Genomic DNA, 115,343 nt, shown 5'->3' on the forward strand with positions numbered 1-115,343 from the left:
GTGCTCCATAATGATTGACCAGTCCGATAATCACCAGACCAGCTGTCGAGGTGGTGACCATCTGAATGGCGGTTGGAATACCGAGCCGTAGAATAATTTTACTCAGCTGGGGCTGATGTCTGATATGACTGAATAATGAAGCATCGGGTTTTAAAGGATGATCTTTTTTATTGAGATAAATAAATAAAAAAATCAGCACCGCGATATAACCGATACTGGTGGCAAGGGCAGGCGCAATAATGCCCAGTTTCGGCATGTTGAAGTAACCTGCAATAAAGACAGGCGTAATAATAATACCGATAATAATGGTCATGCTGGACGCAATCAGGGGCGTCACGCTGTCACCGACACCCCGCAGAATCGAGGTATAGATAATATAAATAAACAGCAGCGGACTACCGGCCAGCATCCATTGCACATAGGGCAGGGACAGGTGCATGACACTTGGGTCTACACCCAGCAGGATTAAAATTCTGTGCGCGGACAGAACTCCTGTAATGGCAATAATACTGCCACCGATCAGCGTCATAAACAGCGTGGAACCCACGACACAGCGAACTTTTTCTGTATTGCCTGCTCCCCATGCCTGACCGACCAGTACCGTTGCACCGGATGAGATACCAATCACAAAAGCCAGCAGAAAAAACAGAATTGGGAAAAAAACCGAAATGGCAGCAATCGCATCCACGCCCATCATCTGCCCAACAAAAACAGTATTAATCGTTCCTGACAGATTTTGCAGAATATTGGTTGCAATCAAAGGAAGCAGAAAAACCAGAAATGTTTTCCAGAATTTTTCCTGGTTGACTAATTGAGTCTGTGCCATGTGTTTTCAGTATGCTCCTGCTGGACTCTGTCTGATCATTCGGGTGAATGATCAGACTTTGCTCACTGACGCTATCATCCCACAATCCTCTGGAAACTGGATAGTGGTGAATGGTTAAACAGCAGAAAGAATTTTTCCTGCAAGTACCAGAGTTTCCTCTTTTTTTGCAAAACAGAAACGGATCAGTCTCAGGTCTTCAGGGGGCTGCTGATAAAACACAGACACAGGAATAGCCACGATTTTATGTTCTTCTGCCAGCAGCTTACACATTTCAGTATCGTTCAGGTCAGGACGAATGGCACTGTAATCGACATTCTGAAAAAATGTTCCCTGGGATGGCAACAGTTTAAATCTTGAGTCCTGTAAACCTGAGTTGAACAGATCTCTTTTCTGCTGGTAAAAATCAGACAGTCCTGCAATATGTTCTGGATGATTCTGCATATAGCTTGCCAGTGCCATCTGAACAGGCGTTACACCACAGAAACTGGCAAACTGATAAATCTGTCGGAAGATTTTCATCAGTGCAGGTGAAGCCACGCAGTAGCCGGTTTTCCAGCCTGTGACATGGAATGTTTTACCGAATGATCCGATCACAAAACTGCGTTCACGCAGCGCAGGAAAACTCAGCGCAGAGCGATGTTTTTCGCCGTCATAAATCAGGTGTTCATAAACCTCATCGGACAGAATCACAATATTCTTATCCTGAATCAGCGCGGTTAATGTATGCCAGTCCTGTTCTGACCAGATTGCACCTGTTGGGTTGTGCGGTGTGTTGACAATAATCATGCGGGTTCGGTCATTGATGGCATCTTTGACCTGATTCCAGTCGACAGAAAAGGCTGACGCATTCAGAGCAATATGAATGGCTTTTGCTCCGACCAGCTGTATGCTGGGCGCATAACTGTCATAGGCAGGATCAAAAACAATGACTTCATCACCAGCGTGAACGATTGCCTGAATGGCACAGAAAATAGCAATGGTTGCCCCTGGAGTAATGGTGATTTCATGGACGGGATCCAGCCTTAAACCATCGCGCTTTTTAAAGACCTCTGCAACCTGCTCTCTTAAAGGCAACAATCCATCACCTGGCGCATACTGATTGTATCCGTCCTGAGTCGCCTGACTGAGTGCTTCCAGCAGTGCAGGAGGGGCGGGAAAATCAGGAAAACCCTGGGACAGGTTTAATGCATTCAGGCGTTGTGCCATAGCGGTCATGGTACTGAAAACAGTAACACCTTGCGCAGGAAGTTTGGACTGGAGGTTGATCATATTCAGTGGTCTGAAATGTCTGAAGTTGAAACTGAGTGTAGCAGGTCAGTTTTATCAGCTGAATAGCGCCAGGCAGATGGAGAGCTGTTTTTTAAACCTGATGATTTAAAATCAGAACAGGGAGCTTTTTTCACGATTGATTATTCTGTGCTGGCTGCATATCGCCGTGTCATTTTTTTAGCAGATCTGCTGAAACTGGTGATTATCTCCCTGTGCTGTATGACAAAACAGGGAGTAAATGGATATATGGATTAAGCCAGTTCCACTTCAATGCCTTTTGCCAGACTGGAACGGTCATGCTGTGAATTTTGTTTAATTTTCAGATACGATTTTTTTAATAAACGACGGGACGTTCGGTTCAGTGGTTTTTCAATCCAGCCTGGAAGTTTCATGCCCAGAGGATTGGTTTCGGTTACGGATGCATCTGTGGTTACACGGGTTCCCATAATGTAGTCAAACCATGGACGGGTTACACACCAGTTGGCATTCTGATTGCTGGTCATGTGGTGATCATAATGCCAGGGAATACGCTTTCTGGCATACTCTGGGTCTAAGTGAGATCTGGCATGAACTTTCCAGTAATTATGAATTGAATAATAAAGACCCGCAGTAAAGAATGGCGCAACGGGTAAAAAAATGGTTGCTGCACCTGCCAGACCGATCAGTGCCGTTTTTTCATTATAAATTTCTGCATTTTTAAACATCGACTCGGCATAGCCCTCATCATGAAAGGCATTTAAACGCGCCCGTTTGTGATGTGCAATATGTGTAAAAAAAGGGCTGTTACGGTACTTACTCGGATACTCATGCAACCAGACTTTATGGGCGTACCACTCAATACCATTTGCAACAAAAAGACCAATCGGGAAGCCAAGCATACTGAAAATACTCCATTCACTGTTCTGTGAATTATAGGAGTGAACCCACAGAACCTTTTGACCCTGACGGAGGCTGAAAGCATGTCACTACAGTCAAAGCCTTAACTTTGTTTGCGCTGACGGTATGCAGTCGGTGTTTCACCTGTCCAGCGTTTAAAAGCACGTGTAAATGCAGAATGCTCTGAAAAACCGGTGAGATACACAATCTGATCCATCGTTTCCTGAGTTTCAGCAAGAAGTTTGCGAGCCAGACGTTCACGGTACTGATTCAGAATATGCTCATAACTGGTCTCAATGGTCTGTAAATCGGTTCGCAGGGTACGTGGGCTACAGTTCAGATGCTGGGCAATCAGGGCTTGATCAAACTGTCGGGATTCCAGCAGACCACTGCTGAACAGACGCTCAATTTTATGAACCAGCTGATATTTTTCCAGCTGATGAAGCTTCTGTTCCGCCAGGTCCTCATGAATTTTAAGCAGTTCAGGTTCGGCCGCCAGGGATGCTTTCTGCAACAGTGCAGCAGGGAAAAAAATTGCACCTTTACTTTCACTGAAGTGAACAGGGCAATCCCAGGCATCCATATATGTTTTTTGAGAGGCACTGGAAGCATAGGTCAGTGAAATCTGACTGGGTTGAAAATCTCCGTCGCTGATATATCTGAAAAATGTGAGCATAATACCAATGGCACATTCCAGGTAATGCCTGACTGGATGTTCAAGCCCAGACAGAACAGCAGTGTCTCCTTCCACGGTTAAAGAAAGCTCAAATACATCGGTCAGAATCTTCTGATAACGTAAAAAACGTGCTAAACCCTCACCAAAATTTGGACTGCTTAAAAACAGGTATTCAATGACCAGGCCACGGAAAACAGGCATATTGACACCAATATGCAAGCCAATATCTGGATTCTGGCTGATTTTTTCTGCAGCACTCCAGAATCTGTTCTGTGTGGAGTTGTTACGGCGGACAGTTTTTACAGGTGGCTGATCGGGTAAATTTACACTTGCAAAAATGGATGCAACATCCATCCCCATTTTTTGCATGGTCTGATACGCCATCCATAAAAACATACCGGCATCTGAAGGTTCTTTCGACATATTTAAAATAAAGTCCTGATGTTGTTATAGGGCTTAAGACCTGTATCTGATGTAGATAGAACGAATATTTTTTTGTTGTGTTGAACACTTAAGACCTGCAATTTTGATTTTTGCTTGCTTATATTGCAATTTATCATTCAATCAGTGACAGAGGCAAAGGGTTTGCATGGGTTGAAATTTAGCAAATCACAGTCATTCTTTGAGGATGGGTGGTGCAGATTTATAATCATCTGAAAATAAAGATTTGTAAAAAGCATTTCGCATAAGAGATTTTATGTTAAATACGGAATTTTCTACCTTTAAACTCAGTTAATTTTCGGGAGCATTACCACCTCATTGACTTAAAATTTGAAAAAGGTGAATATTAAATTTTAGACAACAATGAATAAAATAAGGAGAATCTCATGGGTATGTATAGCTATATACGTCTTGCTATTGTAAATCCTAAAGATGGAAAATCCATTTTAAAAGAAGAAAAAAATACAATTATTCAGGCACTTTACAATGATTGAATAGTTGATCCAAAACAAATGGCTGAATCTGCCTTTGATTTAGATGGCAATGTAATAGACTCTATACCATGGTATGACGTTGAAGAAAATATTCAAAAATTTAGTGAAAACTATCCAAATCATGTATTTATTCTTCGTCAAAGAAGTGCTGAAGAGGAATTTGAAGAAGACCCCTACTTTTCTTCGTTCTATGCAGGGAATCGTGTTTCACTCAGACCTGATCTAATTGAAGATGCTTTTTAATTTATTAAATTGATTGTACTGGTCTAATGAAACTGGCCAATGATATTAAGATATCTATATCTATCATTAGCCTATAGGTTAATTATAGCCAAAGTGGACATTTCTACTTGGGAATTACACAAAAATGGGAGCCATAGCTCCCATTTTTATGGATGATTCTTTAATTCATTCAGCATAGCATCACGCAGAATTTTATTCATACGTGTCTGATAGCCTTTGCCTTGAGCCTTTAACCACTGCATAACGTCCGCATCAATACGTACAGTTGTCACTTGCTTAGTTGGTTTATAAAAAGGGTTTTGAACAGCATTTTTCCAGAAGTTTTCATCAAGCTCAGGAATATCTGAACAATCTATTTCGCTGTCTGGACGTTTAGCTAAAGCTTCCAGTCTCACTTTTTGTTCATCAGGCAATACTGGAGGATTGTTCAAATCAACTTTGTATTTAACGATTTTGCTCATATTCATTCCTCTCTTTTTTTACTGCCTGTCGTGCTGAAATGATACGGATATGATCAATCCCATCATGGTCTTGTACTGTGTGAGCAACCAGTAAGATTGCCTGACCATGTACCATCCCTATCGCTTGCCAACGATATTCACCATTCTCAAAGCGATCCTGTTTATATACGGCATAAGCATCATAAAAAACCAAAGTTGCATCTTCAAAAGCCACACCATGCTTTTTGAGGTTTGTTTCGGCTTTATGCTCATCCCATGAAAACTCAATTTCCATAGTTGCATCGCTTTTTGCTAATATAAAAATGTTAATACAAATTTGTAAATTTTGCAAAATTTAGCCAATTTTTATTGGCAAAAGATATCAAAACCGTTTAAAAAGAAAGCGATTTGTTTCCAGTCTGCTTTTTGGGGGATGAATGGCGGATTTTTAAATTATTAAATATTTGATTTTAAATAAAAATATTAAAACCATTTCGCATAACGGCCATTATGTTAAATGGATATTACTTCCAAAATAACAATTTCTGAAAAAAGCTTTTTTCTTGTGTATGGGGCGTTAACTGTTTTTCAGCAATTTCCCCATAGCCTAGGGTGATTCTATTTTCTATTTCATAAAAATCATTAATCAAATCAAAACCCAGATATTTATTTGCCAAGTCACTTAGTAACTGTCTAGCTAAATGGTTGGTGGAGTTATCTATAGAGCCAACATAATAAAATTTATAATAATTTTCCCACTCTTCAATGTCATCCAAGGAAAAGTTTGGATCCGTTATAATTTCCTCTTTCCATTCATCACCTTCTTGGTATTCATGTTCATAACCTATTGAGGCGTTAAGCCATTCTTTTTCAAAATCTTGAGGTTCTCCATCCTGATAAAAAGCTTGATCTTCACATTCAGTAACTCTTCTAACTTCTATATTATTTTTAAATATCAAATAACTAGCTGCATTAGAACTATCTACACATTCAAAAAATATTACCCAATCATTCAATGAGGACTTTTTAAGCCTTTCATTCCATAAATCTTTATCTTGATAAGCAGAAAAGAAAAAATTGTGATTATGAATAATGACTAAATTATCTTTAATAAACTCTAATTCAATAGCTTCATTTGCTTTAAAATTAGGTTCTAAAATTTCAAAGTCTTTTTCAGTCCAATTGTTAATTAAGTCAACTATTTCTTCTAAATTACCTTTAAAGGGAAATATCATCCCACCAGATCTATAGCCCATGATTATTAATTTATTTTGATTAAAAATTTATCTTATCAAAAATTAATATTTTCTAAAATTAAAATAATACACCTTATACGAAATGTTTGAAATTTTCCTATAAGCATCAATATTTTAACTAAATCCGTTCCAATAAACAGCGCACTGGAGCGGCTTTTTATTGATTCTTCACGTTCCACGCTTATAAAAAAGTACTGTTTCACAAAACTGCTTAGGACAACTAAACAGTCAAATCGCAAAATCAATCACTGCACGAATCACCCCCAGAGTCAGACCGATAAATGCACCGACCACAACACCGTTAACACGGATCATATGCAGGTCGCCACCGACTTCATTTTCAATCTTGGCAATCATTTCAGTGGAGTCCCATTCATGAATCCGCTCACTGATAAAACGGATCACTTTTTCACTGTACTGATCACTTAAATTGATCGCTATACCGCTGATACGGTCATTCAGCAAATCACGTACAGACTGATTCTGAATCAGGTTTTCACCGACCTGCTGAATGGCTACCCGCAGATTCATGGCTAAACCTGAGTCTGCTTTCATCAGGTCATTTTTTACAGCATCGCACAGAATAACCACAGCCCCTGAAATAAAATTCAGTACAGATTCACTGTCCAGCAGGGCATTTTTAGTTTCATTCAGACGGATACTGGCGGTGCTGTTATTATCAGCCAACTGTAGCATCAACTGATGAGCAGCTTCTTCAATTTTCTGGCGGACAGGATGTTCATCATCGGCCAGCATGGATTCCACTTTTTCCAGTAAAGAATCTATAGTGCGCTGTTCCACATCTATCCCGATCCAGCTTGCACCTTTGGCAAGCCGTGACACCCCCAGTTCCTTGAACATGGTCTGAGTCAGTTCACGGGTTTTTTCTGGGTGATTGATCATCCATTCATGTGCAACATCCAGTCCACGCTGTAACACGTCCTGATGGAAGTCGTTGTCGAGTACGGCACGCAGCATCTCGCTTGCCAGCTGATTCATGTGAGTATTTCTGACCCATTGAATGCTGTTGTTCTGAATAAACCGTCCAATCTGTTCCTGACCGACAAATTCAAAAATTTTAGGAACAGTCTGCTGAATGACTTCAACCACCTGACCATTGTTCTGTGGACTGGCAAGCCATTGACCGACCGCCATACTTAAATCTGTGTTTTTAAGGCTGCGTTCAACCACCTGAGGGGATAAAAAATTTTCCTGAACAAAGCGTCCCATGGACTCCGCGATACGGGCTTTGTTACGTGGAATAATTTCGGTATGGTCTTTTAAAAAACGGGGAATTGGAATTTTTCCAAAAGGGTTGCGGAACAGGACGGTAATGGCGTACCAGTCAGCTAAACCACCGACCACACCGGCTTCAGCACCGAGCATGAGGATATGAATAAACCAGGCATATTCAGGCAGCAGTTTTGCAGAAATAATCAATACAAACCAGGCCACCACCGCAATCACTAAAGCAATGGTTGCAAAGCGCTTGCTACGATCCAGGCCTGGAACTTCATGGGCTGATTCACTGTGTTCAATTCCGCTCATGCATTGTCCTAAAAATGATTATTTAGCTGATGGTACAGTAACTGGTTGTGGCTGGAGTACCTGTCCTGTCGGACTGACGCCATATTTTTGACCGAGGGACTGTAAAATCAGACGGGCGTCAAAGGCATCATCAGGTGCAGTTTTCTGTGTTTTATAGCATTCAATGGTATAGGACACCTGAACAGGGTCAATATTGACCACCTGTGGCATGTCATAAAACGGGTCAGGCCAGAAACCAGGGTAACGACGATAATACCCGTAAGGGGGATACATTGGGGTTGGATAGACCACCGCCTGTCTTGGAGGCTGCTGGTTACGGTTGCTCGGATCATCGACAACTTTAAAAAACTGAAAACCGTTCTGAAGTGCAGTCTGAGCAGATTTCACCAGGGTAATTTCTTCTGCTGTACCAAAACTGAAATTTGGACGTGCAACAAAGCTGACACGATAGGTCTGTGCATTCAGCGGAACAGTGTTGTACTGCCCAAGCTGATCAAAAGTCAGTGGTTTGGATGGTGTAGTGGCACAGCCTGTCAGACTCAGAGCAGCTGCCAGGCTCAGGCAGGTTATGACTTTTTTCATATTAAGCTCCTTAAAAAACCGGACAGGGAAAACAGGTATTGATCATCTCAGAATTTGATGGATTAAGCATGAATTTCAAGAAGAATTTTGTTACCCGATGGACAGGCATTATAAATTTGTAGCGTCACTTTTTATTCAAAAAATAACTTCAGAGTTGATCAGATGAATCAAAGTGTCCTGGTGACTGGGTGAATATCAATACTTCAGGGATTTGATATACTCGAAGCAAATGAAAGGGTTGATTATGAATTGAATGAGTATTCAGATTAAAGGTTATATTGCGACAAGCGCAGATGGTTATATTGCAACAAAAGATGGCTCAGTTGAGTTTTTGACGCCCTATCAGGCAATTGACTGTGGCTATAACGACTTTATTCAGGAGATTGATATCGTCGTTATGGGGCGTAAAACTTATGAGGTGATCTGTTCCTTTGGCGGTGAATGGCCATACCCAGATCAAAAAGGATTTATCGTCACTTCTGATTCTTCACTGGACTTAATTCATTCGTCACTTTCAGTATGGAATCATGGTGTTCATGAGTTGGTCGATCATCTCAGACAGAACTTTGAGGGAAATGTCTGGGTGGTGGGAGGAACGCAGTTACAGAATTCGTTCCTTGAGCACAATTTACTGAACAGCCTGGAGGTTTTTATGATGCCGGTGTTGCTTGGTGATGGTATTCCACTGTTTCCAGGCTTTAAGTCGAATGTTCAACCGTTGAAATCCATACAGGCTGAAATGATTGAAAATACGATCATTAAAAAAACTTATATTTTTTAATGACCGCTTAAAAATAAGATTGTTCAATTGATGAAGGATGCTGCTGCAAACCGTAGGGTGTCTGCAACAGCTTTTACTGATCAGAAACTGCTGTTGGGCTGTTTTAAAAATTCGATTTCTTCCGCAGTTGATTCACGTCCTAAAATTGCATTGCGATGTGGATAACGTCCAAAACGGTCAATAATCACTTTGTGTTTCTTTTCAAAATCTAAATTGATCGGATTGCCCAGTGTTTCAAACAGTTGCAGTGCCTGTTCATGAATCAAGCGGGATTCGCTGTGCATAAAGGGCATATACAGAAAAGAGCGCTGTTCCGGTTTTAACTGATCGTCCTGCCCAAGCAGAATGCACTCCTGAGCCAGCGTCAGTGCCTGTGCATCCTGTGCGAAGGATTCTGGAGTGTCTCTGAACAGATTGCGTGAGAACTGATCCAGTACAATAATTTCAGCCAGTCGGCCTTCTGCACTGGTGCGCCATTGCCACAGTTCTGCCTGACGTGCCTGCAATAACAGATTTTTAAACTTTTTTTCTATGAGTTGATCAAAGTCTGTGCTCTTAGCAAACCATAGAGGCTGTGTGTCTGAGCTGAACCAGAAGTCCAGAATTTCCTGATATTTCATGTGTTTTACAATTCATTAGCATTTATTCAGCAATACAATCACAAATTTTGAGTGTCTTATACAGTAAGTTTGTGATAAAAAATTGCGGAAATTTAAATATCTGTTTTGCCTGGAAAGCAATCAGGATGTCATATGACATTAAAAAATCACGGTATACTGATATAAACTGATGATTTTATTTAGCCGTATTCTGAAAAAAGCGAGATTGCAATGAGTCAACCCACACCAAAAGCTCTGGCTGTACTTCCAACCTGGGTGGATTCATCGCTGTTGAAAGGGATGCTGCGGGGGATTGAGCGTGAAAGCCTGCGTATGCAGAGTAATGGCTTTCTGTCACAGGCAGATCATCCTGCAACATTAGGTTCGGCACTGACACATCCTCACATCACGACAGACTATTCTGAAGCACTGATGGAGTTTATTACGCCACCGAAAGCCAGCATTCCTGAAGCACTGAATTTTCTTGCCGATATTCACGCGGTTGTTCATGCTCAGCTGGAAAACGGGGAAAAGCTCTGGCCTTTATCCATGCCATGTATGCTGGATGATAATGAAGAAAATATCCGTCTGGCACAGTATGGTTCGTCCAATATCGGAAAATTTAAAACACTGTACCGCCGTGGATTGGGCGTGCGTTATGGTCGCCGTATGCAGACCATCTCAGGTGTTCATTATAATATTTCATTCCCTGACCATTTATTTGAGCAGTTGCAGCAACACGAATCTGACGATGCTTTAAAGGCGCTGAATCTTCAGGATTACCGCAGTCACCGTTATCTGGGGCTGGTGCGTAACTTCATCCGTCTGACTCCGCTTGTGGTGTATCTGATCGGTTCCAGTCCTTCGGTGTGCCGTTGCTTCCTGACAGGTCGTGAGCATCAGTTGCTGCCGCTGGTGAAAGGGACGCTGCATTTACCTTATGCAACCGCACTGCGTATGGGGAGTTTTGGTTATCAGAACTCTGCACAGAAGCAGTTGGGCATCCATTACAACAATTTAAAATGCTATGTGGCAGAACTGCAGACGGCGGTGCATACACCGTATCCGCCGTTTACACATCTGGGGCTGAATGATGCGCAGGGTGAGCCTGTACAGATTAATGACCATGTGCTGCAGATTGAAAATGAATACTACAGTCTGGTGCGTCCTAAGCAGGTACCTAAAGCAGGCGAAACACCTTCTCAGGCTCTTGCGAACCGTGGTATTGGCTATGTGGAATTACGTGCGGTCGATGTTAATCCGTATAACCCTGTAGGTATTGATGAAACCACTGCCGCTTTCCTGGAAGTGCTTGCGTTGTACTGTCTGCTGAAAGACAGTCCTGAACTGCTCGAGCCTGAGCAGGATTTACTTGATCTGAATCATGCAGAAGTGGTGAACCGTGGTCGTGCGCCGAATGCAAAAATCCTGGCTGCTGATGGTGAAACTGCGCTGGTTGAATGGGTGCAGACACATGTCACTGCCATGCAGGAACTGGCTGAGCTGCTGAATCAGACCTATGACACAGAGCTGTACAGTCAGGCACTGGTGTTGATGCAGAACCGTATCACTGATGTGGATGCAACATTATCTGCACAGGTGATTTCAGATACACTTGAACATGGTGGTACCTGGAGCTTTGGCAGTTTCATGGCACAACAGCATGCCGATGTATACGCATCTCATCCGCTGTCTTCAGATGTACAGACTTATTTTGACCATGCCGCTCAACAGTCTCTTCAGCAACAACAGCAGCTTGAACAGGATGAGAGCATCAGTTTTGAACAATATCTTGCTGATTTCAGATAGCAGGGAACAGATAAAAATTAAGAGGTTTTGCCATGCAGAAGAGTTATCGCCTGGTCAGTGGTCTGCTGGTTCTTGCCAGTATTGTCGGTATGGCATTTGCTTTGTATCTGGAGCACGGACAGGGGCTTTCGCCATGCCCACTGTGTGTATTTCAGCGCGTTGGTCTGATTGGACTGGGGCTGATCTCACTGATTGCATTTATTCATAATCCTAAAACAGGTGCGTTCCGTCGCATTTATGCATTTCTTGGACTGGCATCCATTGGCTGGGCGGCAGGTGTTGCAGCCCGTCATGTATGGCTACAGAACCTGCCACCGGATCAGGTGCCAAGTTGTGGACCAGGTCTGGATTACTGGATGGATACTTTGCCGTTAAAATCTGTTTTTGAGCAGGTTCTGACAGGTTCAGGTGAATGTGCACTGGTGGACTGGACCTTCCTGGGGCAGTCTTTACCAATATGGTCACTGGTGTTTTTCAGTGTGCTGGTGCTGATCAGTCTGTGGCAGTTATTCAGAAAATATCCTGCCTGAACAGAGTGAAATAAAAAAAGCCAGCAGATCCGCTGGCTTTTTTATGGACTGAACTTAAGTCAGTGCAATGCCTTCAAGACTTTTTAGGTGAATAATATACTCACGGATCTGTTCTTCAGCTTCCACATCATGAACCGGATAAAACCATTTTGCGACCTGCTCAGCCACGCTTGAGTGATACTGAATTTCAAAGTGATTCAGACCATAAAATACTGCTTTATGTGACTCAGGCAGTTTGAGCTGGAAGCGTGGGTTTGGATGTTCACCCAAAGCACTTTTAACACTGACCAGATAGTCGCCGATCACTTTTCGGGTTCTGTTCCTGCGGTGTTCATGTTCAATGGTTCCAGCCACAAGGAAAGTGTTGATATGCGACGGTAATGGTGCAGGTTTACGGTTATCGTCCATCAGCCCAATACGGATATCATTGTGTTCCCAGTCATCATCACGGACACTGCCGAAACGCAGATCCAGAATTCCGTTACTGCGGATGTTGACCACATGACCAATAATTTTCACCACAGGCAGGCGTCCCAGTTTTTCCTGCAGTGCAAAGCCAAAGCGTTCAAGTACCGCACCATGATGCGGTGATCCGAGACAGACCAGATTTTCCACCAGCTGAACCCATTCATACATGTTCTGTTTGCCATAGAACAGCGCACTGCGCGAGATCAACCCTCCCATGCTGTGCCCAATCAGATCAATACTGGTGATCCGTGGGTTACGGTGAATCAGATCTTCAAGTGTATTTGCCAGACTGCGTCCGTTGGCTGAAATACGGCGACCTGAATTATAATTCAGATAAATCATGGTGTTGTGATCACGCTGTGCCAGCAGTTTTTCACCGATACCACCGAAATTCCGGTTGCTCCAGTCCAGATGGTTCATACACAGACCATGAGCAAACACGACGACACGACCGGTCAGCTCACCTTGCTGCACAGCACCATAATGGTCATACAGTGCCATTGGGAGTGCCATCGGATTCTGCTGTTCAAGCAGATAATCACCCAGTACCCCATTTAAAGCACCAATCAGAAAATGCATGGTGGGCGTTAAGGGCTTCTCGTGCAGATTAGGAAATTTTTCAATAATCTGACGCAGACCAGGAGCCAGAAAATAATTACCATAATTCTGGAGTGAGCTGTATCCGAACTGATAAATTTTGTCGACATAGGAAATTTTTTGAAACTTTAAGGATTTCTGTTTGCTCAGACCAAAAATACTGAGCAGCATTTCACGCTGAATGCTCTGAATCAGATCCTGTACAACACCGGTCAGACGTGTACTGACCAGCTGTGCCAGTCCTTCAAGTACGTCAGCCTGACTGGGTGGCGTCCTGTCCCATTTACAGTAAGTTTCATGCAGTGGTGTTAAACTTGGCATAGTTGTTTTCTGCCCCTATATTGTCTTTATACCTTGCTCTTTATTTTTCATCAGGATCGAGGTATAAATCTGTACGCTTTCATCTTATGTTGTTCATCCCGAACAGCTTTTAAAATACATGATGAATGCACCCATGCTTTAATTTTTTTGTCGGACAATTCTTAAGCTCATACAAATTAAAACACAAATGTGATATATGTCTCATTTTAAAATCTAAAACAGACTGGATAAATTTGCAATAAAAACAGATGAACGTCATTTATTTACATGGATTTAACAGTAGTCCATATTCCATCAAAGGGCAACAGCTGAAACATTATGCAGATGAGCGTGCTGATCTGGTGGTGCATCTGCCTGATCTGAATATGCCGCCACTGGACGCAGTGGAAAAAGTGGCGCAGCTGATTCAGGACATGGAGCAGGTGGCACTGATCGGAAGCAGTCTGGGAGGCTTTTATGCGACACAGCTGGTCGCAAAGTATGGTGTGCCTGCTGTACTCATCAATCCTGCCATGCGACCATGGCAGCTGTTCAGAACACTGTTTGCAGAAGCGCAGCTGCCTTATCAGGTGACTGCACAATGGTCACTGGATCATGCCCAGCTGGATCAGCTTGAACATATGGCAGTACCATCTGTTCAGTATGCAGACAGTCTGCTGGTGCTGTTGCAGCAGGGCGATGAAGTTTTGGATTATCGTGAAGCAGAACTGTATTATAGTGCAGGGCAGCATCAGTCACTGATCATGACAGAAATGCATGGTAACCATGCAATGGAAAATTTTGCAGATAAAATCCCGATGGCCTTACAGTTTTTATCGGATTGCATAAAATTAAGGAAACATTAAAACGTGTCTCAATATACGGCTCAATCACTTGAAGTATTATCTGGTCTGGACCCTGTGCGCCGTCGCCCGGGGATGTATACCGATACTTCACGACCGAACCACCTTGCGCAGGAGGTGATTGATAACTCTGTCGATGAGGCACTTGCAGGACACGCCAGTAAAATTACCGTCACGGTCTATAAAGACGGTTCATTATCCGTTGAAGATAATGGTCGTGGTATGCCGGTCGATATTCACCCTGAATATGGGCAGAGCGGGATTGAAATCATTCTGACCAAACTGCATGCGGGCGGTAAATTCAGTACGGATAACTATCAGTTCTCAGGTGGTTTGCATGGTGTGGGGATTTCCGTCGTCAATGCCTTGTCAGATCGCGTTGAAGTTGAAGTTCAGCGTCAGGGCAATCTGTATAAAATGGCATTTGAACATGGTGAAGCGGTTGCGCCACTGGAAGTACTGGAAGGTAAAGCACCGAAACGTGCCTCAGGAACGACCGTTCATTTCTGGCCAGAAGCTAAATATTTCGATTCTCCAAAATTTGCTTTAAAAGCCTTAAAACATAATTTAAAAGCCAAAGCAGTACTTGCTGCGGGTTTGCAGATTATTTATATCGATCAGATCAATGATGAAAAAATCGAATGGCAGTTTGAAAATGGTCTGGTTGACTATCTGATGGATGAACTGCAGGATCGGGACATTGTACCTGAGCCTGCTTTTGTTGCCACTGGTGAAGCAGAACGTGCCAGTGCTGAATTTGCGATCTGCTGGAATGTTGAAGGCGGTGAACAGATTCAGGAAAGTTACGTTAACCTGATCCCGACTGCGCAAGGTGGTACGCATGTGAATGGCTTGCGTTCAGGTGTCACTGATGCGATGCGCGAGTTCTGTGAGCTGCGTAACTTGTTGCCACGTAACATGAAATTGTCAGCGGAAGATGTCTGGGATGGTGTGAACTACATTCTGTCTTTAAAATTTCAGGAACCCCAGTTTTCAGGTCAGACCAAAGAGCGTCTTTCGAGTCGTGAAGCATCCAGTATCGTTTTAAATATTGCCAAAGACGCGTTTGCTTTATGGCTCAACCAGAACTCTGATGTGGCAATGCAACTTGCAGAAATGGTGATTGCCAAAGCGGGTCGTCGTTTAAAAGCTGCGAAAAAAGTTGAACGTAAGAAAATTGTTGCAGGTCCAACTTTACCTGGTAAATTGTCGGATTGCGTCGGGCATACCCTTGAAGAATCTGAACTGTTTATTGTGGAAGGTGACTCTGCGGGCGGTTCTGCAAAGCAGGCACGTGATAAAAATTTCCAGGCGATCATGCCGATTCGTGGGAAAATTTTAAATACCTGGGAAGTGTCTTCGGATGAAGTTTTAGCTTCTCAGGAAGTCCATAATATTGCGATTGCCATCGGTGTAGACCCAGGCAGTGATGATTTGTCTGAATTACGTTATGGCAAAATCTGTATCCTTGCCGATGCGGACTCGGATGGTTTGCATATCGCGACCTTGCTCTGTGCTTTATTCGTCAAGCATTTCCCGGCAATGGTGGATGCAGGGCATCTTTATGTGGCTATGCCGCCGCTGTTCCGTATTGATGATGCCAAAGACGTGCATTATGCATTGGATGAGCAAGAGTTAGAGGCTATCTTAAAGAAAGTTAAAACCAAAAATCCACAGATTACCCGATTTAAAGGTCTGGGTGAGATGAACGCAAGTCAGTTGCGTGAAACCACTTTGGATCCGAATACACGTCGTCTGGTGCAGCTGGATCTGGATGATACTCAGCTAACTGCGAATTTACTGGATAAACTACTGGCTAAGAAGCGTTCTGGTGACCGTAAAGACTGGCTGGAGCAGAAAGGTAATTTAGCTGATCTGGGTGTGTGATATTTAAATCTAGGTCTCATTTTCTTAAAAAGCTCGCATTTTGCGGGCTTTTTATTTTTAACTATTGAAAATTTAATCAGAATTTATTATTTTAATCATAAGGTCGCCTACCGTACTTACGCATGAGTAGAAAAGGGATTTCACAAAGTCAGTATGAAAAACTGCACATAACTTTAGTTTTCTTAAGTATCAATCCGTTTGGTTCTTAGTATTTAAACATGCGTTGCTAAAAGTCTAATGACACCAAAATCACAATGATTAGGATTGAAAGATGAGAAAATTATGTCTATTCAAGAATTTGCATATCAATTAGCGAAAAAAATCCAAACTAAACATGCTGTAAAAATTAGTCGTTCACATATTTACGAATTGATTGCATTGGATCAAGGCTACAAATCATATAATGCTTTTGTATCGCAGAATCTTTTAATTGAATGTGGATATGATGATTCAGAAATATATCATCAACATGAATTATTAGAGTTACTAACCTTAGAGATATTTAAAAATCCACCAGAATCAGATTATTCAAACTATCATGATGAAGATATTCATTGGGATGATTATGAAGCTCGTGAATTATTCGAGAAAATTAAAAATTTAATGCTAAAACTGAAAAGTTTGTTAAAAGCCAGTTATGAAGATGAGGGATATTTCAATTTAGCAAAAACTTTACAACATGAATTTTTATTTTTGAATTTATATACACTCAATTTCAGAGGACTCCGAGAATCATTAAGTTATTCAGATTTTGAAAATGGACATTTAGAAGATGAGTATGATGACTTTTATGTTGAAGATAGTATTGATTTTGAAGAGATTGGAGAAAAGTTAGAGAGTATTAAAGGCTATGCCGAAGAGCGTAATAATCTAGATGCTTATGCAGTGTTGGCGGGCTATTATCGTTATTTGGCAAATCGAATTGCTCCTTATGGACGTGATGGGTCTACCTTTGGAGCAAAGTGGGATAATGAAAAACAAAAATATATAAAATCTAAAGAGTCTTCAGAAAAGATTCAACAATATGATGAATATATAAAGCTAGCTGATCACTATCAGGAGTTTATCAAGTTTTTACCAGCCAATGTGGCAGAAATTAACTTCGATGTAGATCAGGAAACGATTTATAAACAATTTCTTTATCTTTGTAATCGTGGTGATTTAGATGCGATAGAAGACTTTTTATATCAACATATTTTTAAAAACTCAGGTGAAGCCTGGGTTTATATTTATTTAGCACAATTATTGGGTACAGATTTTACTCAAAACGACCTGAGGGCTTATAACGCTTATACTGGTGAAGCTTATGATGATTATGGACCTATGGAGGTTGCTGGTCGTAAAGCGATTCAATATGCTGTGAGATTAGATGATTTAAGTGAAGAAAAAGATCAACTTGCTCGAAACATTGCACAGGAATTATTTGAAAAAATTTAATGTTGTTATAAAACCTCGAAAGAGGTTTTATTCCTCTACTTTGTAATAAGTACCACCTGCATAAACATTGTGTCCAAAACCACAACCTGAAGCCCCATCATTCTGTTTCACTTCAATAAAATTGCCACGCTCAGGACTTATTTTAAAATTCAGATCAATTTTGCAGTCGTCGTATTTAAAAGTGGTCTGTTTTTTATTTACAGGCATGTGAGTGTCAAACTTGCCCATGTTGGGTCCATAAATCAGGCTGCGGATTCCCATATACAGCCCGGAATAAGCGATTTCATAGCGTCCATTACGCTTGTTGACCGTAATATGATCCCATTCGCCAAAGCCTGCGTAACTGACATATTCTCCTGATAAATCAGAAGCTGATTTTGCTTTAGGCAACTGCTTTAAATTGTACTGACTGGCTCTGGAAGTACTGTCTATTTCATACCAGGCTCGTGCCCAGCCAGGCTGGTTCATTCGGGCATAAGTCAGACCGACATTGTTACGGGCAACATCGAGCGCCTGATCTGAAAAACTCATGCCACTTTCATCTGAATTTGCTGTACAGAAATTTGACCATGCCAACTGAAATTTAAACTGTTCGAGTGCTTTTTTATACTGCTTCTGGTCGTACAGTTTTTTACCCAGTTTCGCCGCAGGTGCAATTTTCGAACAGTTCTGTTTAAGCTCCTGCTGGAAGGTGTTTTCTGCATGGCTGTGAGTCATCAACATTAAGCTGAGTATTGGAAATATTGTTTTTAAGGTGATTTTATTCATTTTCTGACTCAATTTGATAATAGATACCGGAAGAGTTTACACCGCCACCAAAGCCACAATCACTGTCATAACCTGTTTGTGTCACTTTGAGCTGATGCTGTTCAAACTGAATGGTGATGAAACATTCATGATCTGAAAACTCTGTATTTTTATAAACAGCAGTTTTTGAATTGAATGGCATTTCTGTATAAAACTCTCCCATATTAGGGGCACCCAAAACAGCAGTTTTAGGGTTAAAGGCATAGCCTTGAAAGCTAATATCATAGTGATTTTTATTTTGATCAACCGTAATCGTATTCCATCGACCATAACCTACATAGCCAATATATGTAGCATTGAGCTGTGAATTTCCCTCAGGAGGAGGTAAATTTTTTTATATTGTACTGGCTGATTTTAGACTCATCCGAGATTGAGAACCATGCGCGAGCCAGCATCGGTTTTCCCAGACTGGCATAAGTTAAACCTACATTGTTCTCAGCTGAAATAATGTCTTTTTCCGCAATTTTGATTCGAGTTTCTTCTTCAAAACTGCTGCACACTGAAGACCAGGTAACCTGATTTTCAAACTGCTGTAAGGCCAGGTTAAATTGCTTTTGATCAAAATATTGTTTTCCGTTTGTGGCATATTTTGAAATGCTGCGACATTCTTTATTGAGTATTTTATTTAAGTTTTTCTCAGAAAATTCATCATCTGCAATACAGTGTATAGGCAGGGCAAGGATGATTAAGAAAATTGTTTTTTTCATTTTTTTATTCTTAGTTTGCATAAATGTTTTTAAATCTACTCAAAATTTAACTGCATCAACACCAGATCTCGCCACTGACCAAATTTTTGACCGACCTGAGGCATATAACCTGTTTGCTTAAAACCCAGCTGTTCATGCAAATGAATCGAGCCAGTATTCTCATGATCAATCGCAGCGACCATGACATGAATGCCCTGTTGTTTGGCATGCCTGATCAGTTCAAGCATCAAGGCTTTGCCTAATCCCTGGCGTGCAAACTGTGGGTTAACATAGACCGCATGCTCAACTGTCTGATGGTAGCCATTAAAATTACGGAAACTGGAAAATTCTGCATATCCTGCGATCTGCTGTGAGGCGGACTCTACAGCAACAAACAGCGGAAAACTGTTTGTCTGCAGGTCATAAAACCACTGTTCATAATCCTGCAGTGATTTGGGCTGACTGTTCCATGTCGCCGTTCCTGTCATGATTTCAGTGTTGTAAATCTGCATAATCTGAGGCAGATCATCTTTTTGCGCAGCGCGGATCATAAAATTCATGAGTGTATGGACATGGAAAAGTGACATGCAATTGTAGCGCATTTACAGGAAACCAATCTGTATAAAACAGGCGGTAAGCTCAAGCAGCAGCGGGGCGGAGATGACAGAAATAAAAAAGCAGAACCGAAGTTCTGCCTGATCTGATGGATTCAGTGATCTATCAGAAATGGTATTTAACCAAAGCGCTGACGTTGTTTTCGTCTTTGCCTTTAACACCGAATTTGTTGTTCCATACGGAATGTTCAATACCGAGGTACAGACGTGTATCTGGAGAGATATGTTTACCTGCGTTCCATTTCCACTGTGTCGTCCAGTTCAGTTCGCTTGCATGCGCAACGTCATCTTTTTCAGCAGTTGACCAGTCCAGGAAACCATCAACAAGGAAGTCTTCAGAACCCAGTTTGAATGGCACACCATAAGTGATGGTCATCTGGTAGTCATCTTTCTGAATGTCATTGTTGGCACGGTAGAAATTGACACTTGCATACTGAGTGTATGGAATGTTCAGATCAAAGCCCACACCATAGAGGAAGTTGTCAAAATCGTTGCCGAAGTTGTCCTGGTTGCCTTCCCATGTAGTTGCGATCAGAACATCTTTAACAGGACCCGCTGTCAGTTTTTTACCAGTAATTTCGCCCAGGCTTAAACGAGGTGCAAGTTCAAAATAAGTGACATTGTTGTCATCTGAACCATGCATGCGATCCATAAAGAAGAATACATCTGCATATTTTACTTTAGCAGCATATTCAACAGTCAGTGTGGTCTGCTTTTCATCTACAACTTCATAGTTTTCACCATAAAGACCTGTCAGGCTGAAATCCTGCCAGACTGGAGCAGCCTGAGTGAATGCAGCAGTGGATGCAACTGTCAGAGCAACAGCAATTTGTGTAAGTTTCATTAAAAATCTCTCCCCCGAGAAAGCGTAGTAGAGGATACAGATAATCAGGCAAAAATAAAGCCAAAATTGACCGATGACATGAATCTTCACCAGTGAAAGACAGTCACAGCGAGTGGAAAAAAGAGGGGCAGGGTCGAAATTTTAAGAAAAAAATGAATAAAAACAGTTTTTTTGAGGGCACAAACAGACTGATATTTTCACACTTCTGACTGCTTGTAAATGTGTTGGGTTAAAACACGTAACTTTAGTATGACTTTATTAAAAAAAGATGAAATAGGGCTTGCATATTTTCATTTTAAGCACGATATTCGAAGTATAAGAACACGGTTCTGCAGACTGTTAAAGGTGTTCATCATTCAATATGGAGGGGAGCGTTTCAAACCCGTATGAAGATGTTACAGTGCTGAAAAATCAGCAGGTTATATGCGTGCCAAGATAAAGTTTTGCACTTAAGAAGATTCTGATACACAGAGGACGAGATTATATGAACATTGAAATCCGTACTGATAAAAACATTCAAAACAGCGACCGTTTAATTAGTTATGTACGTGCAGAACTAAACCAGGAATTCCAGCGTCACAGCGAACGGATCACCCATTTTTCAGTGCATTTCAGCGATGAAAATGGTGACAAAGGTGGCGATGATGATATCAAGTGTATGATCGAAGCCCGTCCGGCAGGACTGAAGCCAGTTGTGGTGACCCATCGGGCACATAATGTGGACACCGCTGTTCATGGTGCGATTGATCGTTTAAAACGCAGTCTTGAGCATACATTTGAGAAAAAAGAGAATCCACGTGGTGGGCAGCTTGAGTTTGCTGATGCAGATGCAGACATTGCAGATGTCGATGATTGATTTTCAGGTCTGACCTGAAACTGAAAAAAGCCCTGAGGGGCTTTTTTTTATTGACATAAAAAATCAGGTTGTCGCATATTTACACAGAACAAAGTCCATATTACTGGGCATAATAGACAAAAATATACAGAAGAGATTCCTCTCCATGCTAACAGCACAGCAACAGGTTCTGGTTCAGGCCATTGAAGAACTGAACGTCGCTCTTGTACAGCGCCTTCTTGCAGAAGGTCTTGACCCTGATTTTATTGATCCTGAAAAAGGACCTGCAATCTCTGTCTGGTCAGACGGTCTGTTCCAGTGGTGGGAGCAGGTCTGTGAAGCCTATGAAACAGGTGAGCCGCTTTCTGAAGATCAGAAACAGCAGTTACTGGCAGCACACATGGATATTCTGGAAGCACTTATTCAGGCAAAAGTGAACCTTCATCTGTGGGATACAGAGGAAGTTTATGGACCCCTCTGGGATGCAGCAAGCTCAGCATGTGTACCTGCGGTTAAACGTTTATTGGAGGCTCAGGTTGAGCCGAACAGTAAAGATGATGAAGGTCTGACCATTCTGTCGTCCATCAGTGATCTGTTTTTTGACTGTGAGTTTGACGAAATTAACTGGGCAGAATCATTGCCTGAAGAAAAGCAGACACTGGAACTGTTACGCAGTCATGGTGCAAAAATGACCAAAGAATTAACATAAATCAACGGGATATATTATGTCAGTTTTTAAATTTACTGGTGTGGTGATTGCCGCCGGTTTCAGCCTGAACGCTGTTGCAGCAGAATTTTCTTTTGACCGCCCTGGCGCAGGTATGGGAACAGGGATTACACCTGTAGGACAGCTTGCCTGGGAGCAGAGTATTCCCGCTGCCAGCTATAATGAAACTGTGACAGATGGTGAAAAGCAAAAAACAGTCACCCTCAATGGCGACATGCTGTTCCGTACCGGTCTGGCGAAAGACTTGGAGCTTCAGCTGGGCTGGCAGGGTCCGGGCTGGATCAAGACCAAAAGAGTAGGCAAGTCTGTAGAAGAAGATGGTCTGGGGGATGTCAGCATCGGGATCAAAAAAGCCATTGATCTTAAAGATGACAAACTCAGTATGGCTGTGCTGGCAGAAGCAATCATTGCAACAGGAAATGATGGTTTCACCAATGAAGATGATATTTACAGTCTGACTTCAGCGGTTTCCTATGATTACAGTGATCTGGTGACCACCTCGATTACAATGCGTTATGAAGCGCAGAACAGCGACTGGGCTGTTACGGCTGTACCAACCATTGAATATGCCATTACCGATAAACTATCCGGCTTTTCTGAGTTTGTATACCGTAAAGCTGAAAGCCAGGATTATGAATATGCTTTAGGTTCAGGGGTTGTTTATGCACTGAATGAGCGTACCCAGCTGGATGCCAGTATCGGTGTTGGTTTAAATAGTAATGATCGTGACTATCAGGCAGGCTTAGGTTTCTCATATCTGTTCTGATTCTGACCAATACAGGATTGGTACATCAAAGAGCAGTCTAAACTGCTCTTTTTTTATATCTGAGCACTGTAAATTCTATGCAAATAAAACTGATGTAAATGCAAGGGCAGGAGCACCTGTTCAATATTGCTGAAGTCTGACATTCGGATTAATGTATAAGCAGGAATCATCACTCAGGATTATTAAGATGATGCAGTTATATACAGGCAATAAAAATTACTCCAGCTGGTCTATGCGTGCATGGCTGATTCTGAAGCATTTCGAACTTCCATTTCAGGATCACTTCGTTGCTTTTGATGATTTCAGTGCAGATGGGCAGTTTAAACAGCAGCTGTCAAAGCTGAGTCCAGCAGGAAAAGTTCCCGTTTTACTGCATGATCAGCTGGCTGTCTGGGATACGCTTGCGATTGCAGAATATCTGGCAGAGCAGTTTCCACAAAAGCACTTATGGCCGCAGGATCGGTTACAAAGAGCCAGAGCCCGAACAGTGACCGCTGAAATGCACAGTGGTTTTATGCAGCTCAGAAGTCTGTGTCCGATGAATATTGAAGCTGATTTATCCGCTGTAGGTCAGCAGCTGTGGCAGCAGCATGTGGGTCTGCGACAGGATGTACAGCGTGTGGAACAGATCTGGTCAGAAGCGGATGGTTTTCTGTTTGGAGACTTCAGTATTGCTGATGCATTTTATGCACCTGTGGTGATGCGTCTGATGAGCTACCAACTGCCTGTGACTGAGTTGAGTCAGCAATACATGCAGAAAATACAGCATCTGCCTGTGGTCAGACAGTGGATGGATGCTGCAAAACGTGAACATTTGTTTGTAGAGGCAGATGAGCCTTACCGTACATCCGGCTGATAACTTCAGGAATGAATGTTTCTGGATCAGCAGTATTCAGATCGTATCCAGAAAAGCACTGTGGAAATATGAACAGACCTGATTACGCCCCTGAGCTTTTGCTTCATACAGTGCCTTATCTGCAAGATTCAGCAGTTTCATGGGTTTGATACCGGGTGCAGAAGCAGCAATACCGAAACTGGCTGTGATATGAATTGCTTCTTCATCATCACTGAACAGTACAATCTGTTCAATCGCCTGACGGCAGCGTTCTGCAATACGCTGAGCTTGCTGTTCAGAAGAATGATGCAGAATCAGAATGAATTCTTCACCACCAAAACGCCCGACAACATCACTTTCTCTGACATGTTTTGATAGTTCATCACTGACCAGAATCAGTGCTTCATCGCCTTTATGATGTCCAAAACGGTCGTTGATCAGCTTGAAATGATCCAGGTCGACCAGTACCACAGCATATACTGCGCTTTCCTTTTCATTGAGTACATCCAGCTGTTCCAGACATTCATTGATGCTTCGGCGGTTGCGTGTATTGGTCAGTGGGTCAACCTGACTCAAATGCTGAATCAGCTGCTCTCTGTGACGCCACTGGCTCAGAAGCGATTCGAACAGAAACAGACAGGTGCACAGAATTGGAATAATAAAAAACAGCATGGAAAGAATCCAGAAGCCGTTTGTGTAGCTGTAACCGCTCAGATGAAAAATGGGCGCATAAGTCATCACTCCCATATAGCTGAGATAGCCACAGCCTGCCAGAAAAATGGTTGCAGGAATAAAAGCACAGTAGACAAGCACTCTGGGGAGCAGCACCAGTCCAACTGTGACCAGACTGACATAGGAAATCATGGTCGCAGGACTGAGCACACCGATCAGATAACCGTCACGGCAGATGGATGCAACAAAAATACCGACCGAAATGTAAGGAAACCACTGCTGAACCCATTTTTTTTCAGCCCATAAACGGCAGGGAATGATCATCAGGGTAAAAAGAATCAGAAAGACAATATTGAGCTGAATCTGTTTTTTAATCAGCGCCAGGTCAACCCATTGCCATAACTCAGGATTCAGAATAATAGTGCCTTTCCAGATGACCCAGGTCAGGTGTACGCCTGCCGCAAGAATCAGCATCAGAATGCATTTATTCAGCGTGCCCCAGTTCATGACCGGACCACTTTCGAACAGACTCTCCACCATTTTTGTTTTTAATGAGGAGCTTTTAACCGATGAAAACAGTGCTTTCATTGTACCGACTGTACCCCTTATTCATCCTGAATTTTCTAATGTAAGTATGTTGCTTATATTAATTTTTTAATGTTGCTCAATAACATAGCATACTCTGCTGAATTTTGAACAGCAACAGTGCAGGATGGGGGAAAGTTGAAAAAACTGATTGTTTCAAAAATAGAATATTGTGTCTTGAATTGAGGGATTATCGCAATACTGCAATTTATATAGAATGCCATTATTGATAAAGCATTTTGGAAATAACATGAAAGTTCTACATATTGATTCGAGTATTCTGGGCGATGCATCTGTTTCACGTCAACTGAGTCAGGCGATTGTCAAACAGCTCCAGGCGGGTAACAGCACTGCTGAGGTGCAGTATCTTGATCTGGCACAGCAGGAAATTCCTCATCTGACTGCAGAAATTCTGATGGGACAGAATGCTGAGCAGTCAGCGCTGGGTGAAAAACTGATTCAGCAGTACCTGGATGCAGATGTGGTTGTAGTGGGTGCAGCCATGTATAACTTCGGTCTGTCATCTGCACTGAAAGCATGGATTGACCGTATTGCAGTTGCAGGCAAAACATTCAAATATACTGAAAATGGTGCTGTGGGTCTGGCGGGTGATAAAAAAGTGTATATCGCCAGCAGTCGTGGCGGTGTGTATGGCGACAACAGTCCGGCTGACTTTCAGGAAGGTCTGTTGAAAACTGTATTTGGTTTTACCGGTGTGACCGATATTCAGGTGGTTCGTGCTGAAGGAGTCAACATGGGTGATGAACTGAAAAGCAAAGCACTTTCAGATGCACTGGCACAGGTTCAGACTATCTGATACCCGTCTGTATACATAAAAAAGGTCAGCGTTTGCTGACCTTTTTTATGCGTTATGTTTCAGTCCGCATCACACTGATGTGCAAATTCGGCAATATCTGCCAGCGCACGTTCAGCCTCATCAAACCAGTGATGGAACATCTGAAAGTTATGCCACATGCCCGTGTAAAGCTTATAACTGACCTGTACACCCGCTTCGACCGCTTTCTTCTTAAAACGCTCGGCGTCATCCAGTAAAATTTCTTTAGAACCGATCTGCACCAGTGTCGGTGGAAGACCTTTGAAGTCATCAAATAAAGGCGAGACTTTAGGATCAGCTTTATCCATGCCGGCTGGAACATAGTAGGCAATACCTGCTTCCAGGGCTTCAGGTGAAAGCAGGGCATCATGTTTACGGTTATTACGGATGGAGTTTCCAGTCAGAGTCAGATCCAGAAAGGGAGACAGCAGCATCAGACCACTGACCTGTGGCATCTGTTCATCGCGGATTTTCAGGGTCAGTGCAAGTGCGAGGTTGGCACCACATGAATCTCCGGAAAGAATAATATCTTTTGACTGAATCCCCTGATCAATTAAAGTGCAGTAAACATCAAATAATGCATCGACTGCTTCCGGATAAGGATGTTCAGGTGAAAGAGGGTAGTCCACATGAATGACCTGCATTTGTGTACGCGCAGCAAGATCGCTCAGAAATGCCCGATGAGTATTTAATGAACCCAGGAAAAAAGCACCGCCATGAATATGCAGAATCAGCTGAGTTGATTCTTTCTGCGGTTTCAGCTCTTCTGCACGGATGCCGGAAAGTCGAAGGGCACGTACCTGAATATCTCTGTTCTGCGGGAAAATCCGACACATCTGTTCAAGTGCAAATCTGAGACTTCCGACAGGCAGAGTGAACTGACTGGGGGTACGGATGGCGGTCTTTAAAATACTTTCTGTAATAATTTGTTTCCACATGGGTGCGATCTTCATGTTTTTTCCATCTTGTTCTTTGTTTTATAGAATACGAGCATATTTACCAACACAACTTACAAGGTTACACTAAATGGTCACATTCAAAAATTGCAAAATTGTTGTGACTTTTTAATACTTAAAGTCGTCTACAACAGACCAGGGAAACAAACAAAAATGAAAAAAATTGCACTTGCATTAGGATTGCTCGGATTGACAGCTTTAGCTAATGCAGCAGACCCGCTGAATGGCACGGTCTGGAAAACGATTGACGATAAAACCAAGCAACCGAAAGCGGTTGTGAAGTTCACTGAACAGAAAAACGGTACGCTGACGGCCAGCATCCAGAACATTCTGACACCAGGTGAAGAAAACGCCTGTACCAAGTGTGAAGGACCTTATAACAATAAATCACTGAAAGGTTTAACGATTATTCATGGTCTGAAAAATACAGGCGGAACCAGTTATGGCAATGGTTCAATTCTTGATCCTCAGTCTGGTAAAACTTATAAGCTGAAAGGTGAACTTGCTTCTGGCGGTAAGAAACTTGAGCTGAGAGGTTATATCGGTGTTGCTGCTTTAGGTCGTAACCAGACCTGGATTCGTGCAAACTGATTGAGACAGACGCAGTCCATTAAAAAAAGCCCGAACAGATTCGGGCTTTTTTTGTTCAGCACACCAGCCATACTGATGTGCTGAAAACCATAAAAAAATTATGCGGATAATTTGCGGTAAGCAGCTTCGTCAAAGCCAACCAGCAGTCCCTGTTCAGTTTCAAGTACCGGTCGTTTAATCATGCTGCTGTGAGTCATCAGTGTTTCAATCAGTGCTGCTTCACTGGACAGTGCATGCTGCTGTTCCTGTTCGGTCAGTTTTTTCCATGTCGTTCCTTTTTTATTCAGAATAACATCCTGTCCGGCTTGCTCAAGCCACTTCTGCACGGATTCGGCATCTATACCCTGTTTTTTATAATCATGGAATTCGTAAGGCAGATTCAGTTCATTCAGCAGATCAAAGGCTTTTTTCATGGAGCTGCAGTTTTTAATGCCATAAATTTTCAGCATACATTTTCCTGTTTTCAGTATGGGCGCATGTCAGGGTAGCGTTTTTTGCTGAAAAGTACCATTCCGCATGACTGAAAATATTAATCTGAAAAAGTGTGAGGAATGTCATGAAAATGAAACCTGTCATGGTCAGAATGAAGGCTATAAAGAATGCTTCATAATTCAAATAACAGAATAATAAAAATTCAAGGGTAGCAGAAAAGAGAAAACCCGCATTTAATCATCCTGATCATGCGGGTCTCATTTCAACGTCCAATGTCACATCCTTGAGATTCACTGCAGGCAGTGTATCTTTTCATCCTACGGCTTCCAATCCTTTTGCTGTCATCCTGACAACCATCCCTGTGCCGTGCGACTATAATGCTCGTAATTGGACTGTAAAATAAGTGGCAAACGCGACAGCTTATGTAAGAGAAAACACATTATTCAGTAAACGCGTGTTCACTGAATAGTGTTCTGCGGTTCAGATTTTATAGTCAATAATGACCGGTGCATGGTCGCTGAACCAGCTGTCTTTATAGACCCAGGCATTGAGCGTGCGCTCTTTCCAGTCAGGTGAGCATGCCTGGTAGTCAATCCGCCAACCGACATTTTTGGCACGAGCCTGCCCCCGGTTGGACCACCACGAATACAGTTCAGCTTCTTTACGCACTTCCCTGAATGTATCGACATAGCCCAGTTCATCATAAATATGATCCAGCCACGCACGTTCATGTGGCAGACAGCCTGAAGATTTCTGATTGCCAGACCAGTTTTTGATATCTATACGCTTGTGAACAATATTGTAATCGCCGCAGACAATGATGGATTTATTTTCATCACGCCATTGTTTTAAAATTTTTGTATATTCTTCAAGAAAATGATCTTTACGTGCCTGTGCTTCATCACCGGATGATCCGGACGGCAGATAAAGTGAGCAGATGTGAGCGGTCTGACCCAGTCCCAGGTCAAATTCAGCACTGATGAAACGCCCCTGAGAATCTGCCAGCTCGAAGCCAAGTCCATCCGTGACTGAAACAAAAGGCAGTCGGCTGTAAATCGCGGTACCTGCATAACCTGGACGTTCCGCGGGAAACAGGTGGGTATACCATCCTTCAGGTTTGAATTTGTCAGTCCACTGAGCGTGTGTGATCCGGCTTTCCTGAATACAGATAACATCTGCTTCAGACTGTTCCATCCACTCAAGCAAACCTTTTGTGACAGATGATCGTAATCCGTTGACGTTAATTGACACGACTCTTAGAATTTTTTGATCACCTGGGTAGCTACTCTTTGGTATCATGCGCAGTCATAACCTCAATGTATGAATTCTGGAGCACCTCATGTCAACGCAAGCTCAATTTGATCCACAAGCTTTTATCGAACTCGCATTATCACGCGGTGTGCTTAAATTTGGTGAGTTTACTTTAAAATCGGGACGTGTGAGTCCTTATTTTTTTAATGCCGGTCTGTTGAATGATGGTGAAGCTTTGTCATTACTGGCTTCAGGCTATGCGGATAAGTTGACTCAGTGTAAAAATGTGGAAGTGATTTTTGGACCTGCCTACAAGGGTATCCCTTTTGTTGCAGCAACCGCTGTTGCACTTTCACAGAATCATGGTGTCAGTGTACCGTGGGGTTTTAACCGTAAGGAAGCAAAAGATCATGGCGAAGGCGGTGTGCTGGTTGGTGCTTCGGTTCATGGTCAGAAAGTCTGGATTATTGATGATGTTATCACTGCGGGAACAGCAATCCGTGAAGTGGTCACTGTACTGAAAAATGCAGGTGCAACCATTGCGGGTGTACTCGTTGCGCTGGATCGTCAGGAAAAAGGTCAGGGTGAACTGTCTGCAATTCAGGAAGTTCAGAAAGAACTGGAAATCCCAGTACATGCGCTGATTACCATGAAAGACCTGATGAATTATCTGGACGCAAAAGGTGAGAAGGATGCATTGGCGAAAATGGAAGCTTACCGCGTGAAATACGGTATTTAAACCCGTCCGTGAATATAAAAAGCAGTGTGGCTTTTTATATTCACGGTCAGCTGGATGGGGAAGTGCATTATCATGCTTTTTCTTGTGTTGTTGGTCTTTTGTGCGGTGGCAGGTTTTTTAACCCTGCAGCATCTTGATCGGAAACGGTGGCACAGATATCAGATTGAACGGGATATTTTTTTCCGTCTGAATCCGTTTGTGCTTCAAAATGATCCAGAGTGCAAAATGATGATTACTCTGAATAAAGCAACACAAAAGAAACTGCTGGGTGTGCTGATGTTGAAACAGCCAGGTCAGTCTGTGAACCGAACAGTTCAGATTCAGCGTGAGCCTGAGCAGAAAAATCAGCAGTTTATTGTGGCAGTGTATTTTCAGGATTTTAAAATAGGCGAACTTGAGCCGAAATACACCACCAGATTATGTCATAGCCTGGAAAAAACGGATTTTTATATTGGTCGTCCAGTGGAAATATCTGCAGAAATCAGCATTACTGAGGGCTTTTCCGGAGATGCCGGATGTCAGGTTCGACTGGGGTTGCCGAGAGATCCGGGTAGCATTGATCAGTTGATTATGGAACGGCAGAAAGTACAAAGCTGATTTTTAGATCGGGATAATGATCAGACAGATCATCATGATGCAAAAAACTGAACATAAAAATAATAGAACTGAGAGCAGGTTTTTTAACAAAACAGTGTCAAAAACATTTTATTAATGAAGAATAAAATCTTTAATCAGCATATTGATTTACCCCATGAGCGTTCAGCAGTTTTTCCTACAGACAGAATTATTTCAATTCATACTGTAAAACAATAAACAGATTCACTCACAGCTTTAAAATATAAATCTGAAATTTCGAACAGTTCTATACCGAAATTGAGAAAAAGAACCGACGAATCTCCGCTATACTCATTCAGAACGAAACTGAAAAAGAGCAGTGACTATGCGCGTACTTGTGGTGATGGATCCAATTGAAAATGTGAATCTTAAGAAAGATTCAACCATGGCAATGCTGTGGGCTGCATCACGCCGTGGGCATGAGCTTGGCTATGCACTGCAGCAGGATCTTTACATTGATCAGGGTAAGGCATACGGGCTGATCTCATCGCTGCAGGTTTTTGAAGATTACAACCATTATTACGAACTGGGTGAAAAGAAAAAAGAATCCATCGCGGCTTATGATGTTGTACTGATGCGTAAAGACCCGCCTTTTGATATGAATTTTGTCTATACGACCTATATTCTGGAGCAGGCAGAGCGTGAAGGTGCGTGGATTATCAATAAACCACAGAGTCTGCGTGACTGTAATGAAAAGTTGTTTGCAACACAGTTCCCACAGCTTCAGGTTCCAACCCTGGTGACATCACAGCAGAGCCTGATCCGTGAATTTATCCAGCAGCATGGTGATGTGATTGTTAAACCACTGGATGGAATGGGTGGAATGGGGATTTTCCGTCTTTCTGCCACAGGTGCAAATATTGGTTCCACCATTGAAATGCTGACCTCCATGGGCAGTGTTCCGATTATGGCACAGCGTTATATTCCGGAAATTGTGGATGGTGATAAGCGTATCCTGGTGATCAATGGTGAACCGGTTGCTTACTGTCTGGCGCGTATTCCTCAGAATGGTGAAGTACGTGGAAATCTGGCAGCAGGCGGTCTGGGTGAGGCACGTCCACTGACTGAAAATGACAAAGCCATTGCAGCTGAAGTGGGACCATTTTTAAGAGAAAAAGGTCTGATTTTTGTTGGGCTTGATGTGATTGGAAATTATGTCACAGAAATTAATGTCACCAGTCCGACCTGTATCCGTGAAATTGATACCCAGTTTGGAACTTCCATTGCAGATGATCTGTTTGATGTGCTGGAAGCCGGTTTAAAAGCCTGAACAGAAATGAAGAATCATGAGGAGCTTTTACAGTGCATTCTCATGATTTAAGTTTTTATGATTCTGATGGTTAAATTCACTGTCAGAATCACAGAATTGGTACAGATTTTCAGGGTTCTGTATGAATTAATAATAAAACTGGTTTAAACTGAGAAAGATGAGGGAAAAAACAATTAAACACCGGGCGAAATACAGTAATTAAACTTTAATGCCTTGTCGTTTGTGATTACAATTGTCAACTTATATATGAATTTTTATTGCCAGATCTGAATTGAAGAATTAGACCGTGACCAACCCACAGCAAACTAAGCCAAGACATGTCATGATGATGGCCGCAGGTACAGGCGGACATGTATTTCCTGCACTCGCTGTTGCCAAAGAACTGCAACAGCAGGGTTCAGAAGTTTCCTGGCTGGCGACTCCAGCAGGAATGGAAAACCGTCTTCTGAAAAATCATGATATTCCTGTGTATCAGATTGATATTCAGGGTGTGCGTGGTAATGGTGTACTCAGAAAACTGGCAGCACCATTTAAAATATTAAAAGCAACACTCAGCGCAATGCGCTATATGAAGCAGCTGAACGTGGATGCAGTTGCTGGATTCGGTGGTTATGTTGCAGGGCCTGGTGGTCTTGCAGCCCGAATCCTGGGGATTCCTGTGATTATTCATGAACAGAATGCAATCGCCGGTTTTACCAATACACAGTTGTCCAGAGTGGCAAAGACCGTCTGTCAGGCATTTCCAGGTGCTTTTCCTGATGGACCAAAAATTAATACGACGGGAAATCCTGTCCGTAAGGAAATTACTGAAATCCTGAATCCGTCATGGCGTTATCAGGAACGTGAAAAATCAGGTCAGCCACTTAAAGTGCTGATAGTGGGTGGCTCACTTGGGGCACAGGCACTGAATGAGCGTGTACCTGCTGCATTGAAACAGCTCCAGGTTCCTGTTTCAGTGTTTCATCAGTGCGGTCAGAATCAGGCAGAAACGACACTGGCGCGTTATGCAGATGCACCAGTGTCACTGAGTGTGGAAGTTCAGCCTTTTATTGATGATATGGCAAAAGCCTACAGTGAAGCGGATCTGATTATCTGTCGCGCCGGTGCTTTAACTGTGACAGAAATTGCGACAGCAGGTGTCGCTGCCATCTTTGTACCGTTACCGAGTGCTGTGGATGATCACCAGACGGCCAATGCAAAATTTCTGGCTGACACGGGTGCTGCAAAAATATCTCCGCAGGCAGATCTGACTTCAGAAAGTCTGGCTGCACTGCTGACTCCTCTTATGAACCGCCAGCTTTTATCTGAAATGGCAGCAAAGGCGCGTCAGAAAGCGCAGCCTGATGCAACCCTGCAAGTGGTTCGTTTAATTCAAGAATTGTAATCCGAGTAAATTATGTCCCCGACTATTCCTGCTGAACAAGCAAAAAAATTAATTAAAATTCCTGAAATGCGCCGAATCAAACACATTCATTTTGTGGGGATTGGTGGGGCAGGTATGTGCGGTATTGCTGAAGTACTGAAAAACCAGGGGTACAAGGTTTCGGGTTCAGATATCAAAGCATCAAAAACCACGGCTCAGCTTGAAGAAAATGATATCCGTGTACACATTGGTCATACCGCTGACAATATTAAAGGGGCAAATGTACTGGTTGTTTCCACAGCGATTGATCCTGAAAACCCAGAAATAAAAGCGGCGATTGAAAACCGTATTCCAGTGGTGCGCCGTGCAGAAATGCTGGGTGAACTGATGCGTTACCGTCATGGTATTGCAGTTGCCGGGACACACGGGAAAACCACGACGACCAGTCTTGTGACCTGTATGCTGGCAGAAGAAAACCTTGATCCGACCTATGTGATTGGTGGTCTGCTGAACCGTACCGGTGTCAATGCTGCACTGGGTGCGAGCCGTTATATTGTTGCTGAGGCAGATGAGTCAGATGCATCATTCCTGCACCTTGAGCCAATGGCAGCAATCGTGACCAATATTGATGCAGATCATATGGATACTTATGGTGGCAGCTTTGATGTGCTGAAAGACACATTTGTCAAATTTCTGCAAAAAATGCCGTTTTACGGTCTGGCTGTTGTCTGTGGTGATGATGCCAATATCCGTGAAATCATGCCACGTATCGGACGTCCGTTACTGACTTATGGTTTTAATGAAGACAATGACATCCGTGCGGTTGATGTTGAACAGACCGGTATGCAATCACACTTTACGGTATTGCGTAAAGGACGTGAGCCATTACGTCTGACCATTAACCTGCCAGGTCTGCACAATATTTTAAATGCACTGGCTGCAATTGGTGTTGCGACAGATGAAGGTGTTTCTGACGCTGCCATTGCCCGTGCGCTTGAAAGTTTCAGTGGTGTGGGACGTCGTTTCCAGGTTCAGGGTGAGTTTGAACTGGACGGTGGCAATGTCAAACTGGTGGATGATTACGGTCATCACCCTAAAGAGGTGGAAGCAACCATTAAGGCTGCCCGCGCAAGCCATCCAGACCGTCGTCTGGTCATGATGTTCCAGCCGCACCGTTTCAGTCGTACCCGTGACTGTTTTGATGATTTTGTGGATGTATTGTCACAGGTTGATCAGTTGCTGTTGCTTGAGGTATATCCTGCGGGTGAAAAGCCGATTGTGGGAGCTGACAGTCGTGCTTTGGCAAGAAGCATCCGTTTACGGGGTGAGGTTGAGCCAATTTTACTCGATCCGGTTGAAGGTAACATTCAGAGTGTCATGAAAAAAGTGTTGCAGGCAAACGATCTGCTGTTGACACAGGGTGCAGGTAATGTGGGTGCAATTTCAGTGGAACTTACTCAGCATAACCTCTATTTAAAATAATTGAGCTGAGCTTGGATTTAACCCGTTTTTAAAGATTTAAGGATAAAAAATGTCAAATGCTTCAAAATTCGGCAAAGTTGCAGTGCTGTTGGGTGGTAAGTCGGCTGAACGTGAAGTTTCACTGGCAAGTGGTCAGGCAGTGCTTGAGGCACTGCTGCGTTCTGGCGTAAATGCAGAAGGTTTTGATCCTCAGGAACGCAGTATTACTGAACTGGTCAATTTTGACCGTGCTTTTATTGTACTGCATGGTCGTGGTGGTGAAGACGGTCAGATTCAGGGTGCGCTTGAGTGGCTGAATCTGCCATATACCGGCACTGGTGTTCAGGGTTCTGCTATTGGCATGGATAAAGTCAAAACCAAACAGATCTGGCAGGGTTCTGAGCTTCCAACAGCACCATATCGCATTGTTGGCAAAGACACAGACCTGAATGAAGTGGTCAGTGTACTTGGTTTGCCATTGATTATTAAACCTGTGCATGAAGGTTCAAGCGTGGGTATGAGCAAGGTAGAAAAAGCAGAAGACCTTGCTGCAGCAATTGAAAAAGCAACGAAACATGATGCCGTTGTTATGGCTGAAAAATGGATTACAGGTCGTGAATATACGATTTCATTCCTGAACGGTCAGCCATTGCCTGTGATTCGTCTTCAGCCACCGGCTGACGTTGCATTTTACGATTATGAAGCAAAATATAACCGTGATGATGTTCAGTACGGTATTCCATGTGGTCTGGAAAAAGCTGAAGAAGAGCAGCTTCAGGCATTGTGCCAGCGTGCATTTAATGCAGTGGGTGCAAGTGGCTGGGGACGTATTGATGCCATGCGTGATGAACAGGGCAATTTCTGGTTGCTGGAAGTAAATACAGTTCCAGGTATGACCAGTCATTCTCTGGTGCCGAAAGCGGCTCAGGCGGTTGGATACAGCTTCGATGAGCTTTGTGTTGCGATTCTTGAGCAGACCTTAGCGGAAAAAGTTCACTGATTTATGGCTCAGCTTCCTGCATCCATGCGCCGAAAAAAGGCAGCAATCACCTCCATTCATGACAAGCCTCCGACACGTGGAGAAAAGCTTGCCAATGCAGGTGGGTGGTTATTGATGCTGATTGCATTCGTTGTACTTGCATTGGGTGTGTATGCTCTGTATCAGGTCATGACGGATGCCCGGGTTGCAGAACTGAATGTTGTGGGAAGCCGTTCGGATGAGGAAGCGCAGCAGGTGATCAAACTTGTATCGCCTGCGGTACAGCATAATTACTTCACCTCTGATCTTGAGCAGATCCGTGATAAAACGCTTGAGATTTCATGGGTGGATCGGGTTGTGGTTTCCAGGGCTTGGCCAAATGCCATTAAAGTCAGGGTTATGCCGAAGCATGCCATTGCCCGCTGGGGTACAGGACGGCTGTTAAGTGACAGTGGTGATGTATTTTCAGAAGTAAAACCTAAAAATTATCAGAATTTACCGTTACTGCATGGTCCTGTGCATCAGTCAAAAATGATGATGCGCCGTTATCATGAAATTAATCAGTTATTTCAACCAGTGAATATTCGTCTAAAAGAATTATATCTAACAGACCGAATGACCTGGTTTATGCAGTTTGACTCTGGTTTGCGTGTTATCGTGGATCAGGATCAGACGATGAGTAAATTGCAGCGCATGAGCCATCTTGCGCAAAGCGATTTAAAACCGGTGTGGCCTCTGATTTCCTCAATAGACCTGCGGTACCGCAACGGTCTGGCAATACAGTGGAAAAATGGGCTGCCACCAAAAATTGTCAATGGTCACTTTGTTGTAACGATTAGTGACACAGGCATTGCGGATGGAAGAACGGCAAAGCCATAATACCTGGCTTTATAACATAGGCGTTAAGCCATAAATTAAACAGAAATGTAATGGTAGTGAATAATGAATGAAGCTGTTCCCTCAGTTGTTGCGATTGACATTGGGACACACAAAGTTTCAGTTTTGATTGGCAAGGTACACGCTCCGGACAACATCCAGGTGATCGGGATGGCGACTGCGCGTAACCGGGGCATGAGTAAAGGAAAAATTGTCAGTCTTGATAAAGTCATTACAGCTATAAAAAATGCCGTGCAGGAAGCGGAAGATATGGCTGAATGTCGTGTGCATTCTGCCTGGGTATCCATTCCGAGTGCGGAACTGAAAAGTTTTTATGCATCTGGACGTACTCCAATTGACAACAGTGACCATTCTATTTCCACCAGTGAAGTGGTACGTGCTCTTGAGCTTGCCAAAGCCAGCCATGTGACTTCAGACCATTACCTGGTCAGTGCAGTTCCACTGGGTTTTGATCTGGATGATTCTGGTGAATGGGTACAGAATCCGGTCAGAATGTCTGCACACAGCATGACGGGGCATTATCAGCTGATGATGCTGCCGATCAGCACCATGCAGAATCTGGACCGTGCCATGAAAGGCGCAAATATCAGTGTTGAAAAAATGGTGGTTTCCAGCCTGGCGACCGCTGAAGCAAGTCTGTTGAAAGATGAAAAAGAATATGGCGTCTGCCTGGTGGATATCGGTGCAGGAACAACAAATATAGCCGTGTATCTGGATGGGCGACTGGCGTTTGCACACACCTTACAGCGTGGTGGTGAGCATGTCACACGTGATATTGCAGCAGTACTGCAGACCACAACAGAAGAAGCGGAACGGATTAAACTGCTGTACGGCTGCGTAGACCTTAAAGTGGTCAAGCCGGATCACATGATTCAGATTCAGGGAATCGATGGACCTCAGACCATCAGCCGTATTGAACTGACAGAAATTATTATTGCCCGTTACGAAGAAATCTTTGGGCAGGTGCGTGAAGAACTGGAGAAAAGTGGTGCCATTCATGGGCTTTATCATGGTGTGGTACTGACCGGTGATGCCTGCCAGATCGAAGGGATGATCAGCCTGGTCAGAAAAATGCTGGGTGTTTCTGCACACCTGGGCAATCCGCCATTACAGATCAGTGCAGATGATCAGCACCTGGCCGCATTGAGACGTTCACAGTATGCAACTGCGGCAGGACTGCTGCTGTTCAGTCAGAGTGAAACTCAGGAAGCGGTTGTTGAACCGGAAGATACCGATCATTTATCCTTTGTGAAACGGATTGGACGGGCATGGTCAGGGTTAAATGAGAAACTGAAATCAGTTTTTTAGATTAATTTTTTAGGGAATATTGTTTGTAAGATGTACGTCAGACGACTTGGACTTGACAAGCCTTGAGTTGAACAGCATCCTAAAACACAATTTTTTTGTTTATTAAGATCAAGGCAGTATACGGGCGAGCAGTTTCTGCCAGAGATGAATTAGGAAGTCCAAAGGTCATGGCCTCATTTGAATTTTTAGAAGATGATCAGAACGATAGCAACGGTCAAGCCCGTTTCACTGTATTCGGTGTAGGTGGTGCTGGTGGTAATGCCGTACAGCACATGCTTGAGTCTGATATTCAGGGTGTAAAGTTTGTCTGTGCAAATACGGATAAACAGGCCCTTGATCGTATGAATGCTCAGTTCAAGATTCAGCTGGGTGAGCAAAGCACCCGTGGTCTGGGTGCGGGTGCCAATCCTCAGGTAGGACAGGCAGCAGCAGAAGAAAGCCGTGAACTGATCCGCCAGCACCTGGAAGGTACGGATATGGTTTTTGTGACTGCCGGTATGGGTGGTGGTACAGGTACAGGTGCCGCGCCAGTCGTTGCTGAAATTGCGAAAGAAATGGGGATTCTGACCGTTGGTGTTGTCACTACGCCGTTTAACTTTGAAGGTAAGCGTCGTCAGCAGTCTGCGGAAAAGGGTATTGAAGCACTTGAAGCGCATGTTGATTCCCTGATTATTATTCCAAACCAGCGACTGCTTAAAGTTTTCCGTGATATTTCAATGAAAGATGCCTATAAAAAGGCAGATGATGTGTTACTGAATGCGGTGCGCAGTATCTTTGATCTTGTGGTTCGCCCAGGTCATATCAACCTTGACTTCGCCGATCTGAAAACTGCAATGAGTACCCGTGGTTATGCCATGATGGGTGTGGGCAGTGGACGTGGTGAAACACGTGCACGTCAGGCAGCTGAGCAGGCAATCCGCAGTCCGTTACTGGATAATGTCACGATCATGAATGCAAAAGGGATTCTGATCAATGTCACTGGTGGCGATGATGTGACTTTCGGTGAAATTGAAGAAATTACCGATGTAGTCAATCAGATTGTTGATCTGGATGAAGGTCAGGTATTCTACGGTACAGTATTTGATCCAGATGCACGTGATGAAATCAGTGTGACAGTGATTGCAACAGGTCTGACCCGTAATTCAGCAGATTCAGCAGAGCCTGCGAAACGTCCTTCGGCACATGTAAACCACAGTTCTGCACCTCAAAATACCGCTGAAGATGATGATGTACCTGCTATTCAGCGTCAGCAGGCAGACAGTGCGCCAGCTGCAAATACAGGCAGTTCAGCAGGGACTTCGCGTCCAACACCAATGAGTATTCAGGATTATCTGAAAAATCAGCAAAGAAAATAAACACTGATCTTTTATAAATCAGTGTTTTATATATAAAAGGTAGTAGCAATACTACCTTTTTGTTTTTTATCAATGGCTAAATATGCTAACGTATAGCAGTTTTGGAGCAGATGAAAGAAAACGCATGTTGAAACAGAGAACCTTACAGCGTGTAGTGAAAGCCAGTGGTATTGGTCTTCACAGTGGGCAGAAAGTTATGATCAACTTTGTGCCACATCATGTTGATGGGGGAATTGTGTTTCGTCGCATTGACCTGAATCCACCTGTGGATATTCATGCTGATGCCATGCTGATTCAGGAAGCATTTATGTGTTCAAACCTGGTTCAGGAAAGTGCCAAGGTTGGGACAATCGAACATGTGATGAGTGCTATTGCTGGCTTGGGAATTGATAACCTGATCATAGAGGTATCTGCTTCCGAAGTCCCAATTATGGATGGCAGTGCTGGACCATTTATTTATCTGTTGATGCAGGGAGGTCTTGCCGAACAGGATGCTCCGAAAAAATTTATCAGAATATTAAAACCTGTAGAAGCACTGATTGATGATAAGCGTGCAGTTTTTGTACCTCATCAGGGCTTTCAGCTGAACTTCACCATTGATTTTGATCATCCCGCATTTAAAAAAGAATATCAGTCTGCAACCATTGATTTCTCGACAGAGACTTTTGTTTACGAAGTCAGTGGAGCACGTACTTTTGGCTTCATGAAAGATCTGGATTATCTGAAAGCCAATAATCTGGCGTTAGGTGCAAGCCTGGATAATGCTGTTGGTCTGGATGATACCGGCGTCGTCAATGAAGAAGGTTTACGCTTTTCAGACGAATTTGTACGCCATAAAATTCTGGATGCGGTTGGTGATCTGTATCTGCTTGGGCACCAGATTATTGCCCGCTTTGATGGTTATAAATCTGGACATGCTTTAAACAATCAGTTGTTGCGCAATGTCAAAAGCGACCCATCCAGCTATGAAATTGTAACATTTAATGACACATCTGAATGTCCAATTCCTTATGTAAGTGTGACTTAAGTTGTTGTCTTTATAAGGTTGTGTTACAGGGTGATAAATAAAAACGATAAATTAATCACGTTTTATTGGTGAGTTATTATTTTAAAAATCACGCTGTTTACTTTTTATTTCTTGCCAAACGACGCAATGCCTGGCTAAGCTTAGGGTCGTTCACAAAGTCAGCAGCACCATGCAGCATGTCCTGGGTTTCCTGATCAAGTGGAGTTGCAGGGATATCTGATTTAGGGCTTGCCTTAGGCTGAAATCTTAACCTGACCTGTATTTTATGCAGATCATGTAATTCATCTATTTGTGACAATACAGAAATATACTGTTTCTGAAGATAACCGAGCTGACTGATCATTGCCTGATTTTCACCCGTTAACGTCAGAATACCGTGTTGATAACAAACAACCTGCCATTGCTCTGGTTGGGGCAGCAAGGGTTGAATAATTTTTGTAAGTTTCTGCCACGCAGTCACTTGCTTTGAAAGAAACGTTAAGTTTCCTGTTTTTATGTGTTTTCTTGTTTGCTGAAACGGATTGACGGGTTCTGACATACATTGTTCCTTCATGTTTATGTCTTAATCTTAAGCCCAGTTTTCAGTGGATATCAAGGAAGAGATCACGCAAGGAAATTTTGAGTAAGAACAGTTTAAGAGGTTTTTTATGCATTTGCGACGTATTTTACTGGCATTTTCTTTTGCAGCATCAGCTGCGTCTGTAGCTTTTGCCGATCTGGTTCAACTTGATGCAGCAACAGCGAATGGCAGTTCAGAAGATCGTCTTGAACAGCTGACAAAAACACTGGCATCAGGTTCTTATGCTGAAGTTGAGGATATTGAAATTCCAGCAACTTCAAAAATGTCTGTTCAGCTGCGTGAAAAACCTGTTGAACTGAATAATGAAAGTATTGAAAAGAAATATGGCAGATCTGCCGTCAGTTATTCTTCCTCAAATCCGTATTCGTGGCTGGTTGCCCATCCTTTACCTGATATGAAGCGTGTCAGCTCAAACTATGGTGGTCGTACCATGGGCGGCCGTGCTGAAAACCATTCGGGTCTGGACATGTCTGCGCCAAGTGGCACACCTATTTATGCGACAGGTCCTGGTATCGTAACCAAGTCAGGTTGGGGTACAGGTTATGGTCAGTATGTTGAAATTAATCATGGTAATGGTTATATCACCCGTTATGCGCACGCATCTCGCCTGATTGCCCGTGTTGGTGATCGTGTGGACGCTGGTGAGCAGATTGCCAATGTAGGCTGTACAGGTCGCTGTACAGGTCCTCATCTTCATTATGAAGTAGTGAAGGATGGTCAGCGTAAGAATCCAGCGACCTACCTGGCTATGCTGCCTTAAGTTCACAGCTTATATCATTCAGATAAATTTAATCTGTACAGAAAACCGCCTTTATTGGCGGTTTTTTGTGTTCTTGTGTAAGAAATAGTCATTGGGTATTTATTTTCTAAATAATGCTGTCATGCTCTATTCAGCTATAGCGATAACTTCATACCCCCGGAATATGGTACATATATAAAATAAAATTTGGTAAGGAACAGGTGAATTATGGCGTTTTACGGTGATACTGACGCGCAGGAAACACAGGAATGGCAAGATGCCTTTGATTCAGTTTTACAGCACATGGGGACAGAGCGAGCGGCTTTTCTGTTGGAAAAGCTGTATCAGCAGGCAATTGCAAAGCATGTTCCTATTCAGCGACTGAATACTCCTTACTTAAATACGATTTCGGTAGAAGAGTCTCCTGCCATGCCTGGCGATCAGGATATGGAGCGCCGTATTCGCGCCCTGATCCGTTGGAATGCGCTGGCGATGGTACTGCGTGCTAACAGAACAGGCGATGACCTGGGCGGGCACCTTGCAAGTTTTGCGTCTTCTGCAACATTGTACGATGTAGGTTTTAACCATTTCTTCCGTGCCAACAGCGACAGCTTTGGCGGTGACATGATCTATTACCAGGGGCACTGTGCACCGGGTATTTATGCACGTTCATTTCTGGAAGGTCGTTTAACTGAAGATCAGCTCAACAATTTCCGTCGCGAAGTCGGTGGTCAGGGGCTTTCAAGTTATCCGCACCCATATCTGATGCCTGATTACTGGCAGTTCCCAACGGTATCCATGGGTCTGGGTCCAATCATGTCGATCTATCAGGCACATATTCAGAAGTATCTGATGAACCGTGGTCTGGTCAAAGAAGAAGACCGTAAAGTCTGGGCTTACCTGGGCGATGGTGAAATGGATGAGCCGGAAAGCCTCGGTGCAATTTCACTGGCAGGTCGTGAAAAGCTGGATAACCTGATCTGGGTGGTGAACTGTAACCTGCAGCGTTTAGATGGCCCTGTTCGTGGTAATGGTAAAATTATTCAGGAACTTGAGTCTGTCTTCCGTGGTGCAGGTTGGCGTGTGATTAAAGTGGTGTGGGGACGTCACTGGGACTCCTTACTCGACAAAGATACGACAGGTGCGCTGAAATCCCGTATGGAAGAAGCGGTGGATGGTGATTATCAGCGTTACCAGGTGAAAGGTGGTGCATACACCCGTGAGAAATTCTTTGGGCAATATCCTGAAACTGCGGAAATGGTGAAAAACCTCAGTGATGAAGATATTGATAACCTGAACCGTGGTGGTCATGACCCATACAAAGTGTATGCAGCTTATGCAGCAGCCATGACAAGTAATGGTCAGCCTACTGTGATTCTGGCGAAGACAGTCAAAGGTTATGGCCTGTCAGATGAAATTGAAGCGGTCAATAAAACGCATCAGATCAAAAAAATGCAGATTGATTCGTTGAAATACGTCCGCGACCGTTTCAACCTGCCATTTACAGATGATCAGCTACAGGACGTTCCTCTTTATCGTCCAAGTGAAAATTCACCTGAAATAAAATACATGAAAGCGCGTCGTGAGAGTCTGGGTGGTTATTTACCTGCACGTCGTAAAGAAAGTGAAGCACTTGCGATTCCTGAGCTTTCTGCTTTTGATGCTGTGCTCAAAGGCAGTGCAGGTAAAGAACAGTCCACCACGATGGTCATGGTTCGTTTAATTGCAGCATTGCTGAAAGATAAAGCGATTAAAGACCGTGTTGTACCGATCGTTCCGGATGAAGCACGTACTTTCGGTCTGGAAGGTATGTTCCGTCAGCTGGGTATTTATGCTGCACATGGTCAGAAATATACGCCTGAAGACCAGGAACAGCTGATGAACTACCGTGAAGCCAAAGATGGTCACATGCTTCAGGAAGGGATTAACGAAGCCGGTGCAATGAGTGCCTGGTCTGCTTTGGGTACCAGTTATTCAACCAATAACCTGCCAATGATTCCGATGTACATGTATTACTCCATGTTCGGTTTCCAGCGTATCGGTGATATTGCATGGGCGGCAGGGGATTCACAGGCTCAGGGCTTCTTACTGGGCGCAACTGCAGGTCGTACGACCTTGAACGGTGAAGGTCTGCAGCATCAGGACGGTCATTCGCATATTCTGGCAAACACCATTCCAAACTGTGTGTCTTATGACCCATGCTTCGGTTATGAGCTGGCTGTGATTGTGCATGACGGTTTACAGCGTATGTATGTGAATCAGGAGCGTGTGTTCTATTATCTGACTGTGATGAACGAAAACTACGAGCATCCTGAAATGCCAGAAGGCGTGGAAGAAGGCATTAAGCGTGGTATGTATCAGCTGGAGCAGGACAGTAAAGCAACGGTTCAGTTACTGGGCTCAGGTGTGATTCTGCGTGAAGTGATCAAAGCTGCGAAAATCCTGCGTGATGAATACCAGATTCATTCCAATGTATGGAGTGTAACGAGCTATAACGAACTGGCACGTGATGGTATGGCTGTTGAAGAATATAATCGCCTGCATCCGCTGGAAGATGGTAAAGAAAGCTGGGTGTCTCAGCAGTTGCGTGGTACTGACGGTATTGTGGTTTCTGCAACCGATCATATGCGTGCTTACAGCGAACAGATCCGTGCTTATCTGCCAGACAGCCGTCCATTTGTGGCATTGGGTACAGACGGTTATGGCCGTTCAGATACCCGTGGCAACCTGCGCAGTTACTTCGGTGTGGATGCAGCACATATTGTTGTTGCGACACTGAAAAAACTGGCTGATGAAGGTGAGGTGGATGCCCGCCTGGTGAAAGATGCTATTTCGAGTTTTGAACTGGATGTAGACCGTCCTGTTGCATGGTTACCGCAGGCGCATCCTTCAGTACAGGAAGTTGCAGCTTATGCTGAACCAGCTGAGGAGAAATAATCATGCAAATTAAAACTCCTGATATTGGTGTGGACAAAGCCACCGTTGCAGAAATACTAGTCAAAGTAGGCGATACAATTGCTGTGGATGACAGTATTGTCCTGCTTGAGTCAGATAAAGCTTCAGTTGAAGTACCCAGTACTGTGGCGGGTGTGGTGAAAAGTATTGCGGTATCCGAAGGAGATGAAGTCTCTGAAGGTGCTGTGCTGGTTGAGGTTGAATCTGCTGATGCCGCAGTTGCAAATGAAGCACCTGCTCCAGAAGCAACTCAGGAAGTTGCAGCTGAAACAGTAAAAGCTGAACCTGTAGCTGAAGCAAAAGCACCTGTAACTGCGTCAGCATCGGCACAGGTTGTGGATGTTAAAGTCCCTGATATTGGTGTGGAAAAAGCACTGGTTGGAGAGATTCTGGTTCAGGTTGGTGATGAAATTGCCGTAGATGACAGCATTGTTGTGGTTGAATCCGACAAAGCAACAGTTGAAGTTCCAAGCACAGTTGCGGGTACTGTTGAGAGTATTAGCGTCAAAGAAGGGGATACGGTCAAAGAAGGTGTGGTGCTGATTACAGTTAAAACAGCTTCGGCGGGTAATGAGACTACTCAGCCTGTGTCTACACCTGCAGAGCAGGCATCTGCACCGGTTGCAGAAGTGAAACAGGAACAGCCAGCATCTGCTCAGGCTGGTTCTGTGGATGTCACAGTGCCTGATCTGGGCGTGGATAAAGCTACCGTTTCAGAAATACTGGTGAAAGTCGGTGATCAGGTTGAAAAAGACCAGAGTCTGGTGGTTGCGGAGTCTGATAAAGCTTCTGTTGAAGTGCCAAGTACCGTGGCAGGTGTGGTCAAAGCCATTCATGTCGAGCTGAATCAGTCGGTATCACAGGGTGCAGCACTGGTGACTGTTGAGGCTCAGGGTAGTGCAGTTGCGGAAAAACCGCAGCCAGCCCCAGCTGAGAAAAAATCTGAACCTGTTGCAGCTAAAACTGCTGAAACACAGCCTGCAGTGAAGACTGATGTATCAGCACCTGCGCAGACTGAAAAACTCAGCAAAGAACAGCAGGCTGAAAATGCCAAAGTGTATGCGGGTCCTGCGGTGCGTAAACTGGCGCGTGAACTTGGTGTTGTTCTGGCTCAGGTCAAAGCATCCGGTCCACATGAACGTCTGATGAAAGACGATGTCTTTGCTTATGTCAAAGGTCGTCTGACTGCACCACAGGCGACAGCTGTTGCTGCGGCAGCACCTGTTGCATCAGGTTTACCGTCATTGCCTGATTTCAGCACATTTGGTGGTGGTGAAGTTGCACCAATGACCCGTCTTCAGCAGGTCTCTGTACCCCAGCTGTCACTGAATAACTTTATTCCACAGGTCACTCAGTTTGATCTGGCTGATATTACTGAGCTTGAAGCATGGCGTAGTGAGCTGAAAGGCAAATTCAAACAGGATGGCATCAGCTTAACCATTCTGGCTTTCATTGCTAAAGCGGTGGCATTCCTGCTTAAAGAAGAGCCGTATTTTGCAGGTCATCTGGCAGATGATCAGAAAGGCGTACTGTTACGTAACGAAATTCACATGGGGATTGCTGTAGCAACACCAGATGGACTGACCGTACCGGTGCTGCGTAATCCTGATCAGAAGTCGATTAAACAGATCGCAATTGAACTCGGCGAGCTGAGTAAAAAAGCACGCGATAAGAAACTTTCACCGAAAGACTTACAGGGTGCAAACTTTACTATCACCAGCCTCGGCTCGATTGGTGGTACAGCATTTACCCCATTGGTGAACTGGCCTCAGGTGGCAATTCTGGGGATTTCTCCTGCGACTATGCAACCGGTATGGAATGGTGAAGGTTTTGATCCGAAGCTGATGTTGCCATTGTCCCTGTCATACGATCACCGCGTGATTAATGGTGCGGATGCAGCCCGTTTTACCAATAAACTGGCGAAACTGCTGGCAGACATCCGTAATATTCTGCTTTAAGTCTGTCTGGACTGTTTGATTAAAAACCTGCTTCGGCAGGTTTTTTCTTTTTTTAAGAAGAGATGCTTTTCTGGATGAATTTCATTGTAATGTCATACCAAGCCATTTAGAATGGACGTACTTCATTGGGGAGTAGCCGCTTTTTACGATCAGTAAAAAGGTGATGGTCAACATAATTGCTCAACAGAGCATGGTCATCATAGCAAAGAACCAATCCAGCTTTTCCAAAGCTTTTCTTTTGTTGGCAAGACCTTTGATTTATCACTCTGCAGATATGGCTGGCAGGAGGGATAAGTCATCGGTAATTTTTGCTGGCCAGAGAAAGACATCATGCATGAATTTCTGATTTCCACTGCAATTGTGGCACTTGCTGAAATGGGTGATAAAACCCAGTTACTGGCTTTATTGCTGGCGGCAAGATTTAGAAAGCCTGTTCCCATTCTTATTGCCATTCTGCTTGCAACCCTGATCAATCACGGTCTTTCTGCGGCACTGGGTCAGTTCATCACCACATTACTCAGCCCTGAAGTCATGATGTGGATTTTATCGCTTGGTTTTATTGCCATGGCGGTCTGGATGCTGATTCCGGATCAGCTGGATGATGAAACTGACAGCATTAACCACTGGCAGAAATTTGGTGTTTTTGGTGCCACATTCATTTTATTTTTTCTGGCGGAAATCGGTGATAAAACCCAGATTGCAACGGTTGCACTCGCAGCTCGTTTTGACAGCCTCTGGTGGGTCATGGCGGGTACGACGGTCGGGATGATGCTTGCCAATGCACCTGCGGTATTTATTGGAAATAAAATGGCAGACCGTTTACCGGTTTCCCTGATTCATAAGGTCGGTGCTGCAATTTTCCTGATTATCGGTATTTCCACCCTGGTTCAGCATTACCTGTTCTGACCCACAGTAAAATAACCACAGTGATCATGGTTTCGGGTCACTGTGACCTTTTTTCGACTAAAGATATTCAGAAATACTTGAAACATTCAATGTATATTTATTGTAACTTTCGCCATTTCCATTTATGTTATAAGGAATTAAAAATCCAATGTAAATAACAGATTGTCTGGGGAATTCGGAATGGCTTTTGAGCGCACTACATCGCAGGTACTTTTTGATAATGGTACGCATAAATGTATCAGTTTTACCAGCCTTGTAAAGGGCGAAGGTGTTCAGGCGAACCAGTTCCTGATTATTGACAATGAACGGGCGGCAGTACTGGATCCAGGCGGTGACCTGACCTATGTACCATTAACCATGGAACTGAATAAATATACGCGTCTGACTAACCTGGATTATGTCATGGCATCTCACCAGGACCCTGACATTATCACTTCCATGCCTCGCTGGCTTGTTTATACAGAAGCTAAAATTGTTGCTTCCAAGCTGTGGGCACGTTTCTTACCGCATCTGAATTCAGCTTTTATGAGTGACCGCATGAAAGGCAGCTGGCTGGAGCGTCTGATTGAACTGAAAGATGGTGGTCAGAGAATTCCTTTAGGCGAATCCTATATTGTTGCCGTACCTGCTCACTTCCTGCATTCAGTCGGTAATTTCCAGTTTTATGATCCGGTTGCAAAGATTCTGTTCTCAGGTGATATGGGAGCATCCATCGTGGATGATGCTTCGACACCTCTGGAAGACTTTGAATCGCATATTCCAAAAATGCGTGGTTTCCATCAGCGTTACATGTGCAACAATAAAATTATCCGTCTATGGGTGAGTATGGTTCGCAGCATGGATGTAGAGATGATTGTTCCTCAGCACGGTAATGCGTTTATTGGTCAGGAAAAAATAAACCAGTTCCTGGACTGGGTGGAAACTCTGCAGTGTGGTACAGATCTGATGGACGAATCTGTTTTCACCTGTCCAGAGTAAAAAATTAAAAAAAATCTTGTGCGGAAAAACAACATTTTTTAAGATTCCTGTCGGGAAAATTAATTTTAACGACGAGAATTTATAAGAAATGTTATCTCAGGTACCGACACAGGATGCATGTCTCAGCTGTGGCGCTTGCTGCGCTTATTTCAGGGTTTCGTTTTACTGGGCAGAGGGCATGCCAATGCCTGATTCCTATACGGAACCACTGACAGCTGTATATTCCTGCATGAAAGGTACCAATCAGAAAAACCCTCGCTGTATCGCCCTGAATGGTGAAGTGGGTCAGGCAGTCAGCTGTGGGATTTATGAAGCCAGAAGTTCTTCCTGTAAAGAAGTACAGATTGCAGATGCGCAGTGCAATAAAGCACGACGGGCACATAACATGATTCCTTTTGTTGAAGTGCTGCCTGATGACTCGGTCAATGACGAGGATTTTGATCAGGTCTGTTAAACAGCAATATAAAAAAGCAGGATGATTTCCTGCTTTTTTTATGCCTGAATTTTAATAAAAACATAAATAAATTATAAATTTAGTATAAAGGCATACTTTTATTATGGAATTAACTGGTTATAATGTAATCAGTGCCACTCATGGAATGTGGGCGCAGAAATGATAAACAGACGGAGAACAAAAAGATGTCAAAAACCACATCCTATACTTTATTTGATAATGGGGAACATAAATGCATCGTCTTTACCAGTCTGGTTAAAGGTGAGGGGGTGCAGGCCAATCAGTTTTTAATTGTAAATGGTCAGGATGGAGCAATTATTGATCCAGGGGGAGATCTGACCTATACACCGCTGACGATGGAGCTGTTTAAATATATCCGGCTGGACAATATCCGGTATGTCTTCGGTTCACATCAGGATCCTGACATTATTACCTCGATGCCCCGCTGGCTGATGCATACCAAAGCTAAAATTGTGGCATCCAGGCTCTGGGCGAGGTTTTTACCTCATCTCAACTCTGCTTTTACTATGGATAAAATGGAAGGTGAATGGTTTGAGCGTCTGATTGAACTGCCAGACGAAGGATTGAGTCTGCCCCTGGGGCAAAGTGAGCTGTTCAGTATACCTGCCCATTTTTTGCATTCAGTCGGTAATTTTCAGTTTTATGATCCGATTTCCAAAGTACTGTTTTCAGGTGATCTGGGGGCATCACTTTCAGGTGATCCACAGACTCCGGTTCAGAACTTTCAGGCGCATATTCCACACATGAAATCCTTTCATCAGCGATATATGTGTTCCAACCGTGTACTGCGTTACTGGGTGGATATGGTGAAGGACATGGATATAGAAATGATTGTTCCGCAACATGGAGCACCTTTTGCCGGTCGTGAATCCATTGAGCAGTTACTGGACTGGTTATGGGATCTGCCTTGTGGTGTGGATATTATGGATAAAAATATTTTCCGCTGCCCTGAGAAAATCGCGACCATGGGCTAATCATGAATTTTGTGTATCGGGTTTAATCAACTGAATCTGGCAGAGGTTTTCAGCTTAAAGCAGATTTTTATGCGCTGTTGAAATGGGTGCATCAGTGGTGTTTACAGGGCTGATGTACCGTTATGGCACAAAATTACAGGATTAAATGGCAAATTCCACAATTTAAAATGAAAATTAAACTCAGATTTGTATATAATAGCTCACGGAAATTACCAGCGAGACTGTTATGTTGACCATCGTTCAAGACGCGCTAACCTTCGATGATGTCTTATTACTCCCTGCCTATTCTACTGTTCTCCCAAAAGATGTCTCTCTAAAGACACGCCTCACACGCGGCATTCAACTGAATATTCCCATGGTATCAGCAGCAATGGATACAGTGACTGAGTCACGTATGGCGATTGCGATGGCACAAAATGGTGGTATCGGTATTCTGCATAAAAACATGGATATTTCTGCTCAGGCTGCAGAAGTTCGCCGTGTAAAAAAATTCGAAGCAGGCATGGTGAAAGATCCTATCACTGTGACTCCTGAAACAACTGTACGTGAACTGATTGCCATTACTCAGGCAAACAACATCAGTGGTGTACCTGTTGTAAAAGACGGAAAAGTTGTCGGTATCGTAACCGGACGTGACACCCGTTTTGAAACCAATCTGGAACAGCCGGTCAGCAATATCATGACGGGTCAGGATCGTTTAGTCACAGTACGTGAGAACGAATCCAAAGAAAACATTCAGGCACTTCTGCAGAAGAACCGCATTGAAAAAGTGATCGTTGTGGGTGAAAACAACGAACTGAAAGGTCTGATTACGGTCACAGATTTCCGTAAAGCAGAACTTTATCCGAACAGCTGTAAAGACGAATTAGGTCGTTTACGTGTAGGTGCTGCAGTTGGTACAGGTGTGGAAACACCAAGCCGTGTTGAAGCACTGGTTGAAGCTGGTGTGGATGCAATTGTGGTGGATACAGCACATGGTCATTCTGCTGGTGTAATTGAACGTGTACGCTGGGTGAAAGCAAATTATCCTCAGGTACAGGTGATTGGCGGAAATATTGCAACGGGTGATGCTGCTCTTGCATTACTTGATGCTGGTGCAGATGCAGTGAAAGTCGGGATTGGACCTGGTTCAATCTGTACGACCCGTATTGTTGCCGGTATTGGCATGCCACAGATTTCTGCAATTGACAGTGTTGCCAATGCATTAAAAGATCAGATTCCTTTAATTGCTGATGGTGGTATCCGCTTCTCAGGCGACATGGCGAAAGCGATTGGTGCTGGTGCAAGCACAATTATGGTCGGTTCACTGATGGCTGGTACTGAAGAAGCACCAGGTGAAGTTGAATTCTTCCAGGGTCGTTACTACAAAGCATACCGCGGTATGGGTTCTTTGGGTGCAATGGCTGGTGCAACAGGTTCTGCTGACCGTTACTTCCAGGACTCTAAAGCCGGTGCTGAAAAACTGGTACCAGAAGGTATTGAAGGTCGTGTGCCTTACAAAGGTCCAATGGGCAATATCGTTCATCAGATGATGGGTGGTTTACGTTCATCTATGGGTTATACCGGTTCTGCGACCATTGAAGACCTGCGTCAGAATGCAAAATTTGTGAAAATCACATCTGCAGGTATGTCAGAATCTCATGTCCATGATGTAACGATTACCAAAGAAGCGCCGAATTATCGCGTTGGTTAAACATTCGTATTGTTTATACATAAAGCCGTCATTTTTATGACGGCTTTTTTATTTTGATGGTAAAGTATGGGAAGTTTAAAGATTGATGAAATGTCCGGCAGAGATAGAAAATATCGCTGTGGAATATAAAAAAGTGAGCAGAATATGAGTTATTTCGGTACTGATGGCATTCGCGGAAAGTTTGGGGAACTTCCGATTACTCCTGAGTTTGCATTGAAACTTGGGTTTGCCGCAGGTAAGGTCTTAAAAAAATACAGTCAGAAAAATAAACCGATTGTGGTGCTGGGTAAAGACACCCGTCTTTCGGGATATATTCTTGAAGCCGCACTCCAGGCCGGTCTGAATGCTGCAGGTGTTTATGTACACCTACTGGGACCATTGCCGACACCTGCGATTGCACATTTAACCCGTGCATTACACGCAAGTCTGGGTATCGTCATTTCTGCATCTCACAATCCATATTTTGATAACGGGATTAAATTCTTTTCATCGGAAGGGAAAAAACTGCCCGATGAAATTCAGAATGCCATCAATCAGGAACTGGAAAAAGACCTGGTGATTGAAGACACTGCCAACTTAGGTAAAAGTGTCCGCGTTAAAGATTCCAATGGTCGTTATATTGAATTCTGTAAATCAACATTCCCGTACCATTTTGACCTGAACAATCTGAAAATTGTGGTCGACTGTGCCAATGGTGCAGCTTACAGCGTTGGACCAGCTGTGTTCCGTGAACTGGGCGCAAAAGTTGTGGCTATTTATAATGATCCGGATGGTCTGAATATTAATGAAGGCTGTGGGTCAACTCATCCTGAAAATCTTCAGAAAGCCGTTGTGGAGCATCAGGCAGACCTGGGTATTGCTTTTGATGGCGATGCTGACCGGGTGATTCTGGTGGATAAAAACGGTGAACAGGTTACAGGCGATCATATTCTCTATATCCTGGCGACTCAGGGTAAAAATAAGCCTGCCGGTATTGCTGGCACTGTGATGAGTAATATGGCACTGGAACTGGCACTTGAAAAAGCGGGTGTTCCTTTTGTCCGTGCCAAAGTCGGTGACCGTTATGTACTGCAGGCACTCGAAGAAAATGGCTGGGTGACAGGTGGTGAACCTTCTGGACATGTTCTGACACTGGATAAAAGTACGACAGGGGATGCAATTATTGCTGCCCTGCAGGTACTGACCGTCATGGTTGAACAGGGTAAAGCACTGCATGAGCTGACAGAAGGTTTCCATCTGCTGCCGAATGTGCTGGTCAATGTCCGTCTTGCAGAGATGTTTGATCCGTATGAAGTACCGGCACTGGTTGCAGCGTTTAATCAGGCAGAAGAACAGCTGAAAGGGCGTGGTCGTATTTTAATCCGTAAGTCAGGCACTGAACCTGTGATTCGTGTCATGGTTGAAGGTGATCAGATTGATGAAGTGACCACACTTGCAAATCAGCTGGCAGATGCCATCCGTGAACATGCAGTCTGAGGTCTGAACAATGAGCGATGTGATTAAGGATTTAAGTGAGTTGCGCCTGACGTATGAAAAAGGTGAACTGCACGAAGACCATATAGATAAAGATCCACATGAACAGTTTCTGAACTGGTTCAATCTGGCTTTAGAAGCAAAACTGCACGAACCCTATGCCATGTCACTGGCAACAGCAGATGCTCAGGGGCGTCCGCATGTCAGAACAGTGTTGTTGCGTGGTGCAACAGAGGCTGGATATGATTTTTATACCAATTATGACAGTCAGAAAGGGCATGATTTAGCCGAAAACCCTTATGCTGAGCTGCTGTTTTACTGGCCAGAGCTTGAACGTCAGGTTCGGGTCAGTGGTCGGGTGGACAAAATATCTCAGGATGAATCTACAGATTATTATCATAAACGTCCAAGAGACAGTCAGATTGCAGCACATATCAGCACACCGCAGAGTGGTGTGATTGCGAGCCGTGAACTGTTGCAGCAACGTTTTCAGGCACTGCATGATGAAGTCGAAGGAAAGGCTGAGCTGAACAAGCCCGAATTCTGGGGTGGTTACCGTTTAACACCTGAATATTATGAATTCTGGCAGGGCAGACCGAACCGTCTGCATGATCGCCTTGTGTATGAAAAAAACAGCAACGTGTGGACAATCCAGCGACTGATGCCATAAATGTCAAAGATTCAGATTAAACAACGCCCATTTCTGACACGCCCTGAAAATTTTCAGGGCGTGTCACCGTTTATTGCTCAGATTCTTGCCCGCAGAGGGGTGGAGTCGGAACAGCAGCTTGAGCTTAAACTGAAGCATTTACTTGCACCAGCCATGAAGGGACTGGATCAGGCGATTCAGCTGATGGATCAGGCGATTGATCAGCAGAAAAAAATCGTCATTGTGGGTGATTACGATGCGGATGGTGCAACCAGTACGGCTTTAATGGTACTGGCATTAAGAGAGATGGGTGCTCAGGTGCAGTATCTGGTTCCAGACCGTTTTAAATACGGTTATGGACTGACGCCAGCCATTGCAGATCTTGCACAGGTGACTGCACAGCCGGAACTGCTGATTACCGTGGATAACGGTATTTCCAGTCATGCAGGTGTAGAGCAGGCTCAGGCACATGGTATGCAGGTGATTATTACCGATCACCATCTGACGACGAAAGATACTCCAGCAGCAGAAGCTGTGGTCAATCCGAACCAGCTGGGCTGTGATTTTCCGAGTAAGGCTCTGGCCGGTGTTGGCGTTGCCTTTTATGTACTTGCAAATTTAAGCAGCCATCGGGCAAAGCAGAATAAATCCACCGCAAAAATGACCCAGTACCTGGATCTAGTCGCACTGGGGACGTATGCAGATGTTGCCAGTCTGGACTATAACAACCGCATACTGGTGGATGCAGGGGTCAAAAAAATTCAGCAGAATCTGTGCAGACCAGGTATCAGTGCGTTGCTGGATATCGCAGGACGCGAACCTGCAGAATTAAAAGCTTCTGATCTGGGATTTGTACTGGGTCCCCGTATTAATGCTGCAGGGCGTATGGACACCATGGATATAGGCATTGAATGTCTGCTCGCTGCCGATATGCAGACAGCATATGCCTTTGCCCGACAGTTGAATGATCTGAATATTGAACGCCGTCAGGTGGAAAGCCAGATGAAGCAGGAAGCACTGACTGAGCTGGATGCTTTACAGTTCGATCAGGAACAGTTGCCTGCTGCCTTGATTATGTTTAATGAACAATGGCATCAGGGTGTAATTGGAATCGTGGCTGGGCGTTTAAAAGAACAGTTTCACAGACCAAGTATCGTCTTTGCAGCCGATCAGGATGGTGTACACATCAAAGGCTCAGCCCGCTCGATTGAGGGGATTCATATCCGTGACTGTATTGAAATGGTGGCAGAACAGCATCCGCATCTGATCAGTCATTTTGGAGGGCATGCCGCAGCGGCAGGTCTGACCATCCGAAAAGAACATTTTGAAGAATTCAGTCAACTCTTTGAGCAGTTGATCGCAAGTATGGATGAAACACTGTTTCAGGCAACATTATGGACAGATGGTATATTGCCGGCTTCCGAATTTCAGCTTTCCACAGTTGATTTTTTACAGCATTTTTCGCCGTGGGGACAGAAATTTCCTTCTCCTGTTTTTGAGGGGGAGTTTCAGGTGGTGGACTATCGCTGGTTAAAAGAAATACACCTTAAACTGCAGCTGGTGCTGGAAAATGGGCAGGGAGTGGATGCCATTGCCTTTGGTGCTGCTGAAAAATATCAGTTTGATGCGATGAACAGTAAAGTTCGGCTGGTTTATGAACTGGATAAAAATACGTTTAATGGTCACACGCGGTTGCAGTTAAGAGTTTTACACCTTGAACAGTAAAAAACCGCTCCATTGGAGCGGTTTTTTGTATTGAGGATGACAGAGTGATTTTAGAAACGGAATGTTCCGTTAATACCATAAGAATCAGCACCATCTGTTGTTGTGTAGTTCACACCGACAGCCAGGGCAGGTGTCAGGAATTTCTGAGCACGCAGACCGAAAATAGTGTCTGAGTCTTCTTCAGTTGAATCTGCAAATGAAACACCAACACTTAAAGTTGGGTCAATATACAGATCTGCACCAAGGCCGTATGCTGTTTCATCACCGAAATAGCTGACACCTTCAAAATTGGTAAAATAGTTACCAATCTGAGAAACATATTTTGCACGTAAAGAGACTGTATTATCTTCGTCGGCAGCAGAAGCATAGGTCATGGAAGTGATATAGCCACGGTTTCCATAAAGCACAGGGTCCAGGCTTTCTTTAGAAAGACCAACAGCAACCAGCAGACCATCTACCGGTAAATAACCTGCTTCAAGTGTATAACCTGTTATCTTGTCAGATTCTTCGTAACTTAAATTATCTCTGGATAAGGTATTCGTGAATTTTGTCTGATTCAGGCTGCCGGCAACATAGAACTGTGATTCTGGAATAAAGAACTCTCCTGAAATACCGTAAGATTGTATTTCAAGCTCTGCATTAATGACTTCTAATATAGTTTTATCAACTGAACCATTGGTATAGCCGAGACCGATGCTGCTGGCTTTACTTAAAAAAGCAGCTTCAGCCAAAGGAGCATTTTTGGCACTGGCATCATCTAGGTAATATTTCCCATTTACGAAGAACAGGTCACCATCAATATCATAGTCCATATCAGTTTTTTCATAACCGGCATTGATTTCTGCCTGATAAGCATGTGCAACCCCAAAGCTTGCTGTTAGTGCAGCAGCAAGAGCAATTTTTTTAAGCATTGGAAAGACTCTCGTTCTTAGTTTTAAAATGTTACTGATTTGTTACAGTTTTGGCTATTGTATGAAAAAAAACCAGTACGTCAATGATCCAGCACTGTTTTTATAAAAAATGTTCAAAAAAAAGCCCATCCGAAGATGAGCTTTTGATTATGAATACAGTTTTTTGAACTTAGAAACGGTATTTTGCTGCAACACCGAATTTGTTGTAGTCATTGTTGCCAACTTCACCAAAGCCTACACGACCTTCCAGGCTGACCTGAGGTGTGAAGAATTTGCGGGCATTGATACCGAATTCGTTGTTGTCATTCAGATCATTGCTGTAGTAGTCAGCACCTACACTGAATGTTTTATCAATGAAGTAGTCAGCAGCCAGGTTGTATTCATCCAGGTCACCGAATGCAGCACCAGCTTCAAGGTTAATATCCTTGCCACCTACCTGAGTTACATATTTGGCACGGATAGTTGGATCGACACCATCTTTGTAGTCATTGTCATAACCCTTAACACCTGCTGCAATCAGGAAACCAGGTGCAGGCAGATAACCGACTTCTGCACTGTACAGTGTCGTGTCAAGGTCGTTGCCATGTTTGAATTTTACATCCTGACGACCAACGTTACCGCTGACATAAAAGTCAGAACCTGGAACGAAGTATTCAATACCGGCACCATAGTTGTGAACTTCGTCATCACCGACTTCATCGTAGTGATATTGAGCTTTCACGTTACTTGCACGGTCAAGAAATGCTGCTTCAGCAAGGGGTGCATTACGGGTCTGCACAGGGTTGAAGTAGTAAGTTCCATCAACACCGAAAGAACCGCTTGAACTGCCGTTATCCGGGTCAATTAAACCTGCAGATGCACCAACTTCTGCCTGATAAGCATGAGCTGTACCTGTAATCGCAATCATGGAAAGAACAGCTGAAGCAATTGCTAATTTTTTCATGGATACTACCCCTCTGAAAATGGATAAAAATAATACATTTTTTGTTACAACTTTCAGTCTAAAGAAAATTCCATTCAGGTCAACACTGCAACCGTCATCATGATGGATTCACTGTAACATTGCGTTAATAATGATATTTAAGATTATGATATTTAATAAAAATTAATAATGTTTTGTTTTATTAAAACTGTGTGGGAATTATGGATTTAAGTATATTTGAAGTAAGCGGCGGACAAATTTTGTAATATAAAAGTGGTTTTTATCCGATACAGCTGAAGTGATTTTTTCCTAATTGAGCTCAGTTTTCTAGCATTCTGGCGCAATAACATAAAAAGAAGAATGCTGCGTGAACTGAAATTTTATCTTTCATACTGGCGCTTCTGTTTCTGATCAGGTCTGAAATAATAAAATGTTCAGGTCTTGAGATGGGCAGTATGAAATGTGTCGGAATTATTCAGAAGTTAAGTGCTGAATGTGAAGGTTCAAACAGTGTTAAAAGTCTGTGATATAATATTTGGCTATTTTTAAGCCCAATTTTTCTTGAGAGTAATTCCGTGGAAATCAATCCTTATCTAAACCAATTAAAAGACTTAAACGACCGTGGTCAGACATTACGGGGGTATCTTTGACTACGATCTGAAGAAAGAGCGTTTAGAAGAGGTTCTCCGTGAGCTTGAAGATCCTGCGATCTGGAATGATCAGAGCCGTGCGCAAGCGATGGCAAAAGAAAAAGGTGAGCTTGAAAACGTAATTAACGTCCTGGAAGGCTTATCGACACAGCTGGAAGATGCTCAGGCAATGCTTGATCTGGCTGTAGAAGCAGATGATGAAAGTCTGCTGGATGACGTACAGGCTGAACTGACTTCTGCTGAAGAAGAGCTGGCAAAACTTGAATTCCGCCGTATGTTCAGCAATCCAATGGATCCGAACCCATGTTATGTGGAAATCCAGGCGGGTTCTGGTGGTACAGAGGCGCAGGACTGGGCGTCCATGTTATTGCGTATGTATATGCGCTGGATCGAACGTCATGGCTTCAAAGCTGAATTGATGGAAGAATCTGATGGTGATGTGGCAGGAATTAAATCTGCAACGATCCGTGTTGAAGGTGAGTATGCATACGGTTGGTTACGTACCGAATCTGGCGTACACCGTTTAGTCCGTAAGTCACCATTTGACTCAGGTAACCGTCGTCATACCTCATTCTCAGCAGTGTTTGTATCGCCTGAAGTCGATGATAATATTGAAATTGATATTAACCCTGCCGATGTCCGTACTGATACTTATCGTGCGTCTGGTGCGGGTGGTCAGCACATTAACAAAACTGACTCTGCGGTACGTTTAACCCACGCGCCAACTGGTATCGTGGTGGCATGTCAGAACCAGCGTTCACAACATGCGAACCGTGACCATGCTTGGAAACAGTTACGTGCAAAATTGTATGAACTGGAAATGAGTAAACGTAACGAAGCTGCGCAGGCACTTGAAGATTCTAAGTCTGATATTGGTTGGGGCAGTCAGATTCGTTCATACGTTTTAGATGACTCACGTATCAAAGACTTACGTACTGGTGTGGAAAATTCCAACACAGGTGCGGTACTGGATGGTGATTTAGATAAATTTATTGAAGCGAGTTTAAAGCAAGGGCTTTAATTCAGCGCATTTTTCATCAAATTTTTCTATTTAAATTGTGATAAATAGCAAAGCTTTATCAGTATTTTTACAATATATCTAAAAAATTCGATATTAAAATCGAAAAAATACGATATATTATCCACAAAGATGCTGAATAGAGCTTTGCTCAAAATTGGATGTATCTGATACGGGTTGTGGCTATGGATATTGATTTAATTTCTAAAGCATTGGCAAATCCGACTCGACGCCAGATTCTGGAGTGGTTGAAAAATCCACAACAGTATCTGTGTGAAGAGCAGTGCGGTGGATTTAGTCGTGGCATATGTGCAGGGAATATCGAAAAACTCGGTAATGTCTCTCAGTCCACGATGTCTAATCATTTGTCAGTTTTGCAACAGTCAGGATTAATTCAAGCAGAAAAGTATGGTCAATGGTCGTACTTTTCACGTAATGAAGCTTTAATTCAGCAATATATTGAATATCTTAAAAACTCGCTTTAATTCCTGATTCAGGTTGGAAAGCAAGTGATGAGGCAAATATGGCTGAACTTTCTTCTCCTCTCGTCCTGGGCGATTTACATCTTAAAAATCGCGTCGTGATGGCTCCCTTAACACGCAGTCGCGCAACGGCGGATCGTGTTCCAACCGCAATGATGGCGGAATACTATGCGCAACGTGCCAGTGCAGGTTTAATCATTTCCGAAGCAACGGTGATTTCTGAAGAAGCCAATGGTTATTTAAATACACCAGGGTTATTCACGGATGCACAAGTTGAGGGTTGGAAGGTTGTAACTCAAGCTGTGCATGACAAAGGTGGTTTAATCATTGCGCAATTATGGCATGTGGGTCGTGTATCGCATCCTGATCTTCTCAATGGTGAAACGCCTGTATCTGCAAGTGCCGTACAACAAGCGGGGCAGGTGAGTTTACTGCGTCCAAAACGTGATTATGTTGTGCCACGTCCTTTAGAAATCTCTGAAATTAAAACGATTATTGCGCAATATAAACAGGCTGCAATCCGTGCCAAAGCGGCTGGTTTTGATGGCGTTGAACTGCATGCTGCCAATGGTTATCTGATCGACCAATTCTTACAAAGTTCAACCAATCAGCGTGAAGATGAATATGGTGGATCAGTTGAAAATCGTGTCCGATTATTGCTGGAAGTGACTGATGTATTGATTGAGGTTTGGGGAGCAAGTCGTGTTGGCGTGCATTTAGCTCCACGTGGTGATGAGCATGATATGGGTGATGCTGCTCCACGTGAAACCTTTGGTTATGCTTTGGAGCAATTAGGAAAACGTCAGATTGCATTTTTCTTTACCCGTGAATATTTAGCTGATGACAGTATCAGTGAAGATATGAAACAGCGCTCAGGCGGTGTGCCTTATATTGCCAATATGCGTTTAAGTCGTGACGATGCAATCGACTTGCTTGCTTCAGGTAAAGCGGATGCGGTGTCTTTTGGTAAGGCTTATATTGCCAATCCTGATTTGTATGAGCGTCTGGTTCAGGATGCACCACTCAATGAATTGGTGTTTGAAAATATGATCGGTTCGCAAACTGCGGAAGGGTATATTGATTATCCTGCTTTGGTTTAATTCAGTGGTTTAGTTTTATAAAAAGCCCCTCATTTTCTTGTTAATGCTGATCAGTTAAGCAAAATTATAGGATAGATTCCTAAAATCTCCCTCCTTTGGAAAAGGTGAGGAACATGTTCCGCAAGGGGGGAGGATTCAAAAATTATTAACTGACTGTGGCATTACTCATTCTCTTGCGGAGCTTTACCCCTCATCCGTGAGTCATACGTGGTGCAAGAGAAAATATTGGTTCTATAGTAGTAAGTTAATTATTGCTCTTGAGTTAGCACAGCCCCATTAGCCTTGCAAAATTTAGATTAATTTGTGTAGGCGATGCCTTACTTTTTAAAGATAAAAAGTAACAAAAATCCTTTGTTGGGTACAAGGTAAGTCCCTTTACCTGTACCCAACGGCGACATCCATGTCGCCTTATGCGATAGCACTATCTACATTGAATTACTTCAGTAATTTTTTTGGCTGATAGTCAGCCAACTTATTATTTTGGAAAGAAAAGTAGCAGTTTCCAAAAATATACTAATTGCATAACATTGGTTATTTATATCCAAATAAATCACGATTTTATATGAAACCCTCATTTTCTGAGTATATGACAATCCTCACGAACAATTCGTTAAATATTATTCATTAACAACTGAATATAGCTCTGCTATATTTGCCCATTGAAATTGATTTTGGGGCATTCTGTTTGGCTACTCCTTTCTGGTATAACGCAGCACTGGCGATCGTCAAACCTTTGTATCGCTCGAAAATTAAAAAACGTGCGCAAAATACAGCAGAATATCAACAGGAATGTCTTGAACGTTTTGGCCCATTTCAGCCTGTTAAAAACCTGCAAACAATATGGTTTCACTGTGTTTCCGTGGGTGAAACCAATGCAGCACAGCCATTGATCGAGCATTATTTAAAAGCAGGTCATGCAGTTCTTGTGACTAATACCACCAAGACGGGTCAGGCACGTTCTAAATCATTATTTTTAAAAGCGCCCTATGAAGCGTTATTTCAGGCGGTGTATTTACCCGCTGATCAAAAATATTTAATCGCTGATTTTTATCAGAAATATCAGCCTAAATTATTGATTTTGGTTGAAACGGAATTATGGCCAAATCTGATTGATCAAGCCAAAGAATTCAAAGTACCTTGTATTTTGGTCAATGCACGTCTTTCTGAAAAGTCAGCCAAAGGTTATGGCAAAGTGCCGAGTCTGACCCGCCCAATGTTGCAAAAACTGGATCGTTTATTGGCACAGGATCTGGCAACGCAACAACGTTTTATTGATTTAGGCAGTCAGCCAGATCAAACTGAAGTGGTCGGCAGTATTAAGTTTGATATTTCTGCACCTGAGCAATTTGTACAGAAAGCGCAACAGTTACAACAGGACTGGAATTTAAGCTCCCGTAAAATTATTACCATCGCCAGTACCCATTCTCCTGAAGAAGAAAAACTGCTTACCGCTTTTAAACCATTTTTAGAACTGCATTCGGATTGGTTGTTGATTGTCGTGCCGCGTCATCCTGAACGTTTTGATGAAGTCTTTAATATTGCCCAAAGTCTAAATTTAAATACTCAACGCCGTAGTTTAAGCCAATCTATTCAATCAGATACTCAGGTGTATTTAGCCGACAGTATGGGTGAAATGTGGTTGTGGTATGGCTTAAGTCAGGCTTGTTTTGTCGGTGGATCGCTGAATGAACCAGGTGGTGGACATAACATTTTAGAACCGATGGTGTTGGATGTGCCAACGGTGATTGGCCCTAATTATTTTAATTTCCAAGCTATTGTCGATGAGTTTGTACAAGCAGATGCCGTTGCCGTCGGGCAGTCTGTGGATGAAGTGACACAGCTATTAGTACGTTGTTTGCAAGATCAGGCATTTGCACAACAGCTGAGTCAGCATGCAATTGAAGTATTGAATAAAAATAAAGGGTCTTTGCAAAAGCATATTGCAGTGATTGATACCTATCTATGAACATCGTTTTGTTAGACCCTCGTCAGGCTGAATCTGAAATTTGGACAATAAGTTCCAAACGACAACTTGAACATTTACATACTCATGTCGGTGTCAAAGTCGGTGATACGCTGAAAGTTGGTATTCGCGAAGGAAAGCGTTACTTAACTGAAATTATTGATATTTCAGAAAAATCGATTCAGATTAAACCGCTAAAAGAAGAATCTTTCCCTGAAAAACTGCCTGTGACTTTAATTGTGGCTTTACCACGTCCAAAAGTTTTACGTCGTTTAATTATGGATGCTGTTACACTGGGTGTGGATAAGTTAGTGCTTATCCACAGTTATCGCGTGGATAAAAGTTACTGGCAAACTCCATTCCTACAACAGCTTGACCATTTTGTGACATTAGGCCTGGAACAAGCTGGTGACACGATTGCACCGAAAATTGAGTTATATAAACGTTTTAAACCCTTTGTTGAAGATGTATTACCGACTATGATTAGTGAACAAAACCCTGCTTATGTTGCGCATCCGTATACAGATTTAAAAATGCCCTATGCGGTTGATCAGCCATGTACGGTGATCATTGGCCCTGAGGGTGGTTTTATTCCTTATGAAATTGATTTACTCATAAAAAACGGCTGCCAGGCGGTGAGCTTAGGCAACCGAATTTTAAGAACTGAAACCGCAATTCCCTATGTACTGGGACGTTTATTTAGCGCGTGCTGATTCATCATCAGGTTGTTCGCCACGATAAACTTTGACTTCCTGAACAGGATAAGGAATGGAAATGTTATTTTCAGCAAAAGACTGAATCACATGTTCCTGTACCATACTGATAGATGCAGATGTTGATGTTTCAGTGGTATTGACCCACCATTGGACTTTTAAATTGACTGAGAAATCTGCCAATGCCGCAACATTTACAGAAAAACCTGGCTGGCTCAGAATAGCCTGATCTTTATCCAGTAGTTTTAAAATAATATCTTTGGCTTTTTGCACATCATCTTCATAACCGATACCGACAACAAATTCACAGCGACGACGCTGGTATGCAGTATTGACCGTCACAGCACTGGTATAAACTGTTGCGTTTGGAATCACGATACGACGACCATCAGGTGAACGCAGGAAAGTTGCACGGATCTGAATATCTTCAACCGTACCTTCCATGCCTGAAACGATAATGTCATCACCGATTTTAAACGGTTCTGAAAGCAGAATCAGAATACCTGAAAGTAAATTCTGGAAAATATCTTTAAATGCAAAACCGATGGCTACGGAACCGATACCCAGGGCGCTCATCAACTGACCAGGTGTAAAACCTGGAATCGCAATCACCATTGCGATCAAGAAACCGAAGAAAATAATCGCAGAGCTACCGACTCTGTTCAGCACCAGTACCAGGTTCTGTTTGGTGTACGAGCGTTCAGACAGTGTTTTGCGAACAAAGAATTTGAACAGTTTTGAAAGCAGGATAAAAACAGTAAATACAATGAATGCAATGCAGATATAAGGCAGGCGCTCCCAGAAGCCATCGACAAATTTATCTATGGTTGAATACGCCTCGTTATATTTTGCAGTATGTTCAATGACAGTCTGCGCTGTTTTTTCGCTGGCTTCCTGAATAAGCTGCGTTGTGCCCTGAGTGACTTCACTCAGGGCATTCTGTTGTTCGGCCACGTGAATTCCTTAATAATGAATCGTGAAATTTTCTTATGTTTCATCAGTTATGTCTAGAATTTATTGAGCGTTGAGATTAATTCTTTTCCTGTATTTTGAACATACAGTTCTACACCGGATTCATTTAAATGATTGGAATCAAAATAAATAGGTATATCTTTGTAAAATGGAGCAGCAGCAAACATATGATTCTTTGAAAAATCAAGGAAAGTAATATTTGATTTTTTTGATAGTGCCTGAATTTCCTGATTCGCTGTCGATTGATATTCTTCTACATGTATTTCAGGGTTGAGTCCTAAAGACTTGAAATGTTCTACTCTTTTAACATTTCTTGAAAAAGTAGGTATTTGAGCCATTATAAGAATATTATGTGTGTTTTTGGTTTTGTTAATAAAATCCGATAATGCAAATGAAAAATCTTTATCTTCTAAGTGCTTCGACCAAAGGGCAGAAATGATAACTGTATCATATTTAGGTAATTCTTTCTGGATAATTTTGATCTGACGCTTACATGGTTCTACTGCCCATTCTGGTAAGTTATTTATATTAAATTTTTCAATAGGTAAGCATGAGCTTGATGAAATAACATTGAAATTATAATCTGTACTTTTAGATAAATGTTTAAAATATAAATTTAACTGCCCTGCATGTGAGTCCCCGATAACAAGTACATTTTTTTCCTTGGGACTGGTCATAACTAAACAGGATGGAAGTATCTGACTATGACAGATCATCTTTGCATCGGCATATCTTGAGAGGCTTAAAGGATTATCAGGTGTTATTTTTTTATTTATATCTTTTCCAAAAGTTAATAGTAGTAAAATAAATATAAGATTGAATAGAATAAAAGAATAAACTCGGGATTTTTTATTTTTTGAAATAGACTTCTCGATTAAGTGATAAGATAATATAGATAGAATCGCAGTTAGAATAACTGACAGGGTAATATATTTCAGATCTAAAATTTTTTGTTCTGAATAATATCTAAAAAAAGCCAGTATAGGCCAGTGCCATAGGTATAGTGAATATGAGATAGTACCGATATAAACTATGATTTTTTTAGAAAAATACTGATTAATAATATTTTCCTGTTTTTGCAGAAGGATAAGTGCAGTTGCGAGACACGGCAGTATACTTAAAATTCCAGGAAACTTACTTTCAGGGATTAAAAATAAACATGGGATTAATAAAAATATACCAAAGTGCGAGAGATATCTTAAATTGTAGTTTTTTCTATAAATAATTGCAGCGAATGTTCCTATTAAAAATTCAGGAATTCTTGCTGTTAATGAAAAATAGATATCCGAGTGATTTTCATTGTAAAGCTCACACCATATTGTTATAAGTATAATTGTAGATATAATGATCGTTTTATTTGTTTTTTCTGAAAAAAATAGAAGAAGGAATGGTAAAATAAAGTAAAACTGCATTTCTACAGAAAGTGACCATGTGTGCAATAGAGGTAGTTCTTCTGAGCTTGGGGAGAAATAATTTCCAAAATCTGAAAAATAATAATTGCTATAAAATAATAATGCTGTTTTTATACTCTGATAAAAATCAATTAAATCATTGTTGGTAAGAAGTATTGTTGATACTAAACAGGTTATGCTGAGTAGGAAAATATAAGGAGGAACAATACGTAAGATTCTTTTATTATAGAAATCTAAAATACTAAAATCACTTTTCCTGTTTAATATTATTGTGGAAATAATATAACCAGAAATCACAAAAAAAATATCTACCCCTATAAAACCAGAAGGAAGCCACTCCTTATTTATATGAAAAACTATCACGGCAAGCACAGCTAGAGCACGGAGACCCTGTATATCGAGTCGTAAGGGTAGAGATGACATATAGATGTTTTGAGCTGGTTGGGTGGAAGTTGTTAATAGTAAGCGATGAGTCTATATAAGTTATAGTAAAATCAACTTAAAAATACTCAGTGCCTTTCTGTAAAACTTCAGCCGGAGTATCCAGTTCGCCTGCACCCATCATATACGAGACTAAACTGCCCATACTGAAAAGGCTCAGTACAGTCAGCAGAATAACCAGCCAGGCGAGGATTTTTTCCCATAAAGCAGTTGCTCTGGGCATACCATAACTGTTATTTCCCCGTGTTCCTGGTGCGATCAGTAAATACAGAATAAAAAAGAACTGAATCACAGGAACAAAGAACAACAGGATAAGCCATCCAGATTTATTCAGGTCATGCAGACGGCGAACAGCAATCAATAACGAAAAATAGAGATAGCTGACCACGAGTACCAGATAGAAAAATCCAGTAAAACTTAAAAGAATATTAATAATATTATGGCTGAATGCCATCGCATTCAGATTGAAAATTCCTGTAAATAAACTCAGTGCAATTACCGCCAGAAACACGCTCAGGTTCAGGAAACTTTGCCATCCGATCATGCTTAAGCGACCAAACCGTCCTGTCGCTGACAGAGGGTTGTCTTTAACAGCAGGCTGAGATTTTGAAAAAAAAGAGGATGAATGATGTGAACTCATGAGTGATTCCGGTAGCTTTTCAGTAAGAGAATGCTGGTTTGTTTTAAATCGCCTGCACTGGCTCTGTAAAAATTATAGGATGAATTTAATGAAGCAGATACTAGATGGAGACATGTTTTTGTTGAATATGTTTTAAATGGAGGATAAAACTGTATATATAATATACGACTAAAGCATGATTGAGCTGATCAAAAAACAAACGTAATAGTGCTCTGATGCAGGTAATAAAAGCAAGAATTTCGGCATACATCTCGTGATGAGATGAATAAAATCAAGGAAGTATAATTATGAATGAGATATATCCGGCACCCGAACAATTTGTAAAAACAGCAAGAACCAATGAACAGCAGTATTTTGAACGTTATCAGAAGTCTGTAGAAAACCCAGACGAATTCTGGGCAGAAGCAGCGAAGAAACTTGACTGGATTAAACCCTTCACGCAGGTGAAGAATACCAGTTATGACCCAGATAATTTTAAAATCGAGTGGTTTGCTGATGGACAGTTAAACGTTAGTGAAAACTGTCTGGATCGTCATTTAAAAGAACATCCATTGAAACCCGCGATTATCTGGGAGGGGGATCATCCGTCACGTCATAAAATTATCTCTTTTGAAGAACTGCATGATGAAGTCTGTCGTTTTGCTAATGTCTTGAAGAAAAATGGTATCCGTAAAGGGGATCGTGTGGTGCTGTATATGCCGATGATTCCTGAGACTGCTATTGCGATGTTGGCATGTACACGTATTGGTGCTGTGCATTGCGTGGTATTTGGTGGTTTCTCACCAGATTCTTTGGCGAGTCGTATTGATGACAGTCAGGCAAAACTGGTGATTACAGCAGATCAGGGCATGCGTGGCGGTAAAACCATTCCACTTAAAGAAAATGTCGATGCAGCACTACAACTGGAGGGTACATCTTCAGTTGAAAAAATGATTGTGGTACACCGCACAGGGCATCCGATCACAATGAAAGAGGGGCGTGATCTGTGGTATCACATGGAAATAATGACGGTCACTGATATTTGTCCACCTGAACCGATGAATGCAGAAGATCCACTGTTTATTCTGTATACCTCAGGTTCTACTGGAAAACCGAAAGGAGTGTTGCATACCACAGGTGGCTATCTGACCTATGTAAATTCAACTTTCCGTGAAGTTTTTGATATTAAACAGAATGATGTGTTCTGGTGTACCGCGGATGTTGGCTGGATTACGGGGCATTCTTATGTGTTGTATGGCCCATTGTCCAATGGTACGACCACAGTGATGTCGGAAGGTATTCCGCAATATCCAAGCTGGGCACGTACAGGGCATATAGTTGATAAGCACAACATCACCATTTTATATACAGCACCAACTGCGATTCGCGCCATGATGCGTGAGGGTGATGCCTACGTGCGTGAAAGTGATCGTAGCAGTCTGCGTTTATTGGGTACTGTGGGGGAGCCGATCAATCCTGAAGCGTGGAACTGGTACTATACTGTGGTTGGTGAAAGCCGTTGTCCAGTTGTAGATACATGGTGGCAAACTGAAACAGGCGGTATTTTAATTTCCCCACTTCCTGGTGCTACAGCGGTTAAACCAGGTTCCGCAACACGTCCTTTATTTGGGGTACAACCTGCTTTGGTGGATGCAGAAGGGAATGAACTGGAGGGAGAGGCAGAGGGGAATTTAATTATCAAGGATTCCTGGCCTGGACAAATGCGGACGATCTGGGGCGACCCTGAGCGTTTTATTGAAGCATATTTCTCAACTTATCCTGGAGCGTATTTCACCGGTGATGGGGCACGTCGTGATAAAGACGGATACTACTGGATCACAGGGCGGGTCGATGATGTTCTGAATGTTTCGGGGCATCGTTTAGGAACTGCTGAGATTGAAAGTGCTTTGGTGGCACATGAAAAAGTCGCTGAGTCTGCCGTCGTTGGTATGCCACATGATATTAAAGGTCAGGGCGTTGCTGCCTATGTCACCTTACAGGCAGGTGAAGCTGAAACTGAAGAATTGCGTCAGGAACTGGTGGCGTGGGTACGTAAGGTTCTAGGCCCTGTTGCGACCCCAGATGCCATTTATTGGGCACCATCATTGCCAAAAACCCGTTCAGGGAAAATTATGCGTCGTATTTTGCGTAAGATCGTTGCCAATGAGTTAGACAGTCTGGGAGATACCTCAACATTGGCAGACCCGAGTGTGGTGGATCAGTTGATTAAAGAAGTTCAGGCGAACAGTTGATTTGATCTTTAGATTCACATGCATTGGAAGTTCCTTCTCCCTTTGGGAGAAGGCTAGGATGAGGGGGCTTTGAAGATGAGGGCTCACTTGTGAAGTTTTACTCCTTATCTCACAGGGAGAGAGGACTTTTCTTGATTAACTGATGTTACGCACTTCAAAAGAAATGCATTTTTTAAAACAGCTTTAAACTTACTAGACGGAGTCTTACATCAAAAGTTTTGATTTAGGGATTAGCCTTCGGCTCGACCTACTTTTCTTTCGGGAAAAGTAGGCAAAACCATTGTCATCCGCAAAACTCGACAAATACCATCTTTTGATTGATATATCGCAGAAACATTAATTTACAGATGTAGTCCTGCCTCAAACACGTTGCGGATGACGTTATCGCGTATCCACTTTTTATTGAGATGCGATCTACAATTTGATATTACTGTGTAACATCAGCGATTAATATAAAAGTTAAATACCGTTTGCTTCAGGCTAACGGTATTTTTTTGTGTTGCTCAGTATTTTCAAAATAGTGCATAAGTACAGCAGGCATTCAGATAAAGCAGTTCAGGATGATCTGCTAAGCTAAAAATATTGAAAATAAGGACAGTCACATGAATGCGCCACAGGCTTTAAACCGATCTCCTCTCGAAGTTGCCCAACGACTGGCTGAACAATTTGCGCAGACTGCGGCAGAAAGAGACAAGACAGGGGGAAATCCAAAGTATGAACGTGATCTGATTCGTCGCAGTGGTTTGCTTGGACTGTCTATTCCTACGCAATATGGTGGACAAGGGGCGGATTGGAAAACCATTTTTCAGACCATTCGTACCATTGCCCAAGTGGATAGTTCATTGGCGCATGTCTATGGTTTTCACCACTTATTGATTGCGACAGTGCAATTATTTTCCCAGCCTGAGCAATATGCAAAATGGTTTGAAGATACGGCTAAGAATAATCTGTTTTGGGGCAATACTTTAAACCCATTGGATAAACGGACTACAGCAACTCAAATCTCAGAGAATGAATATATTTTTCAAGGTGATAAAAGTTTTTGTTCAGGTTCGATCGATTCAGATATTTTGCTGTGTTCAGGTTTTAATGAAGCAGGGAAATTATTGATTGGGGTGATTCCCACTGCGCGTGAGGGCGTAAGTTTTTTGGGTGACTGGAACAATATGGGACAACGCCAGACGGATAGTGGCACAAGTCATTTTGAACAGGTCAAAATTTCCAAAGATGAATTGTTACTCAACCCAGGTCCTTTAAGTACGCCATATTCGAGTATACGTCCGTTGATTGCGCAACTGATTTTTGTACATTTATTTTTAGGTGTGGCTGAGGGAGCATTTGAGCTTGCGAAAGAAACTGTGCAAAGTCAGAAAGCATGGTCAAAATCTTTGGCTGAAAATGCTGTGAATGACCTATTTACCCAAAAGCATTTCGCTGAGTTTTATGTGCAGCTTGAAAGTGTACGTTTACTTGCCAATAAAGCCGTGGAAAGCTTACAAGAGGCATGGAATATGGGTGAAGATTTAACAGCCGAACAGCGTGGGCAGGTATCTGTTGCAATTGCCACTGCAAAAATTGCAGCAACCAATACTTCGCTGTTTGTGACGCAGAATATTTTCCAGGTGATGGGTGCGAGAGCGACCACTGCAAAACTGAATTTAGACCGTTTCTGGCGTAATGTACGCACGCAGACTTTGCATGATCCGATTGATTATAAATATCAGGAAGTCGGTGAATGGGTGCTGACAGGAAAAGTGCCTGATCCGAGTTTTTATTCTTAAATGCCCTATCTCAGTCGAAAAACCTCATTCAATGCAATGAGGTTTTTTTATTTAACATACTGAAAAATATAATCATATAGAGTAGATTAAAAAATAAGAGTGAGAAGAATGAAAACTTGAGTGGAAACAGCATGGATTTGTACCAAGCAATTTTAGATTTTAGCCATCAGTATATTGATGATTTAAAGCAGAGTTATACGTGGGAAATTAATTTAGAACATCTTCCTGTTGATCTGAGTTTGAGTGGAAATAATGTCTACGAACAAAATATTTCGCTGCGTCATCAGCTTCATCATGCATTTTCAGTTGCGACTGATTTTGAAGAAAAATATAAAATGATCAGGTGGTACATTTATCATTGGGGTGGAGTGAAAGCCAACAGTGACAGCACATTGACCGAATATAGTCAAAGTTCACCTGAAACTTTGATTTTAAAAGGAGCGGATGGCATTGCGTCTTGGTCAAAAGCTTTGTCGGTGATCGACCCTGTACGTTACGCAATTTATGATGCTCGTGTTGCTATGTCGTTGAATGCTTTGCAAGTGATATATGCTGTCGATTTTCCACAATATTTTCCACCCTTGAAAGGGCGGAATACCTTAATTAATTTTTTCCAAGCTAAACTGCAAACGACTTTTTTACAGTGGAATAAAGCCAATACTCAAACCTTTTATCAAGAATATTTAGCTTTATTACAGCAAGTCGCTGATCAATTTTCGGAAAATGTGACTCGGCATGAAGTTGAAATGTTATTGTTTGCACATGCAGAGGAATTGAGTTTTCAGGCTGCGGCAAAGCTCACTCATTTTAAAACAATTTAAAAAAGCTTAAATTGAAAAAGGGTTAGAAAAAAATCCCTCAAGCCGAGTCATGAGGGAAAACTAAAAACCTTATTTTTGATTATTTATTGTTATTTTCTAAGCACATCCTTTAAGCGGATTTTGCTGTAATTTGATTCTTTTGAGCCTCCTCTAATTCACGAACCAATGGCAACACCTTTTCCCCAAAATATTCGACTTCTTCAATAAAATGTAAGAAACCTGAAAGGACTAAATCCACACCGACATTTTTTAATTCAACAATACGCTCAGCAATTTGCTGTGGTGTACCAATCAAATTGGTTTTAAAACCATCGTTATATTGAACCAAATCTTCAAAAGTAGATTTAGCCCAGTTGCCTTCGCCTTCTTTAGAAGCTGCACCTGCTTCACGAGTGGCGTCACCAAAAGCATGAACCGCTTCAACATTAGCTTTGGCAATGATTTCCTGCAACACCGCTTGAGCTTCTTCTTCAGTATCTCGGGCGATAATAAAGGCATTCACGCCGATTTTTACGCTGTGACCATTCACTTTGGCTTTTTCACGAATATCATCAATTTGCTTTTTCAGTTCAGCAGGAGTGTTGCCATTGGTAAAGTACCAGTCAGAAACACGGGAAGCCATGTCGCGTGCAGCGCGTGAACTTCCACCTTGGAACACCTCAATATGCGGTTTTTGCACAGGTTTTGGCTTTAAAGTGTAATCTTTAAACTGGTAATATTTACCATCAAAACTATAGTTGTCCGTCGTCCAGATGCCTTTTAAGGTACGGATAAATTCTTCAGAACGTACATAGCGTTCATCATGTTCAGGCCAAGGCTCACCAATCGCATCGAACTCGCCACGGAACCAACCACTGACCACATTAATTGCCACACGTCCATTGGTTAGATAATCAATGGTTGCCAATTGCTTCGCTGCAAGCGCAGGCTTCCACGGACCAGGCAGAATGGCAGCAATGACTTTTAATTTTTCAGTTTTAGCCAAAAGAGCATGACTGAAACTCACTGACTCATGCTGATTTTCCGCACCATAACCTGCGGTAAACCGAATCTGTGTCAGCGCATATTCAAAACCACTTTTTTCAGCGGCTTGCGCCAAACGAACATTGTAGTCATAGCTCCAGTCAGTACGCTGTTCAATATTACTCACAACTAAACCACCGCTGACGTTGGGAACCCAGTAGGCAAACTTAATAGCATTTTGATCGGTAGGAGAAAATTGCTTTTGTGACATGTGATGACCCTCTATTTTTATTATCTATTTACGAGGTTGCGCTTAGGCAACCTGTGATTTTGGCGTTTTGGATTTGGCATGCAAACGAGATTCAGCAGCATCCAGGTCTGGAATCGCAGCCGATGGAAGTACTTCATCTTGTTCAATCTGTTTGTTAATGCCCAAGTTTTGATTGGCTTGTTCGGTTTTTGATTTCACCACTTCTGCACGCTGACCTTTGGCAGGTGCCCACTCTAAAATCGGTAATGCACGTGCAACAGCTAAAGTAATACGGTCACGTAAAAACTCGCTGTGAATGGTGTATTCAGGAGTGAAATCACGATCTGTGGCATATACACCGATTGGTAAAGTTTGCGCCTGGAAGAAGCTGAACAATGGACGTAACTGATGCTCAAGCACTAAAGCATGGCGATCAGAACCGCCAGATGCAGCCAATAATACTGGTACATCAACAAGTGCAGTTTGTTCAACAAAGTCAAAGAAATGTTTAAAAAGACCTGTGAATGAGGCACGGTAAACAGGTGTTCCCACAATTAAAGCATCGGCTGCTTCTACGGCAGCTAAATCATCCTGAACACGTTGTGGAAGTTGGTTGCGATAAATTGCTCCACCGAGTAAATGTCCAATTTCACTGAATTTAATGAAATGCACATTGATTGGTGTTGCTTCGCCTAATTCATCCAAAATCGCTTGAACAAGCGCTTCGGTCTTGGATGGATTATTTAAGCCGCCAGATACAGCGACAACGTTTAATGGTTTCTGTTGAGTATAAAAAGACATTTTGGCAACCTGATAAATCAAATCTCGGAATGCCTTTCATTAATCTACATCAGGGGACATGGGTAAAATAAGGAAAAATAGTAAACTTATCTGTTTTGAAGATATGTTATTTTTCAAGTAAAAATATAAATATAAGTTTATGAAAAATAAACTTATATTGCATAAGAATAAGCTTTTTATACAGAGCACTGAAATTTATATAAAAAACTGATGAAGATGTCATATTTTCAGGAATGCTATTGTTTTGTGCAAATTCCTTAAAATAAATGTGGTTTTGGCTAAAAAAAAGTCAGTCTTTGCATATCCTTAACAGCATATGTGTGGTTAGAATAGGAAACACTGTGCAAAAAGATCTCTTACGTCGCTTATGAACATATTAATCGTTGATGATCATCCGTTGTTTCGTCATGCTTTGATTCAGGCCGTTCGCTACAGCTTACCTCAGGCTCAGATTCATGAGACGGCGGCAGTAAATGAATTTTATGAACGGCTTGAAAATGGTCCAGAGCCTGATCTGGTTCTGCTGGATCTGAATCTGCCAGGTGCGTCAGGTTTTTCAGCACTGGTTCATGTCCGTGCACAGTATCCTGCACTTCCCATTATTGTCGTTTCTGCACATGAAGAAGCCTCCATTATGCAACGTGCAATTGCACATGGGGCAATGGGCTATATTCCAAAATCTGCTCATCCAAGTCATATTGGCGAAGCAATCCGTCAGGTGCTCGAAGGTGAGATCTGGTTACCACCAAATCTTCAGGCAAACTCTGGATTTGACCCTCGTGCAGCAGATGAAACGGAGCTTGCAGAACGGATTCAGTCTTTAACACCGCAGCAGTTCCGTGTACTGATGATGGTTGCAGAAGGTCTGCTCAATAAACAGATTGCTTATGAACTGGATGTGTCAGAAGCAACCATTAAGGCTCATGTCACCGCGATTTTCCGTAAACTGGGTGTACAGAACCGGACTCAGGCAGTGCTTGCAATTAATGCCCTGAATATTGAAGATAAAAAAATGTAAGCGATGTCTTTATATGAAAAAAAGACCTCAGTAGAGGTCTTTTTTATTGCAGTCAGTTTTATGCAATGCAGTTCTGTCTGGAAATCAGATCAGGACAGCCCAGTGGATTGAGCGCACATTTCAGGTCTTCAATCTGTTCCTGACTGACATAATTCTGTGCTTTCAGATAGTCTGCAACACGGTCATCACGCAGGCTCAGGAAAGCCGCATCATATACACCCAGGTCAACAAACAGAGCTGCGGTTTCAAGGCTGTTGAAACGGTCGAGAAAGACTTCATTGCCATACATCAGGAAAATATGGTCATGTTCTGCTTCAGTATTCACATTCAGATGCGCAGCCAATGTTTCAGGTGAGGTTTTGATAAACAGCAGGTCTGAAAGTTCATCAAACTGGGTCATATCAAGCGCATTTTCACCTGTTTTGACTTTAGCGAGCCACGCTTTGAACACCAGTACCGCACCACCACGTAACAGCATGCTCCATAACTGATGACGGGTTTCTTCATTCAGGTCATGACTTTCATGCTGCAGGACAGTCAGCAGTTTTTCTTCCTGCTCTGCCAGGCGGTCAAACAGTCCCAGTCCCTTAGGTGTATAGGCTGCCGGAGCAAAGACATCAAAGTCCAGCTGTTCAAAAACCTGAAGTGCAAGCGGAACCGCGCTTTGATACAGGGTCTGTAAAGCCTGAATGTGAGTATCGTTCAGTTTGCTGTGACTGAACAGCTGCTGCCAGTCGATTTCTGGCAGTAATGCATTGACACCGTACTGACGGTGGAACTGTAAGCTTTGATTTTCCCCATGTGGAACAGTTTCTGAAATATTCATCTGATCACTCCTTAAAAATAGCGGTTGATCAGCTTTATGGTCAGAATTTTTCAGGACACGTATAAAACACAAAACTGATCGTTTGTTGTGCTTATTTATGAATTATCTGATTTGCAAGGTGAATACGACTAAAGTTCAGAGTAGGAAAAACGTAGATATAAAATGAATAAAAATCATAAATTTAATTAATTGTAACTAAGTGTACGCATGTTCACTTAAGATTCTGGTGGATTTTGCCATAGAAAAATGAGGACTGAAATTTATGGTCAGTTCAAACCATTTTCAAAGGCATGATTCTGATATGTTTTGCATTTTATGAAAAATAAAAAGCCAGTCCTGTGCAGAACTGGCAGTGATTGTCTGATAAAAGCCCGATTCAGCTGAATCATCGGGCAGCATCTGAAGGATCAGTTTTCTGATATTTTCAGACCCGAAAGCCATGAACGTAATGATGCCGGTTTCAGCGGTTTTTTCAGCAGTACGATATTCAGCTCTTTTAGACGCTGTGGCAGTTCTGGATCTGAATCTGCGGTAATCAGTGCAACAGGGACATTATCCTGACGGTTGTCCAGAATAAAATCCAGTCCAATTTTATCGTGATTCAGGTGCTGATCGACCAGCCAGACCTGTATATTTTCCTGCTGAATCAGTTTTATTGCCTGTTCAGGTTCTGTGGCTTTAAACACCTGATAACCCCATTTACTGAGTAGGGTACTCATGCCTTCAAGAATGGTTTCGTCATTGTCCAGACACAGTACTTTGTAGGCACGGGTTTTCAGCGGAATCGCCTGTACAGGTGTGGATACTACTTTTGGCGCAGCAACCACAGGTACTTCGATCATAAAGCATGAACCTTTGCCCAGTTCAGAGTAGACATGAACCGGATAATCCAGCAGGCTGGTCATGCGCTGCACAATGGCAAGTCCAAGTCCAAGCCCCTGTTCGCCCCATGGTGAGGTATGTCCACAGCGTTCAAATTCCTGAAACAGCTTGATTCGCTGTTCTTCGGCAATACCAGGACCTGTGTCCCAGACCCCGATCCGGATATGTCCTGGACGTGCAGTAGAGCGTAGAACGCCAACCACAACCCGACCCCGTGCGGTATAACGCAGGGCATTGCTGACAAAGTTCTGAATAATCCGGCGGATCCACTGAGGATCTGTATCAATCCAGAACTGAGCATCATGAACTTTCAGCTGAATGGAGCGTTGAGCAGCAATGGACTTGAACTGCAGTTCAAGGTCACTTAACAGATCGTGTAATGGATAAGCCTGACGTTTAGGCTGAATGGTGCCACCTTCAAGACGGGCAATATCGAGCAGAGCAGAGAGCATACTTTCTGCACCATGCAGGGCACGGTCCAGCTGTTGCAGTGTTTTTCGGTCTTCATCGAACTGAATACTCTGTTCCAGTGCGGTACTGAACAGACGGGCTGCATGCATCGGCTGTAATAAATCGTGACTGGCTGCGGCAATAAACCGGCTTTTGGACATGTTGGCTTTATCAGCCTGTTCACGTGCCAGCTGCTGTTCAGCCAGTGCATTTGCCAGCTGCTGGGTACGGTCAGAAACCCGGGCTTCAAGTACGGCTTCATTTTCACGGAAAGCGGTAATGTCGGCAAATGTGGTTACAAAACCACCGCCTTCAATTGGGTTACCCCGCATCTGAATGACACGACCATCCTTACGGATCCGTTCAAATTCATGCGCACTGCCGACTTTCATCCAGTGCATACGCTTCCGGACATGTTCTTCGACCGAGCCTGGACCACATTCGCCACGTTCTGCGTTATATCGGATCAGATCTGAAATCGGGCAGCCGACATACACAAGGTCTTTAGGATAATCGAACAGTTTTAAATACTGATTGTTCCATGCGACCAGGCACATATTTTCATCCACCACACTGACCCCCTGAGTCATGTGGTCAATCATGGTCATGATCAGATTCTGGTTGAAGCGCTGCCATTGTGATGCCTGATCGAGGATATTGGCAACCTGTCCCAGTGCAAGTCCATTGTTGACCATAGCGGTGGTCAGCAGTGTCCGTGCAGATGCTGCACCAATGGTGCCTGCCAGGTACTGTTCAGTGAAACGCCACCACATGCCGTTGGCACTGCTGTTTTCGTTCAGTACAACATTGTTCAGGGTACAGAACTGACGGAATGCATGAGTGGTTGGTCCCTCACCGGTAATCCGTTTGGCAAGTGCAATCAGATCCCCAACTTTGAGTTTGGCAACATCATGATGTAAATAGTTGATCTCTGTGCTGGTGTTCTGTGCAGGCAGGGGTTTGGTTTCATAATAAAAGAAACTTTCAGCCTGAATCTGTTCTGCAATCCCAGGACGGAAGATTCTGGAAATCCAGATATATAAAATAATATTCAGACCGAGTGACCAGATCACACCATGTGTCAGTGGTGCAAAAGATTCAAATCCAAACAGGGCTTCAGGACGTAACCAGTTCAGACCAAATGGTCCCAGATTCAGGAAATGTGAACTGAAGTCAACGAACTGAGCGGGCAGACTCTGCAGAATGGTCGGCAGGAGCAGGGTATAAGCCCACATGACAAAACCCACAATCAGCCCGGCATATACACCCTGTTTACTTCCTCCACGCCAGTACAGTCCACCAATTAATGCAGGTGAAAACTGAGCAACTGCACTGAATGCCAGCAAGCCAAAAACAGAGAGTTTGTCGATATCATTAAAGAAATGGAAAAACAGAAAGCCCAGCAGCATGACGGCAAGAATACAGACCCGACGGGTGAACTTCAGTACCAGTGGAAGTCGTTTGTCATGGCGTGACAGCACACCGATTTTCCACAATGCAGGCATGATCAGGTCATTACTGAGCATGATGGACAGCGCGACTGAAGACACCAGCAACATGCCTGTGGAAGCGGAGAATCCACCCAGAAACGCCAGCAGAGTCAACCAGTCCTGACCATAGCTGACAGGTAAGGACAGCACAGCAACATCGGGAATCGCCAGGTATTCGGGTGCAGCATGCAGTGCCCAGCTGGCAATTGGAATAATGGCAAGCGTGGTCAGAATCAGATAAACGGCAAACCATCTGCGGGCACCACGGATATGTTTTTCATCGCGCAGTTCAACCACAGCAACGTGAAACTGGCGTGGCAGACAGATAATCGCCAATGCTGCAAGTAAAGTCTGTATCCAGAAGGTTTCAGGCACGCCCAGCAGCTGAACTTCTTTGAACGTATGGGCAACATCGGATGAAATCTGGTGAATATTTTCAGGTGCATCAAACATAAAGAACAGTGCAACACAGAGCAGTGCAAAGAGTTTTACAAAAGACTCAAAAGCAACCGCCAGCATCAGACCGCCGTGCTGTTCAGTATTGGCTATCTGCCGTGTTCCAAACATCATGGCCAGAATTGCCAGTACAGCTGTCAACAGCAGCACGCCATTGGTGGTCTGGGCAATATTGGTGTTCTGATCCAGGATGACGGCTGCACTGAGTGCAATGGCACGCAGCTGTAAAGCCAGATAAGGAATAATGGCGATAACAGCAAGGATGGTCACCAAGGATGCCAGTGGACCACTTTTTCCATAGCGCGCTGCAACAAAATCGGCAATGGAGGAAATCGCATGGTGCTGACGGACACGTCCAAGCCGTCGCCAGATGTCATAACCTAAAGCGACAAACAGCAAGGGTCCCAGGTAGATGGGCAGGAAAATAATTCCCTCACGGACCGCAGCGCCTGTTGCACCATAAAAAGTCCAGGATGAACAGTAGACCCCCAGGGTCAGACTGAACAGCAGCATACGACCACGGGTGCTGAGTCGGCTTGCGTGCTTTTCACCAAAAAAAGCACAGATAAAAAGTAATGCGATATAGAGGGCAAGTACCCCCATGATGAGCCAGCTGTTCATAGTGTCTGAAGTTCCACAACCATGAGGCTATGATACCTCATGATGAACTTCATCAGCCTGAATTGCTCAAAATTTAACGACCAAAGTCTAAATTACAAGAACCCCCTAAGATTGTTACTTTTAGGTGCGAAATAATTCGAATTAAAAATTTGTGCCCACGGCTGGGTGCGTACAGGAGCATTATTATGGATGAAGTACACGTAGATCGTATTCTACAGAATCCAAAATTTAAGGAAATGGTCAGCAGAAAAAGTCGATTAAGCTGGACACTGACAGCAATTATGCTGATTGTCTATGTCGGCTTCATGCTTTTAGTTGGCTATAACAAAGAGTTTTTAATGAGTTCGGTAAGTGGTGGCGTCACCACGTGGGGTATGCCGCTCGGTCTGGGCATTATTGTTCTTTCTTTCATACTCTGTGGCGTGTATTCGTATATCGCGAACAACAAGCTGGATGCCTTGAATGAAGAGGCAATGAAAGAAGTGGAAGCTATTGCTCAGAATAAAGGACAGTAATTTTATGAAATGGAATTCTATTAAATCGAAAGCACTTGCTGCTTCGACGCTGCTGATGTCAGGCATGGCAATGGCAGGTCCAGACCTGGGTGCTGCTGAACAGCAGGCAACCAACTGGCATGCAATCATCATGTTTGCTATTTTCGTGGGTCTGACCCTGTTCATTACTAAATGGGCAGCAAGACAGACGACCAGCACACAGGATTTCTATACCGCAGGTGGTGGTATTTCTGGTTTCCAGAACGGTCTGGCAATTGCCGGTGACTATATGTCGGCAGCATCTTTCCTGGGTATTTCCGCAATGGTGTTCAGTTCAGGCTTTGATGGTCTGCTGTACTCTCTGGGCTTCATGGTTGGCTGGCCAATCGTACTGTTCCTGGTTGCTGAACGTCTTCGTAACTTAGGTAAATATAACCTGTCTGACGTGGTTTCGTTCCGTCTGGCTGAAAAACCTGTCCGTACACTGGCAGCTGTAAGCTCGCTGGTTGTTGTAGCATTCTATCTGATCGCTCAGATGGTAGGTGCAGGTCAGTTAATCAAATTACTGTTCGGTCTGAACTATAACATCGCAGTTGTGATCGTTGGCTTACTGATGATGGCTTATGTAATCTTCGGTGGTATGCTGGCAACAACATGGGTACAGATCATCAAAGCAGTTATGCTGCTGTCTGGTGCTACGTTCATGGCGTTCATGGTAATGAAGGCTGTAGGTTTCAGCTTCACGAACATGTTTGAACAGTCGATTGCAATTTATGGTCAGGTACATGATATCAGTCTGGCTGATGCAACCAAGATCATGGGTCCAGGCAGCCTTGCATCCAACCCGATTGATGCGATTTCTTTAGGTCTTGCATTGATGTTCGGTACAGCAGGTCTTCCACACATCCTGATGCGTTTCTTCACTGTAAAAGATGCAAAAGAAGCTCGTAAATCTGTAGTGGTTGCAACTGGTTTCATTGGTTACTTCTATCTTCTTACTTTCATCATTGGTTTCGGTGCGATCCTGTTTGTTTCAAACAACCCACAGTTCATTGATGTTGCAAAAATGGCGGTAACTGGCAAGCTTGAGCTTGTTGGCGGTAACAACATGGCTGCGGTTCACCTGTCTGATGCAGTGGGCGGCGACCTGTTCATGGGCTTCATTTCAGCAGTAGCATTTGCAACAATCCTTGCGGTTGTAGCGGGTCTGACACTGTCTGGTGCTTCAGCAATTTCTCATGACCTGTATGCAAACGTATTCAAGAAAGGTCAGACGACTCCTGAATCTGAACTGCGCATGTCTAAAATTGCGACTCTTGGTCTTGCGATCTTTGCAATGATCCTGGGTATCATTTTCGAGAAACAGAACGTTGCGTTCATGGTTGGTTTAGCATTCTCTGTAGCAGCTTGTGCAAACTTCCCGGTACTTGTTCTGTCTATGTTCTGGAAAGGCTTAACAACACGTGGTGCTGTGATTGGCGGTGTAGTTGGTCTGGTAACAGCTGTAACACTGATCATTCTGTCTAAAGCAGTATGGGTGGATACATTCAAAATTGCTGAAACACCAATCAACCCATACAATGGTCCAGCTATCTTCGCTATGCCACTTGCATTCTTCTGCTGCTGGTTGTTCTCTGTAACTGACAGCTCTGCTCGTGCAGAAGCAGAACGCAAAGCGTTTGATGCACAGTTTGTACGTTCACAGACTGGTATCGGTATCTCTGGCGCATCAGATCACTGATCCCGCCTGATAAAAAAAGCCCCATTCGGGGCTTTTTTTATGGATGAACCGCCGTGTTAAACGTATATAAAATTCAGCAGATATACAAAATCATTAAAGAATAACGCTGCAATTGTGTTAATTTTCAGCAAGTAAAATAACAATCAGCCCTCAGGACAATAACATGCAGGCTTTTGTAGATTTCTGGCGGGTATTCCGCGGTTTACCATCAGCATGGCTGTTGCTTATACAGATTCTGCTTTTATTTTTATCATTACTGACGTATGACAGTCTTTCGTTCAGAGCACTGACCTGGGCACTTGGTGTACTGGTGCTGCTGCTGATTGCGAAAGTCATCCGTCAGACCCCTGTATTTACTTTCCTGGGGCTCAGTTTTGTCGGTGGTGCGGTGATCTTTTCCATCCCCATCCTGTTTGGTGTGAAAAATATTACGGTTCAGGTGGTGGCACATGTCTTTGAAGCGGCGGCTTACTTCGTGGCTGCCTATGGCTTGCTGCGTTATATGTTTGCGGATCGTTATCTGACCCGTGATGAGCTGTTTGCAGCGGGTGCAGTCTTTACTTTACTCGCCTGGGGATTTGCATTTCTGTACAGCATCTGCCAGTTGCTGATACCTGGCAGTTTTCAGAATCCGAATGTTTCAGGTTTACAGTCCTGGCTGGATTTACTGTTTCTGAGCTTCAGTCTGCAGTCGGCGACGGGTCTGTCAGATCTGATACCGATGAGTCCTCTGGCACGGGTTCTTGCCATGCTTCAGATGTTCACTGGTGTGATGTATCTGGCACTGATTGTTTCGCGCCTGATTGCCCTGCAGTACATTGCACATCTGCCTGAACGCCCTAAGCCGGATGAGCGTTCACGTGACTGAGTACCTGTATGCTGCAGAATCACTAAGATAATAATGTTACAGGAATGAAACTGCAGTCTGCGCCATCCTGATTTATCCTGAGTCTGGGTTTAATTCATTTTCACTGAACCCGCTTTTTGTTTACTTTGCTGAACATCTTCTCTGACCTGCATGGTCTGTCATTCTTTTCAAAAAATAAAATTGGAGGAGTTATGCCTTCCAGAAAATCAACATGGTTTTCCAATATTAACCCGAACGTATTTTTCAGTACTGTTCTGACAATTGCCGCATTTCTGGCAGTTGTGTTACTTGCTCCCAATGCATTTGACCTGGTGACCAGGCAGATGAACCAGTGGATTACAGATTCCTTCAGCTGGTTTTATGTACTCTCCGTTGCCATTTTCCTGATTCTGCTGATTTATATTGCATGCTCAGACATGGGTAAAATCAAGCTCGGTCCTGAACACAGTGAACCCAGTTACAGCAATTCATCATGGTTTGCCATGCTGTTTACCGCAGGTATGGGGATTGGTCTGATGTTCTTTGGTGTGGCTGAACCGGTCATGCACTATGTTTCTCCTCCTTCTGGTGAAGCACAGACCATTCAGGCTGCCCAGCAGGCTATGCGTATCACTTTTTTTCACTGGGGATTACATGCCTGGGCTATCTATACTGTCGTAGGATTATCCCTGGCTTATTTTGCATATCGGCATAATTTACCTTTGAAGGTACGTTCGGCACTCTATCCGATCATTGGTAAAAAAATCTATGGACCTGCAGGGGATGCGGTCGATACTTTTGCCACTATCGGAACAGTTTTCGGTGTTGCGACCACACTGGGTTTTGGTGTGACACAGATCAATTCCGGTCTGAATTATCTGTTTGGCGTGGAGCAGTCGGCTGTGACACAGGTCATTCTGATTGTTGTGGTCAGTACCATGGCATCTCTGTCTGTATTTCTTGGACTGGATAAAGGGATTAAACGGCTTTCAGAACTGAATCTGGGGCTTGCACTGCTGTTGCTGCTGTTTGTGTTTTTTGCAGGTTCAACGATTTATCTGCTTCAGACAACGGTTCAGAATGTCGGTCAGTACATTTCCAGTCTGTTCAGCATGACATTTAACCTTTATGCCTATCAGTCAGATGGGTGGATAGGGGGCTGGACCATCATGTACTGGGCATGGTGGATTTCATGGTCGCCATTTGTCGGAATGTTCATTGCCCGTGTATCCCGTGGACGGAGCATCAGGGAGTTTATTTCCGGTGTCCTGCTGATTCCGACAGGATTTACCCTGATCTGGATGGGTTTTATGGGGAACTCTGCACTGCACAGCATTTTACAGGAGGCAAACACAGGTCTCATGCTGGCTGTGCAGAAAGACTCATCCGTTGCTTTATTTGAATTTCTGCATACCTTGCCATTTTCGGGTGTGATGAGCTCAGTCGCAACCGTACTCGTTATGCTGTTTTTTGTGACATCGGCAGATTCAGGGGCACTGGTGACCGATATTCTGACTGCAAAAACTGAAGACTCTCCTGCATGGCAGCGCCTGTTCTGGGTTGCGCTCATGGCGGTACTTGCAGTTGTACTGTTGCTCGTGGGAGGACTGGGGGCACTCCAGTCTGCAACCATGATGAGTGCATTACCGTTTACTTTTATTATGCTGCTGATCTGCTGGGGACTGCTGAAAGCATTAAGGCTGGATGCCACTAAAATGGAAGCCTTACAGCTTGCCCGCATTACACCCCGCGCGATTCAGAACCCCCGTAGCTGGCAGCAGCGTCTGGGACTGATCATGCATTATCCACATACGCAGCAAGAGGTGAAACAGTTTATTGCTCAGTCGGTACGTCAGGCTTTTCTCAGTATTCAGCATGAGTTTCAGCAGCGTAAACTGGATGTCAGTATTTCAGAGGTCGAGGCAGGACTCCAACTCAGGGTGGATCATCTGAATGAAATCAATTTCATTTACCAGGTCGTTTCACGTGAAACGACACCACCAGAGTTTATGGTCAGTGACGGCATGGATGCTGAATATTATCAGGCAGAAGTTTTTCTGAGGGAAGGTGGGCAGAACTACGATGTCATGGGCTGGACACAGGAAGATCTGTTACAGGATATTATTGATCAGTATGAGCGTCATCTGCATTTCCTGAACCTGGTTCGGACACCGGAACAGCTGAAATAACGAAGACAAAAAAAGGACGCATAAGCGTCCTTTTCTGATTCAGTTTCTAAAATAAATTAGAAGCGGAATTTAGCATTTAAGCCAACAGTCTGAGTGTCACGAACTGTTGTACGAGCTGTTTTATCAGCTTCGTAGTTTGCATTTACGTAGCTTGCACCAACTGCAACGGCAGGAGTGATGAAGTAGTTTACGTTTGCAGCCCATGCTTTGTCTGGAGAACCAGCATAGCTTGATTCAGCGTAAGAAGCACCAACGCTTAAAGCAGGAGTTAAATAAAGATCTGTTTTCAGGTTGTAAGCAGTATCTTCACCGTAAACGATACCAGATTCAAAACCTACAGCCATGTTAGTACCATCAATAGCACCTACGTATTTAGCACGTGCAGTGATCGCATCCTGATCCTGGTTGATTGCAGCAGACTCAAGCGCAGCTTTAGCAACACCGTTGTTCATGATGTTGAAAGCATCATAAGAAGTCTGGTCAGCAACACTTGTATAACCAACAGCTACAAGGAAGTTAGGCGCAACTACCGCACCGAACTCAAGTGCATAACGGTCACCATCATCATCTTTCTGACCGTCTTTACCGTCAGTGATTGTGTGGTTGTAGTTAACGCTTGCGTAAACAGGAACAACTTTAGTAGGAACATAAGCTTCAGCTTTTGCACCGATTGTGTGAGATACGAAGTTTTTGTCAGCATCAGCTTTAACGTCGTAATCACCATAGTTATAAGCCAGGGATGCATTTGAAGCCTGGTTTAAGAACGCTGCTTCAGCCAGTGGACCTTTTGAAGAATCAACATTTTTGAAGTAGTAAGTCCCTTGAACAGCACCAGTAAAGTTTTTGTCATTTACTGTGTTGTCAATATATTCAGACTGACCTTGTACTTCAAATTGATATGCTTGAGCACCGGTCATGGCTAATAATAAAGCAGTGGCTAAACCGAGTTTTTTCATAATAGTTACCAGTTTTGTTAAAAATGGATTAAACATTGTGCATTGTATTGTAACATTTTATTAAGTCAATGAACTAAAAGAACATTATTTTATTGAGCAATTATTCTAAATATAGTAGCGGTTAAAAAAAGTACAATTAAGCTTTACTTTGTCAACCTAAAAACTGTTTTTAGAACAAGTGAATAAGCTGACCGAAATAATCTGACCGGAAAATAAGATGGATAATTGAGGAAAATTAATCATAAATAAAATAGATTAATTTTAATATATTGATTGAAAATATCAATTCATTAGTGGTTTAATTCGCGATGAAATCTGAATAAAAAATGACATAAATTTCTGATTTAGGTCTGCTGGTTTACCTAAATAATCAGATTGTTTTAAAAATGATCAAAATAATAGTCATTCTGTGATTAAGTATAATGTTTTTTAAATATTTTGAGATATTAGACAAATACATTCAATTCATCGGACTTTACATAATTTGTGATTTAGCTCATAATCTGAAAATCAAGTCTGACTACTTTGGTCAACTTTATGTAATAGTTTCGTGATTTCTCTCATGATTTATTACTTGTGTTGCGATGTGCTGTTTTGATACAGCGTTGCAATGCAGACTCCACAAAAGTTTTACTTTTATCTGCCCAGCTTTCCCCAAGGTTGGGCTTTTTTTTGCCTGAAAAGCAGGGCTGTTAAAAGATTAAATTTATTGCACCATAATGGTGCGTTAAATCATATAATAATTGTCGATTAATAGTTGTCAGCAATAAAAAACCCCGATTTCCTTAAAGAAACCGGGGTTTTTCGCCAAAATATCGGGAAAATTCAGAAAATCTGCTGAGGAATAATCTTATCTTGCCCTATTGAGGGGCATTATGCACTAATTTGATGCGGGTGTAAATATTTTTTCACTTGATTGTATATTATTGATATTTAACAATATAAATATTTTTACAGACCGTGTTTTCATCGGTGTCAGAAAAATAATTCGAACAGTGTAATGTGTACTTATTAGCATTTATAATCAAATTATTGATATAAATCATTTAATACATAAAAAAGTGATAAATGTTATGATTATTTCATGTAAATATTTTATTTTTATGTAAAAATAAAATCTGAATAATATGGCTTCTGTACTTTTTCCAGCAGGTCAACATAATGAACAGGTATTGGGGTGTATCAGATCATGGCAAATTTGCGTTCTGAACATATAAGAAAAAAGCTGTTTTGGTCCATGATTGCAATTATTTTATGCATTCTTTTGATTTCATTGCCTTTAATTTACAGCAGTTATCAGTATTACAAAAAAGCATCGACCACACTGGTGGAAATCAATTCAATGCGGGCTGTTGCTGAGCTTGCCAATAAAGTATCCAGAGAGCGGGCTCCAGCAAATAAACTGATGTCGGGGGCAGCTGCTGATTTTCATGTGCATCAGCAGGAATTGAAACAATACCGTTCAGAGGTGGATATTCAGTTTCAGCAGACAGTTGATGTGTTGAAACAGTCAGGCTTCCAGCTTGTCGCTGTTCAGCTGGAAAAAGAACTGGGAGAGTCTTTGCGGCAGGCTCGTCATGATGTGGATCGGGTTTCTTTACTTTCAACAGAGGCGAGAACATCCGCTGAATATGATTATGCGGTTCGTCAGATGTTCAGTGCCTGGGACAGATGCTATGAGGGACTGAGGAATGTGTTGTTGTCTTCCGTGGCGAAAGACACTACGGTTTCCAGCTATTACACCACAATCTTTATCCTGGCTGATTTGAGTGATCAGGCAGGGCGTATGGCTTCCAATATTTTACCTTATGTTTCCTTTAATGAAAGAATTCCCAAAGACAACCTGGTCAGGTCTTTGCAGACGCAGAAGCAGATCAGCTATTTATGGGATCTGATTAATACACTGCAACAGGATAATGCCAGAACGCCGGAATATACAGCGCTGCACCATCAGGTAAAAACAGAATTTCTGGATCAGGGAATCCCTATGGTCTCTGGACTGATTGAGGAAAGTATCAATGGTTTGCCATATTCAGTTTCAGGCGTTCAGCTGACTGAAAAAATGGTCAGTAAATTTGCCACAGTTGTGGACTTACAGCACTATCTGCTGGATTACAGTCAGAACGTTGCAGAGGATGATGTTCAGAAAGCCGGACAGCGTCTGGGTTTCAGGCTGATACTGACCCTGATTTCTCTGGGAGCTGCTGTTTTTACTTTGCTGTACGCACGTAATAAGGTGTTTAAACCTCTAATCTACGCAAGAAATACATTACTTGATCTGTCCCAGTATGGAGAGAAGAAGCTCATATCAGAGAAAGCACTGGAAAAGATTTCTTTGCTTGAGGCGATCCAGAAACTTCAGGGGATGTTGCGCCAGCGGGATGTACTGGAAAATCAGCTGCGTAATCATGCTGCTACAGATAATCTGACGGGTGTCTCAAACCGGATGGCACTGGATGAATATGTCAGCGCTCTGGAAACATCGTCTTCAGGATTGCTCAATACAGGTTTGATTGTGCTGGACATTGATAATTTTAAACAGATCAATGATCAATATGGTCATGTGGTGGGTGATCAGGTGATCTGTTTTATTGCCGATCAGTTGAAACGTCATGTTCGGTCAGATGATCTGGTAGTTCGCTATGGGGGCGATGAGTTTCTGATTCTTTTTGCAAAAATGCAGATAAAGACCCTGTTCGAAATTGCTGAGAAAATTCGGACTGCGATCGCAGACAATAAACAGTTTGATCAGTTCAGTATCTCTGTGAGTTCTGGTGTGGCCGTGGGTGCGGAAAACTGGGAAGAACTGCTTGTCAAGGCAGATCAGGCGCTGCTGCGGGCTAAGGAAAATGGTAAAAATATTGTGGAAGCCTGAAAACTTCCACACTGAAAGTTATTCTTCGTCTTTGAACCAGTCTATACACTGTTTTGCTGAAACTGGTTTGTTCATTTCATTCCAGCATTGTGCAGAGATGATTTTTCCTGTCTGATAATTCAGCACAGCCTGCGGTGTTCCGTCATCGTACCAGGCTTTATAGGTACCGTGGCGTTGTCCTTTTCGGTACTCGCCCTGGCGTTCCATCTGACCATTCCTGAACCATTGTTTCAGCTCACCCTGCATCTGACCATTTTCAAAACGTACATAAGTCCAGGGTTGACTGTCTTCATACCAGCGTTGTTTCATACCATGCTGAGCATCATCTTTATAGCCCATGGACAGTGCCAGCTGACCATTGGGATGCCAGATGCGGTATTCACCATCTGATACTCCGTTACGCAGGGTGGATTCCTGTTCTTTTAAGCCACTGGCGAACCAGAAAGTCAGTTTCCCATTGTAAATACCGTCAGTGTATGGAATACGGCTACGCAGTTTGCCGTCTGGATAAAAACTTTCAAACGTCCCGGAACTCTGGATATTGTCAGGAAAATGAACCAGATGTTCACATTCAGCCGCTTTCATGGATGGCTTTGCTGTAGTTAAAAATCTGGAGGTCAAAGGCGAACCATCCGGATAATTATACTGAACTGACCAGGTTTGAGTTGTGGAGGCTTTCTGAATGACAGGTGTACATTTGGGATTTGCCTGCCATGGGGTATTGCTGCCATCAGAGGATGAGCTGAAAATCACCATATTTTCATTCATATAACCTTCGGCAAGAGTATGTAAAGAAATCAGTGCAAGACTGACAGAGAGCAGATATTTATTCATTTTTAGCATTAATTTTAATTAGTCAGTAAAGTAAATTGTTTAATGATACGGTTTTAAGATGGGTCAGAATCTATCATAGAAATATCCGACATAAAAATAAACAGAATATTCTGCACGGTGCTGTTCAGAAGCTGAGGATAAAAATACACAACTGTACAGTTCTACAGAGCGATAGTTTTTATAATAGGGAAACACTTTTGAAATTTTGACGATGAAAAAAACACTGTTTTTTGCAGTTTCAGCGTGGATGCTGAGCGCATGTTCCGGGGGAATCATGATGTCTGGGGACAATCAGAAGAAGTCACCATTCATATCTTCAAAGACAGAAGACAGTCGGATACAGCAGATCCCACAGCTGTTTAATGAAGCAGGTACACAGGCTGTTTTTGTCACTTTTGATGGCACTGTACTTAAACGTTATGGCAATGATTTAACACGTGCTCAGACTGAGTATATTCCTGCGTCCACTTTTAAAATGCTGAATGCTTTGATTGGTTTACAGCATGGTAAAGCGACAGCGACAGAAGTTTTTAAATGGAACGGTGAAAAACGCTCTTTTCCTGCGTGGGAAAAGGATATGACTTTAGCTCAGGCGATGCAGGCCTCAGCTGTTCCGGTCTATCAGGAGCTGGCAAGACGAATTGGACTTGAACTGATGCAGCAGGAAGTCCGACGTGCTGGTTTTGGTAATGCAGACATTGGGAAGCAGGTTGATAACTTCTGGCTGGTGGGACCTTTGAAAGTCACGCCTGAACAGGAAGCCCGATTTGCTTATGGACTTGCGACTGAGCAGCTGGGTTTTGATACTGCTGTACAAAAGCAGGTGAAAGATATGCTGTATATAGAAGGTCGTGGAGATGTGAAGCTGTATGCTAAAAGTGGCTGGGGCATGGATGTGAACCCTCAGGTGGGGTGGTATACCGGTTGGGTGGATGATGGTCATGGCAAGGTGACGGCTTTTGCTTTGAATATGCAGATGGAGCAGGGTGATGATGTCGGGGAAAGAAAACAGCTGACTTTGGATGTGCTGGATAAACTAGGTGTGTTTTTTTATTTGCATTAATGTTTTAAGTTTCATTACCTGAGATGTTCCTACTTTTGAAAGCACAAAAGTAGGCAAAATGCTTTTGTTTAACTGAAGGCACGTCCGTGTGCCTCAGTTAAATGGGCGACATCCATGTCGCTTCATATGATTGGACTTCAGTTTGAGGCTTTTGTTTTTTCAATTAAATAGTTAATGAAGTTGGTACATGCAACGAGCAGGAGTTTGAAATATTATGTTGATTAAAATAATGATTTTAAGTTAATACACTATTTAAACTTAAATAAAGATTTTTTCGCGCTTCTAAAATTTCTGCTTTGAAATTTGCTGTTGTTTCAACATTGATAGAATCATTTCTAAACAACGTATATGAATTGAATTTGCCTAACAACTCACCATATATTCTTAATTTTTCTTGTTGTTGCGTATAACCATGTAATAGCAATAATCCTTCATTTTTACTAAGTAAATGAAAGTCATTAAATAAGTTATTACGTAAAGGGTCGAGCCTCTCTAAATTTTTACTTTTATCAATATGGGTTTGTTTAGTTTCGAATTCGAAAATTGCCCATATTTTTAAAACTAAATGATTAATTTCTTCGATATCAGAGGAAATTTGCGTAAGTGTTTTTCTATTATATTCAAGTTTATCTTTTGCAATAGTAGCTTTGATATTTGTTTTTTGATTTAAAAAAGCAATAATTCCTGTGATTAACGCCCCTAATCCAATTTTAATAGCGGTATCTAATATTTCTAATCCAATCATACAAAGTAATATAGAGATTGATAAATAATTGTTTTATCACTAAATCACAGCAATTTGAAGCATATTTCCTTAATCTCTCCTAACCCCTCTTTTAAAAAGAGGGGAACTCCATTGAATTAATAGTGGAATGCTCCCTCCTTTGAAAAAAGGAGGGAATTTCGGGGAGATTTTTATTTCAACATCGGTTTTAAAAACTTCGCCGTATGCGAAACTTTAGATTTCGCGATCTCTTCAGGTGTTCCCTCAGCAATAATCTGACCACCACCCGCACCACCTTCAGGACCCAGATCAATCACCCAGTCAGCAGTTTTAATCACATCCAGATTATGCTCAATTACCACAATAGTATTGCCCTTATTGCGTAGCTCATGAAGAATATCCAAAAGTTTTGCAATATCATGGAAGTGTAAACCAGTCGTTGGCTCATCAAGCACATACAAGGTTTTGCCTGTATCACGCTTCGCCAGTTCACGAGCCAATTTCACACGTTGCGCTTCACCGCCTGAAAGGGTAGTGGCAGACTGACCCAAACGGATATAACCCAAACCGACCTGATTTAAAGTTTCCAGACGACGATGAATCACAGGAATTGCATCAAAGAAATGCATCGCATCTTCAACGGTCATGCCTAAAACATCGGAAATATTCTTACCTTTATAACCGACTTCCAAAGTTTCACGGTTATAACGATCACCGTGACAAGCATCGCACGGCACATACATATCAGGTAAGAAATGCATTGCCACTTTGATCATACCGTCACCTTCACAGGCTTCACAGCGACCACCTTTCACGTTAAACGAGAAACGACCCGCAGCATAACCACGCGCTTTAGCTTCAGGTGTTTGCGCAAATAATTCACGAATCGGTGTAAATAAACCTGTATAGGTTGCAGGGTTAGAACGTGGGGTACGACCAATCGGACTTTGGTCAATATCCACGACTTTATCAAGGAACTGTAAGCCGTCAATCGAGTCAAATTTTTCAGCGGTAAGTGTTGTTGCGCCATTCAACTGCGTTGCTGCAAGTGGTAATAAAGTACGGTTAATCAAGGTTGATTTACCAGAACCTGAAACACCCGTCACACAAGTCATGATGCCAAGTGGAATGGTTAAATCGACATTTTGCAGGTTATGACCACATGCACCCATCAGCTTGATTTTTTCATCAGGCTTAGGCGGTTGAGTACGCTGTTTTGGCACTTCGATTTTTAATTTTCCTGACAAATATTTCCCTGTTAAAGACTCTTTATTTGCCAGAATTTCATCATAAGTCCCTTCGGCAATCACATGACCGCCGTGAATTCCTGCACCAGGACCGATATCAATAATATGATCAGCAGCACGAATCGCATCTTCATCATGCTCAACGACTAAAACGGTATTGCCGAGGTCACGTAAACGAACCAAAGTTTCAAGCAAGCGATCATTATCACGTTGATGCAGACCAATGGATGGTTCATCAAGAACGTACATCACGCCCATTAAACCTGCACCGATCTGTGAAGCAAGACGAATACGCTGTGCTTCACCGCCTGAAAGGGTTTCCGCAGAACGTGAAAGACTTAAATAATTCAGACCGACAGAAACAAGGAAGTGCAGACGCTCACGGATTTCTTTAAAAATCTTATCGGCAATTTCGCCTTTTGCACCCTCAAGATTTAAATCCTGATAATAATGTTCCGCATCACCAATCGACATTTTGGTGATCTGGGCAATGGTTTTGTCTTTGACACGGACATGGCGTGAGATTTCATTCAGACGAGAACCACCGCAGGCATCGCAGGCAGCATTGGATAAATACTGTGCCAGATCATCACGGACATAGTTGCTTTCAGTTTCACGATAGCGACGTTCCAGGTGCGGTAAAATCCCTTCAAAGGCTTGCACACGGCTGTGTTTACGACCACGTTCATCAATGTAGCTTAAGTCGACTTTTTCTTTGCCTGTACCGTATAAAAATTTCTTTTTGGTGTCGGCATCCAGTTCATTCCACGGTGTATCCAAAGAAAAACCGAAATGTGCAGCCACTTTTTCAATCATGCTGTAATAGTATGGGCGCTGTCTGTCCCAGCCACGAATTGCACCTTGGCTGATCGACACATCAGGGCTTGGAATCAGTTTGTCTGCACTGAAATGGCTACGTGTTCCTAAACCATCACAGGTTGGACATGCACCGAATGGATTGTTAAATGAAAACAGACGCGGTTCAAGTTCAGCAACGGCGCGGTCACATTCAGGACAGGAGTGTTTTGCTGAAAATACCCGCTCAGGCTGTTCGCCATTCATCCATGATAAAACCGCAATATCACCACCTAAACGCAGTGCGGTTTCAAAGCTTTCCGCAATACGGTTACCGAGATCATCACGGACTTTAAAACGATCCACCACCACTTCGATAGTATGTTTTTTCTTTTTATCCAGTTCAGGCGGGGTGTCAATGTCGATCACTTCGCCATCAACGCGGGCACGTACGAAGCCCTGACTTTGCAGTTGCTCAAACAGATTGCTGTATTCACCTTTACGGTCACGCACCACAGGGGCAAGCAGCATCAATGCTGTACCTTCTTCCAGACCTTTTACAACATCGACCATTTCCGACACAGTCTGTGCAACCATCGGCAAGTCATGTTCAGGACAGTACGGTGTTCCGACACGTGCATAGAGCAGACGTAAATAGTCATAAATTTCAGTAATGGTTCCCACGGTTGAACGTGGGTTATGGCTGGTCGATTTCTGTTCGATGGCAATGGCTGGGCTTAGACCTTCAATCGAATCGACTTCTGGCTTTTCCATCTGTGATAAAAACTGACGTGCATAAGCGGAAAGCGATTCGACATAACGACGCTGACCTTCGGCATATAAAGTGTCAAATGCCAGAGATGACTTTCCAGAGCCTGAAAGTCCCGTGATCACCACAAACTTGTCACGTGGAATATCAAGGGACACATTTTTTAAGTTATGGGTACGTGCGCCTCGAATACGGATATGACTTTGGCTCATAAAACAGTCTCGGAATTGTGCAAATTTAAAGTGATATATGATAGCGATTTAATTTTGTTCAAGCTGTATTAATTCGTTTTTTCACGACAATTTATGTCGGATCAGGTGTTTTTGCTTAGTCGCATCTGCATATAAACGCTGCACTACAGATAAAGTTCATTTTTTATGCGTGAAGCTGTTACTGTCAGCTAAAATCCATTTAGAATAGGTTTATTCGCTACATAAAAATAAAGGACAGCCATCACATGATCATTGGCAAAATTCTGATTGCAGTCATTGCACTGCTGCATATCTACTTTTTAGTACTGGAAATGTTCCTGTGGGATAAACCTGCCGGTTTAAAAGCCTTTGGCAATACACCTGAAAAAGCGCAGCTGACCAAAGTACTGGCACAGAATCAGGGTTTATATAATGGATTTCTGGCAGCAGGGCTGATCTGGTCTTTATTTGCCGCACCTCCTTTTTCAGTTCATCTTGCAACATTCTTTCTGGGCTGCGTGCTGGTCGCTGGTGTTTATGGGGCAATGACTGCAAGTAAAAAGATTTTATATATTCAGGCAATGCCTGCCTTGATTGCACTGCTGGTGATACATTTATTCTGAGTGGTCTGTGAAGAACAGATCTGAACATGTGTCTGGATAAGCCTGTTCAATACAGGTTTTTTACGGATATTTTTAAGGGAGCAGGGATGCTGTCACTCTTTTTGAAATGTACAGTCGGGGCAGCCGTTGTGCTGCTGATATCCCTGCTGTCCAGGTCGAAAGCATTTTATATTGCCGGACTGGTTCCACTGTTTCCGACCTTTGCCCTGATTGCACATGTGATCGTGTCGCAGGACAAAGGTACCGAGGCGTTAAAGCAGACAGCACTGTTTGGTATGTGGTCTTTAATCCCGTATTTTATTTATTTGCTGATGGTCTATCTGCTCGCGACAAAATTCCCCATCTGGTCATGCCTGAGCATAGCTACGCTGTGCTGGATAGTTACAGCAACGCTGCTTGTTTCAGGATGGAATCATTATTTTTCTTAATGAAGTACTTTAATATTGAATTAAAAACGGGTCAGGATAAATAAAGGAAGCGCAGATGTATATTGTAAATTTAAAGTATCAGAAAAGCCTGGAAGAAGTTGATCTGCTGTTAAAAGCACATATTCAGTGGCTGAAACCTCATCTTGCCAGCGGTGACCTGATTGCTGCCGGCAGAAAAAATCCTGTGACAGGTGGAATATTTCTGGTGAAAGATATGCCATTGTCTGAACTGGAGGAACTCTTAAGCACTGACCCTTTTCAGAGCGTTGCTGAATATGAAATCACCAAAGTGGATATTGGACTGGCTGGGACAGGTTTTGACAACCTGAAAGGCATCTAAAAAAGATTTTTTGCATTTCAGCGCAGATTTTTGAGTTTGTGCCTGAAATGTCATAAAAAAACAGGCACTGGCAGGAAGTGACGGGCTTTGTTATATTTAAGAGATAAGGATGGGTTTGTCAAATAACTTTATGTTTTTCAATAATAAAAACAAATAATAAATCAAAATTTTCGGGTGGTTTGCATATATTTACAGCTCTGTGATTTATTTATAATTTCCTGAAATTAGAAATGGAAAATATTGGGATAATAAATGGGGAAATTATTATTACTGATCTTCACACTGGTATGCAGTGGCTGGAGTCAGGCTCAGGATGCAACAAAAATTCTGGCATTCAATCAATATTTTGATCTGATTGATCAGCAGAAATATGAAGTGGTTTTACCTGAAATTGCGGCAAGCGATCAGGTCTGGAGTGCTGTTTATGTCGTACTTCAGGACAAAACGGCATCAGGGCATTACTTTCTTGATTTGCAGTTGTTACCTCAGGGGATTTTATTTAAAAATAATCCTGCGTTACAGAAAGACAGCCTTCAGGTGGAGTCTGATCAGATTGCCAGAGTTCAGAAGTATTCATTTAAAGAATTTGAAGAACTGAACAAGCTGATTGAAAAGCAGACGTCGGCAGAAATCAAGGATACACAGATTTTTGATACGACCCGCGCACGTGTCATGGGGCGAGTGGATGAATGGGTTCCTCAGTATAACCATAATGGGCAGTCCGAGCTTTCTGTTCAGTTCCCACAGCTGGAAGATGTAGAAGTTAAAGCGGTGTATCTGATCGTGGGTCAGGGTGAAAAACCGAATGATATTGAAAAAATTGAAGCATTGAATCCTGCGCATAAGTTTCAGGGCAATGTTGCTCAGAACACTGCGAAAAATGAGGCCAGAAGATCAATTTTTGAAGCACGCTGGCTGATCTGGGGCGTAATTCTCTGTGCCATGATTTATCTGGGATGGAATAAAACCAGAGGTTGAACAGACCCGTAATAAAAAAGCCCTCACTCACGAGGGCTTTTTTTATCAGATACAGTGATTCAGAGGCTTAATCCAGCCCACTGTCTTTGATGGTAAGCACTGTCCCAGAACAGCCATTCAAGTTCAGCCCCTTTGGTATAGGCTTTGTGCATTTTTTCCAGTGTATCGGCATCGGCACGTTCAGCTATACGGTCAATGGTTGCCAGTACATTGCGTACTGCTTCATTGAAATCTTCGCCTGAATAGGTGTCCACCCATGCCTGATAAGGATTGTTCGGCACAGAACTGCTCACAATGTCTTTGCCCACTTCTGCATAAATCCAGAAACATGGCAGCAGGGATGCCAGTACGACAGGATAGCTTTCTGACCATGCTGTTGCCGTTAAAAATGAAGTGTAATGATGGCAGGCAAGTGTCAGAGGCGTATTTTCAAAGTCTGCTTTGCTGATACCAAAATCTTTCATAAAGCCGTCATGCAGGCTGCGCTCAACCACGATGGCTTCTTTTGCGCCCTGAGTGAACTGGATAATGTCATCTGCTTCATAGGCTTTAGCACCACAGACAGCGAGTGCGCGACCATAGGCAACCAGGTAATGTGCATCCTGAATGACATAATGACAGAAAGCTTCACGGCTCAAGGTCCCTTTGGCAAGCTCCTGGTTAAAGGGTAGTGCCAGGGTTTTCTGGTACAGTTCCAGATTGCGTTGCCAGACATCCTGAGAAAAACTCATTATAAAATCCTGAATAATAACCGTTGAATGGCAGGACTATATCAAGAGATTGATGGCGAAGAAATGACATGTCTTCCGGGGAGTCATGGATATCAAAAAAAATCATACGAAGTCTTTTGGATAAATGTGAAAAAGTCGTCATAATTACGATCATTCAAGCTTAATCAAATTTAAGTTTAACCCGATTAAAATATTTTCTAAGGTCGATCTGTCATGTGGAAACATTTTGGTTTCTCAATTATTTTTACGATCGTGTGTCTGGGAATATCTGCATACTGGGGGCTGAATCACGGTCCGAATGCAGGAATACAGGCCATGTTCACGGCATTGACCATTACTGCAATTCTTGCTGTGATGGAAGTGTCACTGTCTTTTGACAATGCTGTTGTCAATGCTTCTGTACTGCGCAACTGGGATCATTTCTGGAAAATGATCTTCCTGACAGTTGGTATTCTGATTGCTGTTTTTGGTATGCGACTGGTTTTCCCTGTGGTGATCGTTGCAGTGACCGCAGACATGGGTATGTTTGAAGTTGTACAGATGGCACTGAATAACCCAATTGAATACTCGAAAAAACTGATGGCGCATCATGCAGAGATTGCTGCTTTTGGTGGTTCATTCTTGCTCCTGGTGTTTTTGAACTTCTTCCTGGATGAAGGTAAAGATACGCACTGGTTCAAGTGGCTGGAAAAACGTCTGGCAAGCCTGGCCAATGTCCCTGCGATGTCGGTTTTTCTTGCGCTGATTGCTTTACTGATCATGGCAGCAAACATTGCTGAAGATACCCGTCTGGTTGTTGTTATGGCAGGGATCTGGGGGATTGTGGTCTATGTGGGCGTACAGGTACTCAGTCACTTACTGGGTGGTGAACCTGAAGTTGATGAAGACGGCAATGCTGTAGGACATGACTCCAATGGCGCACCAACGGGTGTGATTAAAGCCGGTATTGGTGGCTTTATTTACCTGGAAGTGCTGGATGCATCATTCAGCTTTGATGGTGTAATCGGCGCATTTGCGATTACCTCGGACGTTGTGATCATTATGCTGGGCTTAGCCATCGGTGCGATGTTCGTGCGTTCGATGACCATTTACCTGGTGGAAAAAGGCACACTGGATGCTTATATTTACCTGGAGCACGGTGCGCATTATGCCATTGGTGCACTGGCATTTATTATGCTGGCGAGTGGCACAGGGGTACACGTACCTGAAGTGGTAACCGGTCTGATCGGTGTGGCGTTTATTGTATGGGCAGTGATTGCATCCATTCAGTATACGAAACGTCAGGAACGCATCGGTTAATCCTTTTTTAAGAAAAATGATTACAATGAAGGGCGCAGATTTGCGCCCTTTTTGATTTACGATTTCCACAAAGTCACTGCAATATGCGATGATGTGAAATTACTCAGACTGTCCTGAAATTAAAGCCTGTAAATATGATGAATGCACTGGAACGCCGCTCAACTTTTGCCCTAAGCAGTATTTTTGCCTTACGCATGCTCGGTCTGTTCATGATTATTCCTGTATTTGCTGTTGCAGGGCAGTCCTATGCGCATGCAACACCTGCATTGATTGGTCTTGCAGTTGGCGTGTACGGTTTAAGTCAGGCACTTTTACAGATTCCATTCAGTCTGTGGGCTGACCGTTTCAGTCGTAAACCGCTTATTGTATTTGGCTTATTGTTATTTGCCTTAGGTGGTGCAATCGCTGCGATGTCTGAAACCATTTATGGTGTGATTATTGGACGGGCGATTGCAGGAGCAGGGGCAGTTTCGGCGGTGGTTATGGCATTGCTTGCCGATGTCACCCGTGAGGAACAGCGTACCAAAGCCATGGCGGTGATGGGTATGAGTATTGGAATGTCCTTTGTTGTGGCATTCAGTCTCGGACCGTGGTTGACCAGTCTGGTCGGTATCTCTGGGCTGTTCTGGGTGACGACCCTGATGGGGCTGCTGGCAATATTGATGCTGTTCATGGTACCTAAAACCACACGTCATCATAAAAACTTCCGGCAGGGTTATCTGAAACAGCTGAAGCAGGTACTGAAAATGAAAGACCTGAACCGTCTGCATGTTTCGGTATTTTCATTGCATTTACTGCTGACAGCAATGTTCATTTATGTGCCATCACAACTGATTGGTTATGCAGATATCCCACTTTCAAAACACGGTATTGTGTATTTACCTTTACTGGTAATCAGTCTGTTTTTTGCTTTTCCAAGTATTATCCTGGCTGAAAAATACCGCAAAATGCGGGGCATTTTCTTAACTGCCATTGGCGGTATCGTTGCCGGTCTTGCCATTTTAATCTTTGGTTATGAATCCCGTTATGTACTGCTGCTGGGACTGGGTTTATTTTTTATTGCTTTTAATGTGATGGAAGCGCTGTTGCCTTCATGGATGTCCAAATCTGCACCGATTCAGTCCAAAGCAACTGCGATGGGAGTCAATGCCAGTGCTCAGTTCCTGGGGGCTTTCGCAGGGGGGACGCTGGGCGGACAGCTGTTGATGCTGAATAATACTGCGCTGGGTTGGAGTATCCTGACCGGTATTGCTATAATCTGGCTGCTCGTCAGTTTTGGGCTGGCTCAGCCACGTTATCTTTCTTCTTTTGTGTTCAGTTTGCCTGAAGGTAAACAAACGGACGAATGGACTTCTCAGCTTTTATCCATTCGTGGTATTGAAGAGGTCGTGGTGATGTCTGACCAGCAGGTTGCTTATATTAAAGTTGATAAACAGCAGATCGATGATGCTGCGCGACAACATTTAACGCACTTGTTGGGGAAAGAGGTAGCCATTTAATCATAACTCTTATAAAGTAAATAATAGAAACATACAGGAAGAATACGTCTGATGCGTGGTGTAAATAAAGTTATTTTAGTGGGTACTTTAGGTAAAGATCCTGAAACGAAAACATTCCCAAACGGGGGCTCACTCACTCAGTTTTCTATCGCAACCAGCGATTCCTGGGTAGATAAAAACTCAGGCGAACGTAAAGAACAGACAGAATGGCACCGCATTGTACTGCATAACCGTTTAGGTGAAATCGCACAGCAGTATCTGCGTAAAGGTTCAAAAGTTTATATCGAAGGTTCACTGCGTACTCGTCAGTGGACTGACCAGAATGGACAGGAACGCTATACCACTGAAATCCGTGGTGACCAGATGCAGATGCTGGACAGCAACCGCCAGCAGAGTGAACAGGGTCAGGGCTTTGAACAGCCACGTTTCAACAATAACAGTCAGGGTGGTTATAACAATAACCAGCAGAGCGGTTATGGTAATCAGGGTGGAAACAACCAGGGTGGTTATGGCGGTCAGGCACCTCAGTCTGGTTATGCCAACAATAACCCAAGTGGTTTTGCACCAAAAGCACCTGCAGCTCCAGCCGCAGCACCTGCTGATTTAGATGATGATCTACCGTTCTGATTAAAAGACAGTGGTCACTCAACCCTTTGCGGAAGCAGAGGGTTTTTTATTGGATAAAGAATGAAAAGAGAAAATAAAAATGGATAAAGTCATCAGTGATGAATAATTTTCGTTTGGAACTCGAGTTTATACCTGATCATGTGGCTATTGAAATAGAGGGTATTACATTCACAAACTGTGCTTTTTTAAAATTACTGATAGATAACCAGGATTTATGTTCCAGTCAGAATTTTGAGGCAGGGCTTGTAGTCTGGGATGAATTAAAGCGATCCTTAAAAAAAAGTGGACGTTATTTAATATTTACTTGCGCATGTGGCATTGCTGATGATGGAGGTTGGGAAGGAATAAATATCGTTCATGAAAAAGATCGGATTTTATGGGTATTCGAACATGCAGATAAAAGGTACAGCTTTCAATTTAAATATTTAGAATATTTAAATGAAATTAATAAAATAGAACTAAAGCTGAAAGAACATTCAAATGTGATACTGGAGCCAAGGTCTGTAATATTTCCAGAGCATTGGCTAATATCAAAATAAAACGGCATGAGGGAAATCCCCTTTATTAAAAAAGGGATTTACATAATCATTTTTTCGCTGACACCCACATTGTAATCACGGCTCTGAACACAGTTTCATTTGCCGTATCTTTGACATCAACATTGACCAGATAATCACTGCCTTCTGACCACTGAAAATCAGCATTTACAGGCGTGGCAGTCGCGGTCAGATCTGTTTCCGCTTTCTTTAAATATTCCACGGTCATGCCTTTTGGAATCCAGCGATGCGATGATGGCACAGTTGCATCGGTCATGGTTCCGCCTGCAAGTTCCGCCATATTACACATCGCAATCGCATGCACCGTTCCAATGTGATTCAGCACAGCACGGTGTTTTTTGATGTTAATTTCACAATAATTTTCTTTCAGCTGTTCAAAGACAGGCGAAATGCTGCTGAAGTAAGGTGCTTTCAGACAGATTAATTTTGAAAATGTCCATTTCCCAGCAGGTTTATTTTTAAAACTGTTCCATAATTTTAATGCCTGGCTCATTGTTCTTTCCTGTTTGAATAAATCAGAATATAATTCTAATACGGAATAATATTCTGTTATTGGCTGGGGAATCAGGTTCTTTGTATATAAGAGTCAATCGAAGGCATTGATGGGCGAAAATATGTGAGTTTGGCGATGAATAATCTGGTGTTATTAGAACGAATCTACAGTGGTCGTCGTGCTGAATTAAAGCGTATTATTTTGAATGAAGCACTGGATTGTTTTTTAAATCAAGGCATTGAAACGACCAATATCGAAATGATCCGTGAACGTGCAGAAACCAGTGTCGGTGCGATTTATCACCATTTTAAAAATAAAGAAGGCATTGTCCGGAGCTTATATCTGACAGCTTTACAGGATCAGGCTGAGCGCCGTGAACAGGCTTTACTTGAAGTCCAATCCTTAGAGGATGCGATTAAAGCGATTGTGCATAGTTATATTGACTGGGTGACGGATTTTCCTGATTTTGCGCGGTTTTTATATCTATCGAGTGCGATGGTAAAACGTCAGGAAGATACAGCTGAATTAAAGCAAAAGAATCAGCAGCGTAATCATTATTTAATGAATCTGGTTCAAAAGTTTCATGACCAGCAGGTGATTCAAAATATTCCCAATGAATTACTACTGTCCTTAGTGATTGGTGCGACGGAAAGTTATTGTCGTGCATGGTTATCGCATCAGGTTAAAATCTCTCCACAGCAATATAAATCAGTATTGGCAGATTCAGCGTGGCTAAGTCTGGTCAGATTTGCTTAATTTTATTGAAATTCAACAGCGTTGATTGATAGGTGTATTCAATGAATTTTCAGAAGTTAAATGAATTTATAAATCTATTTTTTCGATTAATTTTATAAAAAACTACTGTTTTACCTATTTTAAAGAGTTTCGTATTCTAGTTTCACAGATAAGCAATCCCCGAAACGAATTGAAGGAATACCAAATGAGTTTAATCAATACTGAAGTCAAACCGTTTAATGCAACAGCGTACAAAAATGGTGAATTTATTGAAGTGTCTGAAAAAGACATGACGGGTAAATGGTCAGTTGTATTTTTCTATCCTGCTGATTTTACATTTGTTTGTCCAACCGAATTAGGCGATCTTGCAGATAACTATGCTGAATTTCAGAAAATGGGTGTGGAAATTTATTCAGTGTCTACAGATACCCATTTCACTCATAAAGCATGGCATGACAGTTCTGATGAAATCAAAAAAATTCAGTACACCATGGTCGGTGATCCAACCTGGACACTGGCGAAAAACTTTGAAGTATTGATCGAAGCTGATGGTCTGGCGGATCGTGGAACTTTCGTGATTGACCCAGAAGGTAAAATCCAGATCATTGAAATCAATGCAGGTGGTATTGGTCGTGATGCACAGGAACTTCTTCGTAAGGTGAAAGCTGCACAGTATGTTCATGCACATCCAGGTGAAGTTTGTCCTGCGAAATGGAAAGAAGGTGATGCAACACTTGCACCATCCATTGATCTGATCGGTAAAATCTAAGCCAGAACCGTATTTTTCATCCTTAAATGCTGTACAAAAAATCAGACCTCGTGTCTGATTTTTTTGCTTTGGTGAATTTTTTTTTGAATGAAACCAGCATTGAACAGAGTAGTTTAAAATGATGGTTGCAAATTAATCTATTTGGATTAATATAAATTTAATCCGATTGGATTAAATATTCAAAACAGGGAAGTTTTGAATGAAAGGAGCAATTTGTTCGCAAAGTTTTACAATGCGACTGACATGGATAAAGGAAAATGAAAAATACATTTAAATTAAATATAGTGCTGACCGCTGTTTTAACTTCTGTGGGTTTAACTGCATGTGGTGGTGGAAGTGATGATAATTCCACAGTGACGGTTCAGCCTGAGCAGCCATCGGCTCTGACAGACTGTATGTGGCAAAACTCATTCAGCAGTAAATCAGGTACAGGCGAAGACCCTCTGAATATTGCTTTCCCTGATTCGAATGTGAATTACTGGTCTTCGGAATTTGCTGTACCAGAAGGAGCCAAAGTCACGATTGATGGTGATTATCCGTATTCACGCCATTTTTCTCTGGTCAGTTATACCGCTGAAGGGCTTAGAGTAAATTCACTGCTGGATTCGACCATTGCACCGAATAAAGGCTCTGTGAATCCATTTATTCCAGGCAATAACCGACTGGATAAAAGTCGTTCCTATACTGCTCAGCTGGAGCTGGGTGAGTTACCAGAAAACCCTGTTGAAAATACTTTATACGCTCCAAAAACTGAGGGTAATAAAGTTGCCATGCTTTATCGTGTCTATGTTCCGAATAAAAATATGGATGAAAAGGGCAATGCCAGTTTCCCACGCTTTAAAGTACAGCTGGCAAATGGAGAGGTAAAAACAGGTAACGATGCATGTAATGTGCTCCAGGTTAAACGGACACCTATTCAGAAAACCACGACCATTTCAGAAGCAACTTCACTGGCACTGTTTAATCAGCAACTGCATGAAGGCTTCCCGGCTCAGCAGATTCCAACCTGGTATAAGGCATTCAGTGGCGTGGACAACATCAAATGTATTTATAAATTTGATCCAGTGACCAAAAAACCAATTGATAAATGTGAAGGTCAGCCTGTTACTCCAAAACTGAATTACTGGGCGACTCCTGACAATGAATATGTATTTGCCATGACCAGCCGCCGTTTAGGTAAAGTGATGGAACTGCGTGGCAAATTGCCGCCAACAGTGAAAACCCTGAACAATGATCCGCTGTTTGAAAAAACAGATGTGCGCTACTGGTCGATCTGCAGTAATGAACTGATCACGACAGCAACCAATTACTGTCTGTATGACGAACAGATCAAAAATGTCGATAAAGACGGTTTCTATACCATTGTGGCTTCATTACCTGAAGACCGTCCAGCCAATGCAACTGAAGCATGCGGTGTGAACTATCTACAGCTCAGTCCTCGTGGTTCAGGCTATATGGGAGAAGATGGAAAAGCAGTTGGACATGGTGATTTAGGCATCTTTATCATGCGTAACCTGTTACCAGACCCTGAGTTTAAGCAGGCTGTACAGAATGTGAAAGCATGGGGTGAGGAAAAAACTGTGATGGGTGATTATCTGCCAGATATGAAATACATATCCAAAGAAGACTTTGAAGCAAAAGGTTGTAATTAATCCTGTTTGCTCCCGCATAAACCAGTTCTGAAATATGAGCTGGTTTATTTTTTATACCAATGTGTTTCTGAAGTACGTTTCTTTTTATAATGAACTGCATTGATTCACCTGATTTTTTCTATAATACTGAAAAATGAAAATTAAGATGGATCAGGGCAGTCTTTCATAGAAAGCTGAATTTTTGAAAAGTAAAAAGATGATGCACAAAAGAATGGACACCGAATGAGTCAGCAGACCAAAGACAAGCTAATCGAAGCCGCAATTATTCTGTTTTCTCAGAACAATATCGAAACACTGTCGGTGCAGAAAATCAATGAGACAGCAGGTGTTGCCAATAAATCAGCACTGTATTATCACTTTCAGTCCAAATGGGGACTGGTTGAAGCTGCGCTGGATTTTGTGATGCATTCCTATGTGACAGACAGTCTGGCACTGCTGGAAGCCATTGACCCTGAACAGGTTCAGGTGTCTGATGTTGTGGATGCCATGATGAAACCGATGGTGAAAATTCTGCAAAAGGATCATGGCATTCTGCATCTGAAATTCTTTTCTAAAACGATCAGTGCAGGAGATGAAGGGCGGGTTCTGGTTGCAAAAACTTTAGTTCCCATTTCTGAAGCTGCGGTTAAACTTTTACAGAAAGCTATGCCTGAAGCAGAACCTGATGCAGTTTCCTTAAAAGTGCTGTTCACTTTTAACATTATTTTAAACGTGATCAGTGATATTGGTCTGGAGCATTTCTGGCCAACGGCGGTCAAAGACCCGAAACTGATCGGCAGATATTTAAAAGATTATATCGAAGGTGGTATCCGTTTTAAGGTGGATAAACAGCATCAGCTATAAATTGGCATGATCAGAGGTGATACCCTTCATATTGTTCTGCCATTTCACGCAGTCCTGTCATCAGCGTATCAATCAGTTTTTCCATCACCAGGCGTTGTCCTTTACGGGATGCATAAACAAGCTGAACGGTTCCGATATTGGAGCACCATTCAGGCAGTAAATGAATCAGTTTCCCTGAACGGATATCCTCATGCACCGTCAGATAAGGCAGATCTGCAATTCCAAGTCCATCTTTCACTGCATAATACACCCCAGCAAGATCATTGCATTTCACCCGTGGAGTCAGTGGAATTTCGATCTTTTCATTGTGCTGCAGGTTATTGAGCAGCCATATATACTGCTGTTTCTGTGTCCCGAGCACAATGCTTGGAAAATGATGCAGTTCTGAAAAATGTTCAATGGTCTGCTGTTGCAGCAGTGCAGGGCTTGCCACCAGGCAGTGCGTGGTTTTAATCACATCACGTACAATCAGGCTGGAATCTTCATTGCCCTGAAAACTGGTACGGATAGCCAGATCAATATCATCATGAATCAGATCAACCCGACGGCTGGTCAGCTCCAGTTCAATTTGCACTTTAGGATAATCTTTTAAAAACTGATTCAGTAAGTTGCGGATCTGAAAATGCATCATGACCGATGGACAACTGATTTTGATCAGCCCCTGAGGTTCACTTTTCTGCCTCAGCAGGACATTTTCGGCACATTCGACCTGAGCAATGACTTTGCTGCATTCCTCAAAAAACTCCTGTCCAAGCGGGGTCACTTTAAAATGGCGGGTGGAGCGTTGAATCAGACTGATGTTGAATCGGGTTTCCATATCCAGAATACGGCGACTGAGTTTGGACTTGGTAATGCCACTGGCTTCACTTGCTGTACTGAAGCCACCATGTTTCACCACAAGATAGAAATAATAATAGTCATCAAAAGAATGCATGAAAATCCCGAAGCAGTAGAGCTGTGATGATCATAACTGAGTTTCGGTTTGCATTACATCATCCTGAGATTTACATAAAAAAGGACAATACCCTGTAAGCTCAGGATATTGTCCTTCTGATCAAAACATCTGTTATCTGGATGTATTGAAATTATAGCTGTTGATCAGGTTGCGGTAGTCAGGAATATGATTGGAAAATAAGGTTCCCAGACCTTCAACATCATTACGCCAGTCACGGTGTAACTCACATGCCATACCAAACCATGTCATCAGCTGAGCGCCGGCGCTGGACATACGGTTCAGTGCAGAATCACGGGTCAGTTCGTTAAAGGTTCCCGAAGCATCTGTCAGAACAAACACTTCAAAATCTTCTTCGAGTGCAGACAGTGCAGGGAAAGCCACACAGACTTCAGTCACGACACCCGCAATAATCAGCTGTTTTTTACCGGTTGCTTTGACCGCTTTGACGAAGTCTTCATTGTCCCATGCATTGATCTGACCTGGACGGGCAATAAACGGTGCATCAGGGAACATTTCTTTGAGTTCTGGAACCAGAGGACCATTTGGACCGTTTTCAAAACTGGTGGTTAAAATGGTCGGCAAATTAAAATATTTTGCAGCAGCCGCGACGGCCAGGACGTTATTTTTGAATTTATCTGGGTCAATATCGCGAACCAGAGACAGTAAACCGGTCTGATGATCGACCAGTAAAACAGCTGCATTATCTTTATCGAGGCGTTTATATGGAGTACCCATGTTGATCTTTCCTTTTTGTATTTACAGGTTATATAAAAGTTGATGAATTCATCATAAACAGAAAAAAAGTCGTAATGAAGACAGCTGAGCAGGATAGATAATCCTGAAAATAGGAATAAGTTGCTAAATAATTCTTTTAAATAACTTTTAATCCTGTTTTTGTGATGTATTTTAATATTGTCCTGTTTACAGGAAGCTGAATACTGTTCTGAGTACTGTATATGCGCCCAGTAAGCACTAAAATAGACGCATGTTAAATCCAATGGTCAATACGCAGATATCCAGTATGGCTGCTGTCTGACCCTGGTAGGAGAATTGCAATGAAAAAAATTACTGGCGTGTACCGCAATCAGCATATGCATTGGGTAGGTGACGGTTTTCCTGTAAAAAATCTGTTTTCCTATGACCGTCTTGGACAGGCAATCAGCCCATTTTTATTGCTGGATTATGCAGCACCGTATCATTTTGATCCGACCACAGCTCAGCATGGTGTGGGTTCACATCCTCACCGTGGCTTTGAAACGGTGACCATTGCTTACAGCGGTGAGGTGACTCATAAAGACTCGGCAGGCGGTGGTGGTACCATCCAGACGGGTGATGTGCAGTGGATGACTGCGGGTGCAGGACTGGTGCATGAAGAGTTTCATTCACCTGCTTTTGCGGCACAAGGTGGTCTGTTTGAAATGGTGCAGCTGTGGGTGAATTTACCTGCCGCAGACAAAATGACGGCTCCAAAATATCAGGCGATTGAGTCGCAGAATATTCCACGTATTGAATTTGAAGACGGTGCAGGGCATATCCGTGTCATTGCAGGAAAATTTGCTGAACATGCAGGTCCTGCTTCAACTTTCAGTCCGGTCAATGTATGGGATGGTGAACTGAAAGCCGGTCATGTGGAGCATATTCATGTCCCTGTGGATCACAACAGCCTGGTGGTAGTGCTTGCAGGTGAAATGTTGCTGAATGGTACTCAGAAAGTGCTCGATCATTCGATTGTGATGTTTGCCCAGGATGGTGAATCCACTATTCAGCTGGAAGCTGCTCAGGATGCAAAATTTCTGGTCCTGACAGGTAAACCACTGAATGAACCGATTCAGGGGCATGGTCCATTTGTCATGAATACCCGTGATGAAATCATCCAGGCATTCCATGATTTCAACAATGGCAAATTTGGTGCAATTCCGGTCAGTACATAAAATGATCGAAACTGCAATTTAAATGATGTAAATAAAAAAAAGCCCCCTTTCGGGGGCTTAGTTTTTTTCTGGCTTTTTTTTGCGCTGTAGTTACTTGTTTTAACTGCGTTCTTTAAAATAATTTTTGTGACACAGTTATCGTTTTTGTTGAATCGTATCTTAGTGTCGACTTATTGTTTTGTAAATGGGTTTACTGACAGAAGTTCAACTTATTTTTGCTTTTTTAAAGGATTTTTTGGAAAAACAACCAAAAATTCAAACAAATACTTGGAGTTAAAGTTGCCATCATTGAGTGTAAAGTTTTGTAAATTTAAAAAATATTCTGCTATTGATGGACAATTGTAAACAGTCTGAATCTGGCATTTTTTAATAGCCTGTTTTGCCTGCGCCTGGTACATAATTTCGGGCAGTGTATAACTGATGGATAATTACTTTGGAAATTGCAGTCATTGGTAGTGGCATGGCTGGGCTGGCTACCGCAAGAATTCTCAAGGATGCAGGGCATAACATTAAAATTTTTGAGGCTTTGCCTGGTCGGGGGATGGACAGTCACAGTACTGAGTTTGAAGGTGGTCTGATTGATGCCCCTTTAAGGGTAATGAATCCCCATCTGTGGAAAAATACGCTCAGTCTCGCAGCTTACCTGGGAATAAAGGCATTTCCTGTGCGGACATATATGGCTTGCAGCTGGTTGTTTGAAGATAAAACAGAAACATGGCTGACCACATCGCGCAGCCGGATCGGTAACTTACCGATCATCAATAACCGTAAAGGAATCCAGCAGTACGGATGGCGGCTGGTGAAAGGAATGCTGCAGCTGAAAACCGCAATACATCAGTTTTTTAAATCTGATCAGCAGGACATGACGCTGGCAGATTTCATCAATAAAAACGACATTGAAGAAGTATTCTGGCATGGTGCTGTTATGCCGGTGCTGTACACCATCTGTACCTGTAACCCGAAAACCATCGGTGAATGGCCAGCGAAACCGTTACTGACATTTCTGCGTCAGCTGACAGATGGCGATGCCTTATTAAGAATCCAGGGGGGAACTTCCGCACTGGTTGATGGCTTGATCAATGGCATTGATATTTACAGTGGTTCTGCCATTACTTCAGTCAGAACTGAGGGCGAAAAGGTAGAGATCTTAAATTCAGCAGATGAAAAATTTGTCTTTGATCGGGTGATTGTTGCGACACCAACAACAAAAGTTGAAGAATTCCTCGATGCCGAACAGTTTGCAGATGACATAGCTTTGCTCAGACAGTTTAAATTTGAGCAAGGTGATCTCGTGATTCATACTGACCCTACAGTGATGCCGCCTAAGCGCAAAGACTGGGCTGTGCTCAGTTATATGATGGACCGTAAATTTACCCGTCAGCAGTTTACGGTATGGCTGAACTCGATTGAACCGAGTCTGGTTGGAAAATCCCCTGTTTTTCAGACATGGCGTCCGGTGACTGAAATTGATCCGAAAAAAGTGATTTCCACTGTGACACTGACCCGTGCAGTTGTGGATATGCAGACGGTTGCACTGAATAAAGAGTTACAGGAACGCCATAAAATGGCAGACCGTAAGGTCTTTTACTGTGGTTCATGGTCGTGTGATGGTCTACCGATTCTTGAGTCTGCTGTGACTTCTGCAATGCAGATTGCAGAGATTTTTGGTGCACCATTGCCATTTAAAGGCTTAAAACCTAAAGTTGAGGTTGCACCGCAACTCGGCTATTGATCAGATGAAATGGTTACAGGCAATTCAGCAGTTTTTACCTCAGCACAAATATGCCATTAATGCGGTGGCACTTGGGGATAATGCTGAACTGCCCTGGACCAACCTGGGATACTGGAATGATGCAACATCTTCCTATCCTCAAGCCTGCTGTCATTTGGCAGATCACCTGGCACAAGCCATACAGCTGAAAGCAGATGACCGTTTGCTTGATCTGGGCTGTGGGCAGGGGGCAAGTCTTCAGCACTGGCTTGAGCATTATCAGATTCAGGAGCTGGAAGCAGTTGAGTTACAGAACCAGTGTGTGCTTCGTATTAAAGAAAAACTGCCTCAACTGACCGCGATTCACCATCAGTCTTTTTTAAATTTAAACTCTGTTTTATTTTCCAGGAAATTTGATGCGGTGATGTGCATAGATGCAGCATATCACTGCAATCTGAATTCATTTCTGACATCAGTCACGGCTGTTTTAAATTCAAAAGCACGGTTAGGTTTTCACTGCCTGGTGCTGTCAGATGACTGGCAAACTGTATCAACCATAAAAAAACTGCAATATCAGGCATTACTGAAATCGGCTGATGTCAGTTTGGCATATTTATATGATCAGACGGGTTTAGCGCAGTTATTGCAGCAGCATGGCTATGGGCAGATTGTGATTGAGGATATGTCTGAACCTGTACTGCATGGTTTTTCAGATTATATTTTCCCAAAAATAAAGACTGTCACGGAACTGGAGCAGCAGAATGCTGGATCACGACTGGATATTCTGAAAATTCAGATGACTGCCCGATTGTGCAAAAAACTGTATAAGGATGGGCTGGTGCGTTATGTTCAGGTCTGTGCAGAACACATCTGACTGTTTATATTTATAAAGATGGATGCGAAACTGATTTAAATTTTAAAACCTTTAAAAACAACAAAGCCCCACTGAATAAGTGAGGCTAAGTATATGGTGCCGGCACACGGATTCGAACTGTGGACCTACTGATTACAAGTCAGTTGCTCTACCAACTGAGCTATGCCGGCATTGTGGAGTGCATTTTACAGAAACTCTGACTCAATGCAAGCCAAAAAATAACCGATTAATGAGTTTGGGAAAACTAAATATAGATCTGTCCGCTAAAGTTCAGATCCTGAAGATTGTCTTTGAGCTGCTTTACTCTGATAAGACAAAACAGAATGGTCTCTGGAGATGATTCAGGAGTAAATGAACTCAGGTTCAACCTGAGTTCATGCTGGTGATCTTGTTTTAATTTTGAAATGAATTTTCTGAAATCATTGTATTGTTATGTGAAATTTATTTGCTCCTCAGAATTTTATCCAGATCCTGGGCACATTCTTCGAGGGTAAAAGCCATATCAAATTGTAACTGGGGTTTCAGCTCACTGGCTAATTTTCTCCATTCTTCAATTAACTGGATTGCTTTTTGAACCTTGTGTTTATTTACATCCTTGGCAATGGTGGGGGTATATCCACCGCGTTTAGCATTTTTGACCTGTTTTACATAATTTATGCTGTTATTCATTGTCGCTCCCGAATAGCAGTTTCTATGAGTCTTAAGTGCTTCTGTTGGCTTGGTCGCAGAATTCTGTTCTGCTGTTTCTTAAGTTTAGGTTCGGAACATTGCATCCTGATGATAGGTTTTACTGTTTTTATTTACTCCTTGTTGTTTATTGGTTTTTTTATGGATGAAACAGGGATCGTCATTTGATGCTAAACGATGAATTCAGGAATTGGAACACTTCTGTTCTGATTTTTTTATGCAGAATGTAACTGTTTTTGTTTGGATTGTATGCTGCAGTCCTTTATTTTTTTATCTCTGCTGAGATGTTTTCAGTACTGTAATGCGGCGGGTTGTTTAATTGTTGCTGTTTACGTGTATTAAAGAGGAAGGAGTCGGGTTGTTTTACCCCCATTTATACCCCGAAATGACTCTCGAGAATGGGCAGTCAGAATGTACAGGACGTAAAAAAGGCTTAAACCATAACAGTTTAAGCCTTTTTAATTCCACTGGATAAGGTGGAACTGAATCTTGGCGGTGAGAGAGGGAGTCATATTTTTAATTTAAGTTGTTGTTATATATTGATTATTTTTGTTTTAATTTCCACATATACCCCCATTTATACCCCCAACACGCAAAAGTACCCTCTATTTTCCTGTTTTAGGTCTGATTTGGCGGTTCAGATTCGATGTGCTAAATGAGTATATCTAAAGGATGGCATTTGAAATGTGACCCTGCTCCCTCAATTGAGGGACAAGGTGCGCCGTGGGGGATGCTCACATATTCCAGTCTGATAGATCGGATGACCGCACCCAAAAATATATTTTAATTATATTGTGATTTTAAAGGCTAAAACCACGCTTTAACGCTCTGCCTCGCACGCCCATGCGTTTCTTTTGATTATAAGAATAGGTAACTCAGGTTTGCTGTGTTTTTGCCTCCCTTATTTAATGGATGCCACATAAAGTATTTAAGCTGCTCCTCTGTTTAGTGGTTCAGGTACGCACTGGTACATGGTCTGCATTCAGTATGCTCCTAAACAGCATATTTAAAATGCGTACCCATTCACATTTAAAATGCCAATGGGGGTTAGATTTAGAATCCTATCCTTTGTGGGTATCTTTAAGCTACTCACTAACTATCTTTGAGCTAGTCACTTGCATGGGTTTCGGTGATTACCGAAACGATAACGTAATCCTAAATTAACTTAGCCGTCCAAGTGGTTGATTAAGTAGCTCGGCTGTTTAGATGCGCTCAACTTTGAGCATATCCCCCAATGGGGTAAATGTTCCCGATCCGCTACTACACTTTAAAGGTAGTTAAGAGATTCCCCCAAAGTTGGGGTTATCTTTGTGAGTGACCGATAGTCACGTGCAAAACTCACTTTTGAGGTCTGCCTATATTTGGACGCACCCACTCAACGCAATTTTTCGCTCAGTGAATACCGTTGCTCACTTTTGAGCTTTGCTTTTAAAACATAGATTTAGCCAACGCAATTTTGAGTAAGGCGATAATGGAAATCCGCTATCGGTATCAGTACAGGAAATCCTGTATCGGGGTGGTCATTTTGACCATACTCACACTGTATGACTGTACGAAAGTTTCGTAGTTCATCACTACTACGGAAAACTCAGGTTAGCCAACGCAATTTTGCGTCGTCCTACTTCAGAAAACTTCAGTTTTAAAAATACAAAACCTTATAAAACCTAATATTCAAAGATGCTCAAACGCTTTGAACCTCACAAAACCTCACTTTCATTACGGCATGATTACGGCATGTTTTTCTGCTGCACTGTTAAGAATTGATAAGGTTTGAACCTGAAAAAACCTGACATTTTCTTTGACATGAAAAGCCTTTAAACCTCACATGCAAAACGCCGTACCTGTTATCAAATGTTATGGTCTGGACTACTACAAAATACTACTTTCCGTTTACTGCTCGGACTTGTCAAAACTTAACATTGATAACCTGTCAAAACCTGAGATTCAAAAATGCCATGCTGTTATCAATTGTTATGGTCTGGACTTAGTAAAACTTAGTATTGCAGACGGCGTAAATCCTAAGTAATCCTAAGTTCACAACCCCACAAAACCCGACATTTAGAACGCCGTAGCAGTTAACAAGAAGTTATATTTTTTATTTGGCCGAAACATCGCATAAGGCATATCGTTTTGATGTGGTAACAGGAAATCGGATATACAGGTTTTGATGTGGTAACAGCATTTTTTTGATGTAGTAACATAGTCCACGTATATAAAATAATCAAAAGTACGGACGTTCAGCATATTTATACAATTTGCGAATTATCCGTAAAACCTATGATTAAAACCTCACAAAACTAGACATTTAAACCCAGTAAAAACCCAATAATTACCCACCCATTAAGCGCTGTATCTATTATCAATTGTTATGGTCTGGACTTGGTATTTAAACCTGTCAAAACTTATTATTTAAACCTTATAAAACCTAATTTTTTGTTTTACGTAGTGATACGAGATGAATATTCGTCAAAAGCAGCATAAACCTTGCTGTGCTTATCTTTGAGCTTGGTTTTAATGGTCTTTTCTAAGTGGTAACGTAAAGCAAAAAATAGGGCGTATTGGGTGCATTTTTCGACCTTGGTAACCTGAAAGACTCCAGGCCAAACCTTATTAGATTTGAAATCTAAAAGGTCGTATTCCGCATTTAAAATGGCAAATTTGAGCGGCAGTATGGGTTTGTGAGTAACGCTGCTTCAATGGCATTTCAACGGACGTTCACATAACGTTAATTCCTATCAGCTATTTTTCAATAAACTTTTCAATTTTATCCATGAATGCATTATGGGATGCTATAGCTGCAGCATTGGCCTGGCGTTCATACATATCATGCTTAGCAACCATAGCCTTGAATGTTTTTGCATTTTTATTGAGTGGCTTATAAGTCTTCTTAAGGAATGGTATTTCTTCACGATCTAATGGCCATCCGAGCTTAATTCGCATTCGCTGCATATTAATTCTTGCTACATGCTCCTTATTGCACTGCTGGATAAGGTAATTAAGCTTGTGGCACTTCCTGCATTTAAATTGGCCATCAACGAAATACAGCTTTGCGGCACGGTTACCACAATCATTACCAGGACATATAAACCAGTACCGGTGATTGCCGTAGTTGCATGGCGTGGTAGTTATTTTGATGTGCAGCCGGTGATTAACACTATTTTGCGTAAAGGAAAGGATTAGAGTGCCATGCCGATACTCATAACCCATCGATGAGCTAATTTGGTTATCTATTTTCCATACCCAAGTACCAGAGGCGCCGTCTACAAGCATATTGGATCTGGCCACAGTTCGACTATCTATATTCAGACAATCTTCGACCGTACGCTTACTTTCTCTTTTCATGCATAAAATCCGCAATAATTGCCAAAATAATCACACGAGATACCCCTCAATTGCATTTTTAAGGCCGTTTTAAGCATAAAAATGCATAAAAACAGCATAAAAATCACATCAATCACCCTTATTTACGTATAAAACACCATGTTTTATAGGGTGTATGTCAAGGTAATTAAAAAGCCATTTACTTAATATGAATCAGTGTATTAGATCTAAAACGTGCAAAACACGTTGCATTATTTTACTAATGATTTAGGTC

At 42.7% G+C, this 115,343-nt stretch carries 103 protein-coding genes, 1 tRNA gene, 1 pseudogene and 1 riboswitch (1 of these 106 cut by a window edge); of the genes and pseudogenes, 64 read left to right on the forward strand and 41 right to left on the reverse strand.

Features of this window, described 5'->3' with window-relative positions:
* The 4 genes and pseudogenes from CDG61_RS00935 to CDG61_RS00950 form a co-directional block, all read right to left on the reverse strand.
* Positions 1-826, reverse strand: a pseudogene (locus tag CDG61_RS00935) (MATE family efflux transporter); it reaches 540 nt to the left of the window's first position.
* A gap of 114 nt (positions 827-940) precedes the next feature.
* Complete coding sequence (locus CDG61_RS00940; RefSeq protein WP_087549716.1) at positions 941-2,095, reverse strand: methionine aminotransferase; 1,155 nt, start codon at positions 2,093-2,095, stop codon at positions 941-943.
* Between the two features lie 251 nt (positions 2,096-2,346).
* Positions 2,347-2,973 (reverse strand): hypothetical protein, encoded by a 627-nt coding sequence (locus tag CDG61_RS00945; protein ID WP_087513673.1) that lies wholly within the window; start codon positions 2,971-2,973, stop codon positions 2,347-2,349.
* A 101-nt stretch (positions 2,974-3,074) separates the two neighbouring features.
* The gene (locus CDG61_RS00950; RefSeq protein ID WP_087549717.1) at positions 3,075-4,070 is read right to left on the reverse strand and encodes an AraC family transcriptional regulator; all 996 of its coding nucleotides are present in this window, start codon (positions 4,068-4,070) and stop codon (positions 3,075-3,077) included.
* 530 nt (positions 4,071-4,600) lie between these two features.
* Between CDG61_RS00950 and CDG61_RS00955 the strand changes: the two genes are divergently transcribed.
* Positions 4,601-4,825 carry a hypothetical protein gene (locus CDG61_RS00955; protein WP_087549718.1) on the forward strand — a complete coding sequence of 75 codons (225 nt, stop codon included), beginning with the start codon at positions 4,601-4,603 and terminating at the stop codon, positions 4,823-4,825.
* A gap of 146 nt (positions 4,826-4,971) precedes the next feature.
* Here CDG61_RS00955 and CDG61_RS00960 read toward each other — a convergent pair whose 3' ends face one another.
* The 5 genes from CDG61_RS00960 to CDG61_RS00980 form a co-directional block, all read right to left on the reverse strand.
* Positions 4,972-5,286, reverse strand: a complete 315-nt coding sequence (locus tag CDG61_RS00960) for a BrnA antitoxin family protein (protein WP_087549719.1) — start codon at positions 5,284-5,286, stop codon at positions 4,972-4,974.
* Positions 5,270-5,560, reverse strand: coding sequence for a BrnT family toxin (locus CDG61_RS00965; protein WP_087549720.1), 291 nt, complete (start codon positions 5,558-5,560; stop codon positions 5,270-5,272). The genes CDG61_RS00960 and CDG61_RS00965 overlap by 17 nt, the downstream gene beginning before the upstream one ends.
* A 229-nt stretch (positions 5,561-5,789) precedes the next feature.
* Entirely contained in the window at positions 5,790-6,521 is a 732-nt protein-coding gene (locus tag CDG61_RS00970; RefSeq protein WP_147387762.1) for a hypothetical protein, read from the reverse strand.
* Positions 6,522-6,749: 228 nt separating this feature from the next.
* Complete coding sequence (locus CDG61_RS00975) at positions 6,750-8,069, reverse strand: DUF445 domain-containing protein (protein WP_087549722.1); 1,320 nt, start codon at positions 8,067-8,069, stop codon at positions 6,750-6,752.
* 18 nt (positions 8,070-8,087) lie between these two features.
* Positions 8,088-8,651: a CC0125/CC1285 family lipoprotein gene (locus CDG61_RS00980; RefSeq protein WP_087549723.1), complete on the reverse strand. Its 564-nt coding sequence runs from the start codon at positions 8,649-8,651 to the stop codon at positions 8,088-8,090.
* A 253-nt stretch (positions 8,652-8,904) separates the two neighbouring features.
* Here CDG61_RS00980 and CDG61_RS00985 point away from each other — a divergent pair, with 253 nt between their 5' ends.
* Positions 8,905-9,432 carry a dihydrofolate reductase family protein gene (locus CDG61_RS00985; protein WP_087549724.1) on the forward strand — a complete coding sequence of 176 codons (528 nt, stop codon included), beginning with the start codon at positions 8,905-8,907 and terminating at the stop codon, positions 9,430-9,432.
* Between the two features lie 80 nt (positions 9,433-9,512).
* On the opposite strand, the gene CDG61_RS00990 is transcribed toward CDG61_RS00985, so the two are convergent.
* Entirely contained in the window at positions 9,513-10,052 is a 540-nt protein-coding gene (locus tag CDG61_RS00990) for a DUF924 family protein (protein WP_087549725.1), read from the reverse strand.
* Between the two features lie 210 nt (positions 10,053-10,262).
* On the opposite strand from CDG61_RS00990, the gene gshA reads away from it, so the two are divergent.
* Complete coding sequence (gene gshA / locus CDG61_RS00995) at positions 10,263-11,840, forward strand: glutamate--cysteine ligase (RefSeq protein ID WP_087549726.1); 1,578 nt, start codon at positions 10,263-10,265, stop codon at positions 11,838-11,840.
* Between the two features lie 32 nt (positions 11,841-11,872).
* Entirely contained in the window at positions 11,873-12,370 is a 498-nt protein-coding gene (locus CDG61_RS01000; protein ID WP_087549727.1) for a disulfide bond formation protein B, read from the forward strand.
* 54 nt (positions 12,371-12,424) lie between these two features.
* On the opposite strand, the gene CDG61_RS01005 is transcribed toward CDG61_RS01000, so the two are convergent.
* Positions 12,425-13,756: a hypothetical protein gene (locus CDG61_RS01005; protein WP_087549728.1), complete on the reverse strand. Its 1,332-nt coding sequence runs from the start codon at positions 13,754-13,756 to the stop codon at positions 12,425-12,427.
* A gap of 248 nt (positions 13,757-14,004) precedes the next feature.
* Between CDG61_RS01005 and CDG61_RS01010 the strand changes: the two genes are divergently transcribed.
* The 3 genes from CDG61_RS01010 (at position 14,005) to CDG61_RS01020 (ending at position 17,922) form a co-directional block, all read left to right on the forward strand.
* Positions 14,005-14,601, forward strand: a complete 597-nt coding sequence (locus CDG61_RS01010) for a YqiA/YcfP family alpha/beta fold hydrolase (RefSeq protein ID WP_087549729.1) — start codon at positions 14,005-14,007, stop codon at positions 14,599-14,601.
* Between the two features lie 3 nt (positions 14,602-14,604).
* A complete protein-coding gene (gene parE, locus CDG61_RS01015) occupies positions 14,605-16,485 on the forward strand; it encodes a DNA topoisomerase IV subunit B (RefSeq protein WP_087549730.1) in 1,881 nt (626 codons plus the stop codon).
* Positions 16,486-16,767: 282 nt separating this feature from the next.
* Complete coding sequence (locus CDG61_RS01020) at positions 16,768-17,922, forward strand: hypothetical protein (protein ID WP_118847337.1); 1,155 nt, start codon at positions 16,768-16,770, stop codon at positions 17,920-17,922.
* A 27-nt stretch (positions 17,923-17,949) separates the two neighbouring features.
* On the opposite strand, the gene CDG61_RS01025 is transcribed toward CDG61_RS01020, so the two are convergent.
* The 5 genes from CDG61_RS01025 to CDG61_RS01045 form a co-directional block, all read right to left on the reverse strand.
* The gene (locus CDG61_RS01025; RefSeq protein WP_087549732.1) at positions 17,950-18,690 is read right to left on the reverse strand and encodes a hypothetical protein; all 741 of its coding nucleotides are present in this window, start codon (positions 18,688-18,690) and stop codon (positions 17,950-17,952) included.
* Positions 18,683-18,871 (reverse strand): hypothetical protein, encoded by a 189-nt coding sequence (locus CDG61_RS01030; protein WP_087549733.1) that lies wholly within the window; start codon positions 18,869-18,871, stop codon positions 18,683-18,685. The genes CDG61_RS01025 and CDG61_RS01030 overlap by 8 nt, the downstream gene beginning before the upstream one ends.
* A gap of 172 nt (positions 18,872-19,043) precedes the next feature.
* The gene (locus CDG61_RS01035) at positions 19,044-19,436 is read right to left on the reverse strand and encodes a hypothetical protein (protein WP_087549734.1); all 393 of its coding nucleotides are present in this window, start codon (positions 19,434-19,436) and stop codon (positions 19,044-19,046) included.
* 35 nt (positions 19,437-19,471) lie between these two features.
* Positions 19,472-19,975, reverse strand: coding sequence for a GNAT family N-acetyltransferase (locus CDG61_RS01040; RefSeq protein ID WP_087550005.1), 504 nt, complete (start codon positions 19,973-19,975; stop codon positions 19,472-19,474).
* 160 nt (positions 19,976-20,135) lie between these two features.
* The gene (locus CDG61_RS01045; protein ID WP_087549735.1) at positions 20,136-20,873 is read right to left on the reverse strand and encodes an outer membrane protein OmpK; all 738 of its coding nucleotides are present in this window, start codon (positions 20,871-20,873) and stop codon (positions 20,136-20,138) included.
* Between the two features lie 484 nt (positions 20,874-21,357).
* Here CDG61_RS01045 and CDG61_RS01050 point away from each other — a divergent pair, with 484 nt between their 5' ends.
* From CDG61_RS01050 to CDG61_RS01065, 4 genes are all read left to right on the forward strand, one after another.
* On the forward strand, positions 21,358-21,729 hold the full coding sequence (locus CDG61_RS01050; RefSeq protein ID WP_087512004.1) for an HPF/RaiA family ribosome-associated protein: 372 nt from the start codon (positions 21,358-21,360) through the stop codon (positions 21,727-21,729).
* Positions 21,730-21,874: 145 nt separating this feature from the next.
* Complete coding sequence (locus CDG61_RS01055) at positions 21,875-22,417, forward strand: ankyrin repeat domain-containing protein (protein ID WP_087512005.1); 543 nt, start codon at positions 21,875-21,877, stop codon at positions 22,415-22,417.
* Positions 22,418-22,433: 16 nt separating this feature from the next.
* Positions 22,434-23,201 (forward strand): transporter, encoded by a 768-nt coding sequence (locus CDG61_RS01060; protein WP_087549736.1) that lies wholly within the window; start codon positions 22,434-22,436, stop codon positions 23,199-23,201.
* 187 nt (positions 23,202-23,388) lie between these two features.
* Positions 23,389-24,057, forward strand: a complete 669-nt coding sequence (locus tag CDG61_RS01065; RefSeq protein WP_171405561.1) for a glutathione S-transferase family protein — start codon at positions 23,389-23,391, stop codon at positions 24,055-24,057.
* Between the two features lie 36 nt (positions 24,058-24,093).
* On the opposite strand, the gene CDG61_RS01070 is transcribed toward CDG61_RS01065, so the two are convergent.
* Positions 24,094-25,296, reverse strand: coding sequence for a GGDEF domain-containing protein (locus tag CDG61_RS01070; protein WP_087549737.1), 1,203 nt, complete (start codon positions 25,294-25,296; stop codon positions 24,094-24,096).
* Between the two features lie 247 nt (positions 25,297-25,543).
* Here CDG61_RS01070 and CDG61_RS01075 point away from each other — a divergent pair, with 247 nt between their 5' ends.
* Positions 25,544-26,110 (forward strand): FMN-dependent NADH-azoreductase, encoded by a 567-nt coding sequence (locus CDG61_RS01075; protein ID WP_087549738.1) that lies wholly within the window; start codon positions 25,544-25,546, stop codon positions 26,108-26,110.
* 59 nt (positions 26,111-26,169) lie between these two features.
* Here the strand turns inward: CDG61_RS01075 and CDG61_RS01080 are convergent, their stop codons facing one another.
* Positions 26,170-27,081, reverse strand: coding sequence for an alpha/beta hydrolase (locus tag CDG61_RS01080; protein WP_087549739.1), 912 nt, complete (start codon positions 27,079-27,081; stop codon positions 26,170-26,172).
* 156 nt (positions 27,082-27,237) lie between these two features.
* Between CDG61_RS01080 and CDG61_RS01085 the strand changes: the two genes are divergently transcribed.
* Entirely contained in the window at positions 27,238-27,675 is a 438-nt protein-coding gene (locus tag CDG61_RS01085; protein ID WP_087512010.1) for a DUF2147 domain-containing protein, read from the forward strand.
* A gap of 98 nt (positions 27,676-27,773) precedes the next feature.
* Here CDG61_RS01085 and CDG61_RS01090 read toward each other — a convergent pair whose 3' ends face one another.
* Entirely contained in the window at positions 27,774-28,124 is a 351-nt protein-coding gene (locus tag CDG61_RS01090; RefSeq protein ID WP_087549740.1) for a Spx/MgsR family RNA polymerase-binding regulatory protein, read from the reverse strand.
* Positions 28,125-28,587: 463 nt separating this feature from the next.
* Positions 28,588-29,406, reverse strand: a complete 819-nt coding sequence (locus tag CDG61_RS01095; RefSeq protein ID WP_087549741.1) for an exodeoxyribonuclease III — start codon at positions 29,404-29,406, stop codon at positions 28,588-28,590.
* A 40-nt stretch (positions 29,407-29,446) separates the two neighbouring features.
* On the opposite strand from CDG61_RS01095, the gene pyrE reads away from it, so the two are divergent.
* The 10 genes from pyrE to lpxC all read left to right on the forward strand — a co-directional run bounded on the left by pyrE (position 29,447) and on the right by lpxC (position 40,372).
* Entirely contained in the window at positions 29,447-30,097 is a 651-nt protein-coding gene (gene pyrE, locus CDG61_RS01100) for an orotate phosphoribosyltransferase (RefSeq protein WP_087512013.1), read from the forward strand.
* A gap of 225 nt (positions 30,098-30,322) precedes the next feature.
* The gene (locus CDG61_RS01105) at positions 30,323-30,694 is read left to right on the forward strand and encodes a hypothetical protein (RefSeq protein ID WP_147387763.1); all 372 of its coding nucleotides are present in this window, start codon (positions 30,323-30,325) and stop codon (positions 30,692-30,694) included.
* 343 nt (positions 30,695-31,037) lie between these two features.
* The gene (gene gshB, locus CDG61_RS01110) at positions 31,038-31,982 is read left to right on the forward strand and encodes a glutathione synthase (RefSeq protein WP_087549743.1); all 945 of its coding nucleotides are present in this window, start codon (positions 31,038-31,040) and stop codon (positions 31,980-31,982) included.
* Positions 31,983-32,268: 286 nt separating this feature from the next.
* A complete protein-coding gene (gene murG, locus CDG61_RS01115) occupies positions 32,269-33,366 on the forward strand; it encodes an undecaprenyldiphospho-muramoylpentapeptide beta-N-acetylglucosaminyltransferase (RefSeq protein WP_087549744.1) in 1,098 nt (365 codons plus the stop codon).
* 12 nt (positions 33,367-33,378) lie between these two features.
* Positions 33,379-34,827: a UDP-N-acetylmuramate--L-alanine ligase gene (murC, locus tag CDG61_RS01120; RefSeq protein WP_087549745.1), complete on the forward strand. Its 1,449-nt coding sequence runs from the start codon at positions 33,379-33,381 to the stop codon at positions 34,825-34,827.
* Between the two features lie 49 nt (positions 34,828-34,876).
* The gene (locus CDG61_RS01125) at positions 34,877-35,806 is read left to right on the forward strand and encodes a D-alanine--D-alanine ligase (protein ID WP_087549746.1); all 930 of its coding nucleotides are present in this window, start codon (positions 34,877-34,879) and stop codon (positions 35,804-35,806) included.
* Between the two features lie 3 nt (positions 35,807-35,809).
* Positions 35,810-36,664, forward strand: coding sequence for a cell division protein FtsQ/DivIB (locus CDG61_RS01130; protein ID WP_087549747.1), 855 nt, complete (start codon positions 35,810-35,812; stop codon positions 36,662-36,664).
* A gap of 63 nt (positions 36,665-36,727) precedes the next feature.
* The gene (gene ftsA / locus CDG61_RS01135; protein WP_087512020.1) at positions 36,728-37,990 is read left to right on the forward strand and encodes a cell division protein FtsA; all 1,263 of its coding nucleotides are present in this window, start codon (positions 36,728-36,730) and stop codon (positions 37,988-37,990) included.
* A gap of 167 nt (positions 37,991-38,157) precedes the next feature.
* A complete protein-coding gene (gene ftsZ, locus CDG61_RS01140) occupies positions 38,158-39,345 on the forward strand; it encodes a cell division protein FtsZ (RefSeq protein WP_087549748.1) in 1,188 nt (395 codons plus the stop codon).
* A gap of 124 nt (positions 39,346-39,469) precedes the next feature.
* Entirely contained in the window at positions 39,470-40,372 is a 903-nt protein-coding gene (gene lpxC / locus CDG61_RS01145) for a UDP-3-O-acyl-N-acetylglucosamine deacetylase (RefSeq protein ID WP_087512022.1), read from the forward strand.
* A 97-nt stretch (positions 40,373-40,469) separates the two neighbouring features.
* Here the strand turns inward: lpxC and CDG61_RS01150 are convergent, their stop codons facing one another.
* Positions 40,470-40,910 (reverse strand): DUF721 domain-containing protein, encoded by a 441-nt coding sequence (locus CDG61_RS01150; protein ID WP_087512193.1) that lies wholly within the window; start codon positions 40,908-40,910, stop codon positions 40,470-40,472.
* 109 nt (positions 40,911-41,019) lie between these two features.
* Here CDG61_RS01150 and CDG61_RS01155 point away from each other — a divergent pair, with 109 nt between their 5' ends.
* The 11 genes from CDG61_RS01155 to recJ all read left to right on the forward strand — a co-directional run bounded on the left by CDG61_RS01155 (position 41,020) and on the right by recJ (position 55,477).
* On the forward strand, positions 41,020-41,712 hold the full coding sequence (locus CDG61_RS01155; RefSeq protein ID WP_087512023.1) for a M23 family metallopeptidase: 693 nt from the start codon (positions 41,020-41,022) through the stop codon (positions 41,710-41,712).
* A gap of 207 nt (positions 41,713-41,919) precedes the next feature.
* Positions 41,920-44,628 (forward strand): pyruvate dehydrogenase (acetyl-transferring), homodimeric type, encoded by a 2,709-nt coding sequence (gene aceE, locus CDG61_RS01160; protein ID WP_087549749.1) that lies wholly within the window; start codon positions 41,920-41,922, stop codon positions 44,626-44,628.
* A 2-nt stretch (positions 44,629-44,630) separates the two neighbouring features.
* Positions 44,631-46,604 carry a 2-oxo acid dehydrogenase subunit E2 gene (locus CDG61_RS01165; RefSeq protein WP_087549750.1) on the forward strand — a complete coding sequence of 658 codons (1,974 nt, stop codon included), beginning with the start codon at positions 44,631-44,633 and terminating at the stop codon, positions 46,602-46,604.
* Positions 46,605-46,719: 115 nt separating this feature from the next.
* A riboswitch (yybP-ykoY riboswitch) is annotated at positions 46,720-46,917 on the forward strand.
* A 17-nt stretch (positions 46,918-46,934) separates the two neighbouring features.
* A complete protein-coding gene (locus CDG61_RS01170) occupies positions 46,935-47,510 on the forward strand; it encodes a TMEM165/GDT1 family protein (protein ID WP_087549752.1) in 576 nt (191 codons plus the stop codon).
* A gap of 180 nt (positions 47,511-47,690) precedes the next feature.
* Positions 47,691-48,488: an MBL fold metallo-hydrolase gene (locus CDG61_RS01175; protein ID WP_087512027.1), complete on the forward strand. Its 798-nt coding sequence runs from the start codon at positions 47,691-47,693 to the stop codon at positions 48,486-48,488.
* Between the two features lie 88 nt (positions 48,489-48,576).
* Entirely contained in the window at positions 48,577-48,942 is a 366-nt protein-coding gene (locus tag CDG61_RS01180; RefSeq protein WP_087549753.1) for a YkgJ family cysteine cluster protein, read from the forward strand.
* A 185-nt stretch (positions 48,943-49,127) separates the two neighbouring features.
* Positions 49,128-49,937, forward strand: coding sequence for an MBL fold metallo-hydrolase (locus CDG61_RS01185; RefSeq protein ID WP_087512194.1), 810 nt, complete (start codon positions 49,128-49,130; stop codon positions 49,935-49,937).
* Positions 49,938-50,163: 226 nt separating this feature from the next.
* Positions 50,164-51,630, forward strand: coding sequence for an IMP dehydrogenase (gene guaB / locus CDG61_RS01190; protein WP_087512029.1), 1,467 nt, complete (start codon positions 50,164-50,166; stop codon positions 51,628-51,630).
* A gap of 144 nt (positions 51,631-51,774) precedes the next feature.
* Entirely contained in the window at positions 51,775-53,106 is a 1,332-nt protein-coding gene (glmM, locus tag CDG61_RS01195) for a phosphoglucosamine mutase (protein ID WP_087549754.1), read from the forward strand.
* A gap of 10 nt (positions 53,107-53,116) precedes the next feature.
* Complete coding sequence (gene pdxH, locus CDG61_RS01200) at positions 53,117-53,773, forward strand: pyridoxamine 5'-phosphate oxidase (RefSeq protein ID WP_087549755.1); 657 nt, start codon at positions 53,117-53,119, stop codon at positions 53,771-53,773.
* Complete coding sequence (recJ, locus tag CDG61_RS01205; protein WP_087549756.1) at positions 53,774-55,477, forward strand: single-stranded-DNA-specific exonuclease RecJ; 1,704 nt, start codon at positions 53,774-53,776, stop codon at positions 55,475-55,477. It begins immediately after the preceding gene.
* A 50-nt stretch (positions 55,478-55,527) separates the two neighbouring features.
* Here recJ and CDG61_RS01210 read toward each other — a convergent pair whose 3' ends face one another.
* Both CDG61_RS01210 and CDG61_RS01215 read right to left on the reverse strand, forming a co-directional pair.
* Positions 55,528-56,388 carry a putative porin gene (locus tag CDG61_RS01210; RefSeq protein ID WP_087549757.1) on the reverse strand — a complete coding sequence of 287 codons (861 nt, stop codon included), beginning with the start codon at positions 56,386-56,388 and terminating at the stop codon, positions 55,528-55,530.
* A 169-nt stretch (positions 56,389-56,557) separates the two neighbouring features.
* Positions 56,558-57,331, reverse strand: a complete 774-nt coding sequence (locus tag CDG61_RS01215; protein ID WP_087512034.1) for a putative porin — start codon at positions 57,329-57,331, stop codon at positions 56,558-56,560.
* 554 nt (positions 57,332-57,885) lie between these two features.
* Here CDG61_RS01215 and prfB point away from each other — a divergent pair.
* From prfB to CDG61_RS01240, 5 genes are all read left to right on the forward strand, one after another.
* A protein-coding gene (prfB, locus tag CDG61_RS01220; RefSeq protein WP_118847339.1) for a peptide chain release factor 2 occupies positions 57,886-58,981 on the forward strand; the annotation gives its coding sequence in 2 pieces (ribosomal slippage) (positions 57,886-57,957 and positions 57,959-58,981; 1,095 coding nt in all).
* 182 nt (positions 58,982-59,163) lie between these two features.
* Positions 59,164-59,463, forward strand: coding sequence for an ArsR/SmtB family transcription factor (locus CDG61_RS01225; protein WP_068975610.1), 300 nt, complete (start codon positions 59,164-59,166; stop codon positions 59,461-59,463).
* 38 nt (positions 59,464-59,501) lie between these two features.
* On the forward strand, positions 59,502-60,560 hold the full coding sequence (locus CDG61_RS01230) for an alkene reductase (RefSeq protein ID WP_087549759.1): 1,059 nt from the start codon (positions 59,502-59,504) through the stop codon (positions 60,558-60,560).
* Positions 60,561-61,245: 685 nt separating this feature from the next.
* A complete protein-coding gene (locus CDG61_RS01235; protein WP_087550007.1) occupies positions 61,246-62,526 on the forward strand; it encodes a 3-deoxy-D-manno-octulosonic acid transferase in 1,281 nt (426 codons plus the stop codon).
* Positions 62,523-63,236 (forward strand): 16S rRNA (uracil(1498)-N(3))-methyltransferase, encoded by a 714-nt coding sequence (locus tag CDG61_RS01240; RefSeq protein WP_087549760.1) that lies wholly within the window; start codon positions 62,523-62,525, stop codon positions 63,234-63,236. Before CDG61_RS01235 ends, CDG61_RS01240 begins: the two co-directional genes overlap by 4 nt.
* On the opposite strand, the gene CDG61_RS01245 is transcribed toward CDG61_RS01240, so the two are convergent.
* From CDG61_RS01245 to CDG61_RS01255, 3 genes are all read right to left on the reverse strand, one after another.
* Positions 63,219-64,190 (reverse strand): mechanosensitive ion channel family protein, encoded by a 972-nt coding sequence (locus CDG61_RS01245; RefSeq protein ID WP_087549761.1) that lies wholly within the window; start codon positions 64,188-64,190, stop codon positions 63,219-63,221. The genes CDG61_RS01240 and CDG61_RS01245 overlap by 18 nt on opposite strands.
* A gap of 53 nt (positions 64,191-64,243) precedes the next feature.
* Positions 64,244-66,043, reverse strand: a complete 1,800-nt coding sequence (locus tag CDG61_RS01250; protein WP_087549762.1) for an acyltransferase family protein — start codon at positions 66,041-66,043, stop codon at positions 64,244-64,246.
* 76 nt (positions 66,044-66,119) lie between these two features.
* A complete protein-coding gene (locus CDG61_RS01255; protein ID WP_087549763.1) occupies positions 66,120-66,701 on the reverse strand; it encodes a DUF805 domain-containing protein in 582 nt (193 codons plus the stop codon).
* Between the two features lie 287 nt (positions 66,702-66,988).
* Here CDG61_RS01255 and acs point away from each other — a divergent pair, with 287 nt between their 5' ends.
* The 3 genes from acs (at position 66,989) to CDG61_RS01270 (ending at position 71,534) form a co-directional block, all read left to right on the forward strand.
* The gene (gene acs / locus CDG61_RS01260) at positions 66,989-68,932 is read left to right on the forward strand and encodes an acetate--CoA ligase (protein WP_087549764.1); all 1,944 of its coding nucleotides are present in this window, start codon (positions 66,989-66,991) and stop codon (positions 68,930-68,932) included.
* A 602-nt stretch (positions 68,933-69,534) separates the two neighbouring features.
* Entirely contained in the window at positions 69,535-70,713 is a 1,179-nt protein-coding gene (locus CDG61_RS01265; protein WP_087549765.1) for an acyl-CoA dehydrogenase family protein, read from the forward strand.
* A 131-nt stretch (positions 70,714-70,844) separates the two neighbouring features.
* A complete protein-coding gene (locus CDG61_RS01270; protein ID WP_087549766.1) occupies positions 70,845-71,534 on the forward strand; it encodes a hypothetical protein in 690 nt (229 codons plus the stop codon).
* A 109-nt stretch (positions 71,535-71,643) separates the two neighbouring features.
* Here CDG61_RS01270 and sfnG read toward each other — a convergent pair whose 3' ends face one another.
* Both sfnG and msuE read right to left on the reverse strand, forming a co-directional pair.
* Positions 71,644-72,768, reverse strand: a complete 1,125-nt coding sequence (gene sfnG / locus CDG61_RS01275) for a dimethylsulfone monooxygenase SfnG (RefSeq protein ID WP_087549767.1) — start codon at positions 72,766-72,768, stop codon at positions 71,644-71,646.
* A gap of 42 nt (positions 72,769-72,810) precedes the next feature.
* Positions 72,811-73,548, reverse strand: a complete 738-nt coding sequence (gene msuE / locus CDG61_RS01280; protein ID WP_087549768.1) for an FMN reductase — start codon at positions 73,546-73,548, stop codon at positions 72,811-72,813.
* Between the two features lie 367 nt (positions 73,549-73,915).
* On the opposite strand from msuE, the gene CDG61_RS01285 reads away from it, so the two are divergent.
* Positions 73,916-74,566, forward strand: a complete 651-nt coding sequence (locus tag CDG61_RS01285; protein ID WP_087512049.1) for a response regulator — start codon at positions 73,916-73,918, stop codon at positions 74,564-74,566.
* A gap of 58 nt (positions 74,567-74,624) precedes the next feature.
* Here CDG61_RS01285 and CDG61_RS01290 read toward each other — a convergent pair whose 3' ends face one another.
* Both CDG61_RS01290 and CDG61_RS01295 read right to left on the reverse strand, forming a co-directional pair.
* Complete coding sequence (locus CDG61_RS01290; RefSeq protein ID WP_087549769.1) at positions 74,625-75,392, reverse strand: hypothetical protein; 768 nt, start codon at positions 75,390-75,392, stop codon at positions 74,625-74,627.
* A gap of 407 nt (positions 75,393-75,799) precedes the next feature.
* The gene (locus tag CDG61_RS01295) at positions 75,800-79,291 is read right to left on the reverse strand and encodes a PAS domain-containing hybrid sensor histidine kinase/response regulator (RefSeq protein ID WP_087549770.1); all 3,492 of its coding nucleotides are present in this window, start codon (positions 79,289-79,291) and stop codon (positions 75,800-75,802) included.
* 185 nt (positions 79,292-79,476) lie between these two features.
* Between CDG61_RS01295 and CDG61_RS01300 the strand changes: the two genes are divergently transcribed.
* From CDG61_RS01300 to betT, 4 genes are all read left to right on the forward strand, one after another.
* Positions 79,477-79,806 (forward strand): DUF485 domain-containing protein, encoded by a 330-nt coding sequence (locus CDG61_RS01300; protein ID WP_087512052.1) that lies wholly within the window; start codon positions 79,477-79,479, stop codon positions 79,804-79,806.
* Between the two features lie 4 nt (positions 79,807-79,810).
* Positions 79,811-81,526, forward strand: a complete 1,716-nt coding sequence (locus tag CDG61_RS01305; RefSeq protein ID WP_087549771.1) for a cation acetate symporter — start codon at positions 79,811-79,813, stop codon at positions 81,524-81,526.
* Positions 81,527-81,689: 163 nt separating this feature from the next.
* Positions 81,690-82,394: an ion channel gene (locus CDG61_RS01310; RefSeq protein WP_087512054.1), complete on the forward strand. Its 705-nt coding sequence runs from the start codon at positions 81,690-81,692 to the stop codon at positions 82,392-82,394.
* 191 nt (positions 82,395-82,585) lie between these two features.
* Positions 82,586-84,562 (forward strand): choline BCCT transporter BetT, encoded by a 1,977-nt coding sequence (betT, locus tag CDG61_RS01315; protein WP_087550008.1) that lies wholly within the window; start codon positions 82,586-82,588, stop codon positions 84,560-84,562.
* A gap of 56 nt (positions 84,563-84,618) precedes the next feature.
* Here betT and omp33-36 read toward each other — a convergent pair whose 3' ends face one another.
* Positions 84,619-85,518: a porin Omp33-36 gene (omp33-36, locus tag CDG61_RS01320; protein WP_087512055.1), complete on the reverse strand. Its 900-nt coding sequence runs from the start codon at positions 85,516-85,518 to the stop codon at positions 84,619-84,621.
* A gap of 1,237 nt (positions 85,519-86,755) precedes the next feature.
* Between omp33-36 and CDG61_RS01325 the strand changes: the two genes are divergently transcribed.
* The gene (locus CDG61_RS01325; protein ID WP_228199600.1) at positions 86,756-88,393 is read left to right on the forward strand and encodes a GGDEF domain-containing protein; all 1,638 of its coding nucleotides are present in this window, start codon (positions 86,756-86,758) and stop codon (positions 88,391-88,393) included.
* An 18-nt stretch (positions 88,394-88,411) separates the two neighbouring features.
* Here the strand turns inward: CDG61_RS01325 and CDG61_RS01330 are convergent, their stop codons facing one another.
* Complete coding sequence (locus CDG61_RS01330; RefSeq protein ID WP_171405562.1) at positions 88,412-89,227, reverse strand: toxin-antitoxin system YwqK family antitoxin; 816 nt, start codon at positions 89,225-89,227, stop codon at positions 88,412-88,414.
* A gap of 211 nt (positions 89,228-89,438) precedes the next feature.
* On the opposite strand from CDG61_RS01330, the gene CDG61_RS01335 reads away from it, so the two are divergent.
* Positions 89,439-90,290: an OXA-727 family class D beta-lactamase OXA-728 gene (locus tag CDG61_RS01335; protein WP_116786835.1), complete on the forward strand. Its 852-nt coding sequence runs from the start codon at positions 89,439-89,441 to the stop codon at positions 90,288-90,290.
* Between the two features lie 235 nt (positions 90,291-90,525).
* Here CDG61_RS01335 and CDG61_RS01340 read toward each other — a convergent pair whose 3' ends face one another.
* Together CDG61_RS01340 and uvrA are read right to left on the reverse strand one after the other, a co-directional pair.
* On the reverse strand, positions 90,526-91,035 hold the full coding sequence (locus CDG61_RS01340) for a hypothetical protein (RefSeq protein ID WP_087549773.1): 510 nt from the start codon (positions 91,033-91,035) through the stop codon (positions 90,526-90,528).
* Positions 91,036-91,205: 170 nt separating this feature from the next.
* On the reverse strand, positions 91,206-94,037 hold the full coding sequence (uvrA, locus tag CDG61_RS01345; protein ID WP_087549774.1) for an excinuclease ABC subunit UvrA: 2,832 nt from the start codon (positions 94,035-94,037) through the stop codon (positions 91,206-91,208).
* A gap of 248 nt (positions 94,038-94,285) precedes the next feature.
* Here uvrA and CDG61_RS01350 point away from each other — a divergent pair, with 248 nt between their 5' ends.
* The 4 genes from CDG61_RS01350 to CDG61_RS01365 all read left to right on the forward strand — a co-directional run bounded on the left by CDG61_RS01350 (position 94,286) and on the right by CDG61_RS01365 (position 96,385).
* A complete protein-coding gene (locus tag CDG61_RS01350) occupies positions 94,286-94,639 on the forward strand; it encodes a DUF1304 domain-containing protein (RefSeq protein WP_087550011.1) in 354 nt (117 codons plus the stop codon).
* Positions 94,640-94,725: 86 nt separating this feature from the next.
* The gene (locus CDG61_RS01355) at positions 94,726-95,067 is read left to right on the forward strand and encodes a GlpM family protein (protein WP_087549775.1); all 342 of its coding nucleotides are present in this window, start codon (positions 94,726-94,728) and stop codon (positions 95,065-95,067) included.
* A 55-nt stretch (positions 95,068-95,122) separates the two neighbouring features.
* Positions 95,123-95,407: a YciI family protein gene (locus CDG61_RS01360; protein WP_087512060.1), complete on the forward strand. Its 285-nt coding sequence runs from the start codon at positions 95,123-95,125 to the stop codon at positions 95,405-95,407.
* Positions 95,408-95,659: 252 nt separating this feature from the next.
* Complete coding sequence (locus CDG61_RS01365) at positions 95,660-96,385, forward strand: hypothetical protein (protein WP_087549776.1); 726 nt, start codon at positions 95,660-95,662, stop codon at positions 96,383-96,385.
* Positions 96,386-96,444: 59 nt separating this feature from the next.
* Here CDG61_RS01365 and tenA read toward each other — a convergent pair whose 3' ends face one another.
* Positions 96,445-97,116, reverse strand: a complete 672-nt coding sequence (gene tenA, locus CDG61_RS01370) for a thiaminase II (RefSeq protein ID WP_087549777.1) — start codon at positions 97,114-97,116, stop codon at positions 96,445-96,447.
* Positions 97,117-97,329: 213 nt separating this feature from the next.
* Between tenA and CDG61_RS01375 the strand changes: the two genes are divergently transcribed.
* The 4 genes from CDG61_RS01375 to CDG61_RS01390 all read left to right on the forward strand — a co-directional run bounded on the left by CDG61_RS01375 (position 97,330) and on the right by CDG61_RS01390 (position 101,080).
* Positions 97,330-98,415: a DUF475 domain-containing protein gene (locus CDG61_RS01375; RefSeq protein ID WP_087512063.1), complete on the forward strand. Its 1,086-nt coding sequence runs from the start codon at positions 97,330-97,332 to the stop codon at positions 98,413-98,415.
* A gap of 134 nt (positions 98,416-98,549) precedes the next feature.
* Entirely contained in the window at positions 98,550-99,914 is a 1,365-nt protein-coding gene (locus CDG61_RS01380) for an MFS transporter (RefSeq protein ID WP_087512064.1), read from the forward strand.
* 51 nt (positions 99,915-99,965) lie between these two features.
* On the forward strand, positions 99,966-100,541 hold the full coding sequence (gene ssb, locus CDG61_RS01385; RefSeq protein WP_087549778.1) for a single-stranded DNA-binding protein: 576 nt from the start codon (positions 99,966-99,968) through the stop codon (positions 100,539-100,541).
* Between the two features lie 98 nt (positions 100,542-100,639).
* The gene (locus tag CDG61_RS01390; protein ID WP_087549779.1) at positions 100,640-101,080 is read left to right on the forward strand and encodes a hypothetical protein; all 441 of its coding nucleotides are present in this window, start codon (positions 100,640-100,642) and stop codon (positions 101,078-101,080) included.
* Positions 101,081-101,126: 46 nt separating this feature from the next.
* On the opposite strand, the gene CDG61_RS01395 is transcribed toward CDG61_RS01390, so the two are convergent.
* Complete coding sequence (locus CDG61_RS01395) at positions 101,127-101,591, reverse strand: hotdog fold domain-containing protein (RefSeq protein WP_087549780.1); 465 nt, start codon at positions 101,589-101,591, stop codon at positions 101,127-101,129.
* Between the two features lie 135 nt (positions 101,592-101,726).
* Between CDG61_RS01395 and CDG61_RS01400 the strand changes: the two genes are divergently transcribed.
* The 4 genes from CDG61_RS01400 to CDG61_RS01415 all read left to right on the forward strand — a co-directional run bounded on the left by CDG61_RS01400 (position 101,727) and on the right by CDG61_RS01415 (position 105,590).
* The gene (locus tag CDG61_RS01400) at positions 101,727-102,347 is read left to right on the forward strand and encodes a TetR/AcrR family transcriptional regulator (protein WP_087549781.1); all 621 of its coding nucleotides are present in this window, start codon (positions 101,727-101,729) and stop codon (positions 102,345-102,347) included.
* Positions 102,348-102,531: 184 nt separating this feature from the next.
* Positions 102,532-103,095, forward strand: a complete 564-nt coding sequence (ahpC, locus tag CDG61_RS01405) for an alkyl hydroperoxide reductase subunit C (protein ID WP_087512069.1) — start codon at positions 102,532-102,534, stop codon at positions 103,093-103,095.
* A 257-nt stretch (positions 103,096-103,352) separates the two neighbouring features.
* The gene (locus CDG61_RS01410) at positions 103,353-104,747 is read left to right on the forward strand and encodes a hypothetical protein (protein ID WP_087549782.1); all 1,395 of its coding nucleotides are present in this window, start codon (positions 103,353-103,355) and stop codon (positions 104,745-104,747) included.
* A gap of 222 nt (positions 104,748-104,969) precedes the next feature.
* Complete coding sequence (locus tag CDG61_RS01415; RefSeq protein WP_087549783.1) at positions 104,970-105,590, forward strand: TetR/AcrR family transcriptional regulator; 621 nt, start codon at positions 104,970-104,972, stop codon at positions 105,588-105,590.
* Between the two features lie 10 nt (positions 105,591-105,600).
* Here the strand turns inward: CDG61_RS01415 and CDG61_RS01420 are convergent, their stop codons facing one another.
* Both CDG61_RS01420 and ycaC read right to left on the reverse strand, forming a co-directional pair.
* On the reverse strand, positions 105,601-106,524 hold the full coding sequence (locus CDG61_RS01420; RefSeq protein ID WP_087549784.1) for a LysR substrate-binding domain-containing protein: 924 nt from the start codon (positions 106,522-106,524) through the stop codon (positions 105,601-105,603).
* A gap of 132 nt (positions 106,525-106,656) precedes the next feature.
* Entirely contained in the window at positions 106,657-107,280 is a 624-nt protein-coding gene (gene ycaC, locus CDG61_RS01425; RefSeq protein ID WP_087549785.1) for an isochorismate family cysteine hydrolase YcaC, read from the reverse strand.
* A 320-nt stretch (positions 107,281-107,600) separates the two neighbouring features.
* On the opposite strand from ycaC, the gene CDG61_RS01430 reads away from it, so the two are divergent.
* The 3 genes from CDG61_RS01430 to CDG61_RS01445 all read left to right on the forward strand — a co-directional run bounded on the left by CDG61_RS01430 (position 107,601) and on the right by CDG61_RS01445 (position 111,061).
* Positions 107,601-108,476, forward strand: a complete 876-nt coding sequence (locus CDG61_RS01430; RefSeq protein WP_087549786.1) for a pirin family protein — start codon at positions 107,601-107,603, stop codon at positions 108,474-108,476.
* Between the two features lie 433 nt (positions 108,477-108,909).
* The gene (locus CDG61_RS01440; protein ID WP_118847342.1) at positions 108,910-110,208 is read left to right on the forward strand and encodes an FAD-dependent oxidoreductase; all 1,299 of its coding nucleotides are present in this window, start codon (positions 108,910-108,912) and stop codon (positions 110,206-110,208) included.
* 4 nt (positions 110,209-110,212) lie between these two features.
* Positions 110,213-111,061: an SAM-dependent methyltransferase gene (locus tag CDG61_RS01445; RefSeq protein ID WP_087549788.1), complete on the forward strand. Its 849-nt coding sequence runs from the start codon at positions 110,213-110,215 to the stop codon at positions 111,059-111,061.
* A gap of 94 nt (positions 111,062-111,155) precedes the next feature.
* Here CDG61_RS01445 and CDG61_RS01450 read toward each other — a convergent pair.
* The 3 genes from CDG61_RS01450 to CDG61_RS17420 all read right to left on the reverse strand — a co-directional run bounded on the left by CDG61_RS01450 (position 111,156) and on the right by CDG61_RS17420 (position 115,090).
* Positions 111,156-111,231 (reverse strand) — tRNA-Thr (locus CDG61_RS01450).
* Positions 111,232-111,502: 271 nt separating this feature from the next.
* Entirely contained in the window at positions 111,503-111,730 is a 228-nt protein-coding gene (locus tag CDG61_RS01455) for a hypothetical protein (RefSeq protein WP_087512076.1), read from the reverse strand.
* Between the two features lie 2,757 nt (positions 111,731-114,487).
* On the reverse strand, positions 114,488-115,090 hold the full coding sequence (locus CDG61_RS17420; protein ID WP_147387764.1) for a hypothetical protein: 603 nt from the start codon (positions 115,088-115,090) through the stop codon (positions 114,488-114,490).
* Positions 115,091-115,343 lie beyond the last annotated feature (253 nt).

This window comes from Acinetobacter sp. WCHAc010052 (assembly GCF_002165295.2).
Classification (GTDB): domain Bacteria; phylum Pseudomonadota; class Gammaproteobacteria; order Pseudomonadales; family Moraxellaceae; genus Acinetobacter; species Acinetobacter chinensis.

What these genes read in the sequence shown, in the direction of transcription:
- CDG61_RS00940 (WP_087549716.1), bottom strand. Translation starts at nt 2,095, where the DNA reads ATGATCAACCTCCAGTCCAAACTTCCTGCGCAAGGTGTTACTGTTTTC.
- CDG61_RS00945 (WP_087513673.1), bottom strand. Translation starts at nt 2,973, where the DNA reads ATGCTTGGCTTCCCGATTGGTCTTTTTGTTGCAAATGGTATTGAGTGG.
- CDG61_RS00950 (WP_087549717.1), bottom strand. Translation starts at nt 4,070, where the DNA reads ATGTCGAAAGAACCTTCAGATGCCGGTATGTTTTTATGGATGGCGTAT.
- CDG61_RS00955 (WP_087549718.1), top strand. Translation starts at nt 4,601, where the DNA reads ATGGCTGAATCTGCCTTTGATTTAGATGGCAATGTAATAGACTCTATA.
- CDG61_RS00960 (WP_087549719.1), bottom strand. Translation starts at nt 5,286, where the DNA reads ATGAGCAAAATCGTTAAATACAAAGTTGATTTGAACAATCCTCCAGTA.
- CDG61_RS00965 (WP_087549720.1), bottom strand. Translation starts at nt 5,560, where the DNA reads ATGGAAATTGAGTTTTCATGGGATGAGCATAAAGCCGAAACAAACCTC.
- CDG61_RS00970 (WP_147387762.1), bottom strand. Translation starts at nt 6,521, where the DNA reads ATGGGCTATAGATCTGGTGGGATGATATTTCCCTTTAAAGGTAATTTA.
- CDG61_RS00975 (WP_087549722.1), bottom strand. Translation starts at nt 8,069, where the DNA reads ATGAGCGGAATTGAACACAGTGAATCAGCCCATGAAGTTCCAGGCCTG.
- CDG61_RS00980 (WP_087549723.1), bottom strand. Translation starts at nt 8,651, where the DNA reads ATGAAAAAAGTCATAACCTGCCTGAGCCTGGCAGCTGCTCTGAGTCTG.
- CDG61_RS00985 (WP_087549724.1), top strand. Translation starts at nt 8,905, where the DNA reads ATGAGTATTCAGATTAAAGGTTATATTGCGACAAGCGCAGATGGTTAT.
- CDG61_RS00990 (WP_087549725.1), bottom strand. Translation starts at nt 10,052, where the DNA reads ATGAAATATCAGGAAATTCTGGACTTCTGGTTCAGCTCAGACACACAG.
- gshA (WP_087549726.1), top strand. Translation starts at nt 10,263, where the DNA reads ATGAGTCAACCCACACCAAAAGCTCTGGCTGTACTTCCAACCTGGGTG.
- CDG61_RS01000 (WP_087549727.1), top strand. Translation starts at nt 11,873, where the DNA reads ATGCAGAAGAGTTATCGCCTGGTCAGTGGTCTGCTGGTTCTTGCCAGT.
- CDG61_RS01005 (WP_087549728.1), bottom strand. Translation starts at nt 13,756, where the DNA reads ATGCCAAGTTTAACACCACTGCATGAAACTTACTGTAAATGGGACAGG.
- CDG61_RS01010 (WP_087549729.1), top strand. Translation starts at nt 14,005, where the DNA reads ATGAACGTCATTTATTTACATGGATTTAACAGTAGTCCATATTCCATC.
- CDG61_RS01020 (WP_118847337.1), top strand. Translation starts at nt 16,768, where the DNA reads ATGTCTATTCAAGAATTTGCATATCAATTAGCGAAAAAAATCCAAACT.
- CDG61_RS01025 (WP_087549732.1), bottom strand. Translation starts at nt 18,690, where the DNA reads ATGAATAAAATCACCTTAAAAACAATATTTCCAATACTCAGCTTAATG.
- CDG61_RS01030 (WP_087549733.1), bottom strand. Translation starts at nt 18,871, where the DNA reads ATGCCATTCAATTCAAAAACTGCTGTTTATAAAAATACAGAGTTTTCA.
- CDG61_RS01035 (WP_087549734.1), bottom strand. Translation starts at nt 19,436, where the DNA reads ATGAAAAAAACAATTTTCTTAATCATCCTTGCCCTGCCTATACACTGT.
- CDG61_RS01040 (WP_087550005.1), bottom strand. Translation starts at nt 19,975, where the DNA reads ATGAATTTTATGATCCGCGCTGCGCAAAAAGATGATCTGCCTCAGATT.
- CDG61_RS01045 (WP_087549735.1), bottom strand. Translation starts at nt 20,873, where the DNA reads ATGAAACTTACACAAATTGCTGTTGCTCTGACAGTTGCATCCACTGCT.
- CDG61_RS01050 (WP_087512004.1), top strand. Translation starts at nt 21,358, where the DNA reads ATGAACATTGAAATCCGTACTGATAAAAACATTCAAAACAGCGACCGT.
- CDG61_RS01055 (WP_087512005.1), top strand. Translation starts at nt 21,875, where the DNA reads ATGCTAACAGCACAGCAACAGGTTCTGGTTCAGGCCATTGAAGAACTG.
- CDG61_RS01060 (WP_087549736.1), top strand. Translation starts at nt 22,434, where the DNA reads ATGTCAGTTTTTAAATTTACTGGTGTGGTGATTGCCGCCGGTTTCAGC.
- CDG61_RS01065 (WP_171405561.1), top strand. Translation starts at nt 23,389, where the DNA reads ATGATGCAGTTATATACAGGCAATAAAAATTACTCCAGCTGGTCTATG.
- CDG61_RS01070 (WP_087549737.1), bottom strand. Translation starts at nt 25,296, where the DNA reads ATGAAAGCACTGTTTTCATCGGTTAAAAGCTCCTCATTAAAAACAAAA.
- CDG61_RS01075 (WP_087549738.1), top strand. Translation starts at nt 25,544, where the DNA reads ATGAAAGTTCTACATATTGATTCGAGTATTCTGGGCGATGCATCTGTT.
- CDG61_RS01080 (WP_087549739.1), bottom strand. Translation starts at nt 27,081, where the DNA reads ATGAAGATCGCACCCATGTGGAAACAAATTATTACAGAAAGTATTTTA.
- CDG61_RS01085 (WP_087512010.1), top strand. Translation starts at nt 27,238, where the DNA reads ATGAAAAAAATTGCACTTGCATTAGGATTGCTCGGATTGACAGCTTTA.
- CDG61_RS01090 (WP_087549740.1), bottom strand. Translation starts at nt 28,124, where the DNA reads ATGCTGAAAATTTATGGCATTAAAAACTGCAGCTCCATGAAAAAAGCC.
- CDG61_RS01095 (WP_087549741.1), bottom strand. Translation starts at nt 29,406, where the DNA reads ATGATACCAAAGAGTAGCTACCCAGGTGATCAAAAAATTCTAAGAGTC.
- pyrE (WP_087512013.1), top strand. Translation starts at nt 29,447, where the DNA reads ATGTCAACGCAAGCTCAATTTGATCCACAAGCTTTTATCGAACTCGCA.
- CDG61_RS01105 (WP_147387763.1), top strand. Translation starts at nt 30,323, where the DNA reads ATGATGATTACTCTGAATAAAGCAACACAAAAGAAACTGCTGGGTGTG.
- gshB (WP_087549743.1), top strand. Translation starts at nt 31,038, where the DNA reads ATGCGCGTACTTGTGGTGATGGATCCAATTGAAAATGTGAATCTTAAG.
- murC (WP_087549745.1), top strand. Translation starts at nt 33,379, where the DNA reads ATGTCCCCGACTATTCCTGCTGAACAAGCAAAAAAATTAATTAAAATT.
- CDG61_RS01125 (WP_087549746.1), top strand. Translation starts at nt 34,877, where the DNA reads ATGTCAAATGCTTCAAAATTCGGCAAAGTTGCAGTGCTGTTGGGTGGT.
- CDG61_RS01130 (WP_087549747.1), top strand. Translation starts at nt 35,810, where the DNA reads ATGGCTCAGCTTCCTGCATCCATGCGCCGAAAAAAGGCAGCAATCACC.
- ftsA (WP_087512020.1), top strand. Translation starts at nt 36,728, where the DNA reads ATGAATGAAGCTGTTCCCTCAGTTGTTGCGATTGACATTGGGACACAC.
- ftsZ (WP_087549748.1), top strand. Translation starts at nt 38,158, where the DNA reads ATGGCCTCATTTGAATTTTTAGAAGATGATCAGAACGATAGCAACGGT.
- lpxC (WP_087512022.1), top strand. Translation starts at nt 39,470, where the DNA reads ATGTTGAAACAGAGAACCTTACAGCGTGTAGTGAAAGCCAGTGGTATT.
- CDG61_RS01150 (WP_087512193.1), bottom strand. Translation starts at nt 40,910, where the DNA reads ATGTCAGAACCCGTCAATCCGTTTCAGCAAACAAGAAAACACATAAAA.
- CDG61_RS01155 (WP_087512023.1), top strand. Translation starts at nt 41,020, where the DNA reads ATGCATTTGCGACGTATTTTACTGGCATTTTCTTTTGCAGCATCAGCT.
- aceE (WP_087549749.1), top strand. Translation starts at nt 41,920, where the DNA reads ATGGCGTTTTACGGTGATACTGACGCGCAGGAAACACAGGAATGGCAA.
- CDG61_RS01165 (WP_087549750.1), top strand. Translation starts at nt 44,631, where the DNA reads ATGCAAATTAAAACTCCTGATATTGGTGTGGACAAAGCCACCGTTGCA.
- CDG61_RS01170 (WP_087549752.1), top strand. Translation starts at nt 46,935, where the DNA reads ATGCATGAATTTCTGATTTCCACTGCAATTGTGGCACTTGCTGAAATG.
- CDG61_RS01175 (WP_087512027.1), top strand. Translation starts at nt 47,691, where the DNA reads ATGGCTTTTGAGCGCACTACATCGCAGGTACTTTTTGATAATGGTACG.
- CDG61_RS01180 (WP_087549753.1), top strand. Translation starts at nt 48,577, where the DNA reads ATGTTATCTCAGGTACCGACACAGGATGCATGTCTCAGCTGTGGCGCT.
- CDG61_RS01185 (WP_087512194.1), top strand. Translation starts at nt 49,128, where the DNA reads ATGTCAAAAACCACATCCTATACTTTATTTGATAATGGGGAACATAAA.
- guaB (WP_087512029.1), top strand. Translation starts at nt 50,164, where the DNA reads ATGTTGACCATCGTTCAAGACGCGCTAACCTTCGATGATGTCTTATTA.
- glmM (WP_087549754.1), top strand. Translation starts at nt 51,775, where the DNA reads ATGAGTTATTTCGGTACTGATGGCATTCGCGGAAAGTTTGGGGAACTT.
- pdxH (WP_087549755.1), top strand. Translation starts at nt 53,117, where the DNA reads ATGAGCGATGTGATTAAGGATTTAAGTGAGTTGCGCCTGACGTATGAA.
- recJ (WP_087549756.1), top strand. Translation starts at nt 53,774, where the DNA reads ATGTCAAAGATTCAGATTAAACAACGCCCATTTCTGACACGCCCTGAA.
- CDG61_RS01210 (WP_087549757.1), bottom strand. Translation starts at nt 56,388, where the DNA reads ATGCTTAAAAAAATTGCTCTTGCTGCTGCACTAACAGCAAGCTTTGGG.
- CDG61_RS01215 (WP_087512034.1), bottom strand. Translation starts at nt 57,331, where the DNA reads ATGAAAAAATTAGCAATTGCTTCAGCTGTTCTTTCCATGATTGCGATT.
- CDG61_RS01225 (WP_068975610.1), top strand. Translation starts at nt 59,164, where the DNA reads ATGGATATTGATTTAATTTCTAAAGCATTGGCAAATCCGACTCGACGC.
- CDG61_RS01230 (WP_087549759.1), top strand. Translation starts at nt 59,502, where the DNA reads ATGGCTGAACTTTCTTCTCCTCTCGTCCTGGGCGATTTACATCTTAAA.
- CDG61_RS01240 (WP_087549760.1), top strand. Translation starts at nt 62,523, where the DNA reads ATGAACATCGTTTTGTTAGACCCTCGTCAGGCTGAATCTGAAATTTGG.
- CDG61_RS01250 (WP_087549762.1), bottom strand. Translation starts at nt 66,043, where the DNA reads ATGTCATCTCTACCCTTACGACTCGATATACAGGGTCTCCGTGCTCTA.
- CDG61_RS01255 (WP_087549763.1), bottom strand. Translation starts at nt 66,701, where the DNA reads ATGAGTTCACATCATTCATCCTCTTTTTTTTCAAAATCTCAGCCTGCT.
- acs (WP_087549764.1), top strand. Translation starts at nt 66,989, where the DNA reads ATGAATGAGATATATCCGGCACCCGAACAATTTGTAAAAACAGCAAGA.
- CDG61_RS01265 (WP_087549765.1), top strand. Translation starts at nt 69,535, where the DNA reads ATGAATGCGCCACAGGCTTTAAACCGATCTCCTCTCGAAGTTGCCCAA.
- CDG61_RS01270 (WP_087549766.1), top strand. Translation starts at nt 70,845, where the DNA reads ATGGATTTGTACCAAGCAATTTTAGATTTTAGCCATCAGTATATTGAT.
- sfnG (WP_087549767.1), bottom strand. Translation starts at nt 72,768, where the DNA reads ATGTCACAAAAGCAATTTTCTCCTACCGATCAAAATGCTATTAAGTTT.
- msuE (WP_087549768.1), bottom strand. Translation starts at nt 73,548, where the DNA reads ATGTCTTTTTATACTCAACAGAAACCATTAAACGTTGTCGCTGTATCT.
- CDG61_RS01285 (WP_087512049.1), top strand. Translation starts at nt 73,916, where the DNA reads ATGAACATATTAATCGTTGATGATCATCCGTTGTTTCGTCATGCTTTG.
- CDG61_RS01290 (WP_087549769.1), bottom strand. Translation starts at nt 75,392, where the DNA reads ATGAATATTTCAGAAACTGTTCCACATGGGGAAAATCAAAGCTTACAG.
- CDG61_RS01295 (WP_087549770.1), bottom strand. Translation starts at nt 79,291, where the DNA reads ATGAACAGCTGGCTCATCATGGGGGTACTTGCCCTCTATATCGCATTA.
- CDG61_RS01300 (WP_087512052.1), top strand. Translation starts at nt 79,477, where the DNA reads ATGGATGAAGTACACGTAGATCGTATTCTACAGAATCCAAAATTTAAG.
- CDG61_RS01305 (WP_087549771.1), top strand. Translation starts at nt 79,811, where the DNA reads ATGAAATGGAATTCTATTAAATCGAAAGCACTTGCTGCTTCGACGCTG.
- CDG61_RS01310 (WP_087512054.1), top strand. Translation starts at nt 81,690, where the DNA reads ATGCAGGCTTTTGTAGATTTCTGGCGGGTATTCCGCGGTTTACCATCA.
- betT (WP_087550008.1), top strand. Translation starts at nt 82,586, where the DNA reads ATGCCTTCCAGAAAATCAACATGGTTTTCCAATATTAACCCGAACGTA.
- omp33-36 (WP_087512055.1), bottom strand. Translation starts at nt 85,518, where the DNA reads ATGAAAAAACTCGGTTTAGCCACTGCTTTATTATTAGCCATGACCGGT.
- CDG61_RS01325 (WP_228199600.1), top strand. Translation starts at nt 86,756, where the DNA reads ATGATTGCAATTATTTTATGCATTCTTTTGATTTCATTGCCTTTAATT.
- CDG61_RS01330 (WP_171405562.1), bottom strand. Translation starts at nt 89,227, where the DNA reads ATGAATAAATATCTGCTCTCTGTCAGTCTTGCACTGATTTCTTTACAT.
- CDG61_RS01335 (WP_116786835.1), top strand. Translation starts at nt 89,439, where the DNA reads ATGAAAAAAACACTGTTTTTTGCAGTTTCAGCGTGGATGCTGAGCGCA.
- CDG61_RS01340 (WP_087549773.1), bottom strand. Translation starts at nt 91,035, where the DNA reads ATGATTGGATTAGAAATATTAGATACCGCTATTAAAATTGGATTAGGG.
- uvrA (WP_087549774.1), bottom strand. Translation starts at nt 94,037, where the DNA reads ATGAGCCAAAGTCATATCCGTATTCGAGGCGCACGTACCCATAACTTA.
- CDG61_RS01355 (WP_087549775.1), top strand. Translation starts at nt 94,726, where the DNA reads ATGCTGTCACTCTTTTTGAAATGTACAGTCGGGGCAGCCGTTGTGCTG.
- CDG61_RS01360 (WP_087512060.1), top strand. Translation starts at nt 95,123, where the DNA reads ATGTATATTGTAAATTTAAAGTATCAGAAAAGCCTGGAAGAAGTTGAT.
- CDG61_RS01365 (WP_087549776.1), top strand. Translation starts at nt 95,660, where the DNA reads ATGGGGAAATTATTATTACTGATCTTCACACTGGTATGCAGTGGCTGG.
- tenA (WP_087549777.1), bottom strand. Translation starts at nt 97,116, where the DNA reads ATGAGTTTTTCTCAGGATGTCTGGCAACGCAATCTGGAACTGTACCAG.
- CDG61_RS01375 (WP_087512063.1), top strand. Translation starts at nt 97,330, where the DNA reads ATGTGGAAACATTTTGGTTTCTCAATTATTTTTACGATCGTGTGTCTG.
- CDG61_RS01380 (WP_087512064.1), top strand. Translation starts at nt 98,550, where the DNA reads ATGATGAATGCACTGGAACGCCGCTCAACTTTTGCCCTAAGCAGTATT.
- ssb (WP_087549778.1), top strand. Translation starts at nt 99,966, where the DNA reads ATGCGTGGTGTAAATAAAGTTATTTTAGTGGGTACTTTAGGTAAAGAT.
- CDG61_RS01390 (WP_087549779.1), top strand. Translation starts at nt 100,640, where the DNA reads ATGAATAATTTTCGTTTGGAACTCGAGTTTATACCTGATCATGTGGCT.
- CDG61_RS01395 (WP_087549780.1), bottom strand. Translation starts at nt 101,591, where the DNA reads ATGAGCCAGGCATTAAAATTATGGAACAGTTTTAAAAATAAACCTGCT.
- CDG61_RS01400 (WP_087549781.1), top strand. Translation starts at nt 101,727, where the DNA reads ATGAATAATCTGGTGTTATTAGAACGAATCTACAGTGGTCGTCGTGCT.
- ahpC (WP_087512069.1), top strand. Translation starts at nt 102,532, where the DNA reads ATGAGTTTAATCAATACTGAAGTCAAACCGTTTAATGCAACAGCGTAC.
- CDG61_RS01410 (WP_087549782.1), top strand. Translation starts at nt 103,353, where the DNA reads ATGAAAAATACATTTAAATTAAATATAGTGCTGACCGCTGTTTTAACT.
- CDG61_RS01415 (WP_087549783.1), top strand. Translation starts at nt 104,970, where the DNA reads ATGAGTCAGCAGACCAAAGACAAGCTAATCGAAGCCGCAATTATTCTG.
- CDG61_RS01420 (WP_087549784.1), bottom strand. Translation starts at nt 106,524, where the DNA reads ATGCATTCTTTTGATGACTATTATTATTTCTATCTTGTGGTGAAACAT.
- ycaC (WP_087549785.1), bottom strand. Translation starts at nt 107,280, where the DNA reads ATGGGTACTCCATATAAACGCCTCGATAAAGATAATGCAGCTGTTTTA.
- CDG61_RS01430 (WP_087549786.1), top strand. Translation starts at nt 107,601, where the DNA reads ATGAAAAAAATTACTGGCGTGTACCGCAATCAGCATATGCATTGGGTA.
- CDG61_RS01445 (WP_087549788.1), top strand. Translation starts at nt 110,213, where the DNA reads ATGAAATGGTTACAGGCAATTCAGCAGTTTTTACCTCAGCACAAATAT.
- CDG61_RS01455 (WP_087512076.1), bottom strand. Translation starts at nt 111,730, where the DNA reads ATGAATAACAGCATAAATTATGTAAAACAGGTCAAAAATGCTAAACGC.
- CDG61_RS17420 (WP_147387764.1), bottom strand. Translation starts at nt 115,090, where the DNA reads ATGAAAAGAGAAAGTAAGCGTACGGTCGAAGATTGTCTGAATATAGAT.